The sequence below is a fragment of the Rhodococcus sp. 14-2470-1b genome (genome assembly GCF_002259415.1).
In the GTDB taxonomy this organism is placed as follows: domain Bacteria; phylum Actinomycetota; class Actinomycetes; order Mycobacteriales; family Mycobacteriaceae; genus Rhodococcoides.
The window spans coordinates 171,785-284,070 of sequence record NZ_NPFY01000004.1 but is presented as its reverse complement, the minus strand read 5'-3'; the positions used below and the strand labels follow the sequence as shown (position 1 = coordinate 284,070).

The window sequence follows — 112,286 nt, the reverse complement described above, 5'->3', positions numbered from 1 at the left end:
CCAGGACGATGTTGGTGCCACAGTGCTCGGAGAGTCGGGCTGCGGTGATCCTCAGAACCTGGTCGCCGATGAGGTGGCCGTGTGTGTCGTTGATCGTCTTGAAGTCGTCGACGTCGATGAACAGCACGGCTGCGGGGGCGCCGATCTCGGTGCTGATGCGATCGATCCGCTCGAACAGAGCGGCCCTGTTGAGGACGCCGGTGAGGTCGTCCAGTCGAGACGCACTCAGCAACTCTCGGTAGGCGCCGAGCAGGTGGTCCATCGTGACGGTCGCGGCGGTGATGTCCCGAAAGCTTACGGCGACGACTCCGTCGACGTAATTGGCCGTGACCTCCATGATGGTGCCGGGAATGAACAGTGAGGGCACTTCGACCTTGACTTCTCCGCGTGTTCGGACTGCGTCGCGGTGAAGGTCGTCGAAGTAAGAGCCTCTCGTCGTGGGCAGTGCCTCGTGTAGATGTCGACCCAGCAGCTCGGACCGGTGGGCACCGAGGTGGTGTTCTGTCTGCGCGTTCACGTACCGGATGATCAGGTCGGTGTCGAAGATCGCGAAACCGAGCGACACGCTGTCCAGGGCGGCGCTGAGCTGGTGGGTGGATTCGTGTGGGTGCACTCTCGACACCACGCCGGTCAGCACCTCCGGAGTGCCGTCGGGCGTGTACTCGATGGACACGCTGCGGGTCAGGACGTGCCCGATACTCCCGTCGGGAAGAACGATCCGGTAGATGCACTCGGCACCGATGTTCTTGCTGGCGTCGCCGTACAGATCGACCAGTAGTTGGGCATCGTCGGGGTGTACCCGATCGCGCCAGATGTCGATCGGAGGCCGGGGATCGGCTCCCGCAGCGAAGATGTCGCCGGCGCGGGCGTCCCACTCGAGGAGTCCGTCCGCGATCCGAAAACGAGTGATCCCGATCGAGGCGGTGTGGGTGTCGATATCGGATACGCGCGGCCCCAGGCCAGAAAATTCCCGACGTGACTCGTCCACGATGCGTACCCTCCTTCACCTCACCGACCCGGTACGAAGTCTGCACCACACCTGCCCTCCTGCACGGCGAAACAAGAGCACCCAGCGTTCGACATCGACGGCTTCGGTGTGGGTACCGGTGCGGCCCGGGGCGCAGATTACGATGAGGACCGGGTCGAGCATTGTGGGAGGTGATCGGACGTGGCCGAGGCACGGCACGAGTTCGTTGCTCGGCAACTCCGTTCGGCCATCACCAGCGGCGAATACGCGGTCGGAGATTCCTTACCGAGCGAGAGTGCACTGTGCGCCCAGTACGAGGTCTCCCGAGGACCGGTTCGTCAGGCATTGGCGTCGTTGTCGGCCGAAGGCCTCGTGCAACTGTCGCAAGGTCGTCCCGCGGTGGTGCGGTCCAGCGATGCGGCACAGACCCTGGACACCTTCACCCCGTTCTCCCAATGGGCCAGGAGAACGGGGCGCGAGGCGGGAAGCAAAACCCTGGAAGTGTCGCGTCGTCGGGCATCTCCATCGGCCGTCACGGCGCTGGGAATCGAGCCCGACGATTTCGTCGTCGAGGTGGTCCGTGTCCGGTACCTGGACGGCGAACCGACGATGATCGAGAGAAGCGTCTTCGTCGACGCCGTCGGCTCACTGCTGTTCGAATTCGAGACCGACTCGGGCTCGATCACCGATTACCTCACCGGTCGGGGAGTGCGTTTCGAGTCGATGTCACATGTGCTCGACGCGGTCTCGGCCGATTCGGTCGATGCCGACAGCCTCGGGATCGCCGAGGGTAGTCCGTTGCTCCGAGAGCGTCGGACCTCGCGTGACCAGCACGGGATCGCTTTCGAGTACGCGGACGATCGGTATCGGTCGGATCAAGTGGTGTTCAGCATCGTCAACTCGCGGACTGTGGACCCGCGGATGATCGCTCCCGACAGTTCCGGTAGCTGACTCAGTCGGCCGCAGGCATGCGATTCCAGTGCGGCAGCAGGAGCAGCATCGCCAAGAACGCTGCGCCGGCGAAGCCGTAGAACAGTGTTGTCGTATCCAGGTAACCGGGCAGGAGCCCACCGAAGATCGCACCGATGGATCCGCACCCGTTGATGATGCCTGCCGCTGCACCAGCATGTTTCGAGGTCCCGAAGTCCACCGCGGACACGCACGAGATCATGGCGTCGGCACCGTAGATGGTCAATCCGATGACTGCGAGCACAGCCACCATGATCCAGACGTTGCCCGTGGCGGTCAGCGGCGTGAACAGGGCCAGGACCACGGTCAGGGCAACGAGACTCAGTACGCACGCAGGTATACGGCGAGCTTTGAAGACCTTGTCGGAGATTCTGCCGATCAGAATGGGTGCGAGTACGCCTGCGATGCCGAATGCGATCGGTACGGTGATGGCGACGAAGTTGTCCGCACCCTGCAGGCGTTCGGCGACGATGACCGGACCCCACAGCAGGATTGCGTAGCGGGCGGGTTTGAGCAGGAAGTAGGCCGCGCCGAGCGTCATCACCATACGGTCCTTGATCACCACGGCGAAGGTTTCACGAACGGACCGCGTGGGTTCGGCAACAGCGGATTCAGCCTCGAGTGGGGCAATATCCGCACTGGGGTGATAGTCCTCGATCGGTGGCAGCCCCACATCTCTCGGACTGTTTCGTTGGAACACCAACACGAGCACGAAGACGGCGGCGACTATGACGGCACCCGTCGTGAACGCCACTCGCCAGCTGTCGAAGAGGCTGTAGGCGAACCATCCCAGGACCGGTGCGGCGACGAGGCCGCCGAATGCATAGTTGGTGCTCCACAAGCCCAGGACGCGGCCACGTTCGGAGATGGAGAAGAACTGCGACATGTTCTTCAAGGTTCCCGACCATCCCGTGGATTGCGACAGGCCTTGAACGATCATGAGCGGCAGCAAGAACACCAGAGCGGGAAGCAGACCCATGAACAACGTAGCGACAGCGGAGATGGCCAGACCTCCGAGCACGACGATTCTCGGCCCGTACCGGTCGGAGACCGATCCCCACACGAACTGGCCGGCCGCGTACGCAGCGAGGTACACGGCGTCGAGGTTGGCGAGGGTGGACTTGGTGAGGGTAACGGACAGGACCGGGTCCTCGAGGATGCCCAGCTTGGCAACCGAGAACGCCTGTCTGGTGAAGTAGAAACCGGCGTAGGCGATCCAGGTGATCGCAAAGATCTGGAACCGCCAGCGTTCGTACCGGGCGATCTTCTCGTGGGTCGAGCTCAGGGCTTTCGTCATCGTGTGCACCTTGGTTCGGACGTGCGAGAGCTCCCGCAACGTCGTGCGATAAGAGCGTAGAAGAAAGTGGTTCCCCGGTCGCGTAGAAGCGACAAGCGGGGGAGGAACCCTGCGGCACGCCGACGGGCCGGTGGTTCGGTGGGAGGGGTGGAGCCGTATCGACACCGCGGGACGGGCGGGTAACGCCCGGGCCGCGTATGCCGAGGTCGATCAGGGTGACGCTGTGTCGTCAGCGCAGTGCGCCCAACAACGACGGTAGATCTGCCACGCTGTCGAGTACATGTGTAGCGCCTGCGGCTCGAAGTCGGTCGGCGTCGTGCGCACCGGTCAGAACGCCGACCACTGCTCGTGCGCCCGATCGAAGTCCGCTGGTGACATCGGAGGTTGTATCACCGACCACGAGCATCGACTGCACCGACGGAGTGCCGGTACGCAGGAGCGCAGTGAGCGGCATGTCCGGGAACGGCCGTCCGCGTACACCGTCACCCGGGCACAGAACGACGTCGGCTATGTCCTGCCAGCCGAGAGCCGAGAGGATTGCCTGCTGGGTTTCGGATGCGAAGCCCGTCGTCAGCGCCGTGGTGACACCGGCCGATCGCAGCGACTTCAGAAGCTCCTCTGCACCGGGGATGGCACTGCAGTGTCCGTCGCGGACGAGTTGACCGTAGCAACGTTCGAACGCCTTGTTGGCGGACTGGGCTTGTTCTTCGTTTCCGCCACTGAGGTGTCGAAGACGTCGATCTTCGATTGACCCATCGTGTCGGTGACATAGGTCAGCATGCGAGCCTTGTCCTCGGAGTCGCGGGACAGTCCAGCATGCTCGTCCGCCGCGGCGAACGATTGCTGGACCAATCCGCTGTCTTCGACTGTCGTTCCGGCCATGTCGAACACGACGAGGCTGATCGGGTGAGTGTCCACGGTGGTCATGCGTCGATTCCTATCGGGGTAGTAGCGAGTGGTTCGAGTGCGCGGGCCAGACTGGATTGGGCGAGGCCCATGCTGGTGGTCATGCCGATTCCGGTCGTCACCGTGACGACGTGTACTCCCGGAATCGGTTCTACGAGAAGGAATTCGGATTCCGGAGCCGAGCTGTAGACCCCCTGCCACCGTTCGGTCACCTCGACCCGGTCGATGCCGAATATCGCCTTCGTTTCGGTGATCAAGGCGTCGAACCCGGCTTCGCTCTGGAAGGGCGACGACGAGATCTCGCGAATGTGCGTGTCGCCGATGAGGATCGAGCCGTCCGGTTGTGGGGTGTACATCTGATGGAGGTCGAGTGCGAGGTACTCCGGGAACTCTGCGCCGAGTCGGCCGGCAACGTCGACAACCGCGGGTAATCCCTCGAAACCGGAGTAACGAAGCAGTGACCATCCGGTGAACAGGGGAGTGGGTAGCGGCGTGGGCAGTTCGACGCGAGCACGCATCATGTGGAGGCGGCACCGCAGAAGGCCGCCGCGCTCTGCGTACTCGGGGAACAGCCGATCGATGTCGTAGTTCACCGTCACGAAGATGGTGTCGGCATGAAGATCTCCCCGCGAAGTGTGGACTACGCCGGGATCGAACGACGTTGCAGCGGTTCGCCAGTGGAAGTCAACGCCGGACGACTCGAGCCATGCGGCGATCGCCGGTGCGGCTCGACGAGGATCGACCTGAAGGTCCAGAGGCATGTACAGGCCACCGGTCACACCGTCGGCCGCAATGGGTAGGCGCCCCAGGATCTGGTCGCGGTCGAGAAGCTGCGCTTCTTCGGGGCCGCGAACGGCTGCGAACTGCCGCAGCACCTCGAGCTCGTCGTCGTGCCGGGCGACGCAGTGCGTTCCCGATTCGCGAGCCCAGAAGCCGGAGCTCGTGGCCAGGTCGAGCCAGTGTGTGCGTCCTGCTCGGGCATACTCGAGCGCCTCGCCCGATTGGGCTGTGATGCAGGCATGTCCGAAGTTCTGGACCGAGGCCCCGACAATGGCGTCTGCATGATCGACGACGGCGACCGTCAACCCTCGCCGATGCGCGTGATAGGCGTGAGCGAGGCCGACGATGCCCGAGCCGACGATCACGACGTCGTAGTTCCGTTGAGTGTGCATGCATCGACTGTCGACCCTGCCGGGTCACTTGTCAATACAGGTTACGAAAATTTACTTCTTGTATATATAACGGTTGATCAGGGTCAGGCCGGATCGGGCGCATGGAACTTGGTAGTGGCCTCGACCGCGGATGCGACGTGATCAGCGTCGCCGCCCGAAGCCAGATGCGCCGCTCCCCATCCCGCGGCGCTCCGACGGATGAACTCGCGGCCTTCCGAGGAAGCCCGCAGCGCATCGTGATCGACGGTGTCACCGCCGTCGAGGAAGGCGGAGAGGGCGAGAACATGCAGATCCCAGCCGACGCCGCCCGCACCGGGGCCGTAGGTCGGAAAAAGGGGCTCTGCCAGCACCGCTGTGTGGACCAGTTCGAATTCGGTATCGCCGTTCTGCCCTGGGGTCAATCGGATCTGCACCTCGCTGGTGCCTGGCCACGCATCGGCTTCCGGCCCGAACATCCAGGTGACTTTCAACAGATGCGGTGCATCGCATGCCAGGATCTCGCCGTGCTCACCACTGCCCAGCGTGAACTTTCCTCCGAGGCGTAGGTCGCCCGACACTGCCGCGAGCCAACGCGCGACGCGGTCGGGGTCGGTAAGGGCACCCCACACGTCGTCGATCCCCGCGTCGTACCGACGGCGGATCTCGATGGTGTACGCATCGCCTGCGGGGAGACTGCTCGTTCCCACTGCCCTGCGCGCGGCGGCCAACTCGTTCAGTACGTCCCTCACGTTCACATCTCCTTCGCTGTTCGATCGGCATGATCGTCGTCGGTGTCGAACTTCGGTAGAACTGTCGAGTTGGCTGCTCGTCTGCCGCGTGCCAACTCGGTCTCCAGTGCATCGAGGCGTTGATTCCAGAATCGGCGAAAACGATTCAGCCACAGGTCGACCTCGCTCAGCGGTCCTGGTTCCACTGCGTAGTACCGGCGCACGCCCTCGGCCCGCACGGAGGTGAACCCGTTGTCGCGCAACACGCGTAGGTGTTGAGAGACGGCAGGCTGGGAGATTGCGAATTCGGCTCGAATCACTTTTGCGAGGGCTCCGGAGGTCTGCTCGCCGTCCGCGAGCAACTCCAGAACCCTTCGGCGCACCGGGTCGCCCAGAATGTCGAAAGCGTGCACCGACGCAGAGTATCAATTGCTGCTTATATAAGTAAAGGGTTAATTGTGCAGGTGCTTTCGCGCTGACTCACCGGGCGGGCGCCAGTGCGTCGGCGACCATGTGCATGGCCGCGGTCGTCGACAGTGCACGAACGGTCGCCCGGTCGCCGGGGAGTCGAAGAGTGCGGGTGCGGGTCGGTCGACCGGTTTCCGCGATGGCGAAGCAGACGGTGCCTACCGGCTTGAGGTCGGTGCCACCGCCGGGTCCCGCGATCCCGCTGGTGGAGACCGCGATGTCGACGCCGACTCGTCTCAAAGCGCCTTCCGCCATCGCGGCCGCCACCGGTTCGCTGACGGCGCCGTGCTCGTCGATCATCTCGGCAGGGACGTCGAGAAGACCGATCTTGGTCTCGTTCGCGTAAGACACGACCGCGCCGACGACGTAGGCCGACGAGCCCGCTCGATCGGTGAGGCGGGCGGCGATCATTCCACCTGTGCACGATTCTGCGGTGCCGATACGGCGGCCGGCCAACCGGTCGGCCACCATGTCGTCGATCGTGGACCCGTCGATGGAAAAGACCTGTGCACCGTGGTGTTCGTCGATCAGCGTCACGAGCTCCGCGTACGACGAGCTCGCACTCTCCGCATACCGGGTCACGATCTCGAGTTCGCCCAGTCGCAAGCAGGTGGTGATCTCGAGATCACCGAATCCCGCGATCCGGAGTTCTGCGGTTCGTAGCGTGGCAGCGAGATCCGCCTCGGACAAGGTGTATGCCCGGATGGTGCTCTGACGGACCTGCGTGCGACGGGCCAGAACCGCGGCGACCGGTTCGCTCGCGAGCGCAGCGGGCCACATTTCCTGGAGTTCACGAGGAGGCCCTGGCAGGATCAGCACAGTGGGTAAGCGCCCGGCGTCGTCTGCCGGCACGACGACACCCGGTGCGGTTCCGGTCGGCGGAATGGACAGTGCGCCAACCGGAACCAGTGCTTGCTTCCGGATACCTGCCTGCAACGGCTCGGAGTCGATCGCGGAACTCATCCGGCTCCGCCATCTCTCGATGATCGCGTGGATGTGCTGCTCGAGTTCCGGATCGAGACGCAATTCGCGGCCGTACAGTGCGGCGACCGTCGCCACGGTCAGATCGTCCGCCGTTGGACCCAAGCCGCCGGTCGTGATGATCAAATCGACACGTTGGTCGGCCAGGAACTGCACTTGGGCGGTCAGATCGGCAGGCCGGTCACCGCAGATCGTGATGTGCGCGACGTCCACGCCCATCTCCAGCAGCTGTTGCGCTACCCACGGCCCGTTCCTGTCGGTCACCCGACCGGACAGGACTTCGGTTCCGGTGACCACCACACCCGCTCGCACAGTCATTCGTCGACCATACTGCCCAGGTTGCATCAACCGAGGGTGTGCCTTTCCGCCTGGCTGCGAGGACGCGGTCCCGCGCACCTCACTATCGTTCCCACTGCATCGCCGATATCGGCATGAACCCTTTTGTGCACCGCGTGTGTCTTCTGGTCCTCGTGCTCGCCGGTGCCTTCGTCGGCGTGTGGGCGTACGCGGCGCCACTCCATTGGTACGACAATTTTCCGGGCTTCGGCATGCAGTGGTTGCCGGTGCTCGGTCCCTACAACGAGCATTTCGCCAAGGACGTTGGAGCGCTGTATCTGGCTCTGGCGATACTCAGCGCATGCGCATTCGTCCGAATCGGTAACAGGACACTGGTTCTCGTTGCAGCGTTGTCGTACTCCGCGTTCAACCTGCTGCACTTCACCTACCACGCAACCATGTTGCACATGTACGACACTCGCGACGCGATCCTCAACGCAGTGTCTCTCGTTGTCGTCCTGCTGTGCTCGATGCTGTTGCTCGTGCCCGCGCAGGCGGGCGATCAGGCCTGACTGTCGAGGTTTGATGCGGTGCGGGGGAGGTAAGCAGCACTATCGATAACAGCACCACCGACAACAGCACCACCGACAACAAGGAGTTCGACGATGAGTACCACCGACACACCCGCCGACAAGAACACAGATGACGGATTGGGCAAGGACGGGTCCATCCCGGACACCGACGACGGAGTTGCCGTCGGTCATACCGACCAGTCGTCCTTCGAACCCGAGGAAGACGAGCAAGCGGAGGGGTAGGTCTTACGCGATCTCGACCGTTCCGACGGGTTCGCGCGGCACGCTGTCCACCTCGGCAGCGATACGCCGTGGGTCGTCCTCGGGGAGTGACGCGATGAGGATTCGCCTCGGGTGCGAGGACGTTCCCGTCACGAGGTACTTCTGCCCCGGGCGCACCGCGCTCGCTTCGATGAGCAGTGCGTCCGCTGGTGGTGCCGCCGAGTTCGGCGTGATCGTCTCGTTCAACGCATCCCGGACGATTCGCCGGGGGTCGTACTGCCGGAGATCGATCGATTCCCATTCGCTGCGTCGCAACGTGACTCCCATTTCTTGCTCTGCCTCGGCGCGCGTGGTGTCGACGAAGTCACGAATCGAGCGGACCCCGTGAGCCAGCTTGCGGGCATAGCCGGGTAGGCGCGAGGGGCCGAGGAGGAATCCGGCGATGACAGCGACCAGGAAGAGTTTTTCGAAGGTCAATCCGAACATGGAGGGGCTCCGGGTTTCAGGGATTCATGGACAGTGATGTGTCGTGGAGGGCACGTCGGGCGGCTCTCTTGTCGTGCACCGCCGTGATTACGAGGGCTGCGCCGAACAGCACCGACATCGGGAGCGCGACGAGGAACATGGACAGAACGTCGGCCGCCGGTGTGACCAGCGCGCTGAAAAGTGCTATGACGACGACCATTACGCGCCAGCTGCGCCGCAGGGCGTGTGCCGATACGATCCCCAGGCAATTCAGCATGACCAGAAACGCGGGAAGTACGAAAGCAATTCCGGTCGCGAGGACGATTTTCATGACGAAGTCCACGTAGTAGGACGCGTTCAGGATGGTGCTGTCCTGGTCGGACGAGAAGCCGGCCAGAACGCTGACCATGCGGGGAAAGAGCAGGAACCCGAAGGCGCAACCAGCGGCGAAGAGCGGCGCGGCCGCTACCGAGAATCCGACGACGTATTTCTTCTCGCGTTCGTTCAAGCCCGGTGCGAGATAGGCGAACAGCTCGCGCAGCCAAATCGGGCTCGACACGATGATTCCCGCGAACAACGCAATTCTCAGTTGGAGATCGAACGCACCGGTCACCGTGTCGTAGTTCAAACTGGCGGCCCGGGTCGCGGCCAACTCTTCGACGGGGGTGCGCAGAACATCGAGAATCGGATCGGACAGGAGAAATCCGATCACGATGCCGATCAGCAGCGACACCGCCGCGCGCGTCGCTCGGCGTCGAGCCTCGCGAAGGTGACCGGCCAGCGGCATCGTGCCGCGCACGGTGGTGGTCGCTGCGGTCATGATGCGTGTCGGTACGGAACCGTCGTGGTGTCGTTCTCGGCACCGATGCGGTCGCGAGTCGACGAGCCGGCTGTCTCCTCACGCACCTCGTCTTTGAGGATTCGCAGGGATTGTCCGACGCCCTTGGCGAGCGACGGGAGTTTGGTGGAGCCGAACACGAGCAGGAGGATCGCGAGGACGATCAGTGCGTGCCAGCCGGTCAGATTGTGCAACATGGTGTTTCCCTAATTTTCGAAGTGGAGTGGGTCAGTTGGAGCTTGTGGGGCCGGCGTTCGGCGGTCCGCCTGCGGGCGGCGCGCCGTCGCCCATCGGGGGCTGGCCACCACCACCCGGACCGCCCCCGGGAGGGGTACTCATCGTGGCTTCGGTGGTGGCATCGACTGCAACTGACAACGATCCGACGTAACCGGAGCCTGCGTCACCGGAGAACGTGCCCATCTGCAGCTCGTAGCCGTCGCCGAACACGTTGTCGTTGTCCAGGCTGCCGAGCTGGGCGAGATTCTCGGCGGAACCGGGGTAGGTGTCGAGCGTGTAGATCGTGTCGAGCATGTCCTGAGGGAAGGCGATTTGCGATGTGGCGATTGCATTCTCGGCAGTCGTTGCGGAGGCCGCGTCCGGATAGACCTCGAAGTGGATGTGCGTCCAGCGTCCGCTGTAGCAACCAGGAACGATGGTCTGGAAGGTGGCGTTGCCATCGGCGTCGGTGACCTGGATTCCGCGAAGATACGTCTCGTCCTCGACGCCCTCGGAGTACATCGAATACAGGCCATCGGCATCGCACTGCCACATGTAGACGGCTACACCGTCGTACGGATCGTTGCCGTTCGCCAGGTCCGTGACCGAGAAGGTCAGGGACAGGGGCACTCCCGACACGCTGGTGCCGCCGTCGAGGCTGGACGTCACATCACTGCGCACGATCCCGGACTCCTCGAGGACGTTGACACCGTTGGTGCCGTCGGCCGGATAAGGGCCGTTTGTCTCCTCGGGTATTTCATCGGTGGCGGCCGTCGTCGAACCGGTGGATGTCGTCGTCGACGAGGCTGTACTGCCTGCGTCGGACGAGCTGGAACACGCTGCCAACGCCAGCGCGCCTGCCCCGGCACCGACGACACTGAGAATTCGACGACGAGTCACCAGCGTGGTCATGTCGAAGCGGGCACCCTGATCGACTACCTCCTCGGTGGGCCGATCGAGAAGGCGCCCTTCGTAAGCCGGGCCGTCGGGTGTATCGGTGGGTTCGGGTACTCGGGTCATTTCCTATTGCTCCTCTGTGGCACTCGGTGGCTCAGTAGGTTCAATAGTGGGCGTCGATCCGGTGAGGACCCTGGCTCTCGGCTGGAAGGTTCCTGTGAACGAGGAAGACCCGGTGCCGTCACGGCATCGGGTCTTCTCGTTCCCGTCGCTCAGGCGGCGTCGCCGAGGCTGGCGGCGGCCTGGGCGCTTGCTTTGTCCGGGTATGTGTTGGTCACGTGCACCATGATGACGATCAAGACGATCGGTACTGCCCAGTTGAGGAAGAAGTCGATCAGATACGGGCTGTCGGTTCCGGTGGCGTGCGCGTCGAGGGCGGTGACGAGTACGGACGCGGCGCCCATCACGGTGATCGCGACGCCCCAGGTGGCGGACAGGACGAAGTTGATGCGCCGGAACAGCGGCGAGGTCCAGTACTCCTGCGGAGTAGACCGTTTCGCGTACTCGGCGGTGAACGGGCGCGTGGACGCCGTGGCCAGCAGGATGAGGCCGAGTACGACGCCGACGAGCGGCCGGCCCCACTCGAAGAGCCAGTTGTCGATGTTCTCGCCGCCGACGAAGCCGACGACGGCGATCAGGGAGAAGAGGACCAGCGAGTACATGTCCATCATCGTGGGGTTGCCCGTGCGCCGGCCTCGGACGACGAACACCAGACCGATGGCCGCGGCCAGCAGTGCGCTCCAGGCGACGCCGTTTGCCGCCATTCTCTGCGCGACCAGGGTGAACGCGATCCAGGGAATGAAGCCGGTGAAAATGGAGAGCGGATTGAGGTTCTTCGGCTCGGACATGTGGATTCTCGCTCTCCGGTGTGAGGGTGCCGTTGCGGTTTTCGGCAGGGTGTGCAGGGTGTTCGAACACGATCATGCGCGAGGGACACGCTGCGGAACATCGGTCACGACGCGTAGATTTTTCTGCCGTTCACGTTCCACTCGGCACTTCTGGAATGGGTGTCCGGTTTGTACAGTGATCCGGCGGGGAGTGACAGGGTGCCTCGCGGAAGAACACAGGACGAACGAGAACTGGGGAAATCGGATGGCACGTGAATTGGTGTGGACGGGTTTCGTGTCGGTCGACGGCGTGCTGGATTCGCCTGGCGGCGAAGCGGAGGGACACCACAGCGGCGGTTGGGTGATGCGCACCGAATTCGTCCCCGAGGCGTTCTCGCTGAAGGGCGAGGAACTGCAGGAGACGACGGCGCTGATGTTCGGCCGCCGCAGCTACGAGGTCTTCGCGCCGGTCTGGGTCGGGTCCGAGGACCACGCGAGCTACAAGGACCTACCCAAGTACGTCGTGTCGACGACCCTCGACGACACAGCTCTGGTCGACGGCTGGGGCGAGACGACCATCCTGCGATCGGCCGAGGACGTCGCGGCTCTCAAGGAATCCGACGGGGGAGCCATCTTCATCCACGGCAGCGGCGAACTCGCCCGCAGCCTGGCGGACGCCGGACTCATCGACCGCTACAACCTGCTGGTGTTCCCCGTCGTCCTCGGGTCCGGCAAAAATCTTTTCGGCCACGACTCACGCCCGGAGCAGCGTCTCGTTCTCCGCGAATCCGCGGCGTACTCCAACGGCGTCGTCAAGGTCGTCTACGACGTGGTGCGATGACCATTCCATCCGTGCACTCACGGATGTAGGTACGACGCGCCGTTGACGTCGACCACCGTGCCACTGCACCAGGCGGCTTCGGGTGACGCGAGGAAGACGATCGTCGACGCTATCTCCTCCGGTGTGCCCACTCGACCGAACGGGCTCTGGCGACGGATGTCGTCACCGAGTTCTCCGGCCAGTTTGGCCGCCTGGCGTTCGCTGGACACGAACCCGGGCGCGACGGCGGTGACCGAGATAGCGTGCGGTGCAAGCGCTACCGCCATCGATTGGCTGAACGCATGCAGTCCGGCCTTGCTTGCACCGTACGCCGGGTAGTCCGGCTCCCCTTTGATCGCGCCCCGGGAACCGACCGAGACAAGTGCACCTGGTGTGCCCCTGTCGATGAGGTGGCGGGCAAAGGCCCATGTCGTATGGGCTGCACCGATGAGGTTGACCTGCAGCATCGCTCGCCAGGCCGACTCCCACTCCTCGAACGACCCCTCGGTGATGGGGTGTCGGTTCGTTTCGGTCGGCCCGACGGCGGCGTTGTTGATCAGCACGTCCACACTTCCGAGACGGTCGATTGCCTCGTCGACGATCCCCGGCCCACCCGTCGGCGAGGAGAGATCACCCGTGACGGTGACGTGTCCGGTGCCGTCGAGGAGTTCGACGGTGTGCGCCGCAGCGTCGACTGCCGTCGAACAGTGGACGGCCACCCGATGTCCAGCTGCCGCGAAAGCTCGCGCCGTGGCCCTGCCGATTCCTCCGGACGCGCCGGTGACCAGGACGTTCGTATAGGCAGGTGTGCGCATGGACGCACTGTATCGAGCGTCGGCCTCGACTTTCGAGTTCACGGTGGGGTTTGGACGTCCTTCGAGCGGGTACCTAGGTCCTCGTGCAAATCGGAGACAGAGCTAAGTTCACAGCGGGGGAGAGCACGGTAATCGTGACCATCGGCGACGTTCGAGACGACGGATTGGTGTTGGTTCAGAACGAACCGTCGGGCGCGGGTGCGTATTCCTTCCTGGTACGTGCAGATCTTCTGGACGCGTTCGACGACGTCCCGGTGACGGTGTAACCGCCCGCTCCTCACAACGCTTTCGGTGCGTTTACAACGGCAACAGTCGTTGTAAACGCACTTTTTTGTTGTAACGATCGACAAGGTCCGTGCAGAACTGGCTCCCCGACGCACGACTACGTGGATACTCCTGACGGTGAAGCCGACTGCGCGTGTACGTCCTGCCGCTCTGTGGACAGTCCTCTGTCTGGTCCTGGGTCTGACGGTGGCCGGGGCGGGCATCGGTGGTGCGCAGCCAGGCGGTCTTCGATACACCGTCGTCGGCTTCAGTGCATCCAGCGACCGCGACATGGATGTGTACGAGTCCACGGACGGCAGCACCTTCCGGACAGTTCGTGAAGGCGCGTTTCGGCCGCCGTCCGGGCTGATCCGCGACCCCAGCATCTTCCGGCATTCCGACGGCCAGTACTACGTCGCGTACACGACGGGAGGCGGAGCGAACATCGGCTTCGCGCGCAGTGGCAATCGCGTCGACTGGACGCCCATGGGCAACTATCCCGTCCCGTTGTGTTGCGCGTTCCTGCCGGGCACCGGAGACGGCACGGGCTCGGCAGGTCCTCCCGGACTGACGGGGTCTGCCGGGTCTTCGGACGGACCTTCCCTCTCGCCGTTCACCACGAAGGCGTGGGCACCGGAGTGGTTCGTCGACGGGGACCGGGTCAACCTCATCGTCTCCCTGTCGACAGGAGGCGGATTCGTCCCGTACCTGATGACCGCGCTCGATCAGTCGTTGACGCAGTGGAGCTTTCCGCTTCCCATCGCAGGCCTGGGTGCCGATCGCATCGATACGACCGTGGTCGAACTAGGAGGGGTCTATCACGCGTTCACGAAGAACGAGACCGACAAGGTGCTCGAACACGCGGTAGCGCCTACTCTCGCCGGGCCGTATACGTTCGTTCCGCCGGGGGACTGGGGTGCACTGGTCGAAGGCCCCGCCGTCGTCCAGCTGCCGAACGGACACTGGCGAATCTACTTCGACGCCTATACCGAGGGGAAGTACTACTACTCCGACAGCGCGGACGGACTTCTGACGTGGAGTCCCAGGCAGGAAGTACCAGGGCTGTCCGGCACGGTACGTCACGTCGGTGTGCTGACCGAACCTGGCTAGGCTTCATCGATGGCCGAAGAATCGAGACTCGAACGCGACGCCATGGAGGCCGCACTCGCAGACTTCGAACCTCGGGAACTGCGCGTCGACGGTAGGCGAGCGGCCGTGGCTGTCGCGATCGGCGGCCAGGCAGGCGACCGCCGGATGATTCTGACGAAGAGGCCCTCGAAGCTCCGTGCGCACCCAGGGCAGTTCGCGCTGCCCGGCGGCAGCCTCGACCCGGATGAGACCGCGCCGCAGGCGTGTCTGCGGGAGTTGGCCGAGGAAGTCGGATTGTCGGCCGAACCGTCGGACATCCTCGGACGCCTCGACGATTACGGCACCCGGTCCGGATACGTCATCACTCCGTTCGTGGTGTGGGTCGGAGACACGTTGTCGACGATGACGGCCGACCCGGGTGAAGTTGCCACCGTCTACGAGGTCGATGCCGCCGAGATCGATGTGGACCCACGATTCGTGTCCATCGAGGAATCCGACAGGCCCGTGGTCCAGTGGCCGTTCCGCACTTCGCTGGTCCATGCGCCGACGGGTGCCATCGTGCATCAGTTCAGAGAAGTCGTCCTGCACCGCCGGCACACCCGGGTCGTGGACTTCGAGCAACCCGTGTTCGCTTGGCGGTGACGGCGTCATCCAAGCGTGCTGTTCGTCTGCCGTGGACCGGTTCGCTCTGTAGTGTTGACGGCTGTTCACTGGACACGGCGGCGGGGCGGGTTTCGATGGGCGGTACGAGCGGGGCGGGACTCGGTGGTGCACCGACCCGTCGGTCGGACGTCCGAGGCTTTACCGAGGACGAGGTCGTCGCGATAGAAGCAGTGGTCGCTCAGCTCCCTATCGCCGTCGTGGTGCACAGTCTGGATTCGGTGATCGTCGCCGCGAACGGTGAATGTCGTGAGCTGCTCGGGTACGACGCCGGCGACCTCACCGGCGCGCCCGTCACCGACTTCATTCCGGATTCCGAGCGGGTGTCGGCCCGCCGAATGGCGCTGGACATCGTGTCGTCGGCGGTGGACGTCAACGGACGCACCGAACCGAGAAGGGCCCTGCGGCAACTGCGTCGTAAAGACGGCGTGATCGTCTCCTGCTGGATGCATGTGGGAGTCGGCGTGCTGGCAGGGCACAAGGTCTTCATCGTGTGCATGGATCTGGTCAACCCGGTGGTGCACGACGCCCACGTGTGGCGGAGTCGAGCCGAGAGAGACGACTTGACCGGACTGTCCAGGCGCGCAGTGTTTCTCGATCACCTCAGCAGTTGGATTGCTGACGATCGAGCGGTGACCTTGGCGTTCATCGACGTCGACAACCTCAAGATCGTCAACGACACGCACGGTCACAGTGCCGGTGACAGCCTCCTGGAAGCCGTCGCGCTTCGATTGCGAGAGTGGTTGCCCAGCGGGGCTGTCGCGGGCCGATTCGCAGGGGACGAGTTCGTCGTCGCGCTTCCGCAGTCCTCACCCGAACCGTCGCTCGCTGCCCTCTGCGTTGTGCTCGACCGCACGCTGACGGGTGAGCCCGTCGCGTGGAACGGCAGGTTGTTGACCCTGGCGGTCAGCGTCGGCGCCGTCGAACGTCTTGCCGACGAGGACTGCGCGGCCCTCGTGGCGAGGGCGGATCAGCAGATGTACGCGGCCAAGACCAAAAGCCGTCCCAAGTAGATCAGGCCGACATCAGACTCTGCGGATCTCTGACCGTCACGTCACGGTTCTCCTCGCGCAGTCGGTCCACGGCATGCTGCAGAAGTGACCGGGCTGCATCGTCGATTGCCCGGACGTGTTCGAAGTCGAGTACCAGTGCACGCGCTGTCGTCCGAGAGAGTGCGACCAGAATCGACTCGGCTCCGGCGAAGCGGAGGTCGCCCTGCAACTCGACGGTCGCCTCGTCGTCACCGTCGGCAGTGGTCCGGACAGCCGAGTCGCCGGTCGGAGAGACGTGCATCATGTGTAGTTCGAGATCCCGCGACAGTCGTTCGAACACCGCCACTCCGCGCACGCTGTTGCCGTGCTCGTTCAGGTTCGGTGACACGACAGCGATACCGACCTGCCCGGGGAGCACTCCGATGATCGCGCCTGCCACCCCGCTCTTCGCCGGGATCCCGACCGTCGATATCCAACTTCCGGTGCCGTCGTACATTCCGCACGTCGCCATCACCGACAGCACGTGCCGGTTGTGCCGGGTGTCGAGCAGTCGTTCTCCGGTTTCGGGGCTGATTCCGCCGTTTGCCATGACCGCCGCGATCGTAGCCAGGTCACGGCAATTGACGGAGATCGCGCACTGGCGGGCATATCCGTCGACCACCTCGGCAGGGTCGGCCCCGAGGACTCCTACTGCCTTCAACAGGTGCGCGATACCGGTGTTGCGATCGTCGGCCGCCAACTCTGCTTCGTGCACCGCGGCGTCGATTGTGAGCTCTCGGCCGGCAAGTCGGCTGTGCAGCAACCGGACTCGTTCGGCTCGATCCTCCGAGGACGTCCCCTCGATCATCGAATGAACCGCAAGTGCGCCAGCGTTGATCAACGCATTGCGTGGCCTTCCCGTCTCGGGTTCCAGCGAGATCTCGTTGAACGAGTCACCGGACGGTTCGGTGTCCACGATCTCGGCCATCGCGTCACGACCACGGTCGTCGAGGGCAAGGGCATAAGCGAGCGTCTTCGCGATCGACTGGACCGAGAACTCGTACTCCGCGTCACCGGCGGTGTAGACCGAGCCGCCAACGGTGGCGAGTGCGATGCCGAACAAATCGGTGTCCGCCCGCGCGAGTTCCGCGTTGCCCTGCGGGATCGATCCACCGTCGGATCCGCGACACTCGTCGAGAACGGTGCGGAGATAGTTCGAGATCGGAGATTCCACACCTCACCGTAGACGACCATCAGCGTGCCTGTTCTCGGCTATTCACCATGTTCGTCTACGATTCCGAGCGGAATTCGAACACATGACGGAAGGCGTCAGAAGCGTGATCACCGGCAGCGTCGTAGCAATTGTCACCCCGATGAAGACCTCGGGCGAAGTCGACTTCTCCGCGCTCGACGCCCTGGTGGAACGGCAGGTGGCGGAGGGCACGTCCGCGATCGTGTCGGTCGGAACCAGTGGCGAGGCATCGACGTTGTCGGTGTCCGAGCACACCGAGGTGATTCGGCGGACCATCGGCGTCGTGGCCGGTCGTGTGCCCGTCATCGCGGGTACCGGGGCCAACTCGACGTCCGAGGCCATCCACCTGACCAAGTCCGCGCTCGCAGCGGGTGCCGACGGTGCACTGCTGGTGACGCCCTACTACGTCAAGCCGCCGCAGGAGGGCCTGTACCGGCACTTCCGCGCGATCGCCGAGGCCGTCGACATCCTGCAGTACCTCTACAACGTCCCGTCCCGGACCGGTTGCGACATGCTGCCGTCGACGGTTGCCCGGCTCGCCGAGGTTCCGAACATCGTGGGATTGAAGGAAGCTGCCGGAGATCTCGATCGTGTTCGTGACCTCGTCGCGCTCGAGCTGGACGACTTTGCGCTCTACTCCGGCGACGACGGCACTGCCCGCGCCAGCATGCTCGCAGGCTTCCACGGCAACATCTCCGTCACTGCCAACGTCGCCCCTGCTGCGATGGCCCGCATGTGTGCCGCCGCGTTGGCCGGGGACGCGGAGTTGGCTTCGGAGATCGACGCGACGCTCGCGGGGCTGCACAGCGCCCTCTTCGCCGAGCCCAACCCGATTCCAGTCAAGTGGGCGCTGGCAGAAATGGGTCTGATGGCCGGAGGTATCCGCCTGCCGCTCGTCGAGCTCGACGAGTGGCATCACGAGGACGTGCGCGCGGCGCTGCGCACCGCCGAACTGCTGGACTGAGCGCTCACCCTTCGGGTCGATCGGTGACCGTACCGGTCGATTGCTCGGTGGACCTTCGTGCCCGGATCTTCTTCGTCACGAACCATCCGACGAGGAGGACTGCGGCGCCGATGGCGACGTACTGGAAAATCGACGCGTAGGTCTCGACGTAGTGCCAGTTCTCGCCGAGGAAGAATCCGGCGAGGACGAAGATCGAGTTCCAGAGCAGGCTTCCGAGCGTCGTGTAGAGGGTGAACTGGGCCAACGGCATTCGGGACACGCCCGCGGGTATGGAGATGCCGGATCGAACGACGGGAATCATCCGGCCGAAGAACACCGCCGAGCGGCCGTGTCGTGTGAACCAGTCCTCGGCCTTGGCGAGGTCACCGGTGTCGACGAACGGAATCCGATCGACGATCGAGTACATCCGATCCCGGCCCAGCTTCATACCCAGCCAGTACAGAACCAGTGCGCCCACGACGGATCCCGCGGTGGTCCAGAACAGAGCTTCGACAAGGGACATTCCGCCGCGTGACGCGGTGAAGCCGGCCAGCGGAAGGATGATCTCGCTGGGCAACGGTGGGAAGAAGTTCTCCGCGGCGACGGCGATGCCTGCCCCCGGTCCGCCGATGGTCTCCATCAAGCCGACTGCCCACCCGGCGATTCCGCCGAGATCGGTGCTGGTTGCGGCAAGGTACGCGTCGTTCATTGCATCGACTGTATCGAATCGGACAAAAGGCCGGCGGCGACGGCGACGGCCCACGTCCGATTCGAGTGGGCATCGGGTCCTCCGCAATAATGGCCGCATGTCGAAGATCGCGTACGTCATCGCAGGCTCGGAAGCGACCGGAGGTGCCGGACTGCAAGCCGACCTCAAGACGTTCGAAAAACTGGGTGTCTACGGTGTCGGGACGATCACATGCATCGTGTCCTTCGATCCCAAGGCAGGGTGGGGCCACCGATTCGTCCCGATCGCCGGCCAGGTCATCGCCGACCAGATCGAGGCGGCCACGTCCGCACATGCTCTCGATGTCGTGAAGATCGGAATGCTCGGGACTCCGGAAACCGTGGCGACCGTCGCGTCATCGCTGAAGCAGCAGCCGTGGCGGCACGTCGTCGTCGACCCGGTGCTGATCTGCAAGGGCCAGGAGCCGGGCGCTGCTTTGGACACCGACAACGCGCTGCGCAGCGAAATTCTCCCGCTCGCCACCGTCGTCACCCCCAACCTCTTCGAAGCGCAGACGCTGTCCGGAATGGAGTCGCTGGAGACGGTCGACGACCTCGCGGAGGCAGCTCGACGTATTGCCGATCTCGGCCCGCGCTACGTCGCGGTCAAGGGCGGCGCCGGTCTGCCCGGTGACGAGGCCGTCGACGTGTTCTTCGACGGAACCGACATCACGGTGCTACGAGCGCCGAAGATCGGTAACGAGCGGGTGTCCGGCGCTGGATGCGTGTTCGCCGCCGCCATCACCGCGGAACTCGCCAAGGGCACCGACGTCGCCGACGCAGTGTCCGCGGCCAAGGAGTTCGCTCATGCGGGCATCGCAGGCCGAATCACCACCGAGGCGCCGTTCACCGCCGTGGACTGGCACAGCTGAGGGGCGCCCTCTCACGCCTCCGCGCGCAGGTCCTCGATCGCCGCGATGTGCGCATCGAGGTTGATGCGGACTCGGCCCGAGCTCGGTGGGTTTCCGAGGCCGAAGGATCGGACGACGGCCGCAACGGACGCTCCACCGAGCGCGACGTCGCTCCCGAGCTGAGGCCACGTCGACAACGTCTTGCCGATCTCAGGCACCGACGCGAGCATCCGCGGAGTGAGCTTGGCGGGATCGAGGATTCGTGCTGCCAGCGGAGCCTTCTGCTCCGGTGTGATGTCGCGGAGAGCAGAAGCGTCGAGGTCGCCCAGCAGGCCGTGGAGCAGGGGACGATCCGGCTCGACGTCGAACCTCTCGACATCGAGTATCCCGCCGTCGCTGGTCTCCATGATCACCGGTATGCCTCGGCGACGCGCGTTCTCGCGAAGCGTCAATTTCGCGTCGAGAGAATCGCATTCGTCGATGACGATGTCGAGGCCGTCCAGGAACGAGTCGATCGTCTCGGGCGTCAACCCGTCCTGGAACTCGACCACCGACAGGTACGGGTCGAGCTCTGCGATTCGACGGGATGCGACGACACTCTTGTTGACGTCCAAATCGAAGAGCGACGCCGGGACTCGGTTGAGGTTGGACAGGTCGAGTTCGTCGAAGTCCGCGAGACGTAGTTCACCGCACAGGCCTTCGATGGCAAGGGTGTGCGCGACGGCGTGACCGACGCTCAGTCCGACCACACCCACCCGCAGTTCGGACAGAGCGTTCTGCTCCGACGCTGTGATCTTGTTTCGGTTCCGATCCAACCGGAGCAACCGGAATGCAGCGGGACCGAGGACCCGAACCAGCGCGTGACGCCACGGGTAGTGCACCCACCACAGAGGTTCCTCGAGCACGTCCGCCCCCGGTGTCGGACGAAGCTCGCCGAGCGATTTACGTTGTGTGACACTGGTGTCGAAGACATGGATTCCGCTCTGCGCGGCAATCTCTTCGTACGCTTCGCGGCCGCTCGTTTCGGCCACATTCAACACAACGTGCTCTGCCACGTCACCCTCGTTCTTCGATGTTTCGTCCGATGCGGCCGGAAGTCCTGCCGCTGCCGTCAAGGTAGCGGAACACCGCCCCGGACGCTGTGGCGAGCGGCATCGATCGTGGTCGTGACCTGACACAAAGATTCAACCGCAAATCTGGAAAGCGGCCTGCTCGCGTGTGTGCGATCTCATCACCTGCGGGCTTTCTGCAGGTCATCGGAGTTACTAGCTGGGCAAACGACCCCAACTACCGGGAAGAATGAGTGGACTGCCGTCCGGCAGTGCCCTCGTCCGGTTCCATTCGGGGATCTGGACCGTTCTCAAGGAGTTAAGACGTGGTTGCACACACGACAGGATCTGCACGCACATCGGCCGTCCACCACTCGGCCGTCCACCACTCGGCCGTTCAGTACAAGGGCCGAGACATCCGCGGCATCAGGCCCCGCCTGACAACGGCAAACACCATGCTCGGGTCGTCCTTCGGACCGCGATCGAGCGTGACGAGCGACGGCACGATGGAACTGGTGGTCGCAACTCCTGCGGCCGCGCCCGAACTGTGGGACCGATACGTCGACGGCGCCTGGTCGTCGTACTCGCGGCACGGGGTGACCCGGGCGCTGGACATCGATGAGGTTGCGTCCGGCGCGACGACCACACTCTTCTACGTCGTCCTCGACTCGTCCGGTGACATGCTCGGCGGAGTGCGCGCGCAAGGACCGTACACCCTCATCGAACAGTCGCACGTGCTCGTCGAATGGGAGAACTCGCCCGGACTCGACGTTGTCGCCGGGCAACTCCGGACTCGGCTGCCCTACGGAATCGTCGAGATGAAAAGCGCCTGGGTGGGCAAGGGCAGTCCGGGGCGAGAGGTCTCTGCCTTGCTCGCGCGCACGGCACTGCCGACCATCGAGTTGACCGGAAGTCGCTACTTGTTCGCCAGCGCGGCCGACCATGTTCTTCGTCAGTGGGAGTCGTCGGGTGGCCGCATCGACGTCGACGTGCCTGCGGCGGCGTACCCGAGCGAGCAGTACCGGACCCGCCTGATGTGGTGGGACCGCGAGACGTTCTCGCGTGAAGCTCAGCCGGCGGTGTGGGAGGACATGGTCCGGGACGCGCACGCTCTGTGCGGCCCGCTCGAGTCGTCGGCTGTGGCCTGAATACTCGCTTCTTGTCACGGCATCGCGCGTCGTGCGACCTCGGCTGCCAGGTCACTTCGTTGTTCGGGAGTGTGCGCTTCCCAGGTGACCAGGACAGCACCTGCATGTGCGGATTGGTCACGCCCGCTGGACTTCGCGTCGTACAGCGCGTTGTCCGCGGCGTGCATGATGGTGTCCACGACGTGTTCGACGTGCGAGCTCTCGCTCGTGGCACCGAAATTGAGCCGGGGATCGAGGGCGGCACGCACGTCCACCGTCACCGAGCCCACGCTGACTGTGACCTCGCATTCCGCGCGAACGCTGTCGAGGATCGCGCTTTCGAGCGGCGTACGTGGTTGCAGTTCGGTGAGGATCAGAAATTCCTCACCACCGATGCGCGAGACGATGGCCTCCTGCGAGCCGGTTCGAGCGGTCGCGTGGCGAAGCGCTTCGGCGATGGTGACGAGAACCCGATCTCCGGCGGCGTGGCCGAGTGTGTCGTTGACGGATTTGAAGTGGTCGATGTCCACGACGTAGGCCCATATCCGACCGCGGCTGGTGCATGCCTTGTCCAGGAGGGCCTCGACCTGCGACAGCATTCCCCGGCGGTTCAACAGGCGGGTCAGCGGGTCGGTGTTCGCCAGCACGCTCAGGCGACCGTTGACTGCCAGGAGCGAGCGCCGTAGAGCGGCGATCAGTACGACAGGGACCAGAACGGTCGTCGCGGCAGCTCCGACGGCGACGACGGTGACGGCCACTCCGGAATCGGACAGTGTGATCGACGACAGCCACGTCGCGAGAACAACTGAACCGGCGGTGACCGCGGCGGTGATCTTCGGCGGCGACCCGGCAGCGGCGATGGCGGGGACGACCGCCAACATCGACGTCACTGCCCGAGTGCCCGACGGGTCGGCGATGAGGTACGCGGAGATCGCGACTCCGACCATGCCACCACTGCCGAGTATCGCGAACTGAACATCGGTCAGGCGACCGATCTTCAGCGCAACGACAACGGTGAGCGCCGTGAAGCCCACGATCGCGCACAGGAGCGGGAATGCCCCTGGCTTCAGGAACGTGGGCGAGATCATTGCGATGGCGAGGAGAGGCAGCGCGCCGGTAGCGCTGGCGATCACCATCGCCGTGCGCGTGTCGAACCGCGCGGTCAAGCGCTGCGGCTCTACACCGGCTCGGCGCGTCAACACGCTCATAGGTCAGTGCCTCGGGTCGGGAAGGGACAGGTCCCGGCCAGCATAGCGCCCATGATCACGGATGTAGACGATCCCGAAGTACGCCAGAACCGACCTTCTGGTCGGAAATCTTGTGGTCGGACGATCTTTCGTGAACGTGGGTCCGTTTGCCCGTCGTTTGCGGGAGCTACATCAGGCCGAGCGACCTGAGGTGGTGGAGGCTGTCCATCCGGTCGGTGGGATCGTGCAGTTCGATGCCGATCAGCCCGTCGTAGCCGGCGCGGTCGAGGAGGTCGAACGTGCCGACGACGTCCAGGGTGCCCCGTCCGAGCGCCAGGTGATCGTCGACGACGCCGTCGTTGTCGGTGAGCTGAACGTAGGCGACGCGCGGCCCGAGTACGTCGACGAACTGGGAGACACCGCCCGGGAGCAGATGGGCGTGACCCACATCGAGGCATGCCTTCAGTGCAGGCGAATCGACGGAGTCGAGAATTGCCAGAACTTCCTCGGCCGTGCATCCCAGGTAGCGAATCTCGGCCTCGACCGGAAGAACGTTCATGTTCTCGAGGACCATCGTGATTCCGCGGTCGTGCGCCCGGCCGGCGACCTCGCCGAGAGTTAGCGCGAGGGCGTCGAGCGGCTCGTCGAGACCGAGTCCGAAGTGATAGCCGGCGTGCACGATCAAGGTGTCGAGCCCGAGGCGGTCGGTGAGATCGATGTACTCGAGCAAGTGGGCGACGACGGCGGGCCGGACGGTTGGATCGGTTTCTGCGGAGTTGACCGCCGACGCGGAGTGCACGACACATCTCATGCCGAAGGACTCGACGAGTCCGCGGACGGTCGCGATGCGCGTGTCGTCGAAAGTGCGCGGCTTGTTCTCGGGCTCCTGGCACGCGAGTTCCAAGGCGAAGACACCTGCGGCGGCCGCGAACTCGAAACCAGGTTCGAGTGGTCCGCGTCCGGTGGACAGCGCGATCATCGATCGACCTCCGATTTCTGTAGACAATGAGAGGTTAACCTAATCAAGTGTGTGGAACCGGGTCGTGTCGCGAGCGCGGTACCGTAACGCCTCATATGAGCAAACCACTTCCGCGCGCAGGCCGGCTCGTCTCGGACCCGCCCAGCCTCACCGCACTGGCTGCCGACGCACTTCGGTCGAAGATTCTCCGCGGCGAGCTCCGTCCGGGCGATCGCGTCGTCGAGAACAGATTGACGGGCGAACTCGGAGTCAGTCGGCCACCGCTTCGGGAAGCGATGCGCATCCTGGAGCAGGAGGGGCTGCTGGTCCAGACTCCGCGCGTGGGTGCAGTGGTGACTCCCCTCACTATGCAGGACGTCTACGAAATCGTCACTCTGCGAGAGAATTTGGAGGCGATGGCCGTACGTCTGGGCGTTCCCGTGAAATCGGAATCCGCACTCGCTGCGTTGCGCGAGACGCTCGAAGTCATGACGACGCACGCGGCCTCGGGCCGAGAAGATGTGGCCGTCGAGGATTCCTACCGGTTTCACGCTGCGCTGGTGGCACTCGCAGGTCATCGTCGCCTGGACGAGTCCTATCGGTCTTTGTCCATCCAGTTGCAACTGTGCATGAGCATGAACCGCTCGGCGCGGGCGGCCGACGAGACGCTCGTCGAACGAGCGGAACGGCACCGACGACTGTTCGATCTCGTCGTCGCCGGTGATCCAGAAGCTGTCCTGCGCGTGATGCACGACGAGAACTCGCGCAGTTTCGTTCGAACGATCGAGACCGAACTCGCCGACGGCTCGCCGTCTGCGCAGGCGTGGGCAGCGGAGTTTCGGGGCCCCGCGTAGCGGGGTAGCACCCGACTGTGTCGGGTACAGCAATTTTCCGTTCCGTAGGGCGGCCGTGGATCGTCGCGGCCACGAAGTCGACGATCGCAGCGATCGCAGCGTGGTGGTTGGCCGATCGCGTCATCGGGAGTCCGCAAAGCTTCCTCGCGCCGTACACCGCGCTGTTCATGATCGGTGTGACCGTGCGGGCAAGTGGGACTGCGGCCGTCCGCCAAGTAGCGGTCGTCACCGTCGGCGTCGCGATCGCGGCGGCGGCCGGGAGCGTACTCCCGACGGTGGCCGCTCTGGCTGCGGCGGTGGCCGTCGGAACGGTCGTCGGCAGGATGAGAGTGTTTGCGCCGGATGGCATGTGGGTCGCCATCACCGCTCTCCTGGTTCTCCTGTACGGAACGGCGACAGACGAAGTGATGGTGCTGTACCGCATCGGTGACGTCGCGCTCGGTGCCATCGTCGGTCTCGCGGTCAACGCCGTCGTCGTGCCCCCCGAATTCCTTTCCGAGGCACGTGACCTCATCGTCGTACGATCCAGAGGCCAGGCCGAGCTGCTGCGCAACCTGGCACTCGCGGTGCGGGACGGGGCTCGAGTACACCGCGAACTCCGGACCGAGCTGTGGGAATTGTTCAAAGCCTCGGGAGTCACGGCAGCGCTCGATCGAGGCAGGGACAGTTTGCGTGGCAACGTGCGCCGCCGCGCGTGGAGCCGGGTCGGCGGCGATCGCATCTATCGGCCCGCGGCGAGCACACTCGACCGAACGCTGATCTCGCTGGCGGCGGTCGTCGTCGGAGTGGAAGGACTGTCCAGCAGGTTCGAGGACTCCAGCGACGGGCTGCGAGATGATGTCGCGGACCTACTCGACATCGTCGCCGACGCGTTGGACGAACTGGGCAACGACCCGGCGCGTCACCACAGTCCGTACTCGCGCATGCTCGGAAAACATCTGCCTGAGGCCATGCGGTTGAGTGAGGTTGTGCACCAGGGTCTTTCCGATGCAGGCGCCGACACAGCCGCGATATCGAGCATCGTCGTCGCCGTCGATGCCATCGACGCCACGCTGTATCGACTCGGTGAGCAGTGAGGGGCTCCCGCCACCGGGGTACTCGGGCGCTCGATCGGTCCTGGGGTGGAAGCCTGAAAAAGCTACACTTCTCGACGAGATCGGCAGCGGTTCCTACACCGCGACAGAGTCGTCGACGGAGGTGCGAGGTGGCGGGCAACACGAGAAATCCTGGGCAATCCGTGTCTGCCCGCCTTCTCGCGGTTCTCGCAGCCTTCGAAGGAGATCGAGCAGCCCTCACGCTCACTGACATCGCCGCCGCAACGGGGTTGGCGCCTGCGACTGCGCACCGCCTCGTCGGCGAGCTGGTCGACTGGGGTGCGCTGGTGCGTACCGAAAAGGGTCAGTATGTCGTTGGGCAACGCTTGTGGAAGTTGGGTATGCGCGCCCCCGTGCAAGCCGATCTTCGTGAGATCGCGTCGCCGTTTCTGCACGACATCTACGGAGCAACCCTGGCGACGGTCCACCTCGCCGTCCGCGACGGTGATCAGGTGCTGTACCTCGATCGGCTCGCCGGGCACGCGTCGGTGCCTGCTGTGAGTCGGATCGGTGCTCGGCTTCCGTTGCACACCACCGGCGTCGGAAAAGTGCTGCTCGCCTTCGCGCCCGAGGAGGTGCAGGATCGCGTCCTGGTGTCATTGACCAGAGCCACGCCGTACACGGTGACGCAGCCTGGCACGCTTCGAGGGGAGTTGCGGCGAGTGCGCCGCGACGGGTTCGCTCGCACCGTCGAGGAAATGACGCTCGGCGCGTGCTCGGTAGCAGTCCCGGTCCAGCGCGTCGACGGCGACGTGATCGCCGCGCTGGGCATCGTGGTTCCCGATCTGGGCCGAGACCGGGCGAAATTGGTTGCGGCTCTTCAGGTGGCTGCGCAGGGTATTCGACGAAGCTTCCCGGACTGATTTCACTCAGCGGAAAATAATGCTTGTTGTGGTATCGATCACGATGTCTACTGATCGGCATGCGTACAGAGGTAGCCATCATCGGTGCAGGCCCGGCCGGTCTGCTCTTGTCCCACCTGCTCGCCGAGCAGGGCGTCGAGTCGGTCATCGTGGAGACGCGGAGTCAGAAATACGTACTTTCGCGTATCCGCGCCGGAATTCTCGAGCACTCGACGGTTCGACTACTCGACGACATCGGCCTCGGCGCCCGGTTGCATGCCGAAGGGCAGGAACACCGGGGCATCTACCTCCAGTGGCCGGAGGAGCGTCACCACATCGACTTCACCGACCTGGTGGGCCGCAGCGTCTGGGTGTACAGCCAGACCGAGGTGACGAAGGATCTGGTCGCTGCCCGCGAAGCAGCGGGTCAGCAGATCTACTACGAAGTATCCGACACATCGCTGCACGACGTCGAATCCGACTCTCCGTACGTCACATTCACCGATGCTTCCGGGACGGAGGTGCGCGTCGACGCGGCGGTGATCGCCGGATGCGACGGGTCGTTCGGCCCGAGTCGGGCGACGATGCCAGACCGGGTTCGGCAGACCTGGGAACGGACGTACCCCTATTCGTGGCTCGGCGTCCTGGCCGACGTGGCCCCGTCGACCGACGAACTGATCTACGCCTGGCACCAGGACGGATTCGCGATGCACTCGATGCGCTCGGACACCGTCAGCCGGTTGTACCTGCAGGTTCCCAATGGAACCGATGTGAACACCTGGTCCGACGATCGGATATGGGATTCGTTGGCCGCCAGGCTCGGTCACGGCCAGAACGGGTGGGAGCTGACGCCCGGTCCGATCACGGAGAAGAGCGTGCTGCCGATGCGTAGCTACGTTCAGACTCCGATGCGGCACGGCAACCTCTTCCTCGCCGGCGATGCGGCGCACATCGTCCCACCGACCGGCGCCAAAGGCCTCAACCTTGCCGTCGCCGACGTCGCACTGCTCGCGCCGGCCCTCGTGGCCCTGGTGCGTAAGAACAACGAAGAGGCAGCAGCGGCCTACAGCGACAACGCCTTACGCAGAGTCTGGCGCTGCACCCACTTCTCGTGGTGGATGACGACGATGCTGCACACCAGCGAGGACCCGTTCGACGCCCAACTGCAACTGTCCCAGCTGCGCTGGGTGGCGTCGAGCGAAGCAGGCGCCACCGGCCTGGCGGAGAACTACGCCGGACTGCCCATCGGGTTCTGACGACGACGTCGACTCGAGTTTCGGCGGTTTCGGCGTAGCTCCGCGGTGAGCAAGACACTCAGGATGGTGCGCGGGACTTACCGAGTCCGAGAGTAACGAGGAGTACCAGCACCGCGAGGTAAGCGAAATACCATGTACCAAGCCCTTGGCTGCTGAACCAGGTGAGCAGGAACGGTGCTGTTCCGCCGAAGATCGCAGTTGCCAGGTTGTACGGAGCCCCGACTCCCATGGCCCTCATTCTGCTCGGAAACTGCTCGGTCATGACAGCGGCGAGCACGGAAAACATACACGCCGTCAACGTCAGCAGCGCGATGTCGACGACGAGGCTCTGCCACCAGACGGTCGTCAGTCCGAGGCTCAGCGGAACGATGGCAACGGCGCCGCCGATCGAGAACACGAGGCCGAATACCCTGCGGCCGTAGCGATCGGACATGTGACCGAAAAGCGGCAGCAGCAGCATGAAGACGACAAGAGAGACGGTGTGGACACCGAAGGTCGTGTCGGCCGCGAGACCTACCGATTTGATCAGGTGCGTGGGCATGTAAGAGACGAAAGTGTAGAAGGCCGTCGCCGATCCGGACATCAACAAGATGACGCGGATGGTCTCGCGGGGGTAATCCGACAGCAGTGCGCGTAGGCCGGACCTCTGCGGTGTGGTGCCGTCGCGGACCTCGCTAGCCTCGAGGGTTTCTTCCATGGACGAACGAATCCAGAGGCCGACGAGACCTGCAGCGCCGCCGATGAGGAACGGAATACGCCAACCCCACTCGCTCAGTGCTTCCGCGGAGAGGACTTCGGCGAGAACGAATCCGAGCAGCGTGGCGAGAACGATTCCGGCGACGACCGTCGTGTACCACATGCTGGTGAAAAGGCCTCGACGGTGAGGAGGTGCGATTTCGTAGAGGTACGCCATAGCGCCGCCGGATTCACCACCTGCCGCGAACCCCTGGGTCATGCGAGCTGCCACGAGGAGGATCGGCGCGAAGACTCCGATCGTTTCGTAGGTCGGCGATATGCCGATGATGAACGTGGGCACAGCCATGAGGACGATCGTGAACGTCAACGCTCGCTTGCGTCCGTGCTTGTCCGCATAGCTCCCGATCAGCCACCCTCCTAGCGGTCGGACGAAGAAGCCGACGGCAAAGACCGCGAAGGTGGACAGTAGTGCGGCCGTCGGATCGCTGGACGGAAAAAACAAGGGGGAGAAGTACACAGCGAACGTTGCGTAGATGGTGAGGTCGAACCACTCCACTACGTTGCCCACGGCGGCGGCAGCTAGGGGGCGCACGCGGGTGCGCGGCGGCGCCCCAGTCGTGGGTCGTTGAACTGTCATGGATAAGCCCTTCGGTACGATTGACGAGCGAACAGTACCGTGACTGTAGCCACATTTTAGGTACCGATACGGGGTACGGAAAATCTCTCGAAAGTACCTATCGGCATACGTCGTCTCGAAACTCGTCGCGGCGGGTGAGGGCCGACGAGTGAAATCGCTTGACCATCAACGTACGTCGACGGCTCGATGCAGGTCGCGGGGCTAGCGCGCCCTGCCCTGGTCGTGCGGTGAGTCGTTGCGGAGGAGTCCGTGGAGTAGAAGGTCGGCGAGTTCGGAAAAGGCATCTGCGGCCGATAGCCCGGTCCGTTCGAGAAGGACTCCTGACTGAACGGCGTCTATCGCCAAGGCCACAAGTTGTGCGGCGAACGTTGCATCGGTCGCGCGAAATCGTCGTGATTCGACGCCCTCGGCGATCATTTCCTGTACGCGGGCCGCTGCACGGTCGGTGTTACGCGCATAGATTTCAGCTGTTGGCCGGTAGGCCACCATGTCAGCGTAGAAAGCCCGTGAATTGCGCCGCATCGCCTTGGCGACGCCCGCAAGGTATGTGGTGATGCGCAACCGAGGGTCCGGCTCCTCGGCCACTGCCGCTTCGATGCCCTCGGCCTCGGTCGCGAAGAAGTGCTTGGTCGCGGCGATGACCAGCTGTTCTTTTGTCGAAGCGACGCTGTACAGGGTGGCTTTGGAGCATCGGAGACGTTTCGTCAGATCGTCGACTGTGACCGACGTGAATCCCTCGGCAAGGAAGATGTCCTCGATGCTTGCCAGCAGTTCCTCGCGCCTTGACGTGTCGACGTGACGCCGCCTCGGCGTGTTGATCGATGCGCGGTCTGCAGCCGCTCCTGCACGTGGCATTCCTCGAGTGTTTCACAGGCAGTCCGCACTGCCTGCGTTCCGTGAGTACGAAGTCGTTACGCAAACTACGGCCGGTACGTTGTTGGGTACTGTATAAACATTGATAGTACCCAACCAAGGAGTGTCCATGGACGCCGTCGATGCTCGCGTCAGCGAGATACTTGCCACCTACACCGCCGAACGGGCGGATGTGGGATGGCTGCTGTGCGACCGTCATCCTCGCGATCGCCGAGCGTTGACTGTCGTCGAAGAAAACTGCAGCGCAGTCGAATTCACTTACGGAGACCTTGCCGATCGGTCTACGAGGTTCGCCGCGGTCCTCAGCGAGCACGGAGTCGGCCCGGGCGACCGAGTGGCGACGGTGATGGGCAAGAGCATCGACCTCGTGTCGGTCGTGCTCGGAATCTGGCGCGTAGGGGCGGTCTACGTACCGTTGTTCACCGCCTTTGCGAAAGAAGCTATTTCGTCGCGTCTGACAGAAGCGTCGGCCGTCCTGGTCGTCGCTGACGTCGATCAAATAGGGAAGATTCCGGATGGTCCTTGGCTGACGGTCGTTGCAGGCGGGCACGGACCGGAAGGATTGGAGGCGCGGATGCGCGCCGCTCCTCCCGCGTCGTCAGCGCGTGTGACGGTGGGAGGCGACGGTCCACTGGTTCATATGTTCACGTCGGGAACGACTGGAACCCCGAAAGGGGTGGTGCACCCGGTGTCCTACATCGCAGGATGGCACTCCTACCTGGAGTTCGCCCTAGGCGTCGACGACGGGGGTGTGTTCTGGTCCGGCGCCGATCCAGGATGGGCATACGGGCTGTACACCGCCCTTGTTGCTCCGCTCGCCGCTGGGGTGCCGACCATTCTGCTGCGCGGAGGTTTCAGCGCAGAGACGACGTGGACGGTCCTGTCCGATCTCGAGGTCACTGATTTCGCGGCCGCCCCGACCGTGTTTCGAGGGCTGAGAGCATCGAATGCACCTGTCCCGAAGAATCTTTCGCTGAAGCGGCTGTCCAGTGCGGGTGAACCGTTGACTCCCGAAGTGAACGAGTGGACACGCGGTCTCCTGGGTTTGACGGTTCACGATCATTACGGGCAGACGGAACTCGGGATGCCGATCGGATATCCACATCATCCACTCCTGGAGCAGCCTGTCGCTGCGGGCGCGATGGGTGTGGCGTTGCCGGGTTGGAGCGTGACCGTTCTCGACAGGAACGACGATGTCCCCGTTGCCACCGGGGAAATGGGGAGGCTGGCGATCGTGGTAGCCGACAGCAGTTTCATGACATTCCAGTCGTACGCCGGGGGTGTCTCGACGGATCGATTCTGCAGTGACGGGCAGTACTTCGTCACGGGAGACACGGCATCTCTCGATGAAGCCGGTGTCGTTCGTTTCTCTTCCCATGACGACGACGTCATCATCATGGCAGGCTATCGAATCGGGCCGTTCGACATCGAATCTGTTCTGCTGAGGCATCCCAGCGTGATCGAAGCTGCGGTGATCGCTGCCCCGGATGACGTGCGGGGGGAGGTTGTCGAAGCGTTCGTCGTCCTGTCACCTGGCGTACCGGCATCGGACGATCTGGCCGACGAACTCAAGCGTTGGGTGAAGACCAACTATGCCGCTCATGCCTACCCGCGGCGTATTCACTTCTCGGAACTACTTCCCAAGACGCCGAGCGGAAAGATACAGCGCAACGAACTGCGCCGTCGCCGCAGTGAAACTAACGTGTCGCAATGAGCGACAACACGGATCCCGTCATCGTTGTCCAGTCCGGACCGGTTCGGACACTGACGCTCAATCGACCGGAATGTCGGAACGCCCTGAACGATTTGTTGGTCGACGCGCTGGACTCGGCATTGTCGGCCGCCGAGAACGACCCCCACACGAGATGCATCGTCGTTGCAGGGAACGGAAAGAGCTTCTGCGCTGGGGCAGATCTGCAGTTCTTTCTCGGTCTCCACGCCGAACACGGAACCCCGATTGCTTTCTTGCGCCGAGTCTCTGCACTCGTCACTCGTCTCGAGACCAGCCCGCTTCCGGTGGTTGCAGCGGTACACGGACACGCGGTCGCAGGCGGGCTCGAACTGGCGTTGGGGTGCGATGTGGTGGTCGCTGCGGAATCGGCGCTGATCGGTGACGGACACGTCAAGAACAATCTGCTACCTGCCGGTGGTTCCAGTGTGCGTCTCGCGCGCAAGGTCGGGGACTCTTTAGCGAGATGGCTCTCGCTCACCGGTTCGCTGGTGCCGGCGTCGCGACTGGCCGAGGCCGGATGGATTCACGAGGTCGTACCCGACGACAGGCTGGGCGAAGCGGCCCTCGCCGTTGCCGGCGAGCTGGTGTCGGCTGCTGGGCCTGCGCAGTCGTCGTTCAAGTCTCTGCTGGTCGACTTGACCACGTTGGATTCTCGCAGAGGGCTGGAAAAGGAGTTGGAGGACTTCGACGCTCACTGGAAGTCGAACGACGTACCTGCGGACTTGACGGCATTCCTCGAACGTAAAGCTCTGTCCAACAGAAATATTCGACCGAATACAGGTGAAATGTGAACCGTTTCGAGAATCAGGTGGTTTTGGTGACGGGCGGTGCGCAAGGGCTCGGCGCAGCCATGGCGCGCCGCTTTGCTTCCGAGGGGGCGATCGTGGCAATCGGCGATGTGAACGACGTCGCGGCTGCCGCGCTTGCAGACGCGCTGGAGGACGACTTCGGACATCGTTGTGTCAGTCGTCGCGTCGATGTGACCGATTCTGCCGATGTGACCGCATGGGCTGATTCCGTTGCCAGCGAGTTCGGACGACTCGATGTACTGGTCAACAACGCTGGAATAATCCGGGACAACCGGATCGAGGACATCGACGACGCCGATTGGCATTCCGTGCTCGACGCGTCCTTGACGGGGGCGTTCTACTGCACGCGGGCTGTGATCCCGTTCATGCGTGCTGGTGGATACGGCCGTATCCTGTCGTTCTCGTCCATGAGCTGGCGAGGCAACTTCGGTCAGGCCAATTACGTGGCTGCCAAAGCCGGCATTGTCGGTCTGACTCGAACGATCGCCTTGGAATCCGCGAGGCAGGGCATCACCGCGAACGCCATTGCCCCCGGTCTCATCGAAACCCCGATGTTGGCCTCGATGAACGGACCTGCCCGCGAGAAGCTCGTTTCCAAGGTGCCGCAGCGTCGTACAGGCCGGCCGGAGGACATCGCCGAGGCCGCAGCGTACCTGTGTTCTCCCGCTGCGGGATACGTCAGCGGCATCGTTCTCGACGTCGACGGCGGCCTCGGGATCGGGTCCTCCATCCGTTGACTGTCTTCGCTCCGCGAAAGAGGACTCGTCGTCAAAGCGGCAGTGCGATAATCCGCTGCGTTTGGAGTCGGCGTCGCCGTCTGCTTCGGTCGGGTCGACTTCGAGCCGGGGGATTGCCTGTACTCCGACGTGGACGGGATAGCGTTCGTTGCTCAGCAGTGACGGGCCATGGGCAGCTCACAGCGGTAAGGATCGGTCGAATACAACGTTCTTCATGACAAGCGTAGACACCAGCCTTTGTACCCCAGGTAACGTCGCGAGACTGTGATCGTAGAGCTGCTGGAATGCAGCTCTGTCGCGAGCGATGACTCGCATCAGGTAGTCGGGATCACCGAACAATCGCTGCACTTGAAGGATGTTGGGGACCTCGGCCACTGCATCCTCGAACGCGGCGATGGTCGATCGGTCGGCCGTGTGCATGCTGACGAAAATCAAGGCCTCGAACGTCAGTCCCAACGCCTCGGCGTCGAGCAACGCGCGATAGCTACTGATCGCTCCGGATGCCTCCAACGCTTTCACTCGGCGATGACACGGCGACACGCTGAGGCTTACTCGATCGGCCAGATCGGTCACCGACAATCGTCCGTCCTGCTGCAGCTCCGCAAGAATCTTCTTGTCGATGCGATCCATGGGGTCGAATCTACCAATCTGAAACCCCGATGCGGGAAAATCTAGGCAAAATTGCTTGCAGATCCTGCCTACTCTTGCGGAAGTGCCGCGTTCGCAGCACAGATCGGAGTTCGAGTAGATGGCACTGGGAAGCATCGCGGCGTTCTGGGCGGTGTCCGCGCTGTTCGTCCTCACACCAGGTGCGGACTGGGCCTACGCAATCTCTGCGGGCCTCCGGCAAAGATCGGTCCTACCTGCGGTCGGCGGGATGCTGACAGGCCACCTCGTCGCGACCGTGGTCGTCGCGGCCGGCGTAGCGGCCCTGGTCGCCGAATCTCCGAACGTCATGACCGGGCTGACGGTCGTCGGCGCGCTCTATCTGGCGTGGCTCGGTGTCGGTGCAGTGCGCAATCCCCCTGCCCCGCAGGCGGATGTAGACACGGCATCGACGTCCGGCGTGCGACAGGCATTGAAGGGATTGGGCGTCAGTGTACTCAATCCGAAAGTCTTTCTCCTGTTCTTGGCGCTGTTGCCTCAGTTCACCTCCCGCGCTGCAGGTCTTCCGGTTTCGGTTCAGATCGTCGTTCTCGGGCTGGTCCACATCGCCAGTTGCGCCGTGGTCTATGCCTGCGTTGCCCTCGGTGCACGACGGGTACTGAGCGCGAGGCCGCAGGCCGCTCGTGTCGTAACCCGAATGTCCGGTGTCGCGATGATCGGCATCGGAGCAGTTCTGCTCGTCGAGCAAATTCGGTGAGTGTCCAACCAAGTCGAGTCGAAAGAGATTCTTGGGGCCCTGGATCCACGGTCGACGTTCACCCTCCCGGCATTTGAGGAGGACACCACCATCGCAGGTCCTGCCACCCTCCACGTCAACGCTTCGACGACCGCACCCGACACCTACTTCGTCAGCACGCTCGAAGTCGTCACACCCGACGGCAAAGTCTTACCCGTCGAGGCAGGTTGCCTGCGTGCTCAACTCAGGGACGGGCTCGAGCGCGCCGTGCCGGTAACTCCAGATGAACCACACGACTACACGATCGAGCTCGGGCAGACACACTGGCGCTTCAAGGCCGGTGAACAACTACGCGTCACGCTCAGCAGCGGAGATGCACCGAAAATCAGCTCCACAGCTCCGGCTGGAACCGTGACGATCAACCACGGATCAGGAACATTCGTCGACCCGACCGTATTGCCTCCGCGGTAGCTACCCTTGATACACAGAACAGCGCGCCGTCTCGGACGCTCTCGATCCGCGACAATTACTTGCCGCCGTGACCCGGTTCACCGAGAATGATGTTCCAGTCGGTTCAGTAGATTCAGCAATGCAGGCATGGAGTGCGACTGGCGTAGCCCGTCTTCCGCGCACTCGCGCAGAATGCGGATATCCTGCTCACGCACTTTGCCGCCGTGATGGAACTTGTTGAACGCCTGCAGTTCGAGTGGCTTCATATCCTGCTCCATCTTGCGATGTATACGCGATGTCACTCGTGGACCCATTGTCAGTGAAGCCAGTTTTCCGAACCAGCCGTTGCTCGGCGTGCGAAGGATCTCGCGTTGTGCATCGACTGCGAGTTGCCAAAGTTCGGGGTGTGTGGCGATCAGGTCTTCGAAACTGGGCCATCCAGCGAGCTCCGACACAGCGTAGAGCGGGAACGCCGCGTTGCCGACGACGTCGACAATGCGGCGATCGATGGTTACGCAGCGAGATACTCCACTGCGGCTGTACAATTCGGCGAACTCCTTCACGGCGGCGGGTCCGCTCTTGGCGATTCGATACCCAACTCGACTCGGCGGGTGCTTGATGCAGATGTCCACCGATTCGGGCGGGAGTGCAGCCGGTTGACCCGTCAAGATCCCAGCCCGCGCTTGGTGTGCGAGAGTCCCGAGGAATCCGCGCAGAAGGCGATCCTGGGGGACATCCAGCGTCTGGGCGTAGAAGTCCCGAAGTCCCAGCCCCATCCCGTTCATCAGCACGGGTGTTTCTGTGTCGCGGATGAGCCGGCCGACCTGCTGCAGGGTCTTAGTACCTTCCGGTGAGCGACTCGAAGCACCGTCGAGAGTGACGATGACGAACCGAAAATCGTGTTCTCGCAGAAATCTGGCATTGTCGGCGACGTTGAATGCAGAGAAGATGTCGACTGCTTCCGTGTCGTAGTCGTAGATGCGCTGAGGTCGATCGAAGGCAGCGATCCGTCCGGCGCGCACCAAGAACGTCACGTGCGCGCCGCTCAAGGTGAGGTGGTAACCCAGGGACACACCCACCGCTCCCGCGCCGACTATCAGGACTTCAGGGCCACCACCTGTCGACGACATGGGCAGAGGGGACGTTGCTCTGGCGGGCTTGTCAGTCATGGGAGCTTTCTGTTCGGTGCGCGCTCTCGCAGGTTTGGGCTACAGATGTAGGTAATCGTACATATGTCGAAACGGTAGTGTTCCGGTCATGCCGAACGACGAGGTTCAGGAGCAGGCGAAAGTTGATCGCAGAACTGTGCGCACACGTACTGCGCTCCGGGAAGCGCTCCTCGACCTGGTGCGAACGCGCGATCTGGGGGGAATCACGGTGGCAGATGTCACCGACAGAGCCAATGTGAGCCGGCCGACGTTCTATGACCATTACCGTGGCACCAGTGAACTCGCCGCCGATGCCTCGGCGGCGATGATCGAGCAGCTGGTACGGAGGTTGCCCTCACTGCGACCAGGCTCGCCGAACGCGGTGGCACTCGCACCTCGATCATTGGAGTTGTTCTTCGACGATCTGCGCGAGCATCAGCGTCTGTATCGGAGCTTGTTGGGCCCAACCGGGAGCACGCTCGTTGTTACCGACTTGCGACGCAGGATCGCTCACGCAGTGAAAGATGCGACCGATTCCGCTACCGGCAACAAGGCATCCACTACGTCGAGGTGCACAGGATTTGCACTCAACGCAACGTTCACCGGCGGGGCACTGGCGGCGGTCGCAGCGGACTGGGTTTGCGAAGGCTGTCCATCCTCGAGTGCAGAAATGGCCGCCCAGGTATGGCCGATTCTCGCTTCGCAGTACGGGATCGAGATGGGCTGAGAAGTCCACTCTGGAGCGTTAGCAGGGCCTCTCATGCGCACAACACTCGGCTCATCTTCGGATAGCAAGTCCGAATCGCTGTAGGCGGTAGTACTCGTACAGTGGCGCGGCATACATGGTTACCGATTCGCCGGCGCTGCCCAAGCCTGTGCAGCAGCCGGGACCGCCGATCCTCATGGGTGGGCGCGGTAAGAAACGTAACCCTGAGCTCGCGGCGAGGTTCGCCTCCGAAGTCAATCTGTGCTGCGGGTACACCGAACGAAGTCGTCGACACGATCGGGCGTTACGCAGAGCTCGGTGTCACCCGCATCTATTTGCAGATGCTGGACCTGACCGACATCGACCACCTCGAACTTGTTGCCTCGAAGGTGGTGTCGCAGTTCGCCCGGTCGTGACACCCGGGTCAGATTGTGTTCGCGTTCGCGGGATCAGCCGTCATCTCGATCATCGTCGGTTCAGTCGTCACTGCGCTGCCGCAGACCTACACCGGGAACGTCTGTGCCTACCTGCCCGAGCTCGTCAGATTCTCCCGCGGGACACGACGTCCGAGCGAAGAGCGATGAGCGCGGCCGCTCTGGCGCCGAGGAGTGACGCGTCGTCGCCCACGCGTGGCCGTTCGAGCGGGACCGATCGGGTCGACTGCTCCACGTGTTGCTGTATCGCTTCGAAGAGCGGAGATGCGGCGCCCCAGGGTCCGGCGACGACCACGAATCCGGGGTCGCAGAACGCGATTGCGCTGCTGAGTACATCGCAGACGGCATTCGCGAGCACACCCAGAGTGTCCGCCGGGTTGCGTGCGTACCCGAGTACCGCGTCGACGTCGATGGCCGTGGAGTTCGGATGCCGAAGGCCTAGTTGCTCGAACACGGTGATGAACGGTGTTGCGCGTCCGTCGGCTCCGGTGGTGCTCACGTGCGCGACCTCTCCCGCGAGTCCGCTGTGCCCTCGACGGACCTCGCCGTCGGTCACTATGGCACACCCGAGCCCCTCGCCGAGGTACAGGTATACGAAGTTACTGCCGTCCGAGCCGTCGTGCCGGCGGGAGTCGCGCTCCGCGCGAGCCGCCCAGTTGGTGTCGTTGTCGACGTAGACCGCACCGCCGACGAACGGTTCGAGTACGAGCTTCGGGGACAGAGTGCCGACCAGAAATGGCGCGTCCGGTAGCTGTACCAGTGATCCGCTGGCGCGGTCGACGGGATCGGCGGCCGACACCATCGCGAGTCGGACGGTCGACGGGCCGATGTCGACAGTGGCGGTTCGCGCAGAGTTCACGAGACTTCGGGCGGCGGACGCCTCCGATGCGGACCGGTCGATCGGCTCGAACCCGCGAGCGATCACTGTTCCGGTCGTGTCGATAGTTTCGGCGACGACGCCGTCCGGGGCGACGCTCACCACCAGAGCGACCCCGATTCTCTCGCTCAGCGCGTAGTAGGTGCCCACTCCACCCCGACCATTGGTGCGCTGACCGGTGTCGACGACGAGACCGGCCTCGACCAGTCGGCGGACGGAGTCGGCTGTGGTCGGTTTGGACAGACCTGTGGCGACAGCCAACTCGGCTCGCGTCGAACGGGGCGTGACCATCAGCGCACGCAGCACTGCTTCGTCGGACGGTGTCCGGACCGAACGGGCGGGGAGCGAGGACATGAGGTCATCCTAGAAGATTCAGTAAAGGCCATTGCCTCAAGCGGCTTCATCCTCTAACGTAGGTCAGTAAGAGGGGTTTACTGAATGGAGTGATCATGACGAATGCAGCCACGTTCTCACCGTCGTCTTTACCGCATTGGGAGAACACACCCGATGATCTGCCGATGGCTATCCGTGAGATCAAGCGTGCGCTTCGCGCTCGAATCGGGGCGTCCGGGCGCACGGTCGACGAGGTCTTCGCCGTAATCGAGGAGCGCGTCCGCGCGCAGGTCGAGGATATTCGCGATGCGAAGAGTCGCGGCGAATCTGTCTGGCCCGTAATCGATTACGCAGACATTGCGTCAGGTGACGTCACCCCCGAGCAGATCGAGAAGCTCCGCAGGCGGGGTTGTCTGGTGATGCGTGGCCATTTCGAGCGTGAACAGGCCTTGACCTGGGATCGAGAGATCGTCGACTACGTCGAGTCCAACAACTTCTTCGAGGAGTACCGCGGCCCGGGTGACGACTTCTTCGGCAGTGTCGGGTCCAAGCCCGAAATCTTCCCCGTCTACTGGTCTCACGCACAGATGCAAGCCCGTCAGAGCAAGCGAATGGCTGACGTCCAGACCTTTCTGAACAGCCAGTGGAAGAGCGAGTCCGATGGCGTCCAATGGTTCGACCCGACCCGCGACTCGCTCTACCCCGACCGTATCCGTCGGCGTCCGGAAGGCGCGGACTCCACGGGCCTGGGAACACATCTCGACCCCGGCACCCTCGATCTGTGGATGACCAGCGCCTACCAGCAGGCGTTCCGGCACCTCTTCGACGGATCCGTCGAAGAATACGACCCCTGGGACGCGGCCCACCGCACCTCCGGACCGCAGTATCCCGGTTCGACCATGTGCTCGGCATTCCGGACGTTTCAGGGCTGGACCGCATTGTCCGACATGGACCACGACCAGGGAGTGCTTCACACCGTGCCCATTCCCGAGGCGATGGGCTACCTTATGTTGCGGCCGCTGCTCGACGACGTCGCCGAAGACGACATGTGCAGCGTTACCGTCAACCAAGTGTTCCCGGCAAGTGAGAAATGGCATTCGCTACTGCTCGAAGCATTGTCGGGTATTCCCGACATCGAAGCGGGGGACTCGGTCTGGTGGCACGCGGACATGATTCACTCGGTCGCGCCGGTGACGAACCAGAAGGGTTGGGGCAACGTCATGTACATTCCGGCAGCTCCATGGTGCCCGCGTAACGAGGTCTACTCGGAAACCGTACGGGAGGCGTTTCTGTCGGGGTCCAGCCCGTCCGACTTCCCGGACGAGAACTACGAACGTAACTGGCCGAACAGGTTTCAGCCGTCGGATCTCAATGCTGTCGGCCGACATGGGCTGGGCTTGAGCTGAAAGCCGATGCGGCGAGTCTGGCCGCATTCGGATTCGTTTCGCGCACAGTAGTGCACGTCCGTCAAGAATTCTGCGCCCGATCGGACGGGCGCGGACTGCTGTGGCATCTCGCTGTGGTTCACACGTCGATCACGTTTGATCGAAACTGCTGTGCGGCACGGGGTGCTGCGGCACGTCACTGCCGCGAAGGGCGGCCCGTGGTGGCCGGTCGCAAGGTCATCGGATTCACCAATGGTTGGGAGAGGGCGTCGGTCTCAACGATGGCGTGCCGTTCTGTTGGAGAATGAGCTCGTTCGCCTCAACGGCGACTACCGCAGGGCCCGGCCTCGGCGTCGTACGTCGTTCGTGACGGCATCTTGATCACCGGTCAGAACCGAACCCGTCCGCTGCAGCAGCCGTCGAGCTCATCGGCTTGCGCGAAGCCTCCTAGGCCGGACGACTGTGGACTACGCCGTGCACACTGAAATTCGCACTCGCTCGCTTCCACGCCACCGAAAGAACGGGGCGTCGGGGTCGATCGCATAACCCTGGTTGACCGCCTCGACCCCGTGGCGCCAAGGTGATGTCGCAGTTCACAATTGATAGGAGGTCGTCAACGGTCAGGTGCCTCGCTGGCTCAGGAACGTGCTCGTTGGAGTCCTCTCGGCGGCCACCGGGGGTGCTACGATCTCGACTTCGTTGTGCTGTCGTCGACGAGCCGCAATGCCATTCGAGGGCACAGCCGTACAGCGTCACGCGCGCTGGCTCGGTGGTTGCTGTCGATCGCCGGTTCCGGCTCTCCCGCCAACGAGATCGGGTACCCCCATTCGTCCCGGGAGAGGAGCCCGGGGAGCAATTCGGTGCACAGACCTCGACCGTCACACCTCGTCCAGTCGATATGCAGGCGCAAATTGGCATGCGCAATTTCGGTGTTCATCGGAAATCGACTTTTGTCGTGGTGTCCGCCTCGGACGCTTCGCACGTTCCCGATCCGTGTAACCGAATGTCGCCGGCGAACGCCGTCAAGGCCGAACGGACGAGTCGGGCTGTGCCGTCCGGGTGGTGGCGCGCGCCTCTGCCGTCGACGAGGTTCGCGTAGCGGTGGACGAGTTCGACAGCGCCGGCGCCGGCTCGGCCCCGAGCAACGTCGGTTATGGCTACGGCAAGACGGGGTAGTCCGTTGAGGCACGGACCACATTGTCCCGCGCTTTCGTCGGCGAGGAATCGCACGGCGCGGGCGGTCGATTCCAGCCCGCACTCGGACGTCCCCAGCACGTGCACTACTCCCGCACCGGGGCTGGCACCCAGCGGTGCCAGTGCACTGTGGGAAAGCCCGAGGTTCGGTAGTTCCGCTCCGCGGAGCCAGGTTCCGTGGAAGCCGCCCATGAGCACGGCACGCGTCCGCTCCAGTCGAGCGCCCGCGTAATCGATCAACAATCTGTCGAGCGAGATGCCGACGGGGACCTCGGCCACCCCCGGCCGGGAGACCGCACCCGAGAGAGTGACGAGCATGGTCCCGGGTTCGTCCGGTGCGCCGGTGGAGCGGAACCAGCTGGCTCCGTACCGCGCGATCGTCGCGATATGGGCGAGTGTCTCGACGTTGTGGATCAGCGTCGGCCGTCCTCGCACGCCCGAGATCGACACGCTCGCGCGCTGATCTCGTGGCAGGGCGAGCTTTCCCTCGACAGCCGACAAGACGGCGGTCTTCTCGCCCGAGACGAAGTGCCCGGATGACTCGACCACAGTGACCTCGATGGGGTCCCACTGGGTCGCGCGTCGATCGTCGACGATTCGACGTAGCCAAGTCGCAAGATGTGAGGGCACGTAGAGGTACGCCTCGTTCGAGCCCAGTTGCGCTGCGGCCGTTGCCAGCCCGTCGAGTACCAGGTGTGGCGAATTTGTAAGCAACACTTCGTCCTTGCTGCTCAGTGGTTCCCCTTCGGCCCCGTTGGCGACTACCACCGGCCGCCGTCCTCGGGTGTTCGCAAGTTTCGTACCGGCCGGGAATCCTGCGCCGCCACGGCCGAGAAGGCCGGAGTCGACGATACTTCGGATGACGGTGGGGTCGTCGTGACGGAGTCGTCCGTACACGGTGTGGTGGCGGGTCAGGTCTGCCCCCGCGCCGGAGAGAATCCGTATGCACTGCTGGGATGTGGAGGGGGACGTCGTTACGGTTGTCATGCTGTTGCGCTTTCTCGTGTTCGGTGGTGTTCGACGAAGTCGTGACGGAGCCGGAATGTCACGGCTGTGACAACGAGGGCACTGCAGAGTGCGACGACGGACAGAAACCAGCCGTGCCCGGCATCGGTGCCGTTGCCGTTGCCGAGCGAGTGTGCGAGTGCGATCGGCCAAAGCGCGTACGAGGTCCAATGAACCGCGCGGAAGGTCTTGTACCCGACTCGGTGGCGGAAGATGCCCGTGACGATGATCGCGATCAACAGGTCCGCTGCCAGAGTGCCCAGCCCCAGCCAGAACGGGCGATAGTTGCCCAGGAACGGGATCACGTAGTCGACGAGGCGCAATTGCGCGTAGGGGTCGAATAACAACGACACGATGTGGACCGTGATGAGGGCGGTGCCGAAAAGCGCGGTGTTCTTGTGCAATTCGACGACTCCGAAGCGAGGCAACGACAGCAGGGGTCGTCCGGACCGAGTGAGAATTCCGGATGCTACGGAGAGGGTCAAGACGACGAGCGCGGCGGTTCCCATTCCGCGACCGAATGCCCAGAACGCTTGATCCATCACGCCGCCTTCGAGTCGTCGGGCCACTGCCTGGTTTGAGTCACGGAACTGTCGGCCGACACGAGTCGAGCGGGTAGGCCGACACGTTCCAACCACGGAAGCGCCCCGGACCCTTTGACGATGCATGCCGTGCTCACCGTATTGGCCTGCACACAGCTGTCCGCCACGACGGTGACGGTGCGCCAGTACGGATCGACCGGCCACCCGATCTCAGGGTCCAGAATGTGGTGCATAGTGCGACCGGCGTGAGCCCACCGCCTCCTCACGGTGCTGGACGTCGCCACCCCCGTCCCGGAACCCACGGACACAACCGTCGATGGTTCGTTGTCACCGTCGCAGACCTGGATGTGCCACCCGCCGTCAGGAGTGTGTCCACGGGTGGCGACGTCGCCACCGAGCGAGACGAGAACTCCGCACCCGAGCGTGGCAGAGACGAGATCGGCGCACCGATCCGCCGCGACGGCTTTGGCAGTGGCTCCGAGATCGAGGACTACTCCCTCAGGAACAGTGATCAATCCGTCGTCGAACGTCACCATCGTCCAGTCGGCGCGACGCGTCATCACCGCCGATGCAATCGCCGACGATATCGGCGCCCGGCCGTTGCCCAGTTCGGTGAAGTCACGGTCGTAGCCCCGAGCGATCAGCGCCGATCCCACCGTCGGATCGACTGCTCCATCGGTGAGTTCGGCGGCGCGCAGTGCGGCGGCCACGAACTCGGTCAGCATGGGACTCAGCGCTGTAGGCCGCCCCTTGGACGTCGCCAACTGCGACAGTTCGGAATCTTTACGAAAACGGCTGCAGGCCAGCTCGATCGAGGTCAATTCCGTTCGGACGAGGGACTCCGCAAGGTCTGTCGAGCGCGAGTCGGTGACGATCAGGTGGGCGGTCGTGCTCCATACGTCCCAGCTGGACTCACCTAATTCCAGGGTCGTCATGAGCCGTGGGTGGTGGTGTGCGACGACGTGCCACCCGATGACACCGACGGTGCGGACCCGAACCGCGGCGTCGCAGTATCCGTGCCGGCGGATGTCGAGGAGTCGGGTGCCGAGACAGTCGAGGTGGTCGTGGTCTCCCCGGCGGTATCGTGCGTGTCGAGGTAGGCCATCGAAGTGGCGCCGACCACGGTCGCCGCGCCGAGAGCGACCACCGCTGCTGTGGCATAACGGGTTCGGCGAAAACCCGATTCGGGTGTAGGCATAAGGGTTCCTTTCGGACGCAGGCAACTGATTCGATCGGTGCGCGTGTATTCGAGCTTGACTCCGAATTCTGTGTGCCTGCTGCGAGCACACTGCGATGGTGCTGGGGGTCCGGAGTCGTCGTTCGTCATGACCTCCAGCGTCGAGAATTCCGGGTCTGTCAGTCGAACAGGAGTCGAGCCCAGCTGCACCATGTGACACGGGCTCGATCGCGCTGTCAGCGGACGTCGAACACTTCACGAATTACAACGGCGTCGGCACCATCCCGTGATGGAAGGACGAGCTCACGAAGCTGCACAATCACGACGACTGTGCCAGGCGCCCGCGACCACCCGGGTACCGACATCGATCCGCCGGGACGGGTCACTGCCGTGGTCCACTGCCTCGATGACGATGCGCTCTCGGTCTCGCCGTCAGGGGGGCGAACATCGGGACCGGAAGCGCAGACTGATCGCTATTCGGGTCGAGAACCGGTACCGGTGTATCAGAAGCCCATGCCGCCACCGGGTGGGGTGCCCCCTGCGGGTGCGCCGCCCATTCCTGTCGCTGCTTGTTGGGTCGCGCTGTTGGCGTAGTCGTTGGTGGGGTCTCGGTAGATGGTGTGTACGTGTCCCCAGCCCGAGGTGGTGACGCCGGTGACGTCGGCGCCGGCGGATCCTTGCTGGGCGGCGAATTCGACGTATACGTCGGGTCCGGAGATCTGGAAGTAGATTCCGTCGCCCTGGGTCATGTCGTATGTGGTTGCGCCGGACCAGTTCACATAGGTGGAGTCGAGGGTTGCTTCGATTTTCGCGCGGGCGGTAGCTGTTGTCTGGTCGTCGGCCATTCCGGCCCAGTTGGCGATGACGTCGAGGAGTAGTTGTTTCTGCTCGTCGTTCAGATCGGCGCCGGAAAGTCCTGTACCGGTGGGGTAGTCGCAGGTCCCACCGGGTGCGCAGACCATGTTCGCCACGGTCTCACCCTGGTAGAGGGCGGCCTTCTGCTCGTCGGTGAGGCTGTCGTAGAACGCGAACGCGTCGGTGTAGATGCCGTCGAACGGCTGCACATCGTTACCGTTGGTGTCGGTGTATTCGGCGGGCTGGATGCCGAGATGTGTCGGGGCGAAGGTGATGGCATCGGCGGAGCCGTCGAGGGTGGCGTTGATGCCGAGGTGGTGACCACCGAACTGGACCTCCCACGCGCTGGTGTCGGACGGGTCGCCGAAGAACGCGATGTAGTACTGCCCCAACGACTCCTCGGTGGAGCTGCTGTTCTCGTGCAGGTATTCGTCGCCGCCCATGATGCCGCTGACGGTGGCGTAAGCGTCGTCGTTCAACAAGCCTTCGAGAACGGCGAGGGCCGCAGTCTTCTGTTCCTCGGTGAGGTCGGAGAGGTTCAGCCCGGCGCGGTCGACGAACGTGACCGGGAAATTGGACCACGACGTGGTCTTGGTGTCGTCGTCGAAAGAGTATTGGACCGCGTCGAGTTGTTCGGCGGTCAGCGTGGCCAGGAAGGTCTCGGCGGCGTCGGCGGTGGCCGAGATGGTTCCGGCGGTTGTCGTCGCATCGGTGGTCGTACTGCCGGGCGACGAGGCAGTCGAGGACGAGGTCTCGTCGCTCTGTGAGGCGGAGGTACTTGCAGTGGTGGTCGCGGTTGTGGTGTCTGCGGCGCAGCCGCTGAGGGTGAGACCGCCTACGAGCAGGGCGGAGGCGATGGCCAGACGGGCCCGCTGGCGGCGGGAGGTGGGCGATTGGCTGTGTATGTCGATCGTCATGGGGTGAACGGTATGGCTCGATCCTGCAAGGTCCCTGTGAGCCCGCTGTGCAGTTGCGGTGGGGCAGACCATGGTCGTCTTGTGGGCATCAACACGACCCGAACGAGTCACCGAGTTCGTCCCCGGAGCGGCGCTGGTCCCGTCGTGCTCGCGTGGCGGCTGATTCTTGACACAGGTCGGACTTCTATGAGATCTCGCACACCGGAAGCGCCGAGATCGGTGCGGTAATCGCTGCACCGCACCGGGAACCCACCCCAGCGCACACCGCGCCGCTCTGTCGCCAAACCGCCTCGACGAGATGTGGAACCTGCACCGGCCGTCGTCGGCCCGGATCCTGCGACACTGGAACTCGATTCCGGGTACTACTGCGCTGGCGTCCCGGGCATGGCCGTTGACGTCGAGGACCCGCATCGAGACACTGCTGCAGCGCACCCTCGACCTACTCGGCGACGCCCCCACACTCTGACGAATCCGGCGGAGGAGGCGCTGAAGTTCTACCACTCCGTCTTTCGCGGAAGACATCTTTCGAGCTTTGGCGGAAGAGATCATTCGAGCGCCGTACGGCGATGTCGAGGCGGACCAGTCCGTGGCTCGGCGACATCCACGGATGCTCGGCGCAAATCCAACGCCGACGCTGCGGGCTTCTGCGCCGAAGGGCATCGGGCCGCCGTTGCCTGACGGGCAGTGCGGGCTGGTGTTCGGTCCTGGGCTGGCCCGCGGATAGATGTAGGTGTTGCGCACCATCGAACAGCAGAGGCGGGTGGCATGCACGCCCCGGACGGTAAAGCTGCCGCGCCGGACTGGCAACCCGCATAGATTCGAGCGGCGCTGCCTTACCGGTCCAGCGCTCGGGTTAGCGAGAGGTTGGTCGCCGAAGCCACGCGGCTCGCAGGCGGCTACATCGAAGCGCCGATTGCCGCTGCTGCCGCAGTCCCCCGCGCCAGGCGGTGCTATCCACCTGTTGGTGTCGCATACTCTCGAACTCGATCGTCCGCGGATGGTTGCCGTGACTGCAGGGGCCATCACTCGTGTTGTGTTCCGAAAGCGGAGTATGCGTTGTTGGCGCCGCTCCCACCCGTCCGGCGCGATTGAACTGGTGGGAGCGACGCCAGGCAGGGTCTTCAGTCGAAAGCCGGCTCTCGCGAGTTCGCGGGCGAACCGACATCGGATGATTCGATGTTGCGGTCTTTTGTCTCGGGCATATAGGCGCAGCACGCCAAACTGAGTAGGCCATAGATCGCGAGCATCCAACCGATGGCGGAACTGCCGCTGATCTCGATCAGTTTTGTCGCGGCGATCGGAGCGACTCCGCCACCGATCACCGCAAACGTAGAAGAATTTGCTCTCCACACTCGCAGATGTGGATTAGTCTTCCATTCGGTATGGACCGAAGTGGCGGTTCCCGGCCAGTTCGGCCGCGAGCGGCGGCGGATATCCCCAGTCGCAGCGGCAGCGATCTGTCCACCACGACGTTCTTCATGACCAACGTCGAGACGAGTCGCTGAACCCCGGGCAGCGTGGCCAGGCTTTGGTCGTACAGCCGCTGAAATGCCGATCGGTCGTGCGTGATGACACGCATGAGGTAGTCGGGGTCACCGAACAGTCGTTGCACTTGAAGAACGTTGGGAACCTCGGACACTGCGTCCTCGAACGCGGTGATGGTGCCTCGGTCGGCAGTGTGCATGCTGACGAACATGAGAGCCTCGAATGTGAGGCCCAACACCTCGGCATCGAGTAATGCCCGATATCGGCTGATAGCGCCCTAGGACTCCAATGCTTTGACTCGCCTGTGACAGGGCGAGACGCTCGAGCTGACACGGTCGGCGAGTTCCGTGACGGTCAGTCTCCCGTCCTGTTGTAACTCCGCAAGAATTTTCTTGTCGACTGCGTCCATGGAGGAGAATTTACCAACTTGGGCGCTCGTTCTTGATCAACATGATCAAAAGCGCCCACCCCATGGGAATAGCATTCTGATCCATGGACGCAACGACTCTCAGCCATGTGTATCTCGACCTGACCACCCCACACATCGCTGACGCATGTATGCGGCTCGGCGTTGATGTTCGGTGTGCACCGACGTCCGTCCGGCCGTTGTGGAACAACATTCATCTTGTGGGGCGTGCACGACCTGTGGCCCATCATGGAAGCGTCGATGTGTTTCTCGAGGCCATCGATCACGCAGAGAAGGGCGAGGTATTGGTGGTGGACAACGGCGGCCGCGAAGACGAGGCGTGCGTCGGTGACCTGATTGCACTGGAGACTGCCAGTGCGGGACTAGCAGGTATCGTGATCTGGGGACTACACAGAGATACTGTGCAACTCAAAGCCATTCACCTACCGGTCTTCAGTGGAGGGTCTCTGCCGAACGGCCCCGACCGCGGACGAGCCGGTGGTGAACTGCTTGTGGAGCAAGTCCGGTGTGGTGACCACATCGTGACCAGAGACGATTACGTTGTCGCAGACGACGACGGCGTCGTGTTCGTGCCGATGAGGGACGCTCCTGCCGTCGCAGATCTCGCGACGGTCATTCGCGATACGGAACGAACGCAGGCCGCGAAAATGATTACAGGTACGACGTTTCGCACCCAGTCTCAGTTCGATGACTACCGGGCGGCCCGTGAGTCGGACTCCTCGGTCACCTTCAGAGACCACCTCCGCTCGATCGGAAGAGCTATCGAGGAGTAACCGACGAACTCGTCATCTACGAGGGCTTTCCCAGTCCCGAGGGAACGGAATCTCGAGCAACTGCCGCGGGACAGCGGAATATTCGGTTGCGGCAAACAGTGAGCCCGACCGCACGACGACGGCCTTGCTTCGCACCATCGACTCGACCAACTCGCTCGACAACGATTCAGGGGAGGTCCGTAGCAGATGCGCGGCGTCGGTCAACCACATCCGTCGAGTCAGGTACTCGTCGACGCCGGCGACGGTGATTCCGCCGCGAATCATCAACGCGAAGGCGAATATTCGACGTATTCCATACCAGACCGCGCCGTCTGGATCGTCGACGAGGCGATCGGCCCGGCGTAGTGCGTTGTCGAACGCGGCGGCGGGATCAACCGGAATCGGACCGTGCGCAGGAATCACAGTCAGTGGCTTCAACTGCGCGAGTTTGCGGAGCGAGGATGCTGCCACGGCAGCTACGTCCGGTCCGTCCTGGGCGCGATCGACCCACCCGATGTCGTAGTCGGACAGTGCATCTCCCACGATCAGCACTCGCTCGTCCGGTTGCCACAGGGCGATATGTCCGGCGGTGTGACCAGGGGTGAGCACCACCTGCCAATCTGTGTCGCCGAGTCGCAGGACGGTATCGCCCGTCAGCGGCTCGTCCACGGAGTACGGCGCAACGGGCTGGTCGAGGTATTCGGCGGAGCAGCATCCCGGGTCCCTGCGCGCGAGCGCGTCGGCATCCGGAACGCTGGCAGCAATACCTGCGCCCCTCGCCTGAAGGAGCCCGTTGGCCCCGACGTGATCGGAATGCCAGTGTGTGTTCACCACGCGGTGCAGGTGCCGGGTGTGCGCCTGCACCCACGCGGCAGTGTCTTCTGCGTGCGCGACGAACCCACTGTCGACCAGTGCGGGTGTCGCCCCGTCGATCAACAGCAGGTTCGAGTCGGGGAACGGACGCTGCTGCCAGATCAGCCAGTCCGGCAGCAGGCCTCGGTCATCTGCCACGACTCACCACTCGGCGGGCCTGCCCTTGAGCTGTTCCCAGTAGCGACGATGCGCGCGTCGAGACCCATCGCTGGTCATGCCGGCCGCGAGTTCCGCTACGTCGAGAGGATCCGATAGTTCGGCGATATCGCGCAGTGCGGGTGCCTGCAGGGCGCGTTTGGTGTACGCGTAGTTGCCGATGGAGTCCTCGGGAGTCGATTCGGCGATGGCCACTGCCCGGTCCAGAAGCTCGTCCGCCGGGGCCAGTTCGTGGACGAAACCCAAACGAAGCGCGTCAACGGTTCCGTATATCTCTCCTTGCAGACACGCCCGAGACGCCACGGGCTCACCCCACGCGTAGGCGAGCATTCGGAGGTACACCGCAGGCATCGGAATTCCGATAGGGACCTCGTTGATTCCGAACTTGGCGCCTTCGTCGACTGCCACCCGACGGTCGCACACAGCAGCGGTGATCAGACCGCCTGCGAACGCATGGCCGTTGACCGCTGCCACGGTGGGGCGTGGATAAGTGAAGAGCCGCATGTTCGTGGCGCGGTAGTCCTGGAACCAGGAGGCGACGGTCTCGGTATCGCCCGCGAACAGAGGGAAGTGCTCACCCAGGTCGAGTCCCGCGGAGAAGCGAGTGCCGGTGCCGGTCAGCACGACAGGGGAGTCGGTGTGCTCGCGTTCGAGTTCGTCGAATGCGTCGTGCAGGTCGGCGAAGAACGCTCTGTTCTGTGCATTGACGGGGTTGGTGTTCATGGTGACGACGGCAACGCGTCCACGCCGTTCGATGGTCCAGCTCATATGTGTGTATTCCTATCCGATAGCTGAAGTGGGGTGGCCGGTTGTGGGTGTGATGCCCAGGATGTCGCGAGCACGCTCTCGCATCTCGGCTTTGCGTACTTTGCCGCTGACGGTCATGGGGAATTCATCGACGCAGTGCACGAACCGAGGGATCTTGTATCTGGCAAGCTTGCCCGAGCAGAAGTCGCGCAGACCGTCGGCATCGATGGGGGCCGCACCGGACCTCAGGCGAAGCCACACCATGAGTTCTTCGCCGTACTTGTCGTCCGGAACCCCGATGACCTGAGCGTCGAGAATGTCGGGGTGGGCGTAGAGAAATTCCTCGATCTCTCTGGGGTAGATGTTCTCCCCACCGCGGATGACCAAGTCCTTGATGCGGCCGGTGATGGCAACGAATCGCTCGTTGTCCATCGCAGCGAGATCTCCCGTGTGGATCCATCCGTCGGCGTCGATGGTTTCGGCTGTCTTGTCTGGTTGATTCCAGTAGCCCAGCATCACGGAGTAGCCCCGTACACAGAGCTCGCCGGGCTCACCACACGGCACCGTGTTCCCGCTGACCGGATCGATGATCCGAAGTTCCACGTGAGGGTGCGCGCGTCCGACCGTGGACACCCTGCGCTCGAGGGGGTCGTCGACCGCCGTCTGTGTCGACGCAGGCGAGGTTTCGGTCATGCCGTAGGCAATTGCGACCTCGGGCATCCACTGGGCGATCTGCTTCATGATCTCGACGGGACACGGCGAGCCGGCCATTATGCCGGTTCGGATGGTGGAGAGATCGAAAGTATCGAACCCGGGTACCTCCAGGAGGGCGATGAACATGGTGGGCACGCCGTACAAGGAGGTGCAGCGCTCCTGCTGACAGGCCATCAACGTCGCGGCCGGGTCGAATGCAGGGGCGGGGATGACGACGCACGCGCCGTGCGCTATCGCGCCGAGGTTGCCCATCACCATGCCGAAGCAGTGGTAGAACGGCACCGGCACGCAGATCCGATCTTGCTCGGAGTAGCCGACCATGTCGCCGACGAAATACCCGTTGTTGAGAATATTGCGGTGTGAAAGCGTCACGCCTTTCGGGAACCCTGTTGTGCCCGAGGTATATTGAATGTTTATTGGCTCGCTCGCGTCGAGAGTGCCCTGTCTGACCGTCAGCGGATGAGCCGGGAGGCGGCTTCCTCGGGTCAAGAGGTCCGCCCATTTCTCCGTCCCGAAGAACACCACCTGTTCGAGGGCCGGGGATTGCGGTGCGGCCGTGGCGAGCATCGCCGCGTAGTCGGACGACTTGAACGACGGCAATGCGAACATCGTGCTGATGCCGGATTGGGACAGTACGTATTCGAGTTCGTGCGCCCGGTATGCGGGGTTGATCGCCACTAGTATCGCGCCCACTTTGGCTGCGGCAATCTGCACGATCGTCCATTCGGGGCAGTTCGGCGCCCAGATGCCGACCCGATCGCCTGCCTGGACACCGATATCGATCATCGCCGACGCCAATGCATCGACATCCGAACCCAATGTTGCATACGTCCAGCGGCGACCGGACTGCACGTCCACGACAGCTTCGCGATCAGGGAATGACGTAACTGTGCGGTCGAACGCATCCCCGATCGTGTCGTCCAGCAGGGGCGTCTCGGTCGGTCCGGCGGCATAGCTCGGTTGCGGGGTCATGTGTGCTCCTCCGTTCACATGATCGAATGTGACGCAGAGAACTCCCGAGCGGCACCCCCGAAGGTGGGTCTGCCGCCCTCCACCCCCTTTCGGGGGTACAGGATTGCCTCAGTGTGACCGTACTCACTACTGTCGGGAATAGATCCCGAGGAGGTAAGTGAATGGACAGCCCGTTCGAGCCCGCACTGCCTATGGAGAGAAGGATCCTCGCTCGGTCGCTCGAACAACTCCGCCGTCAGGCAGGAATGGACATGGTTTTCGGAGGTCCGGTGCACCGGGGTGCAGCGGCGATGGAGATCACCGATCTGACCGGAGTGCGTACCCGGTCCGCTGTGAACCTCGTCGTCCGCAACGGGGAAGGACTCGGCGGCAAAGCGCTACGGCTCGCTCGCCCGGTCTCGGTAGCGGACTACTTCTCTGCTCAGGGAATCACGCACGTCTACGACCACGCGGTTCGGCCGGAGGCCATCGAAACTCTCGCCGCACTTCCGATAGTCGTCGATCGCACGCCACGAATACTGGTGTACCTTGCTGCTCGCACCCATGTGCCGCTGGGTGATCGATGGTTCGACAGCTTCACCCCGTTCATCAGGCGTCTCGAGCGCGACATCGCTGTCGAGGACGAAGTTTCTCGTCGGATGAGTTTGCTCAGGACGCGCACCCCGGCCGACCAGCCTGCTCTCAGTCGCGCCGACATGTGCGACATAGCAAGGGAACTCACAGAACTTGCTGTGGCTGTCGAAGACGACGTCCTACGCAGGCGCATCGAGGCGATCGGCAACCGGTTCGCACCGATCGAGATGTCGATTGCGGGCGGGGCACCCCCGATGACGCTTCGTCCTCGCGAAATCGACGTTCTCACAGAGATTGCACGCGGTTCCAGCAACAAGGATGTCGGCGAGGCCTTGGGGCTTCTCCCCAACACCGTCAAGTCTTATCTCAAAAGCGCGATGCGCAAGCTGCATGCCGGCAACCGCATGCAGGCCGTGCTGATCGCGCGCGAACGTGGCCTCATCCGCTGACGGAACTACCCTCGAAAGGGGTTACGGGAGAACGTGACCCACTTTCGGGGGTTCTCCGTCGATGTAACGACGCTCACACTTCTTCTCGTACACAGCCCGTCGGTTATCGGACCGCCCGGGCCCGTCGAGCAGGAGATCTCATGTCCAGAATCATCGACCCGGTAGGCGCACCCCCTGCCACCCCCATGCGCCGCGTCGCGATAGCGAGCTGCACCGGCACCACGATCGAGTTCTACGATTTCTTCATCTACGGCACGGCAGCGGCTCTGGTATTTCCGAAAGTCTTCTTTCCGGCACTCGGCACCGCGGCCGGCACAGTCGCCTCGTTTGCCACCTTTGCGGTGGCGTTCGTTGCACGTCCACTCGGCGCGGCGATTTTCGGGCACTTCGGCGACAGAATCGGCCGAAAGAAGACTCTGATCAGCACCCTGCTGCTCATGGGCATCGCCACCGTTCTCATCGGTTGTATCCCCAGCGCATCCTCCATCGGGATCGCAGCGCCGATTATTCTGGTTGTGCTCCGTGTCGCGCAGGGTCTTGCCGTCGGCGGTGAGTGGGCCGGTGCAACTCTGTTGGCAACCGAGTACGCCCCGAAAGAGAAACGAGGACTCTATGCTCTGTTTCCGCAACTCGGCCCATCGCTCGCGTTCGTTCTTTCCAGCGGCACATTCTTGATCGTCAACCTGTTCGTCGGTGAGACCTCGAGCGCCTTCCTCGACTACGGCTGGCGAATCCCGTTCTTGGCCAGCGCTCTTCTCGTCCTGATCGGACTTTACGTTCGCCTGAAGGTCGAAGAAACTCCCATGTTCGCCCGCCAGGCGCCGCGCCGAGGATCGGCGACGGGGCCGCTGATCGGGGTGTTCAAGAATCAGCCGCGCGAACTGTTGCTCGCTGCAGGCTCGCTGTCCATGATGTTTGCATTCTTCTACATCGGGACCGCCTACCTCACGTCGTACGGCACCTCCATTCTCGGCCTGAGCCGAACCGCCGTCCTGTCCCTGGGGCTGCTCGCCGCTCTCGTATTCGCAGCGGCCACCGCGCTCGCGGCCGCGTTCTCGGACCGTGTCGGACGCCGCAGGATGGTGCTGGGATCGTGCGTGCTGTCGATTCCCGGGGGTTTGTTGTTGTTCCCGCTCATAGACATCGGATCGCCGGTGGCATTCTTTGCCGGTCTGACCCTTGCGCTGGTCGTGATGGGCATCTCGTACGGCCCCGCCGGTGCGCTGCTGCCGGAGATGTTCAAGACCGAGTATCGATACACCGGTGCAGGCATGGCCTACGCCATCGCGGGAGTCGTCGGCGGTGGTACCGCCCCGACGCTGGCTGCTGAACTGGCAAGTCGCCACGGAAGTCACGCAGTGGGGTGGATGCTCGCAGGCTTCGGCGTCCTGAGCCTTCTGTGCGCTGCGTTCCTTCCGGAAACCCGCAATCGCGCAATGGAACAGGACTCCTGTTCAGGGCTGCCTCCACGTTCTGCACACGTATAGATCGATCTGATTCCGAGCGAAAATCGATTGACGAATCAAAGGAAACCAATTGTTCGACAACGTATTCACCCGAACCTTCGGCATCGAACACCCGATAGTCTGTGGGGGAATGACCGCCGTCGGGACTTCCGACTTGATCGGGGCAGTAGCAAATGCCGGCGCGCTCGGATTCCTGACTGCCCTGACCCAACCCAGTCCCGACGCATTGGTGAAGGAGATCGCGCGATGTCGGGATCTCACTGACAAGCCTTTCGGTGTCAACTTGACCATTCTGCCCACGATCAACCCCGTGCCGTACGACGAATATCGCGATGCAATCATCGCGGGCGGGGTCACGATCGTCGAAACAGCGGGTGGCAACCCACAGCCTCACTTACCGGCATTTCGTGCGGCGGGTGTGAAGGTCGTACACAAAGCGGTGTCGGTGCGACATGCGCTGAAAGCCGAGCAGATCGGCGTCGACGCGGTCAGTATCGACGGTTTCGAATGCGCAGGGCATCCCGGTGCGGACGACGTTCCCGGTTTGGTCCTCATTCCCGCCGCTGCTCAGGTGCTGACGATCCCGGTCATCGCAAGTGGCGGTATCGCTACAGGAGCCGGCCTGGTGGCCGCCCTTGCGCTCGGCGCTTCTGCCGTGAACATGGGAACGCGGTTCATGGCCACCACCGAAGCCCCGATTCACGACAACGTGAAGAAACAGATCGTGCGAAACACCGAACGCGATACGGTGCTCGTGTTCCGTGAATTCGACAACACCGCTCGGGTGGCACGAAATGCCATCTCGGAGGAGATCGTCGAGATTTCGAGGCGCACCGGCGCCACATTCGCCGACATCGCAGATCTCGCCAGCGGAAAGCGCGGCCGGCAACAGGTATACGGCAACGGCGATATCGACGGCGGTATGTGGTGGGCGAGTCAAGCCCAGGGTCTGATAAATGACGTATCCAGCTGTGCAGATGTGGTGCGATCGATCATCGACGATGCGCGCCGCATCGTGACCGGTACCCTCCCCGAACAGATCCGAGGTTGACGCACGATCCGGCCGCGGCGTGATTCGAGTCAGCGAGAACTTTTCACGTCGATTTTGTAGTAGGCGATTTTGCGATACAGAGTTGCCCTGCTCATTCCGAGGCGTTCGGCGGCCTGCTGCATCGTCATCGGGCCGGTGGAGAGAAGGCGTACGATTTCGCCGCGCTCGAAGGCCTCGATGCTGGACAGTCGACGTATGGGGCCGGCCAGGATTTCGGTGGGTAGTACGTGTGTGTCGACAACATCGGAACGCCCGACCGCCCGAGTGATCGTCGACTTCAGTTCGGCGACGTCGTGCGGCCAGTCGTAGTTACGTAAAGCGCGTTCCGCTGCGTCCGTGAACTGAACGTCGCGGCCGCGCATCTCGCGGGCGAAGTGCCGGGCGAGGGGGAGGACGTCGTCGGGACGGTCCTGAAGGGCCGCGACGGAGACGACCGATCGGACGCGCCTGCGGAGAGCCGTCGGCACCGACTCGAGCCGTTCGGCCGTCATCGAAACAGGCATGCGCAGTACGTCGGATGCGAACAGCAGGCCGTCGAGATGCTCGGCGGCGTATGCGGGCAGGGCGTCGACGTCCCGGACGACGATTGCGGTGTCCGGTCGACCGGCTTCGAACGACCACAGGTCGAGCCAGGTCTGCAGATCGTCCGGTTCCGGTGCGGATGCGACGAGGATGCGGTGCCGAGGAAACGCTGCTCGAGCGGATTGTTCGAGCAGCGTCGAACGTCCGCTGCTCGCCCTGCCGATCGCGGCGACGGCCATGCCGTCGTCCATCGCGGATCGTGCCTCGGCCAGTGCCGTCGTCCACTCGGAACCGAGGTCTGCGACGGCGCGGCCCGCGGCGTGCACGACCCTGAAGAGGCCGCGCCGCGTCGTCGGACGCGGCGTGTTCCCCGTACCGCGTGCCAGCATCGACGTGCGGATGGTGCTGGCCGCCGACCTGGCGAGCGTCAGCAGCAGATCACTCGACGTTCGCGCCCATGTCGTCAGGTTCACTGCGCCTTCCAGCCTGCCCGTGGCAGGGTCGACGACCGGTGCAGCGGCACAGGTGAAACCGGTCAGACTGTGCGAGTAGTGCTGCTCGGCTCTGACGAGGGTGGGTGCGATGTCGGCGAGCGCCAGACCGAGACCGTTGGTGCCCACCTCCCGCTCGGAGTAACCGAAGCCGGGAGCAAGATGCACCGCGTCGAGTGCACGCAGCAGAGCATGATCGCCGCTGACCCTGCTCAGGACAACACCGTCGGCGTCCGTCAGCATCATGCCGACGGGTTCGCTGGACAACGTTCGGTGCAGATCGACGAGTACCTCGTTGCCGCACTCGTGGAACAGGGATTCCGGCGTTTCGGTGCCCGCGAACACCGGCTCCACGGCGTCGATCGAGATGCCGTACCGCTCACTACGCAACCACGACGCACGTAGACGAACGGGCACCAGGGTGTCCGGTACGTCGTCGCGGCGGTTCAGGGCGGGGTGGTCGTCGATCACCGAAGTCCTCGTGGTCGGGAGTGCGCACCGTCTCCGATGCGTGTGATCCAGATTACATAAGAGGACGACGATGCGACGTCTCAGATTGAGACAGCCAGGGCCTCGGCTGCCGGGGCGATCGGACCTACCGTCGAACTACGAACTGTGGCGCCAGTCACACGACGGAAGGAATTCGACATGTACAAAAAGGGTGACGACAGCTTCTTCATCGTCGACGCGCACGTGGCGTTGTGGGATGCGCGCAGGGAGAACCAGCGCAACATCCACGGCAAGCAGTTCATCGACTGCTTCTACGACTACCACCGCAACCTGTCACCGGAATCCGAGCTCTGGACGTACGACGAGTACCTCTACCAGGGCGGCGAACGCCTGATCAAAGACCTGTTCATCGACGGTTACGTCGACCACGCGATTTTTCAGCCGGCTCATCTCGGCGAGTTCTACGTGAACGGATTCGGTCAGACCGAGGAAGCGTGGGCGCTGACCCAGAAGCATTCCGACATCTTGACGTACAACCACAATTTCGACCCTCGCAACGGCGAGGCGGGCCTCGATCAGCTGCGGGCCGATGCCGAGCGATTCGGCTTGAAAGGCGTGAAGCTCTACACCGCCGAGTGGAACGGTGATTCCCGCGGATACAAGCTCGACGACGACTGGACTCGCCGCTACCTCGAGGTATGCCGTGAACTCGGGATCACCAATATCCACGTCCACAAGGGCCCGACGATCAGGCCGCTCGACCGCGACGCCTTCGACGTCGCCGATGTCGACCACATCGCGACCGACTTCACCGATCTGAACTTCGTCGTCGAACACTGCGGACTACCTCGCCTCGAAGACTTCTGCTGGATCGCCACCCAGGAACCGAACGTGCATGCCGGACTCGCCGTCGCCATGCCCTTCATGCACACCAGGCCGAAGTACTTCGGTCAAATCATCGGAGAACTTCTGTACTGGCTCGGCGAAGATCGCATCCAGTTCTCCTCCGACTACGCCCTGTGGACTCCGAGGTGGCTGATCGAGACATTCGTCGACTTCCAGATCCCCGACGAGTTGAGCGAGTATCCACAGATCACCCTGGACCAGAAGAAGAAGATCCTCGGCCTGAACGCCGCGAAGATGTACGACATTCCGGTCCCGGAGGATCTCCGTCTTGCCGATGCCGACGAGACAGAGACCGGACCTCGCGGCGCAGAACAGGCCGCTGACGAGCACCTGGTTGGTGCGTAACCGTGCCGGACATCAGAGAAGCCGCGGCGCTGGAGGCGCTCGGGGCGGTGGTCGATCCCGAGCTCGACCAGCCCATCACCGATCTCGATTTCGTACAGTCGGTCACCGTGTCGGGCGAGGGTGACGTAGTGGTGCACTTGCGGCTTCCGACGTCGTTCTGCGCGCCCAACTTCGCGTATCTGATGGCATCGGATGCGAAAGATGTTCTGACGACGCTCGAGTGGACCGCGCAGGTGACCGTCGAACTCGACGATCACCACGATTCGGCGATCATCAACACCGGGCTCGCCGCCGATGCGGGCTACCGCGGTACGTTCGCGCACGAAGCAGAAGACGATCTGGACGAGCTCCGGACGACCTTCCAGCGGAAGGCCCACGTCGCGGCGATGGAGCGGTGCTTGACGGCGCTTCTGCGGAGGGATCCGTCACGAGACATGCGTGAGATGGGCACTGTGCTGCTGGGTGAGCTGCCCGACGACGAGACGACACATGCACTGCTGCGGCGACGAAGCACCATCGGACTGCCGACGACTCCGGACAGCATTGTGATGGTCGATCACGAGGGAAACGACTATGCCCAGATCGACGTACCGCTTGCATTGCGACGTGCACGGTCGACGCGCATCTCGATCGACGGCAACGCGCACTTCTGCCGAGGGTTGCTTCGGACCCGCTACGACGACCCCGATCGCACCACTGTCAACGCTTGAACCCCCGTTAAGGACGAGAAGATGAGCACGATGAGAGCCGTACAGGTTGTGGGATACCACGACAAACTGAAGATGACCGAGCTCCCGATTCCAACGCCCACAGGACCTTTCGACGTCATCGTGAAGATCGGCGGCGCCGGGGTGTGCCGAACCGACCTGCACATCCTGGAAGGGCAGTGGGCAGAGAAATCGAACGTACAGCTGCCGTACACGATCGGTCACGAGAACGCGGGATGGGTGCACGCGGTCGGGTCCGCCGTCACCAACGTCGCCGAAGGCGACAAGGTGATCGTCCACCCGCTGATCACGTGCGGACTGTGCCGCGCCTGCCGATCGGGGGACGACGTGCACTGCGAGTTCAATCAGTTCCCCGGCATCGACACCAACGGTGGATACGCCGAGTACCTGAAGACGTCCGCGCGAAGCGTCGTCAAGATCGACGACGCGCTCGAACCCGCCGACGTCGCGGCCCTCGCCGACGCAGGCCTGACGGCGTATCACGCGGCAGCCAAGGCGTCGAAGCACCTGACACCACGTGACAAGGTGGTCGTCATCGGTGCGGGAGGCCTGGGACACATCGGTATCCAGGTACTGAAATCGCTGACGGCCGCGGAAATTGTCGTCGTCGACCGCAACAAGGCGGCCGTCGAACTGGCCACGTCCATCGGGGCCGATCACGGCATCGTCGCCGACGGCACCCACATCGACCAGGTACTGGAACTCACGAACGGCAACGGCGGAGAAGCCGTCATCGACTTCGTCGGCGAAGGCGGCGCGACGAAGGAAGGCGTGGCGATGCTGCGCGGCGCCGGCAACTACTACGTCGTCGGATACGGCGAGAACATCGACGTCCCCACCATCGACATCGTGTCCTCCGAGATCAACATCATCGGTAACCTGGTGGGGTCCTACAACGACCTGTGCGACCTGATGGCCTTGGCTGCTCGGGGATCGGTGGTGTTGCACACCGCGAAGTACGCGCTCGACGACTTCCAAAGTGCCATCGACGATCTCGATGCCGGGGCCATCCGCGGCCGTGCGATCCTCACACCCTGATCTCGTCACCGTATAGGAGCTTTCATGATCTTCATCGTCGTCAAGTTCGAGACCAAGCCCGACTGGACCGAGCGCTGGCCGGAGCACGTGGCCGAGTTCACCGCAGCAACACGCGCCGAGGAAGGCAATCTGTGGTTCGAATGGTCACGCAGCCTGGAAGAGCCGAACGTCTACGTCCTCGTCGAGGCATTCCGCGACGGTGACGCAGGTGGAGCGCACGTGAACAGCGATCACTTCAAGAAGGCCGTCGAAGAACTGCCGAAGGGACTCGCCTCCACTCCGAAGATCATCAGCGAGACCATCGACGCCACCGGCTGGGGCGAGATGGGGGAAATGAAGGTCGGCTGACCGAAACCCTCGGTGGTGCGCACGGACGCGCACCACCGAGGGTCCCGGTGGTACCGGATCAGCGCAGCGCGTGAAACCCGGAGCGATAGAACACCAACGGCGAGCGATCACCGGCCGCTGCGTCGAGCTGATGAACCTCTCCGACCACCAGATCGTGATCGCCCAGCCGCTGCACCGAGGTGATCGTGCAGTCGATCCATCCGTGTACCCCCTCGAGAACGGGACTTCCACTCGGCGACGGTTCCCACGCGACGCCGTCGAACTTGTTGCCTCCGGAACGCGAGAACCCCCGGCACACATCGACTTGATCGTGCGAGAGAATGTTCGCGCAGAATCGTCCGGCAGCAGCGATTCTCGGGAAAGTCGTCGAGGTGTGCGCGACGAAGAATGCCACCAGTGGTGGTTCCAACGACACCGACGCGAACGATCCGACGGCCAGCCCGATGGGAGTGCCCTCGGAATCGAGTGAAGTCACGACCACTACCCCCGTGGTGAATTCGCCGAGCACCGTGCGGAAGTGGGCCGGGTCGACAGCGGTGTCGTTCATGAAAGTCCTTACCTTTTAGGGGAATATGCGACGACGGTGAGGCCCGCGGGCGTGGTCAACGGAAGGTGTGTCTCGTGCCCACCGACCGCGGGTTCGCCGACCGTCCACCCCAGACGTGCCGCCTCCCGTGCAACGGCGTCGAGATCGGCGGTCTTGGCGAGCAGAGACCACGGAGGCCCCTGCTCGTCGGACAGACTGAGTCCAGGAAACACCGCCCACGCAGCGCCGTCGGAGAACGAGGCCGGGCCGAAGATGTCGGTCAGGTCGCGGTGAGCGTCTGCCCAGTGATCGGCCGAGTGCATCACCGTGACCTTCTCGAACAGATTCGTCAACGATTCGCTCACGGTGCGGCCACGCGAGCGACTTCGTCCAGTGCGCCCTGGTAGATCTCGCCGATTCCGGTCTCGAGCTGCGATTCGAGGGCAGCCGGATCGTCACCGGCAGCGGTGAACTCGGCGTCCCACGAGATGACGGATCCCGTCGCGGTGGCGTCGACGCGGATGGTGGAGGTGTACTTCGCGAGCGGAAGTGGCCCGTCGATGTATTCGTAGGTGTACGTGCGGTTCTCGTCGTCGTGGGACACGATCCGCTCCCGGGCGGGATTACCGTCGGTGAAGACGACGTGGCGTACGTCGTCCTCCAGACGTGAGGTCTCGAGCGACGGTATCCAGTTCGCGGCGCCGGCCGGGTCACCGACCACAGCCCACACCGATTCCGCGGACTGCGAGTACTCCTGGCGCACAGACACCGATGCCATGTCCGATCACCGCCCGAGTTCTGCGTTGTACTTCTTGGTCATGTGGTCGACGGCCTTGCGGTGCTCGTCGGCCTGCCCTTCTCGGACGGCCTGCGCACGCTCGGCGGCGTCGAGCATCGGCTGCGCCTGGCCCTGGAAGTACGGCATGACGTCCTGGGCGAACAGTTCGTAGGAACGCTTGGTAGCCTGCGGATTCGCCCAGTCGTGGCCCTGTACCAGCAAAGTCCCGAACCCGCCCGACTGATCGACAAGGCGCTGTACTTGAGCGCGGGCCTGCTCGGCGGTACCGATGACGCCGATGCCGGAGGTGTTGATGAAGTCGATCATTTCCTTCTTGTTGGTACCGCGAACATCCATCTGCGGGAACGCGGCAACATGTTGAAGGTAGTTGAACCAGTACTCGATTCCGTGTTCGACGTCCTCGTAGGCCTGCTCGACGGTCTCGGCAATGTGGAACGGTCCGACGAGACGCCACGTCGAACGGTCCACCTCGTCGGCGCGGCCTGCCTGCTCGGCGAATTCTTCGAGCATCCCCCAGTGATGCTGCAGCGCGCTGAACCCGTCGGGCGTGAGAGTTGCTGCGATGGAGAGCAATCCGATGCCGTGCTTCCCGGCCAGGCGAGCACCGGTGGGCGACGCGATGGCCGCGACGACGACGTCGAACAGCGGGTCGGAGTACGGCGCCATCTGAATCTTGGCGTCGAACAGTTCATGGGTCCGAGTCTTGGCGGTGACGGTCTCCCCGCGCAGCAGACGCATGATGATGTCGGCGTTCTCGGCGAGCAGTTCTCTTGTGTCGATCTGGGACAGACCCAGCATCGCGGCGTCGGTGGGAAGCGAGCCCGGTCCGAGCCCGAACAGGACACGGCCGTGCGTGAGGTGATCGAGCATCACCATCCGCTCGGCCGCCCACAGTGGGTTGTGGTAGCTCACGGACGTGACGCCGGTGCCCAGCTTGATGCGGCTCGTACGCTCACCCGCCGCCGCGATCATGATCTCGGGAGAGGCATAGATCTCAGCGCCCGCCGAGTGGTGCTCGCCGAACCACGCCTCGTCGTACCCCAGTTTCTCCAAGTACTCCACGAGCTCGAGATCGCGCTGCAGAAGCAGCGTCGGATTCTGCCCGGGGGTGTGGATCGGGGCGAGGAACGTTCCGAACTTCAGGCGCGTCATGTGATCTCCAGGTGTGACGGGCAACATTGTCACGATCACCGTATGACCCACGACACAGCGTGAAACAGTCCTCGAAAGAGGACAGTTACGGTGTGCCCCGCCGAGACACCGACGCCGCGAGGGCAGAGCGATTGCGGAAACCGGTCGTGTCGAAGATGCGGCTGACGTATTTCTTGACTGTCATCTCCGTCAAGTTCAGCTCGACCGCGATCTCCGCGTTGGTCAGACCGTCTCCGATCAGCTCCGCGACATCCCACTGCCGTGGGCTGAGCCCGACGAGCGGGTCCGTCTCGGGTGGCGCTTCGCCGATGGCGACGGATCTCGCGCTCGCACGCAGATGACCGGCCAGGAACTTCATCGCGGTGATGTCGCTCCGATCCCAGTACCGTTCGCGGTCGAACATGCCCACCAGCGCCTCACCGTCGGCGAACCGCAGATGGATCGCCGATGCCGTGCCCATTCCATGCGGCGCAAGATAATCCTCGACGTAGGAACGCTGGGGCACGGGAAGTCTCGCCAGATCATCGAGTGTTGCGAAGCCGTCGTCGGTGAGTACGCGTCGTGCCTGGGGGAGCGCGAACACGTCCTTGTCTCGCCACCTCTCCTGGTACTCGCCTAGCAACGGCTCGGCTGCACCGGTGAGCAGGGGCGCGGGATCGGCGAACAACGTCGGGTAAGTCGTGCCGAAGAAGAACGTCACGTCGCGGACGTCGAACACCGTCGCGATGGCATCCACCAAAGCTTCCTTGTATCGAGTCCCACCTGCCGACGAGCGCGCAACTTCCAGGACTTCCAGGATTCGACGCATGTGCTCGGCGGACAACACGTCCTGCCACGACCGCGTGTGCTCCACCTGCGACTGCATGACCGAATGCTATCGATATTTCCCCTGCTCCCGGTCGAGTTCTCCCAAGCACGTAGTGGATCACGTAGTTCTGCGCGTCCGGCCGGGGGCTGCGCAGAGCATTGTGATGTGAGTCATACCGAAGCCGTGCTCGAACGAAAGGTCGTACAGCACATGACCAGCACCATCGACGCTCCCGTCACCACCACCTTGTCGCCCGATTACACCGAACGGGCACGAACGGTTGCCCGTGTCGTCGAACGCGAAGCGAACACCATCGAATCCGACGCCACCATCACGTCGGCCGTCTACGACGCTCTCGTCGAGCAGGAGCTCTTCTGGCTGCTGGTCCCTACCGAATTCGGCGGCGGCGGAAAGGGAATTGTCGAAGCGCTGAAGGTGATCGAGGAGATCTCACGCGCCGACGGGTCCACCGGCTGGGCGCTGATGGCCAATGCGTTCTCCACCGGAGTCGCAGTCGGGTTCATGAACGATGTCGGAGCCCGCGAAATGTTCGACGGCCCGGCCCGCGGCATCACCGCAGGCATGATCATGCCCACCGGTAAGGCAGTGCGTGTCGACGGTGGATATCGGGTCACCGGCAAGTTCCAGTTCGGCAGCGGATCGGCGCACGCATCGTGGATCGGTGCAGGATTCGTCGTGCACGACGATGCAGGCAACCCCGTGCTCGACGCCAACGGTGGTCCGGACTGCCGAATCGGCTTCCTTGCCCGTACCGACGTGGAGTTTCTCGGAAACTGGGACGTGATGGGCATGGTCGGAACCGGAAGCTACGACTATCTCGTCGACGACGTCTTCGTCCCGGACAGGTTCACGATGGAAACCTTCTCCACAGTGCCCGTCCGACCGGAACCCGTCTACAAACTGGGTCTTCTCGGCATCGGTGTCGGCGGTCACGCACCGGTGGCGCTCGGTATTGCCACCCGTGCACTCGAGGAAGTCGTCCGAATCGCATCCAAGAAGAACCGCCCCGGCTATGACGGTGCCGTCGGGGAATCGCAGCTTTTCCTTCGCGACTTCGCGAAGAACGAGGCTCTGCTTCAGGCCGCTCGCGCGTACGTCTACCAGGCGCACGGCGATGCCGAGGACAGCGCACGCCGCGGTGAGGACATCACCGACGAGCAGCGCGCGCGATTGCGTCAGGTGACCACCTGGGTGCAGGAAGTGGCCGGTGAGATCGTGCAGTTCGCGCACCGATGGGCAGGAAGCCAGGCGATCCGTAACCCCAGTGCGCTCGGTCGCTGCAGCCGCGATATCGCGGTTGCCACACAGCACATGCTGGTCGATCAGATCAGTCTGGTCGAGGCCGCCAAGGCGATCGTGCCCGGTTACGACCACCGGTCCTGACCTCCGTCGACAGAAAGGAAGAACACAGTGGGACAGCTCGAAGGAAAAGTAGCACTGGTTACCGGAGCCGCTCGCGGACAGGGGCGTTCGCACGCGGTCAGGCTCGCCGAGGAAGGAGCCGACGTCATCGTCGTCGACCTCTGCAGCAAGCCGGAGACGACGAAGTACAAAGGATCCTCTCGCGAGGATCTCGATCTCACGGTGCGGGAAATCGAGAAGTACGACCGGCGGGCGCACGCTGTCGTTGCCGACGTGCGTGAGCTCGGGCAATTGGAAGCAGCGGTGTCCGAGGGGATCGCAGAACTCGGTCGTCTCGACACCGTCGTCGCCAATGCCGGAATCTTCTCGTCGGCGCCGCTGCACGAGCTGAGCGAAGAGCAGTGGGACGAGATGATCGACATCAATCTCTCGGGCGTGTGGAAGACGATGCGAGCGACCGTGCCCCACCTCATCGCGCAGGGCGAGGGAGGTTCGATCATCTTGATCTCGTCGACCGGTGGAATTCAGGGATTCCCGAACTTCGCGCATTACGTCGCCGCGAAACACGGAGTAACCGGACTTGCGAGAACTGCATCGAACGAACTGGGCCAGTACCGCATTCGATGCAACTCGATCCACCCCACATCGGTGTTGACCGACATGATCGACAACGAGCCGATGTACAAGTTGTTCCGTCCCGATCTGGAACATCCGACCCAGGAAGATTTCCGGGAGGCATGCCAGGGGGCGATGAACACGTTGCCAGTTCCGTGGGTCGACGCGGTGGACATCAGCAACGGCGTCGTCTGGTTGGCGTCGGACGCGGCACGATACGTCACCGGCATCGCGTTGCCGATCGACGCAGGCGCGCTCAGCAAGGTCTAGTCCCCTCGGCGCGGTCCGGTTCATCGGGCCGCGCCGATCAGACCGCTGCGAAGTACCCGGCGACTTCCTGTCTGCGGCTCATCCCCAACTTCTGCAGGACACGTTCGACGTGACCCTCGATGGTGCGCGGTGAGAGCACGAGTTTGGCGGCGATGTCCTTGTTGGACATCCCGTCCGCGAGCATCTCGGCGACCTCGCGTTCTCGGGGCGAAAGTGCGACCGCGGGTGAGGCTGCGGCGGACGTGGTCTTGGTCGGACTCGTCAGAGCAGTCTCACCGAGCGCATAGCGAGTGAGTTCGGAGACCGACATCGTCGAACCCGACGCGCGGTGTTCCTCGAACTCCTTCGCGCCCAGCGCAGCACGCGCACGTTGCTCGAACGTCTCGCGCTTGTCGATCCAGTGCTCCGAACCGTACAGCTGTTCGCCGAACGAACCCCACATCGCCGACGCCGCACCGAGCAATACCGCTGCGCGGTCGGCGGATCCGGATTCCGCCTCGGCCCAGGCGAGGAGATCGGTCATCAACGTGGTTCCCACGACGTCGTCGAACGCCCGATGCAGATCGAGCGCAGTCACCGCGAAGTCGGCTGCTTCGGAGAATCGTTCGGCTACCAGCGCGACCAGACCGAGGCCGTAGACGGCATACGAACGAAGCCAGATTTCACCGGTCTTCTCGGCGAGAACCCGGACCGAATCGAACGCCTCGAGTGCCTCGTCGAGGTTACCGGTGAAGCTGTACACCATTCCCAGGTGGATTTTCATGGTGCACAGTAGGTCCACACGGTCGGGGATGGAGTTGTAGAGCTCGCGTGAGGTGGTCAAGAAGCCGATCGCCGAGTCGAATCGGCCGTCGAAGAACTCGTTCAGACCCAGAACGTGCGTCGAGAACGCACGTACGAGTGGGTCGTCGCCACTCGATTCGATCGCCCGTCGCAGTACCTCGTCTGCAGCCACACGGTCTCCCTGGAGCGTCATCACCAGACCGGCCGTCGCCGAAGCCCTGTCTCTGATGTCGGCGAACTCCGGCTGTCCGAGCACCCGGTCCAGCCACAGTCGATGCTCGGGGACCGAGATCCCACACGCCCACAGGAACCAGACATCGGCGATGAGGTTCGCACCGCGACGTGCCTGCTCGGAATCAGGGGAGCGTAGTGCACGCTCGAGCGCGTACCTGATGTCCGCGCGGTTGTCGTGCACACACGAACTGGTGATCGCCTGGTCCGGACCGAACCAGCTGTCGGAGGCGCGGTGCAGCACATCGGCACACCAGGTGAAGTGACGGTTCCGCAGCGCCTCTGCCTCCTCCGGTGTCAACTGCGCGAACCCGTACTCGCGCAGGGTCTCGAGCATTCGGAATCGGACCTGACCGTTCTCCTCGATGCGCTGCAGGATCGACTTGGCCACCAGGGCGAACACGCCGTCGAGGATGCCGTGGCTGGAGATACCGCGGCCCGAACACACCTGCTCGGCCATGTCGAGGTCGAATCCGCCGACGAACACCGACGTGCGCGCCCACAGCAATTGCTGTTCCCTGGTGCACAGCTCGTAGCTCCAGTCCACGGTGGCCTGGAGGCTTCGATGCCTCGTCGGCCCGGTGCGGTTACCTTCGGTGAGAAGGTCGAGGCGATGGTCGAGCCGTGCCGCGAGCTGATCGATCGACAGCACACTCAATCTCGAGCACGCCAGTTCGATGGCGAGTGGCATGCCGTCCAGACGTGCGCAGACCCGCTCGACCGCGTCACGGTTGGACGGCGTGATCGAGAATGCAGGAAGGATCGCCGACGCCCTGGATGCGAACAGTTCCACCGCACCGGGAGCGGCACGCTCCACTCCCGATGTGGTGTGCATGGGCTGCAAGGCCAGCCGGTGCTCCTCCGGAATGCCCAGAACCTCGCGTGACGTCGCGATGATGTGTACCTGGGTGGTACCGCGCAGGAGAGCGGAGATGAGCCCCGCGCTGGCATCGAGTAGATGCTCGCAGTTGTCCAGTACCAACAACATTCGCCGGTTGCCGAGGTATTCGATCAGCGTGTTCTGAGTCGCCGTACTCTGCAGGCCGCGATTCGACAGTCCGAGGGCATCGGCGACGGCCTGCGGCAACAGTTCGGGCATGTGGAGCGACGCAAGTTCGACGACGCGGACGCCGTCGGCGAACGCACGACGGAATCGGCTGGCGGCGTGGACGGCCAATCGCGTCTTACCCATTCCGCCGGGACCGTTGATCGTGATGAGACGTTCGGTGCCGACGAGCAACTGCAGTGTGCGCAACTCTGAATCCCGGCCGACGAACGGTGTCGCGTAGTTGGGCAGCGACGGTGTGGACTCGCAGTCGGGAGGAGATTCGGCGAGCTCGGACAATTGTCTGCGCGCGGTGTCGACTCGACGCACCAGCGTCGTTCGCGCCCCGTCCCACCCGACGCGTCGACCGATCTCGCCGACACCGATCCCCGGTGCGGCGGCGATGACATCACGAATAGAGGCGTCGACGCTGTCGTCGGCGGATCGGCGAATGCTGCGACGATCGTCCGGCGGCGCGTCGAGAGAGAGGGCGCGTCGAACGGTGTTGCGAGACATGGACAATCTCTGTGCTATGCCCTTGATGGGGACTCCCGACGAACGCAGCGTATGAATCTCGCGCCATTCGTCGGCATTCATTCGGCCTCCTCGGCACGTCAGCGGGTGAGATCGGAATCACTCTTGTTGACCGAACAGGTGGTTGTCAACGCGCGGGGGTCAAGTTCGGTCACACGTACCGATCGGGTTCGAGCCGTGGCTCGGTGACCAGCGCGAATTGTCGCCCGTAGCGAACCACGTAGTAGGACGGTTCTCCCGGCGTTCCCGCCCGGGCAGAGTGATCCAGGACACAGAGTCCGCGATCCAGGACACAGAGCCCGCGCGGGCTCCACCATCACGACACGGAGGTTCGATACCCATGAGTCAGCAGAATGCAGAAGCACTGAAGTCGGCATTCGCGGCGGCGGACGCGGGCGACCCCGGACCCCTCGTCGCGCTGTACTCCGATGACCTGACGTGGGCTGGATTCACACTCGAGGGAGACCTCCGGCTCTACACCAAAGGAGAGTTTCTCGAAGCGTTCGGTGTGCTTGCAAAACTCGACGCCTCGGCCAACGAAGTTCTCGGCGTCGAGGTGATCGGAGACGAGTTGGTGACAGCCAACATTCGCGCGTTCCGCAAGCTCGGCGACGACGAACTCGACATCACGATGGTGATGACGCATCGCTTCGTAGACGGAAAGGTCGTCCGCGGCACCGACATGGTGCCGTCCAGCTTCGAGGCCTTCTGGTCGCGTGTCGGGATCACGGTGTGAGATGACCACAGCCACGCGGCATTACGTACCCGCCCGGTCCTGGTCCGCACGCCGACGTGCCCGAATGGCCCTGTCGCAGGGTGCACCCATCGTCGTCGTCGACGATCTTCGGGGAACTGGGAGTGATCTTGTTGTCGCAGCGAAGGACGTCGACGTTTCCGTGACAGCCCATCTGATTCGCTTCGGGTCGGGATTCGTCTGCATCACCGTCGACGACGAGACATGCCGACGGCTCGATCTACCACCGGTCGCCTGGTCTCAGCGAAGCTCGTTCTACCTGGGCTCACCTCGGGTGTCCGTGGATGTCGTGGCCGGCACCACCACCGGTATCTCCGGTGCAGACCGCGCCGCCACCGCCCGCGCACTGTCGCGTCCGGAGGCGGCGGCGTCGGACTTCACCCGACCAGGGCACCTCGTTCCCGTGCTTGCGTCGGGTGAGCGTCCCACCAGACCCGACCTGATCGCAGAACTGGTCGAAGGATCGGCGGTCTTCACCGCGTTGGAAACGTCCATTCGTGACGACACGACAGCGTTTCGGCAGGGCAGCCGGGTAATGCCGGTCATCCGAATGTCCGAGTACGCCTACTTCTGACCCGGCACGTGACGCGCCTACCGCGTCAGGACGCTGATCACACAGGCGTTTCCGTCCATTCCTGCGGCCCCGCCGCCCATGGTTTCGACGACGCCGATGTCGTGGTTCGCGACCTGGCGCGGTCCCGCCTCGCCGCGTAGCTGCCAGACGATCTCGGCCAGTTGCGCAGTACCCGTCGCGCCCAGTGGGTGTCCGCGTGAAAGCAGTCCGCCGCTGGGATTGACCGGTTGTGGACCCGTCCGAGCGGTGTATCCCGACGGTGCCATCTCCGCGCCTTGTCCGAGTTCGGCGACCCCCAGCGCCTCGAGTGTGGTGATCTCGCCGATCGTGAACGCGTCGTGCACCTCCATGACGTCGATCTCCCTCGGCGAGATTCCAGCCGAGGTGAACGCCTTGTCCGCAGCGCGGGCGACGCAGTCGAATCCCCACACGTGGGGTGAACCGTGATCCCACAGTGCACCCGACACCATCGCCGAGGACAGAACCTTGACGTCCCTTTCACCCGCCCGCGGCCTCCCGATCACCGCTGCGCCTGCGCCGTCGGTCGTGGGGCAGCACTGCAGGAAAGTCAACGGCTCGGCGATCGCGCGGGAATTCAGCACATCCTCGATCGTCGGCGCACCCCCACGCAGATGCGCGCGGGGGTTGTCGAGCCCGTTGGTCTTGTTCTTCACCGCCACCGCAGCCAGCTGTTCCTCGGTCACTCCGTACTGGCCGATGTACCGCTGCGCCTGCAGGGCGTACAGACCCGGCAGTGGCAGTGACGCTGCCCCTTCGGGATCAGTTGCTTCGGGGACGATGGCACCGGTGAACAACGTCGACATCTGATCGACGCCGAGCACCAACACGCACTCGAAACGCCCGACGCGTACTGCTTCCACTGCCTCGTGATACGCGGCTGTTCCGCTTGCGCAGGCGTTTTCGATGGTCCACATGGGGATACCGGGAAGACCGAGACCTCGCTGGATGCGAGTTGCCACACCGGGCGGGCCGAACACGGTACCCACGATGATGGCGTCGATGGCCGACGGATCGATGTCGGCGTCACCTATCGCCTCGGTGACCGCTTCCCAGGCGAGCGATTCGACGCGGCGATCCTGGAAGGAGCCGTACGCCGAGGTCCCGACGCCCAGGACTGCGACGTCCCGATCCGCGCTCACGAGAGGACCTGGGCGACGAGGTCACCGTGCTCGACGCCGGTCACGGTGACCCGGGTGTCGATCGGTACCGACTCCGGGACCACCAGATGTGCCAGGACGCGGGGTCCGTCGTCCAGGTCGATGTAACCCAGTGCGAACGGAGGCTTCCTGACGCCGACGGGGATGTCCACACGCGTCGACGCCCACATGCTCCCCGACGGGGAGAACGAGTCGGCGCGAAGACGGCCTCGGCACAGCGGGCACCACGGAAGATCACGCTGAGCCGAGGGGTTTCGGCACACCGTGCACCGCAATCCGTGCACGCGTCCGTTCCGAAACACAGGCCGGCTGTCTGCAACGGCGAGACCGCCCTTGGCCGAACCGGGTCGGCGCTTGGTGACGCGCCCCTCGACCGGAATGGTCATCAGTGATCTCCTTGCAGGGTGAGGCTGAAATCGGGTGAGCTGAGGTGCACGTATGCGCCAGTCGCTGCGGTGACGAGCTCACGGACATAGCGCATCTCACGACTCGACGCGCCGAAGTCACGGTTGCGCCTCGGCGTGTTTCGCATTATGTCGATCTCGTTGCCCGGGACCAGAAGTCGCAAGATCAGTTCATCGTCGTCGACCTCGCCGAATCGTCGACGTAGATCGTCGAGCGACGGCTGCGCGGGCACCCAGTCGTGGTAGCTCTTCGCCTTGGGAGATGCCTGGACCACGTCGACGACGTTCTGATCCATGGGTGCGACGGCGTCGCCGTAGTGCCCGTTGACGTACATCAGCACCTCATCGGGAATGACGGAATACCGTTTGCCGGTCACGACGTTCAGCACGGCCTGCGTGCCGACGAGCTGTGAGAACGGAGTGGCCATCACCGGATAGCCGAGTTCGGTCCGTACGGTCGACATTTCGTCGAGTACTTCCTCGAACCGATCTGCCATTCCGCGTTCGGCGAGCTGCGCCTTGAACGTTCCTGTCATACCACCTGGCAGCTGGTGGCGATACAGGAACAGGTCGAACTCCGCCGGCGTTCCGACGGGCAGGCCCTCGTACTCGGCAACCCGGTGCAGATGCTGCTCGACGGGGGAGAACTGGGATTCGTCGAGGTGGACATCGAAGCCGGCGTACTTCAGATTCGAGTACGTCACCTCGGTCGAGGGCAACGACACCCCGGCCGCGAGGGTGCGACTGGCCGTGTGCACGATATCGGCACCGGCGAGGGCTGCTTCCAGGTAGTTGACCGGAGCCATCGCGTTGTTGCTGTGGAAGTGCACTTCCACCGGCAGCTCTCCTGCCGCCGTCTTGATGGCCTTGACCAGGCTTCGCGTGCGATCAGGGGTGAGCAGGCCTGCCGCGTCTTCCAACTCGATGCCGTCCGCACCGAGACCGACGAGTTCCTTTGTGCGGGCGGCATAGTAGTCGTCGGTGTGGTAGGGACTGTCGGCGTAGAGAATGCACGGGATGGCCGCGGCACCCTCGGCTTGCACGGTCTTGACGAGCCGACCGATCTTGTCGAGGTTGAACAGGCCGTCGTAGATCCAGAAGCTACCGATTCCGTGCGCGACGAGCCGTTGCACCCACAGGTCCATGACACTGTCGGCGGTGAGACCGAACGTGACGATGCCGTTGCTCCGCGTGCCGGCACGAACAGTCGTGCGCGGCATGGCCTTCGACAGAGATATCAGTTGATCCCACGGATCCTCCTTGCAGTGTCGCACCAGCACCTCGAAGATCGAACTTCCGACGAGGTCGATGGTGTGGAACCCTGTGCGGTCCAGATGATCGGCGATCGGTATGCCCATGTCACGGCGCATCCGCATTCCCCACCAGCTCTGCGGTCCGTCGCGCAGGGTCTGATCGATGATCTGGATCGTGCGGCGTGAGCCGTCGGGAAGCGTCGGGGCAGAGTCGATGAAGCTGGTCATGGTGTCTCCAAGAATTCGGGTAGTCCGGTTTCTGCGATCCAGTTGGTGCTCACGTGGCCCGTACGGAAATCGGTGTGATCGAGGGCGAAGTGCGCGAAATCCGCTGTAGTCGGGACACCCTGGACGTCGAGCGCGGACAACGCAGCAAGCATGCGCGCGATGGCGTCATCGCGGTCGGTTCCATAGGCCACGACCTTGGCCAGCAGCGAGTCGTAGTACGGACTCACGACATAGCCCTCTTCGGCATGCGTGTCGACACGGATACCGTCGGCATCCGGAATTCGCCACCGCACCAGAGTGCCCGCGCGGGGCAGGAATCCGTCCCTCGGTGACTCGCTGGTGATACGTACCTCGATGGCATGGCCGGTGGTGGTGACGTCACCCTGACCGAACTCGAGCCGGTCACCTTGTGCCGACCGCAGCTGCTGACGCACCAGGTCGACGCCCGTCACGGCCTCGGTGACCGGATGCTCCACCTGGATGCGGGCGTTGAATTCGAGAAATGCGTAATCGCCGGTGTCGGCGTCGTAGATGAACTCGACGGTGCCGGCACTGTCGAGGCCGATCGCCTCGGCGAACGCGAGTCCCGACGCCCGAATCCGTGACCGTGTTGCCTCGTCCAGGCCGGGAGCAGGACTTTCCTCGACCACTTTCTGGTGTCGCCGTTGCAGAGTGCAGTCGCGCTCGCCCAGCTGCACGACGCCTCCATGGCGGTCGCCCAAAACCTGGACCTCGATGTGCCGAGCTCTACGAATGTATTTCTCGACGAACAGCGATCCGTCGCCGAATGCCGACTGAGCCTCGGAACCCGCCGCAGAGAATCGCGCCCGAAGCTCGTCGTCATTCTCGACCACGGACATTCCCCGTCCACCGCCGCCTGCGGACGCCTTGACCAACACCGGATAGCCGATCTCCGCTGCGGCACGGGATGCGGCCTCGACATCGGTCAGGATAGGAGATCCGGTGAGCACTGGAATTCCTGCAGCGCGGGCAATCTCGCGGGCACGCGCCTTGTCGCCAGCTTCGGCGACGACGTGGGGTGCCGGACCGACGAAGGTCAGCCCGTTGTCGACGCACATCTGCGCGAACTCCGGATTCTCCGAGAGGAATCCGTACCCGGGGTGGAGTGCATCGCACCCACTTCCGAGTGCGGCCGTGATCAGCGCAGCCATGTTGAGGTAGCTCGCGGATGCAGTGGGTGGGCCGATGCACACGGTCCGATCGGCGAGCCGAGCTGGAACGGACTCGCGATCGACAGTCGAGACAGCCAATACCGTCTCGATGCCGAGTTCCCGGCAGGACCTGATGACCCGGACTGCGATCTCTCCTCGGTTGGCGACGAACACCTTCTTGATCGGGCGATACTCGATATCGCTCATCAGGGTCACTTGTCGTCGGGTTCTATCAGGAACAGCACCTGGTCGTACTCGACCATGTCTGCGTTCTGTGCCTGGATCGCCACGATCGTTCCCGCCACCGGTGAGGAGACATTGCTCATCAGCTTCATCACCTCGACGATGCCGAGTTGCTGCCCCGCCTCGACGTGCTGGCCGGTGGTGACGAAGGGTGCTTCCCCTGGGCTCGGCGCGACCCAGAACGCCCCGACCACCGGCGATTTGACCGCGACCTCGGTTCCGGTACGTGCGGGTGTGGCGACCGGCGATGCGGGTACGGTTGCCGGGGTCGGCGCGAGCGGCGCAGCGGGGGTCGGCGCGAGTGGCGCAGCCTGCGCCGACGCATCGACAGGTGCAGTCGAGGCAGCGGCCGGAGCGTGCGCCGTCGACGGCGCGCTGTCCCGGCCGAGAACGAGATGCATGCCGTTGATGTCCAGTTCCATGCTCGCCCAGCCGGAGGCAGTGAATTCGCGGACCAAAGCGGTCAGTTCGCGCATGGTGACGTCGGTGGGTACTGTGCTGTCGATCATTTCTTCTCCTCCTGGAGGGCCATCGAGGTCAACAAGACGGGTAGCGCTCTCGCCGCGACGACGGTCGTCACACCGGCATCGAGGGCGGCTCTCAGTGCGTCCTTCCGTCCGAACACCGCGCCGCGCACCGATCGTGTTCCTTCCGGTATCTCCGGCACTGCATCGGGATCGAAGTCGACTACCGCAGCGAGGTCGAGGGCATCGGCGTCGAAAACAGGCTCGGGCGCCGAGTCGGCGACCACCGAGACCGGCGCATGTTCGCGCGCCCAGCCGATCAATCGCTGCAGATCGGTGTCCTCGCTCTCGTCGACGGACACGGTCGGCAATTCACCTGCGTAGATCCTTCCTGCGACGGCGTCCACGGTGATTGTCTTTCCGACAAGGCCGGCCACGGCATCGGCGCATCCGACGATGCACGGAGTATCGAGCGCACGGCTGACGACCGCAGCATGCGACGTCGCGCCGCCAGTCTCCGTGACGACGGCGGCGGCAGCGATCATGCCGTGCACGTCCTCCGGGCTCGTATTGTGGCGAATCAAAATCGAGTGCGGAATCTGTTCGGCCTCTTCGGGTGTGGCGACTGCGAGCCCGGAGGCAACTCCTGGACACGCAGAGGTACCCGAGCCGAGCGTTTCCGCAACGGCGAGGGCGTCGGGGTCGACGACGGGACGCAAGAGGGTGGTCACCTGCTCCGCAGAAACACGTCGGAGGGCGTCGAGCGGGGTGATGACTCCTTCGTCGACGAGTTCTACAGCGATACGCACAGCAGCGCGGGCCGTGCGCTTGGCGGGCCGAGACTGGAGCATGAACAGAGTTCCCTGCTGGACCGTGAATTCGATGTCCTGGGCGTCGCGGCCTTGCTCGTCGAGACGTGACGCCGCGGCCAGCAATTCGCTGTGCACGTCCGGGGCCCGGTCGGCGAGGACATCGAGCGGTTGTGGGGTCACCTTGCCGCTCACGACATCCTCACCCTGACCGCGCGGGAGATACTCCCCGTACGCCTCACGCGCTCCCGACAACGGGTTGCGGCTGAACAGAACTCCGGTACCCGAGTTCTCGTCGAGGTTCCCGAAGACCATCGCCTGAATCGTCACGGCCGTCCCCAGATCCTGACGAATCCCATGATGCTTGCGGTATGCGATGGCACGACGGGTTCGGCTCGATTCGAACACCGACGCAACCGCCGATTCCAGCTGTTCCCAGGGATCCTGCGGAACGTCCCTGCCGGTCTCACCGACGATGGCCGCACGCACCGAGGCGGAGCAATCGTACGAGTCCAATTCGTCGACGCAACCCAGCACCAACTGGCCGTAGAACGAATGGAACCGGCGACTGACCTCCGCGGCGAACTGCGTGCTTCCGGTCTCGTCCGCGAGGGCGCGCTCCACGTCGTCGGTGAACCCGAGGTTGAGAATGGTGTCCATCATGCCCGGCATGCTGACGGCCGCGCCGGAGCGTACCGACACCAGAAGTGGCCGAGTCGATCCTCCGAACCTACGACCCAGCGATGCTTCGAGGCCGGCTATCCCTGCCCGAAGTTCCAGAGCCAAGCCGTCGGGCAACGTTTTTCCACCGTCGAAGTACGCCCGGCATGCATCGGTGGTGACGACGAAAGCCGGTGGAACAGTCAGGCCAAGGGAAGCCATGCGCCACAGACTCCATGCCTTTCCGCCGACGAGTTCGCGATCGGGCTCGGCGGACTTCCCGTCGGGAATCACGAGCCAGCGCGTCGCTGCGGTGACGGTACTCATTCGTCACGCTCGCGTCCGGTGATGCGCAGGATGTGCTCGTGCATCTGAAACCACACCGTGTGGAAGGAGTCGATGCGCACCGAACTGACGTAGTCGAGTTCACCGTCTTCGGCGCGGGTGAGTGCGTCGGAGATCCGACTCAAGAAGCGGTCGACCGAGGGCTGCGTCGTGATCAACGGAGCCAGAACCGTGCTGGTCTTGTCCAGAACCGCACCGAGCTTGTCGATGATCTTCGCGTCGTATGCGGTATCGCTGTGATCGTTGGGCTGGCGCTCGCCTGCGACCTCGACCTCCTGCCACGCAGTGGTGAGAGCGAGAACCTGTTTGTTGACACCGGACTCGAACAGGTCCATGGCAGAGGCGATCTCGGCACTCGCGCGTTCGTCGGCGAACCACTGCGGGTACGTGTCGTCGAGCGTGGACCGGCCCGCCGGCGTGATCATGAACTTGCCTCGTGCCGCCATGGCATTTCCGTCGGAGACCGCCTGTTCCAGTGCAGATTTCACGTCGTCGGGGTTTTGGTCGAGGATCGCCACCAGTCCCTCTACATCGGAGAGCTGTTTCAAGGTCAAGCAGTGCAGTGTCGTGGTGTACGCGTCAGACATTGGTGGGTTCCTTCTCGATGTTCATGCGGTCACGGACCTCGCGACGGAGGGATTTGCCGACGGGGCTGGTGGGCAGCGAGTCCCAGAATTCGATGTATCTCGGACGTTTGAAGCCCGCAAGGCGCGACGAGCAGTGCTCGGTGAGTTCCTCGGCCGTGACCGCAGCGCGTACGACGACCGCTGCACACACTCGTTCGCCCCAACGCTCGTCGGCGATACCGACGACGGCAGCCTCCAGAACCGCGGGATGAGCCAGAAGTGCATCCTCGACTTCGCGGGGGTAGACGTTGAACCCGCCGCTGATGATGACGTCGTGACGACGATCCAGGAGAAACAAATAGCCGGAATCGTCGATACGGCCGAGATCGCCGGTGTGGAGCCAGCCGTCGGGATCGATCGTCTCGGCCGTGGCCTCGGGGCGTCGCCAGTACTCCCGCATCGTGTGTGGGCCGCGGGTGACGACCTCCCCGACGCCGCCCGCCGGCAGCGAATTGTTGTCGGTGTCGCGGATGTCGACCTCGACGAACGTGTACGGCTTGCCGGCCGACGCGAGCCGCTCCTGATCGTGTTCCCACGGCTGCAGACACGTGATGGCCAGCGGGGCTTCCGCCTGACCGTACAGCTGCGCGAACACCGGACCGAGGATGTCGATCCCGCGTGCGAGCAGTGTGGTCGCCATCGGGGCGCCACCCCAGCACAAACGCTCGAGCTTCAGGTTCGCGGTGGCGGTCTCCGGATGCTCGAGCAGCATCGCGATCATTGTCGGAACCATGAAGGTGTTCGTCGCTCCGAATTTCGTTGCCGCGGCAAGGAAGTTCGAGGGAGTGAACTTCTCGAGTACGACGCTCGGTGCGCCCTTGACCAGGTGTGGCAGGAAGAACGCGCCGCTGCCGTGCGTGATGGGTGCTGCGTGCAGCATGACCGAGTAGGGGCTCAGGTTCGGGACGAGGTCGACGAGAAAGTTGGCAACCTCCGCGAGTTCGCTTGCAGTGGTGAGGACGACGGCTTTCGGCTTACCCGTCGTGCCGCCGGTGTAAGCGAGCCGCAGGGGTTCGTCGGCGCCCCGGCGAACGTCGCAGGGGCCGTCGGGTGCATCGGCGATCAGGCCTGCGATGTCCTCGGCACGGATCATGACATCGACCTCGGACGCTGGATCGCCGGCGAAGACGTAGCCCCGAGACCGAGAGTCGTCGATCTTGTGGATGTGCTCGGCTGCGGTCTCCCGGGTGTTCAGTGGAACACGAACGAGACCGGCCTTGGCGAGTGCGTAGTAGACGGTCACGCCGTCGATGCCGTTGGGCATGGCTACGCTGACTCGGTCGCCGGGAACCAATCCAAGGCCGAGCAGTGCATGGCCGAGTCGGTCGGTGGCACTGTCGAATTCGACGAAGGTCACCGTTCGTGCATCGGTGACGATCGCAGGCGCATCGCCGAACTGACGTCCGGCTCGCCGGATCAGATCTCCGATCTGCATGTGTTCTCCTCGTGTGTAGTGCGCGTTCCTCCGTGAAGGGAAATGCACACTCCTGGATGCATTTCCCCTTACAGGGCTCAGGACAGGTCGGCCCGGCGAAGGCCGGCACCGCGGCCGACAATGGTGCGCGACGTCGCCTGTCCCAGCTGGTAGAGCTCGTCTGCTTCGGTGGTGTGCCAGTTTCGCTTGACCCATTCCTCGTCGAAGTAGCGATAGGGTTCCTGGGTGACGCCCGGACTGAACGCGGCTGCGCGAGCGTTGTAGTCGTCGATCTCGAGCCGCCCGGCGCTGGTGACCCAGAGGCCGGTCTTCGGCTCGATGGTCGAGGACCCCGAGAAGTGCGAGCGATCACCGACGGTCGGTGCGAATCGCTCCGCGTCACGCAGGGCATCGTACGGAATTCCGGTCATCATGTGCTGGTTCAATCCCGAGTAGCGCGCCATCTGATACTCGTTGGCCTTCTGGTGTGGGAGGGACAGCAGCCCGACCATCTCGCCGAGACCGTCGCGCGCGTATTCGTCGTTCATCAACGGCTTGAAACGTTGTGCGCGGTCGTCGAGTTCGAACCAGTCGCTCTGCCGATACGTGCCCGCGAGATGGGCGAAGTCCTTTCCGACGGACGAGTAGACCAGAGCGCCGCCGTCGATCATCTGCTCGCGTGACCAGCTCGCAATCCGCTTCCACAGATCTGCCGTCGCCTCGTTGAGGATGGTTCGGTAGTTCTCCATCGTCTCGGCCAACGTGTCGGAATTCTCCATGCCCACCGGCTGGTAGCCCTCGGTCAGAACATCGGCCGTGTACAGCCCCACTGCGACGATGTTCGACGCGGAGTACGTCGGTTCCGCCTCGAACGACGCCCAGTCGTCCATCAGGTTGAAGTTCGTGTCCTTGAAGACGAGCGAGATACTGAGGTTGTTCAGTGGAAGTGAGGTGGCGATGCCGTCGAGCCAGGGGTAGTCGCCCTCGGTGAGATCGAAGAAGTCGCGCATGACCATCTGGCGGCCTTCGCCGAAGTTGTAGGGTCCGCTGTTGTGGATGCCGATCCGGCACTCGCAGTGCGCGAGGAACGCGTATTGGGACAGCTGGGCGAGCAGCTTGACGGTGGCGTCGTGCAGTCGGTCGCCTGCGGTCACGCCGTGCAGGTCGGCTTCGATGACCTGCAGAGTGCGCTCCGGCAGGAATTGGCTGCGGTCACCGAACTCCTTGTTGGTGATGTGCCCGTCGTTGCGGTGGTAGGCGAGCGCGAACCTCCGTGAGAAGTCGACGACGTCGACGACGTCCTCCGCCGCGTCCTCCGGACGGAGGAGGCCCCAGTTCATCAGCATTTCGCGTCCCAACAGGTAGAACGCAGGCATTCCCCATGCTGCGTTGACCGTGTCGACCTTGAGGCTGACCTCGCGGGCACGGTCACCGAGCTCTTCGGCGGGGGTCGCTGCGTCGATTTCGCGGAGCAGCGTGGGTAGGCGGTAGAAGCTGTTGAGGTACGACAGCAGCATGTAGGGGTTCATCGGGAAGAGCTTCGACTCCTGGACGGTGCGCGTGATGCACAACCAGTACGTGGTGTCGCTGAGATTGCGTATATAGCTGTTGGTTTCGAGCAGATCCCGGTAGTCGTAGCGCGGAGTACCCATGGTCAGTTCTCTCCTTCGAGCTTCCAGATACGTGCGTGACCGGTGTCGCCTGTCTCGTAGGCGTCGGCCCCGGGAGGTGTAGCGGTGATCTCTATTTCGACGATGTCGCCGTCGACGAGCGTGCCGATCGAGCAGTTCATCAACGTGGGGACGTCATATTCGCGGGCGAGGATGCCGAGGTGCGACCGCACTGTTCCGCCGAGACAGATGATGCCTGCAAAGCCCTCCAGGATCGGCGCGGTCAGCGTGCCGCCGGAGTCGTCGATGACAGCGATGGTTCCGGTCGGCACCCCCTCGACCAGGAAATTCATGACCTGCTCGACGTCCGATACCAATGCGACAGGCCCGCTGATCGGAGCCGCTTTGCGAATGACGTTGTCGCCCGCTCCGACGAGTCGCCTGCCGTCCACGAGTTGGGCCTCGGCCTGGTTCGACGGTTCGGGCTTGTCGGCAGACTTGTACTTGTCCGGGTCGGCCGCAAGCGACGCAGTTGCGGAGTATTCGAAGCGGTAGCCGGAGTCGAGAACGTTCTTCTCCACGGTGACGGCGTCGTCGATGGTGAAAAGGCTGCTGTCGAGGACCAGCTCCGCCCACGGCCTGTCCGAGGCGGCGATCCGGGATGCGACCAGGTCACGAATGGCGGAGTTGAAGCGGTTGGGCAGCGGAGTGAGCTCCGCAGTGCCCCATTTGGGAACGGTGATCGCCGGGTCTGTCATGAGGACCTCTTCGCACGTCGGTGGGGCGGCCGGAGGAATTCTCCGCGTCGGCCGGGTGATTGTTCACTGATCAAAATCTATGTAGCGTGTGCCATGTGTCACAGTCCACGATGGTGGACAGTCCTGATCCGATCCGGCGCCCTGCGCCTTCGTCCGGTCACCGCACTGTCCTGAAGAACGCCGATTACCGGCGAGCCTTCGCAGTGCTCGAACGCTGCGACGCAGCCAACTGCCTGTCCGACTTCAAGGAACAGGTGGTCGACGCGCTGTCCGAGGTGTTCGGCTTTCGAGACGTGTCGTTCTTTGCGGGCCCGACGTTCCAGACCACATTCGTCGACCGGTCACCGGTGGTGACCGGTCGCACCGAATCGATGCTGAGCGAATATCACGACCGGTGGGCCCACCACGACGTGTTCGGGACGCCGACGGCCCTGCGCATGCTCCAAGCAGGCGGAGTGGCGTCGCTCGGGGAGGTGCATGCGTTGGGTGCCATGCCGTCGACGGCGTCGGCATACGTCCACCACTTCCTCGAGGGAACGTGGTCGGTCGACGCCGCGGCCGCGATGCGCGTCGATCTGTACGGGATGCACACGGGATTGATCGGCATCTTCACCGGCGACGCAAAGCAACTCGGCCCTGTAGAGCTTGCGACGCTGCGACTGTTGGCGCGCCAGCTGTCGGCGGTTGCGCGCAACATCCCGTTCGTGTCGGCGCGAGGGGACTTCCATGATCTGACCGAGCGTCAGCGAGAAGTCGTGCGGCTCATCGCCGAAGGTCTCAGTAATGCGCAGATCGCCGCGACGCTGTCGCTCGCGGAGGACAGTGTCAAGAAGTATGTGAGCCGAATCCTCGCCACGACGGGATGTCACACGAGGATGGAACTCGCCCTCCTCGCACGATCGGGGTAGTGCGGCGCGTCCCGCACTACCCCGGCTCGAATCAGAGGAACGAATCTTCCCGGGTCAGACCGTACTTCGGGTGCTCGCCGATGACCATGGATTCGAAGATCGCGTATCCCTCCGCGTCACCCTCCCTCGTACGCATCGGAAGGTCTCGAAGCTGATGTATCTCGCGCACCGCATCGGGCGTGGACACATCGGCGATTCGTTCACCGTCGAGGTGGTCGGGTCCCGCATAGACGCCGTGCCGCTGGTTCTTGTAGCCGAAGTACAGGCCGGCTCCGAGGTGAAACCCTGTATCGCTCAACGGCTCGAGTTCTATCCGGCGAGTCTCGCCCCAGCCCGCATCGAATTCGATCGTCCCGCCGAGCAGTCGACGGTTGGTCGGGTCGAACTTCAGATCATCCCGTACGCCTACCAGCGGATGTTGGGAGCCGTCGGCTTCGTTCACGAATCCAGAGAAATAGGTGACGGTGTCACCTTCTTTCTGCAGATAGAAGTGGATTTCGTACCGGCTACCATCGGGCCTCTGGAACGACATCGGGCTCCAGAACAGCGTGAAGTCGCGTTCCAAGCGTTGAATTCGATGTACGTCCGGGGCTGGCTCGCCGACGTCCATGCGTACACCCCACGAATGGTCCCGGTAGGCGAGCCACTTGTCGGGTGTGATGTCGATGGTGCTGCCGTCGATCTTCAAAGTACCTTCGGCAGTGCATAGTTGGTGGTACCGCAGCACCTCGGAGCACATGCGCAGCCCGAGAGTGTCGCGTTGCGCATCCTTGGCTTCGAGGAACGGGGGTAGTACCGCGGTGAGCACTACGTCGAATTCGATAGGTTGAACATCGTTCTCACGCAGTACGAATCGAAGCTTCTTCATGGGTTCGATCACTTCGTAATCGAACGGGCCTGCGCCGATTCGCTCCAGGTCGTCGTCCAGTGTCCTGCTTGCGCGGACGGTGATCTGCTCTGTTCCGCGCGAGACGCCGGCGAACATGTCCATCACGTTCCGATTGTGGTATTTGCCGAGCCCGCAGTCGATTTGGGCTGAACCGTCGATGGCGAAAATGGGTGACCAGATCTTCTCGGTCCAAGAAATGTCGGACTCGGACACGGTCGCGAAGGTTTGCACCGTCTGGTGGTGCAGCAATTCATCGGCGGGGAGGAGCTTTTGTTGGGACTGTCGCATGAGCACTGTTCCTTCGGTGGGTAGGTCAGAGGACGGGGGAGAAGGAGCCGGGAAGGTCGTTGGCCACGACGGCAGTGCCGAAGATGGTTCCGGCGCTGCCGTCGTCGCCCAGGGGATCCGGGTAGAGCGCAAGGGTGTCCGAGGAGATCGACCAGTCGATATCGTCGACCACACCCGCGACGGCCGCGAACGGCTTGAGACCCCAGCTGTACATCGTTGTCGCGGCGAAGATGCGTTCCTCTCGGTTCATGTCCGCGAAGCGTTGGTACAGCTCGCCGTGTATCCGACTGACGTCTGCGGACAGGGCCGGCCAGTCGTCCGGTTCGATCTGCACCCGATCGCCGGACGAGGTGGTTCCGACAACCGCGACGGCTGTCACCTCGGAGAGGAACTGATCGGGCTCGGTGAACGTCGTACCCCAGTCGTTGATCTCGAACGATTCGAACGATTTCGGATCGAATTTCAGTACCAGCGACAGGGATGCATACGGGCCGTGCAAGCCTTCCGCCCACGGATACGCAAAGTCGCTGGGTTGCAAGCAGAGGAGGTCGCGAACGATCGCAACCTGGCCGGCCCCTGCCGGGTAGGGCCCGGAATCGTAGATGCCGACTCGGGAGTCGGTGAAGTGCAGGAACAGATAGCCGGTGACGGTGGCGTTCAGACGCTTCAGGGCCTTGGTGTCCGACGCCCGGAGCGGCGTCGCCAACTCGATCAGCGGGTTCACTTCCTCGCTCGGAAGATACCGATGGGTGAAGCCCGCGTCCTTGTTGTCCAATGTGCCGTCACCGCGTTGAGCGAGCGCCAGCCGTCGCCAGAAGTCGATGACCGTACGGATCTCGTCGGTTCGGTCGGTGGGCTTCAGCAGACCCATCTGGATCAGACACTGACGACCGGTGAGGTAGTGGTACCCCGACATCCAGTTCCACAAGGGACTGGCGATGCCGGCGCGCTCCCGAAGGCGAGCGCCGATCTCCTCAGCGGGCATCGCTGACTCGATAATACGGACACGCTGCGCGTAGGTATGGAAGTCCTCGATCGTCGAAAGCGACATGTACGGCATCATCGGGAACAGTTCGGAGGTGAACCCCGACCGTCTCGTCATCTCGGGTTTGAACGTCCTGCCCATGTGCTGTACCAGATCGTCGAGACGGCTGTCGGTCAGCGGCTGGGCGATCAGTGCACTCAGGACGTCGTCGGTCACGGTGACGTCGAACTCCTTGACGGCGATGTCGTCGCCGACGCGCCGAATGTAGCTCCACCACTTCTCGACTTCGACATCGACGTCGATCGCGCTCGGAGGTGCGGTCTCGCCTGCGGCGGGTGTATCGGTCACAACGGTGACCGTGCCGCGTCCACCGTCCACGTAGTCCAGACGTACGGTGTCGCCGTCGGTCAGAGCAGAATTCACTGTCGCGCCGACGAGACAGGGAACCTCGAATTCACGGGAGACGATGGCCAGATGCGAGCGCAGCGTTCCGTCGCACGCGATGATGCCCGCAAGACGCCCCAGGATCGGTGACAAGAACGTAGTACCACCGGAATTGACCAGTGCCACCATGGATTCGACGTCCTCGTCGATGGACGCGATGACGTCCTGTGGCGAGTCGAAAGTGCGGATGGTGCCGGTGATCGGCTCGAACCGGTAGGACGGAATACCAGATCCCACACTTGTATCGACATCGTGCACTGTACTCATAGCGTCTGTCCTATCGATCGGAAACAACTGTCACGGTCGGCAGGCACGAAAATTCCACCGATGAGACCGAGGGCGACGGCAGGATCGCTGAACTTCGCGTAAGAATCGACGATGCGCGGTGTAATGGCCCAGTCGATCTTGTCGTACACCCCGGCGACGCGAGCCCAGCTCTTGAGCTTCCAGCTGTACATCTGTGTGGCGTAGAGGTTGCGCTGCTCGGGGTCGGTGTCCGCGAATCGGGAGTAGAGAGCGCGGTGAGCGCTACGGACGGACTTCTCGACGGCGTCGACCTCGTCGCGTTGGAGTGGACGCAGGCCGTCACCGTCGTTGACGAACACACGCGCGTCGATGACCTCGTCGAGGTAGTTACTCGGGTCGAACCATGCTGTACCCCAGACGTTGTTGTCCATCTTCACCGAATCCGGGAGCCGGTACGCGAGAACGAACTGGTGATGTGCGAGCCCTTCGCGGATACCGTCCAGCCATGGAAACTCACCGTATTTGTCGGCGCACAACTCTCTCAGAAACAGGAATGTTCCGTCGCCGAGGTGATACGGGCCTGTGTCGCACACCGCCGTCCGTGCATCGCAGTTCTCGAGGAACATGTAACCGGTCAGGCGGGCGCCGAGCTTGCGTAGTTTGAGTCGCATCGCGTCGTCCACGGGATTCAGCTCGCCCAGAATGCGATCGACGGTGGCGGAGTTCACCACTCGCGAGCTGTCTGCAGGCTGCGCATCCATGTTGAACAGCACGTCGTCCTCGCGCATCGCGATGGTTGCCTCGCGCCAGAATCGCAGCACCGTCAGCTGATCGTCGAGACCCTGTTCCAACGAGTTCTCGCCCAGGTCGACGAAGATCTCGCGGCCGGTCATGTAGTGCAACGGCATCGCGGCGAGGTTGATGAAGTTCTTCTTCGTGCCTACGGACAGTTCCTTGGCGACGAGTTCGGTGGGAGTGAACTTCTCGGTAATTGTGCGAATCCGCTCGGGGACGCGGAGATAGTCCTCCATCATCGACATCAGGATGTAGGTGTTCATCCCGAACAGTTCGGACTCGAACACTGTCCGTGCGGACAGCTCGCTCTTGTAGGCGGCGCCGCCCTTGTGGATCAGCCAGTTCCACTCGTCGAGCGTCGGTTCGTAGGTTGTGTCGGTGTAGAGCCGCGTGAGATCACTCGGCGCGAAGGCGGGAGTGGAGCCTGCGGAATGACCGGGGTGGGCGGGAGTGGAGCCTGCGGGATGACCCAGCTGCGGGGTGGCGGTCATGCGATCACGGCCGATGTGCGGGCGATGCGAGCCGTCTCGGTGTCGTTGAGGTCCAACGTGACGATGTCACCGTCGACGATGTCGCCGGTCAGCGTCGTGGCGAGAACGCACGGGACGGCCGACTCACGGCTGAGAATCGCCAGGTGGGATTCACGGCTTCCCGCCGAGCAGACGATCGCTTTGAGGTCGGGGAGGATCGGTGACAGAAACGTCATGCCGCCTTTGTCGACGAACGCGATGGTCTCTTCGAGGTCGTCCTCGTCGATGGACAGAACGTCCGACGTTTCGCGGAACCACCGAGCAGTTCCGGTGACGGTCCCGGCGGTGAACAGATTGGTTCCTGTGCCGACTTCTTCGTGCGTGTCGCTCATTGCAGTCCTTCGCGTTGGCTCTACGGACCCGGCCGGCGTGGCCGGGTTTGTACCAACGTTAGGAATGTGTGATGGCGATCACGATCCACCTTGGGGGACATCCGCTCGGATGCGCGCACCGCCAGATTTCTTCAGCTCGGATTTCGCGATGGTGCGCACGTGGACTTCGTCCGGGCCGTCGAAGATGCGCATGGCCCGATGCCAGCCGTACATCGCGGCGAGTGGCACGTCGTCGCTGACGCCTGCGCCGCCGTGAACCTGGATGGCGCGATCGATGACGTCGAGCGCCACCCGGGGGACGGAGACCTTGGCAGCCGAGACGTACGGTGCCGCAGCTTTGTTGCCATGTACGTCCGTGATCTTCGATGCGTACTGGCACAGCAGGCGTGCTTGATCGATCGCGATCCGCGACTCGGCGATCTGGGCCTGCACCACACCCTGTTCGGCGAGCGGCTTGCCGAACGCGACGCGGGACTGTGCCCGCGACACCATCAGCGACAGCGCTCGTTCGGATGCGCCGAGTGCGCGCATGCAGTGGTGGATACGACCGGGGCCGAGGCGTGCCTGCGCGATCGCGAAGCCGGCGCCCTCCTCGCCGAGAATGTTGGTGACGGGTACTCGGACGTCGTCGTAGACCACCTCGCAGTGCCCGTGTTGATCCAGCCGGCCGAACACCGGAACATCGCGTACGACGGTCACACCTGGAGTGTCGATCGGTACGAGCACCATCGACTGTTGACGATGCGTCGGAGCGTCGGGGTCGGTCTTGCCCATGACGATGAGCAACCGGCACCGCGGGTCGGATGCGCCGCTGGTCCACCACTTTCGACCGTTGATCACGTAGTGGTCGCCGTCTCGGACGATTCGGGTCTGGATGTTGGTGGCGTCGGAACTTGCAACCTCGACCTCGGTCATGGAGAACGCGGACCGAATTTCACCTTCCTTCAACGGCTCCAGCCACTGCTGCTGCTGTTCCTCCGTGCCGAACAGATGCAGCAGTTCCATGTTGCCGGTGTCCGGAGCCTGGCCGTTGGTGGCCTCGGGCGCCAGATGCAAACTCCACCCGGTGATCTCGGCGAGCCCTGCGTAGTCGAGTTGGCTGATCCCGGAATAGGCAGGGAGAAACAAATTCCAGAGACCGCGTGCGCGCGCTTCCTTCTTCAACGTCTCGACGACAGGAGGGAGCGAGCTGTCCTCCGGACCTACCGAGGCGCGGTAGCGCTCGTACTCGGCCTCGGCGGGAAAGACGTGCGTGTGCATGAACTCGACCAGGCTCTCGCGCAAACGAAGCGCTGTCTCGGACGGACGAAGATCCAGAGATGCGACGTCGACGGTAGCGGGCATGGCGGGAGTGTTCACGGCGTGCGTCATGAGGAGGTCCTTTGACTGTTCAGCCGGCGAGGCCGGTGACGGAAGAAGCAGATGCGCGGTCGAGCGCGCGCCCGAGCAGCGGCCCGACCATGTCGCCGACGCGTGAGAAGTCCTCACCGTCGGTGTGCCCCTGGGCGTACCGCGCGTGAATACCTTCGAGGATGACCGCTATCTTGAAATCGGCGAACACGAGGTACCAGTCGATGTCGGGCACGTCGATGCCGCGCGTCGCGAGGTAACGCTGCACCATCTCGTCGCGGGTCGGGAACCCGGGCAGCGCGGTGGCACCTGCAGTGATCGGGTTGTAGAACTCACCGGCGTTGTCCCAGAACGAGCACAGTATTCCGAGGTCCGTGAGGGTGTCTCCGAGCGTGGACATCTCCCAGTCGAGCACACCCAGAATTGTCGTCGGGTCGGAGCGGTCGACCATCATGTTGTCGATCTTGAAGTCGCCGTGCACAATTCCCGGATAGCTCCGCGGCGGAAGGGCAGAGCGTAGTCGGCGGTGCAGTTCGGCGACCTCGGGCCGTTCGGCGGTGGCGGATGCGTCCCACTGCCGAAGCCACCGGCCGAGTTGCCGCTCGAGGAACCCGTCGGGCTTGCCCCAGTTCGCCAGGCCCACCTCGGCGGGGTCGATGGAGTGCAGATCAGCGAGGACGGTGGACATCGAATCCGCGAGCCCGCGGCGTTGCGACTCGCTGAGCGTCGCGGTGTCCTCCTGGGTGCGGAGGGTGACGCCGTCGAGCCTGTCCATCACGTAGAAGGTCGTACCGATCACCGTCGTGTCCTCGCAGATCCCGACCGTTCTCGGCACGGGTACTGCGCTGTCTCTCAGTGCCGTCAGAGCTCGGTACTCTCGGCCCATGTCGTGGGCTGTCGGAAGGACGTGTCCGCGGGGAGGGCGACGCAGAATCCAGTTCTTGCTGCCATCGCCCAGTTCGTAGGTCGGATTGGAACGCCCTCCCGCGATGAGGCGAGCGGTCAGATCGTTCACGGGCGAGGACTCCACATGGGCCAACCACTCGCGCACGGCAACCACGTCCAGCTCGTCCACCGTCGTGGTGTCCATTATCGGTCCCTTTCGAAGGTTTCGAACAGCGTCGTCAGGAATTGCGAAGTTCACGGCGAAGCAATTTGCCGCTCGTGGTCTTCGGAAGTTCGTCCATCACAACCAGTTCCCGGGGGTACTTGTAGGCCGCCATTCGGGTTTTGCAGAATTCGATGAGTTCCTCGGGGGTGACCGACGAGCCGGCCGTCAGCGAGACGAACGCTTTGACGGTCTCGCCTCGATATTCGTCGGGGACTCCGACGACGGAGGCTTCGCGCACCGCTGGATGCTGATACAGCACGTCTTCGACATCGCGGGGAAACACCTTGTAGCCGCCTGCGTTGATCATGTCCTTCAGTCGGTCCACGACGAAGAGCCATCCGTTGTCGGTGACCTTGCCGACATCACCGGTGTGCAGCCAACCATCGCGAATCGCGTGAGCGGATTCCTCCGGCATCTGCCAGTACCCGGGCACCACCATCGGGCCCGACACGACGATTTCCCCGACCTCGCCGGGCCCGAGGTCATGTCCGTCGCTCAGGTCGACGATGCGAACATTCGCCTTCGGCACCGGGATTCCCACGGACAGCGCGCCGCTGTCGGGATCGACCGGCGGATCGATCTCGGGTGGCCCGAGGTGTGTCGGCGACGTCGTTTCGGTCATTCCGTACGCGCCGCGCAACACCCATCCCGTCGCGTCTCGGACGCGATCCACGAGCGCGGGCGACACGGGCGCCCCGCCGGACGGGGTCTTGGTGAGCGAACCGAGATTCAGTTCGTCCTTGGCTGGATGGTTGCTCAGGGCAATGAACAACGTGCTCGCCCCGATCATGAACGTGCCGCGCCATCGATCGATCGCTCGGAGTGTCTCTTCGGCGTCGAAGCGGTGCATCAGAACCAGTGGCGCACCGCTGACGATGTGAATTCCGAGGCACGCGACGATGCCGGTGATGTGGAAGACGGGTGCGACGCCGATGATCACGTCACGATCTGCGCGCAGGTCCCACCACTGGGTGTAGACGGTGGAATTGTGCACGAGCGAACCGTGCAGGTTCATCGCTCCTTTGGAACGGCCTGTCGTACCCGACGTGTAGGTGAGAATGCCGATGTCGTCGGCACCCGCCGGGTGGGTCGACGGCACACCGCGTCCGGCGACCGCTGTCGTCCAAGCCGTGGTGTCCGAGAACGACTGTGGCGCAGGGATGTGCGCACGCACCGACGCCGGCACCGACGCGTCGGGGGTCATGTCCAGCGGATGCGTGGTGACGACGATGTCGAGTGCCGTCTTCACCCGAATCGGGGCGACGGACTCGGTGTACAGGCTGTCCAGGCAGATCAGCGCCGTAGCGCCGCAGTCGACGAGGTGATGTTCGAGCTCCCCTGCCCGCAGCATCGGGTTGACGGCCACCGGAATCGCGCCGATCTTCCAGGCGGCGAGGACGGCGACGAGCCATTGCGGATCGTTCTGCAGGTACACCGCGATGCGATCTTTCGGCGCGATACCCGCATCGTGCACCGTCTGCGCGAGCGCGTCGGCAGCGGCGTCGACCTCCGCGAACGTGAGGGTGGCACCGAAATAGTGCACCGAAGGACCGTCGGGCGTCGCCGACACGCGTGCGTCCCACGCATCCAGCAGGGTCGGAAAAGCCGACGCCGCGTCAGGCGTCGCGGTGCTCGGGTACATGCCGGCCCACGGGCGATCGTCGGTTCGGAGGGTGTCGTCGAGTTGCTTCACTGTTCCGCCTCGTCCTAGGTCCTGCGATCGCCGTGCAGTGATCGATTTCTCACCATCGTTCGGGCCGAGCGATCGCTTGTCAAGTTTCTTGCTCCACGTTCGAAAATGGGTATCGACGCACTTGAACGGAGATTTCGACTGTTCAGTGGTTGACAATCGATCGTTCGGGAACCATTATTTCGAATGACGCAGGTCACATTCATGACGAGAAAGTCGATATATATGACCGCACAGAATCTCAGTTCGACGACCGCGGACTCGTGGACACCGGCCAAGCGGAAAACAGCGCGCCGGGCTGCGTTGGCAGGTGGCGTGGGCACCCTGATCGAGTACTACGACTTCAGCCTGTACGGCTACCTGGCGGTGGTGATCGCGCCGATCTATTTCCCGAGCGACGAGCCTGTCGTGTCGCTGCTGTCCGCCTTGGCGGTCTTCGGGACCGCGTACTTGGTCCGCCCGCTGGGCGGCATCGTGTTCGGCCATGTCGGTGACCGGTTGGGACGTAAGAAAGCATTGATGGCCACTCTCGTGTGCATGGGTGTCGGCAGCACAGCGATGGGTCTTCTTCCCACGCCCGCGCAGATCGGGGTGTGGGCGACGGTCCTGCTCGTCCTCGTACGGTTGCTGCAGGGATTCTCAGCAGGTGGTGAGGTCGGGGGATCGGCCACGTTCATCTCGGAATCGGCGCCCTCGCATCTGAAAGCCACGTACGGCGCGTTCACTCCGATGGGATCGACCGGCGGGTTCGCACTGGCTGCTGCCGTCGCGGGCGCCGTGTCGGCGCTGACGACGGACGCATCGATGGACAGTTGGGGGTGGAGAGTCCCATTCTTGCTGGCCCTTCCGTTGACGGTATTCTGCCTGTGGATTCGCACCCGCGTCGAGGAGACGCACGACGCAGACGGAGGGCCGGGCACGTCGACGGCCGGAGCCTCCGACACTCACGAGTCGAGCGCCCCGCTCAGCGCAGTGTTCCTGAAACAGCCTCGCGCACTTGCTCAGGCGACGGCCTTGAGTGCTGCAGTGAACGGAACCGCGTACATCGGACTGACCTACATGGCCATCCACCTCACGAAGCAACTCGGTTACGATTCCACCTCGGTGTTCTGGGTTGCAACACTCGCGATCGGAATCGCCGCTCTGGCAATGCCTCTCGCTGGTGTGCTGGGAGACCGGATCGGCACCGTCAGGCTGATGACCATCGGTTTCGTCGGATTCGTGGCGCTGACCTATCCGATGATGGGTCTGATGCACCACGGCATCGTCGTCGCGACACTCGCGTTCGTCGTCATCATGCTCAACAGCACGGCCACGCAGGTGGGTGTCTACACGATCATTCCGCAGTTCTTCGACAAGCGCTCGCGCTACACCGGAGTCGCGATGGGATGGAACTTGGGAGTAATCATCGCCGGTGGCACAGCCCCGTTCGTCGCGGTGTGGCTGGTCGAGCAGACCGGAAACATCCTGTCACCTGCGTTCTTCGTGATGGTGCTCGCGGTGGCCGGGCTCGTTGCGCTGGCGACGGTCAGGGCTCGTCACCATACGAGTACGGGTTTGACCACGGCGCCCGCACGCTGATCGGCAATGGCGCGTTCCAGGTCCGAGAAGGGGTACTCGGTCGTCAGGCGGTCCACCGGGAAGTCGCCACGGGCGTACAGGTTCGCCAGCTGTGGAATGAACTCCCTCGCGACCGAGTCACCTTCGATGCACCCTCTGATGCTCTTGCCGCTCAGCATCAGATCCTGAACGTCGATGGTCAGCTCGCGGTCGCCGAGTCCGAGAACGACGAGGTCCCCGCGAGCTCGTAGGGTCGACAGAGCGGTGAGTACGACGGCGGGAATGCCGGTGGTGTCGAGCCCGTGCGTCGCGCCGCCTCCGGTGAAGTCGCGGACCTGTTCCACGACGTTTCCGGCAGCGGAATCGACTGCCTCGAACCCGAACGACCGCGCAAGATCACGACGGGTGTCGTGTGGATCCACTGCGACGATCGCCTGGACACCGGCCGATCTCGCCGCGAGCATCGCTGAGAATCCGACGCTGCCTGCACCGAACACCACGACCGACGAATCCGATTCGGGTCGAAGGACATTGAGAATCGCACCGGCGCCGGTTTGAAATCCACACCCCAGCGGGGCAATTACATTCAAGTCCAGGGTGTGGTCGACCACCACCACGTTGTCTGCGTACGCGATCGCGTACTCGGCGAAACTCGACTGACCGAAGAACCGGGTGTTCACTCCAGTTCCGTCGGACGCCACCACATGGGTGCCGTCCGGCCTCGGCCCGAGCCGGTTGAGGGAGTACGAACGCAGACAGTAGGCGGGGTTGCCCCGTAGACATCGGTCGCACCGACCACAATGCCGGTAGGTCAGTACGACGTGGTCGCCCGGTGCAACACCCTCGATCTCGCGCCCGACCTCTACGACCACTCCCGCGCCTTCGTGGCCGAGGATCGCGGGCCCGGACTTCGCGGGCGTTGCTGCTTTGGTGAACAGGTCCGTGTGGCACAGTCCGGTTGCGGCGATACTTACCAGTATCTCGTCCGGGCGGGGATCGTCGATGTCCACCTGCTCGAGCGCGAACGGAGTGTTCGGTCCTCGCGACACGGCAGCTGACATGCTCGTGGTCATTCGCGTTCGAGGGCGAAGTAGTAGTGGTGGCCGCCGTCGAGTACGAGCGCGGGTTTACCGTTCATGATGCCCATCAACGTGTTCGAGTCGACGCGCTTGAAATGATCGAAGATGGGCGCGCCGTCGTAGACCATGGTGGCCGTCACCTCGCCGCGGAACTCGATGTTCCACAGGCTCGCCTCGCCCCCTCCGGTCTCGACGTCCGAATACAGCTCACCGTTGTCGTTTCTGCATATCAGAGGTTGTGCCCGCTCGAGAGATTCGAAGTTCTTGCCATGCCAGTTGCTTGCGGTGAGCTTGCGGCACAGGCGATGTCCGGTGAGGAACTGCGATCCCTTCCATGCGCCGAGTACATCCTCCGCGCGGACGGGCTCGAGTGCAGACCACACTGCGTCGAGGTCGGCGGGAAGCACACCGTCCGTCTTCTGCGTGAGCTCGGTGAACCTCGAGCGTGCCTCGGCGATATCCACGGGTCTCCTTCCAGTTGCCGAACCATTTGGTTCGGAACTTACGCCGAACCGATTGGTTCGGCAAGGTTGTCCGACCTGACAAGGGTGCAGCAGGAATTAGGATCACGGTGTGAGGTCAGCAGGCGAAGCCACTCGCGAACGCATTCTCGATGCGGCACAGGCGGAGTTCGCCCGTCACGGCATCGCCGGTGCGCGGATCAATCGCATCGCTGCCGAGGCGAAGGCCAGCAAGGAGCGGTTGTACGCGTACTTCGCCGGCAAGGAAGAACTCTTCGCCGCGGTGTCGGAGAGATGGGTCGCGGCGACGACCGCTCACACGGCCCTTCGCGGCGACGACCTGCCGGGCTATGCGGGTCGACTGTTCGACGAGTTCGTGGCGTTTCCTGAGCATGTGCGTCTTCAGAGATGGGCCGACCTCGAGGAGTCGCACCGGCCGAGGGGTGATTCTCGCGCCGCGGCGATCTCCGCGAAGATCGGTCACATCCGTGCCGGTCAGCGGGACGGACACATCGACGACTCCTGGGACAGCGTCGAACTGCTCATGGTCGTGACGGATGTGGTGATGTCGTTCGCCGTCGGGCACTACGGCGCGGGGGATCGTCGCAGACCGGACACGGCACGCCGCGCGGCTGCGGTGGAGGCCGTGCGCAGACTCGCAGCCCCGCACAGTTGAACGTGCGACGGTTACCGAGAGCGGCGAACCGAACGGGTTGACATCATCGCCGGCGGCGGACGTGCGGCGCCCAGGCTCGGTCCGGCTGTCGTTCGGCGTCGAAAGTGGTTGCACCGGCGAGGCGTTCGCGATACAAAGACATGAGTCGGAGGATGAGGGTCGCTCGCGCGGACCAGGTGTGGAGCGACGCGAGTTCGCGGCGGGAGGCCACAGCCTCAGGGTCGGCGGTGGCGCATGCCAGTGCCGAGACCGCAGCAGCGAACTCTTCCGGAGTGTGCGCAACGGTGACGTGCTCGGAGTCCAACCACCGCGTCGACGGTAGTTCGGTGGTGACGACCGGTAGGCCGGCAGCCAAGTAGTCGAGGGTGTGCGTCGGGAACCGCGCCCGCGTGCCCGCGTCGAGGGTGTGCGGAGCGAGCCCGACTGCGGCTGCCGCTATGTACGTCGCCGCTTCGTGCTTCGCAACCGGGTAGCCGTCCGTCGATGCATCGGTGCGGGAGCCGAGCCACTGGACGTTCGGCCTGGACAACAACGCGTCGACACGCGCGGATCCCGCCGAGGACAGCCGAGGTGAGCGGTCACCGATCACTGCGATGTTCACCGATGTGGCGGCTACCGCGTCGAGCATGTCGTAATCGATCCTGTCGTCGAGGTCGCCGACGAACACTGCCGGACAGGTACGACGCGATGCGTCGGAACCACTGCTCGGTGTGTCCGTCCCCGTCTCGAAGCCCGTCTCCGGGAGCGTGCACCCTGCGTACACGACGCGCACCGCGTCGAAGGTCTTGGAGTACAGGTGCAGCCTCAGCGCCAGTGTCTGCGAGACCGCGGCGACGGTGTCGGCGCGGCTGCAGTTGACCTCGATGGACCCCAGGACAGCGCGCCGTGACAGGCCGCGGCTCGGCGCCGAGCTCACCCAGTCGTCGGTGACGTACAGCAAGCGGTGTCCACCCACGCCGACGGGAAATCTGCCGACGGGATCGGTCAGAACGACGGCATCCGACGTGGTCCCGAGCTCGGTCAGTGCCGACCCGATCGCCCGATCCGTCGCACGCCGAGCCAGAGTGCGCGTCAGGACGGACCGGGGCTGTCGACGTACGAACGTCCTGACCCGGGAGAAGCGTGGTGACACGCGGACGAGTTCCGACCTCGCGGTTCTGCGTCGACGACGCGGCACGTGCTTGGACTCCGAGGTCGAACCTGACCTGTCCAACTCGACCGGCTCGACCCAGACGACGTGCGCGAACTCGGCGAGTGCCTCCGCAAGTGCCGCGTCGTCGGTCACCGACTCCATCGACGCGCCGGCCATGAAGATCAGCGTGGGTGCGGTGGAATTCACGCGGGAGAGTGTGGGCAGGGACTTCATTGAGTGCAGCGATCTGTGAGGATGAAACCGACTGGAAGAACAATTGTAGCCCAGAAAAAGTCGAGAAGTTTGTTATGAGTGCTCGAACCGCGCACCGGGACGGAGATGAAGGGCTCCCGGGTGCCTCGGCGCCGACGAGCGGTAGCGTCCCGGCCATGTACCGAGCGTCGATGCAGTTGACCCACAGGCCGGCGCGAGACGGGTCGACCGTCGATGCCGCGCATGTGCCCGCATACCTCGCTCTGGAGCTGGCGAGCCAGGCGTGGGCCGACGCGTTGAGTCACGCCAGCGACGGTCGGTTGACAGCGCTGGACGTGATGGTCGTGAACGTGACCGCGGATTTCTCGCGGGAACTGTTCACCGGCGGCGTCGATGTCGACGTCACCGCGACCGATGTCGGCCGCACTTCCATCACCGTGCGAGTCGCCATCGAACAGGGCGGTGAGCGCGCGGCGGTGGCGACGTTCGTGTTGGTCCACGTCGTCGACGGTCGGGCCGAGCGCCTGACGGACGAGCAACGCGCATTCGTCGCACCGTCGGGCCCGCACCCGTCGCGGGGTGCATGATCGCTCTGCATCGGCCGGCGACGACTCGGGTGTGAGCGCTGACGTTTGAACACGCCTCCTGTCTGGGAACATGGGCACATGACCTCGACTTCGCGCTCCGAGTCCTCGACTTCGCCTGAGGTGATCACCGAGTACGTGGTCCTGGTCGACGAGGACGGACGGGCCACCGGCACGCACCCCAAGGCAACGGTCCACACGACGACTACGCCGTTGCACCTCGCGTTCTCCAGCTACGTCTTCAATTCACGGGGAGAAGTGCTGATCACGCAGCGTGCGCTGCACAAGAAGACGTGGCCGGGCGTGACGACCAACAGTTGCTGCGGCCATCCTGCGCCGGGCGAGGATATCGGTGGCGCCGTCGTTCGGCGCTTGGGGCAGGAGTTGGGGATCGAGGTCGACAGCCCGTTCCTGTTGCTCCCTCGCTTTCGCTATCGGGCGGTCATGGACGACGGAATCGTCGAGTACGAAATCTGCCCGGTGTTCGGCGTCGTCTACGACGGGCCGGATCCGGTGGCCGATCCCGACGAGGTTGCCGACGCCAGGTGGGTGCCATGGGTGCAATTCGTCGACGAGGTAGGCCGAGGGCGTTCGGTGTCTCCCTGGTGCAAGGAACAGATCGACGAGCTCGCAGCCCTGGGGGGCAAGCCCTTGTCCTGGCCGGTGGGGAAGGCCTCGGAGCTTCCCGAGGCGGCTGTCTACGACGTCGGTGCAGCCCAGTGAAGGGTCGGGTCATTCGAACAACCGACTCCGACCCGATATAGTTGACCAGTGCACTACATGTCGACTGCCTCGCGTCCGCGCGAGCGAGTTTCAGGATCGGTAGGTGCTCGTGCAGCAGAGAGCTGAGAACACACGTCAAGCAGTGCTGCTCGGCGCAGCAGTGAGCTTCGAGAAACACGGGTACGGAACCGCCAGCCTGTCTACGATCCTGGCTCATGCCGGAGTCACCAAAGGCGCGATGTACTTCCATTTCTCCTCCAAGGAAGAGCTCGCCCACGCGGTCATCGACGCGCAGCATCAGCTTGCAATGGACGGTGTCCGCACCATCACCGCGCAGGTACCGCGCGCACTCGACGCCGTGATCTGCATCAGTCAGGAGATGGCACGCCAACTCCTCGAAGAGCCGATGGCTCGCGGCGGAATGCGGTTGACGCTCGAGATCGGCAGCATGCAAGGACCGGTTCAGCGCCCGTACCGTGACTGGATCGAATCGATCCAACTGCTCGCGGCCCGGGCCGCAGAAGAAGGCGACCTGGCGACAGGCGTCGACACCGAGGCGCTGGCAGCGTTCGTCGTCGGCGCGTTCACCGGCGTTCAGACTCTGTCGGAGGTGCTTCACGGGCGTGCGGACCTCTACGCCCGGTTGTCGGACATGTGGCAGCTGATGCTCCCGTCGATCGCCGCACCCGCGGCGCTGGAGCGCACGCGTGCACTCGCGCTCTGCGAGCCACGCGATTGGTCCGTGTCCGAGCCCGAAGTCGGCGTAAGCGCCTGATGGGGTTCGATCGGCGAGCTAGCCTGTAGGTATTTCCCTGCGCGAACGGAATTATCGATGACCGATGTACTGTCCCGCCGTGACCTCGACTTTCTTCTCTACGAGTGGCTCGACGTCGAGTCGCTGACGACGAGAAAGCGATTCGCCGAACACTCCAAGGATACGTTCGACGCCGTCCTCGACCTGTGCGCGGACATCGCGCGCAAGCACTTCGAGCCGCACAACAAGCTGTCCGACGCCACCGAGCCGCGGATGCGCGCCGACGGCACCGTCGAGATGATCCCGGACGTCAAGGCAGCGTTGGACATCTATGCGGCGTCCGGTCTCATCGCCGGGCAGTTCGACGAGTCGCTGGGCGGGATGCAGCTTCCCACCACCGTCGCGCGCGCCGCGATGGCCTGGTTTCAGGCCGCGAACGCATCCACTTCGTCGTACCCGTTCCTCACCATGGCGAACGCCAACCTCATCGCCACGTACGGTACGTCGGAACAGATCGATCAGTACGTCCGGCCGATGCTCGAAGGCACATCTTTCGGCACGATGTGCTTGTCCGAACCGCAGGCAGGTTCGTCGCTCGCCGACATCACCACGCGTGCGGTGAAGCAGGACGACGGCAGCTACCGTCTCACCGGAACGAAGATGTGGATTTCCGCCGGAGACCACGAGCTTACCGAGAACATCGTCCACCTGGTTCTTGCGAAAGCAGCAGGCGGTGGCGCAGGAGTCAAAGGCATCTCACTGTTCGTCGTGCCCAAGGTGCTTCCGGACGGCACACGCAACGACGTCACACTCGTCGGTCTCAATCACAAGATGGGCAACCGCGGCACGACGAACACGCTGCTGAACTTCGGCGATGGAACGCACGCCGTGCACGGCGGATCCGGTGCTGTCGGCTACCTCGTCGGCGAGGAGCATCGTGGTTTGAGCTACATGTTCCACATGATGAACGAGGCCAGGATCGGTGTCGGCTTCCTGGCGATCTCGCTGGGGTACGTCGGCTACCTCAAGTCCGTCGAGTACGCGAAGGTCCGCACACAGGGTCGTGCGCTCGGCGTGAAGGATCCGTCCTCGCCGCCTGTTGCCCTGATCGAGCACGCAGATGTTCGACGGATGCTGTTGGCGCAGAAGTCCTACGTGGAAGGCGCTTTGGCTCTCGGTCTCTACTGCTCCAAGCTCGTGGACGAGCAGGACACCACCGAGGACGAGTCGGTGCGCAGCGAGACGACGCTGCTCCTGGACCTGCTGACACCGATAGCCAAGAGCTGGCCGTCGCAGTGGTGCCTCGAAGCGAACAGTCTGGCAATCCAGGTGCACGGCGGATACGGCTACACCCGGGACTACGACGTGGAACAGTACTACCGAGACAACAGGCTCAACCCCATTCACGAAGGCACACACGGCATTCAAGGGCTGGACCTGCTCGGACGCAAGGTGACGATGCAGGGTGGGGCAGCTCTGCCGTTGCTCGGAACCAGAGTCTCCGAGACCATCAGGCGTGCTCGCGAACTCGGCACCGACGAGTACGCGTCGGCGCTCGAGTCTGCATGGGGGAGCGTCCTCGAGGTCACGGCAACTCTGTGGGGCACCGGCGATCCCGAGGTGGCACTCGCTAATTCGTCGGTGTATCTCGAGGCCGTCGGCCACGTCGTCATAGCGTGGATGTGGCTGGAACAGCACAACGCGGCCGACGGAAAGACAGGCGACTTCTACGACGGGAAGCGTCAGGCCGCCCGATACTTCTTCCGCCACGAACTGCCCAGGACCGGACCCCAGTTCGCACTGTTGTCCAGCCTGGACCTCACCACCCTCGAGACGGACCCGGCCTGGTTCTGACATCCCGCTGTACGCGAAAATGTAGGCCAGAGCCTACATTTCCGCGCACGTCAGCGCACGTCAGCGGGCGAGCAGCGTGAACGAATGATCCGCGATCAGGATGGACGGTCCGGATTCCTCGTACGCCTGCTGCGGGTCGCTCGACAACACCTGGCGCCAGCTGCCGGACGGTAGGCCGAACTCCACCGTCTCGCTCGACGCATTCACCGCCCACCCGAACACTTCGTCGTCGCCGGCCGACGCGAGAACCACCAGCATCGACAGCGCCGACCCGTCGGACCAGTCCTCGTCCGTGAGCTTCTCGCCGTCGGCGCGGTAGAAATCGACGTAGGTGTCCGCATCGGATTCGCTGTCGTGGCGAAACCACGTGGGACGCAGCGCCGCGTGCGATTTTCTCAGCTCGATCAACTCGCGGGTGAAGGCGAGCAGATCGGTGTCCGCGGAGTCCCAGTCGAACCACGAGAGTTCGTTGTCCTGGCAGTACGCATTGTTGTTGCCGTGCTGGGTTCGCCCGATCTCGTCGCCGCCGAGAATCATCGGCACACCGGCGGACAGTAGAAGCGTCGCAATATGATTGCGTTGCTGCCGGGCACGGAGAGCCAACACACCTTCGTCGTCGGTCGGGCCTTCGGCGCCGCAACCCCACGACCGGTTGTCCGATTCACCGTCCTGGTTGTCCTCGCCGTTGGCGTCGTTGTGCTTGCCGTCGTACGCATTCAGGTCGGCGAGGGTGAAACCGTCGTGCGCAGTGACGAAGTTGACGCTGGCGAGCGTCGGGCGCCGCGTGCTCTCGTAGACGTCAGGGCTGCCGGTGATCCGCTGCGCGAAAGCGCCCAGAGTCCCCGGTTCCGAACGCCAGAAGTCACGCACGTCGTCGCGGAACTTACCGTTCCATTCCGACCATCGCGCCGGAAAGCCGCCGACCTGGTACCCCTGCGTGTCCCAGGGCTCGGCGATCAACTTGACCGACGCCAGCGTCGGGTCCTGATGAACCAGATCGAGGAAGGCGCTGTGCTTGTCCAGATCGGAATCCTGGCGAGTCAACGTACTCGCGAGGTCGAATCGGAATCCGTCGACGTGCATCTCGGTCACCCAGTAGCGCAACGAGTCCATGATCAAGGCCAACGCGGCAGGGTGGCCGACGTTCAGACTGTTGCCCGTGCCGGTGGTGTCGAAGTACGAGCCACGATCTTCCTCGACCAGACGGTAGTAGGAACGATTGTCGATTCCCTTGAGCGACAACGTCGGACCGAGGTGATTGCCTTCGGCCGTGTGGTTGTACACGACGTCGAGGATCACTTCGATTCCCGCTGCGTGCAATGCCTTCACCATGGACTTGAACTCGTTCACCTGGCCGCCGGTGTCACCCGCATGGCTGTACTCGTTGTGCGGAGCGAGGAAGCCGATCGAGTTGTATCCCCAGTAGTTCCGACGTCCTTCTTCCAGGAGATGCGAATCCTGGACGAATTGGTGAATCGGGAGCAGTTCGACGGCGGTGACTCCGAGATCGACGAGCGCCTGAACGGCTGCGGGGTGACCGAGACCTGCGTAGGTACCGCGGATGTTCTCGTCGACGTCCGGATGGCGCGCGGTGAAACCTTTGACGTGCACTTCGTAGACGATGCTGTCGGACAGAGGAATCCGCGGAGGTGCATCGTCACCCCAGTCGAAGTCGTCGTCGACGACGACCGAATGGATCATCGACGGCGCGGAGTCCTCGTCGTTGCGCGTCTCGGGCTCGTCGTGCAGGTGCGAGAAGACGGACTCGTTCCAATCCACGGTGCCCGCAATTGCTCGGGCGTACGGGTCCACCAGCAGCTTGTGCGCGTTGTGCCGGAGGCCGTCCGCGGGACTCCACGGCCCGTCCACCCGTAGTCCGTACCGTGACCCGACCGCCAGGCCGTCGACCACACCGTGGAACACGTGCCCGGTCCGAGTACCGAGGGTCGTGGAGGACAATTCGGCGCCGGATTCGTCGACCACGACGACTGCGATGGAATCCGCGGTCTCCGAGTAGACCGCGACATCGGCCGTGCCGTCGGGTAGCAGGGTCACGCCGAGGGGATGAGGGGAGCTGACTACGGTCATTGCAGCCCAGTACCCCGGCAAGGATCGAGCAAACCGAGTTTTGAATCGGTGGCCCGAGGGGTACGACACACACATGGCTGATTACAGAGTGATCGATCCGACAGGCGACGTCGTCGCAACCAAGAACATCGAGAGCGCCGATGACGCGTACAACTGGTTCATCGAAGAGAAGGCGGACAACAGCGAACTCGGGTGGCGCCTCGAGGTCGACCAGGACGGCGACTGGGCCTTCGTGGACGATTCCGAGGGCACTTCGCCGGGTAACTGACGACGCTCAGAGGGGTTCACCGAGGCGCCGAATGCGTCCGGACGCGGTGCGGGCAACGAGCCCGCGCCGCTCGAACTCCGCCAGCCATCCTTCCATCGGCCACCTGCTCCACCGTGTGTGAAACAACCGAGCGTTGCGCACGATGTCGTCGACGTGCTCGACCGGGGGCGAGGACACTGCATGATGCTGGTGATAGGCGTGGGCGCCGCCCACCCACCGCAGCCCGATTCCCGACGCGCGAGCCGTCGCTCCGAGGTCGGTGTCCTCACCGCCGTAACCCGTGTAGCCCTCGAAGAATCCGCCCAGCTGTGCCCACGTCCGCGCGGTGACCGCAAACGACAGTGACCAGAACAAGTCGTAGTTCGTGCCCGATTCGACGGCTCCGACGGCCGGACTCGGCCGCGCACCATGTGGATTCGTGTGCGCGATCAGCTCTTCCTCCGACCACCGCCCCGGGTGTGGGGGCAGATAGGTGACCGGACCGCACAGCAAGGCCGTCGAGTTCGACGAATCCTCGCAGGCGAGTTCGTAGATCGACAACATGTGCGGTCCCGGTATGCAGTCGACGTCCAGGAACACAAGGATGGTCGCGCCCTGATCCAATGCTGTCTGTGCTCCGAGATTACGTGCGTGAGCCAGAGGTAGGCGCCCGTCGACCGTATCGATATACCGCACTGTCGCGGTGCCGGTGCCGGTGCCGGTGCCGGTGCCGGTGTCGGTGTCGGCCACGATGTCGCTGATCCGGGGATCGCCCATCGCGATCACGACGTGATGGTCCGGAGGCCGCGTTGACCGTGCCAACCCGCGGATCTGCTCGCGAAGGTGTTCGTGACGGCCCGAGACGACCGTCACCACGGCCAGACTCATCGGAGGGGCGTCCCGGCCGTGAGCACTCCGGCGGCACGGCGGGCTGCACCGCGCTGCTCCACACGATCCCATCCGGATCCTCCGAGATCGATCGCTCTGTCCAGCAGGGTTCTCCAGCCTCGAGGGTCGGGCCACACGGGGGTGACGACCGCCACGGATGCCGAACCGAGGGCCCGCGCGCTGGCGGCCTGCTCGTCGAACGGGCGATCCTGTGGAATGACGATTGCCGGCGACCCCGCGGCTGCAACGTCGGCCAACGCGTTCTGCCCGGCGTGGGTCACCACGACCGTGGCCGAACACAGCAGCGGCCAGACGTCCGCTCTCCACGACGAGGCATCGATTCCTGCTGCGATCCAGCGAAATTCGGGGTTGGCTGCACCGGCGAGCTCGATATCGGACGCGGCGAGTGTCGTACCACCCGCACCGCCGAGAACGACGATGGAGGCGTCGCTACCGACCGTCTCTCGGTCGCGGCCGTCGAACCTGCTGATCGCACCGACGTACGTAGTCTTGTCCGCATACGGCCGAAGCCACTGTGGGTCGTAGACCGATCGCGACCACGGCGCGACGATCGCCGACGCTGCTCGGTACGCGAGGGTGTGGGGAGTGTCCGTCCGCTCGCCTGGCATGGCCATGACGACGACGTCCACCCCGAGCAAGCGGACCAGCAGCGTCACTTCCACCGACACGTCGACGACGATGAGCCGTGGGCGCACGCGGGCCACCCACTCGGCGATCAGCGCCATGCGATCGGTCAGGCCGCGCACGCCCGTCGGGGCCCAGTGGAGGATTCCTCCGGCAGTCTCGTTCGCCGCGTACTCGGGGTCACCGGTGTCGCTGGCTTGTGGGGTGTCGAGGGGGAGCTGCAACCATTCGACGTCGCTGTGCGGGAACGGTTGTCGCGAAGACAGCACTGTGACGGGCTCGTCGGTCGCCGCAGCGATGGAGGTCGCACGCGTCATGTGGCCGGTGCCGTGATGGTGCGCGTAGTAGCCGATCACAGCGCGGCGCCGGACATCATGGACTCGTACAGGCTCAGGTATTGGTCGACCATGCGGCGCTCGGAGCATGCCGACTCGGCCCGTGCCCGAGCGTCGTGTCGCGACAGGGTGCGGGCTTCGATCATCGCCCGTGCAAGATCCTCGACCGAGTCCGGACGAGCCAGGCGTCCGGACGTCGGGTCCAGGATCTCCGGTATGCCTCCGCGGTCGAACGCAGCGACGGGAGTTCCGCACGCAAGCGCTTCGGCCACGACCAGACCGTAGGGCTCCTCCCAGACCGGCGTCGCCAACGCGACAGCGGAGGTGCCGACGAGCGTCGCGAGTTCACGTTGACGCAGGTGGCCGGCGTACGTGACGTCTCCGCCGAGTCTGGGCGCCACTTCCGCCTCGAAGTACGCGGTGTTCGACGCCGGACCCGCGAGGGTGAGCGAGAAACCGGCTGCGCGTGCGGCGTCGATGGCCAGATGAGGCCCCTTCTCGGGCACCAGTCGGCCCGACCATACTGCGCCGTCGCCTCCCTGACCTTCCGGCCATCGCTCCAGCGAGATCCCGTTCGCCACGACGTTGACGGGGCCCGTGACAGGAAACCATTGGCGTGCAGCGTGTTCGCTGACTGCTGCAAATTCGACGCCGGTGCTCCCGGACAATGCCACCGCTGATTCGAGCCACGCGAACGGGGGAGTGTGCAGGGTGGTGAGCATGGGAGTGCGGACCGTGCGCGACATCGCGATGGGAAGGTAATGCAGGCTGTGATTGTGGATCACGTCGAACGTGTCCGACAGTTCACCGGCCAGTTGCATCATCACCGACAGGTACGCGTGGTGCTCGCTGACGGCAAGTGCGGGAGTGGTGATGTCGGCCTTGGAGATGTCGGACAGCTCCAACCGTGCCACGCTGAGAAGGTCGTCCGCGACATCGAGGGACGAGCCCTCTGCCGCAAACAGGGTCACCGAATGCCCGCGCTCGGTCAGCGCACGGGACAGTTGACCGATGTGCGCTTCCATTCCACCCGCGTACGGCTCGGCGATCGGGAAGTTCGACGACCCGAGGAGCGCTACGCGCAGGCTACCGGTCATCGCGGTGTCCCAGTGGTGAGCCTGCGGCCGGCCACTGCGCGCCGATAGACACGTGCATGCGTGCGTGCTGCCTCTTCCTTGTCGACTTCTCGGCTCGTGCGCAGGAATTCGCCGGCGCCGGACTGTGTGCTTCGCTGCGTCAGGACGTCGTCGTACGTGGAGCGCAGTGCATCGGCAAGGCTGGAGTCGTCGAACCGTCCGAGGCCGAATCCGAAAACGCGGCAGGGGGTTTGCTCCGCGAAGTAGCCGCAATCGGGAACCACGACTGCAGTCCCCAAGTCCACACACGCCTCCAACCACCCCGAGTGCGTGCCGAATCGGTACGGCAGAACCGACACGTCGATCTCCGTCAGGTACGTCCACAGTTCGTCGTCGTCGAACCGAGGGTGAACTCGAACGTCGACGCCCTCGTGTGTCCCGAAGGCGGCGATCGCGGCAGCGTCCTCGGGGTGCGAGTCGAACGCCTGCTCGTCGATGTCGATTCGGACTGTTGCACCCGGCAATTGGGCAGCTGTGTCGACGATCGTGCCCAACACGGCCAACGGATCGAGGTTGGTGCGCAGACTCTTCGCGTGCACTCCGATCACGAACGACTCGGTGTTCGGCCGACGTTGTCCGATCAGCTCCATCGGAGCGACGTGCGGATGTGGCACGACGGTTGCGCGTCGTTCCCAACGAGATTCGATTTCCCGCGCAGCGCCCGGCGTGAGGGTGATCACCTCGGCGGCCGCTTCGATCAGCATGTCGAGGTGCGCCTCGTGGAGAGAGTTGTCCACGAAATGTGGGTTGTGGAGGTCGTGCACCGTGTAGACCAGAGGCTTGCCCGCCGATTGCACCGTGCGTATCACCTCGCCGAGCTGCTCGGGAGGCAACGAATCGAAACCGAAATGCACGTGCAGCACGTCGAACGACGACAGATTACGCTTCGTCCACTCCGGTTCGAGCCAACGCGGCGGCCACCAACGACCGGTTCCCTCCGCGCCCGGCGGGACCGGGTCGGGAAGTCGACGAACTCCGTCGGAACCCAGGTGCGCGACATAGGTGTGGCCGGTGGGAACGGAAGCCACGGTGATCGACGCTGGATCGATCGGGGTGGGGTTGATCAAATGAGGGTTCCTTCGCGACAGAACGGTTATACGGGACGTGTGATGAGCCCGGACCCGACTGCTCGAGAGGGAGTGTCTCCTGCGACAACCGAATACTACAGGGAGCCCGTGACGTCGAACGATCCCGACGAGGGGCGTCGCGTTCACTACGGAGATTTCTACGGAGTCTCCGACACGACGGGCGACGGACGGCCGCTACTGGTCGTGTGGGGGAACTGCCAGGCGGAGGCCCTGCGGATCGTGGTCTCGAGCGCGGCGGATCTTCCTTACCGTACGGTGCGAGTTCCTCCGGTCCACGAGCTCACCGAGAGCGACCTACCGCACGTTCGTGACCTGATGACACGCTGTGCGGTGCTGCTGTCCCAGCCCGTGCGTTCCGGCTACCGCGGGTTGCCGATCGGTACGGACGATGTGGACGCACTCCGATCCGATCGAGCGGAGAAGATCGTGTGGCCGGTCCTGCGATACAGCGGGTTGTATCCGTTCCAGGTCATCGTGCGGCACCCCAGTGCCCCGTCCGCGACGCCCGCAGGCGTCCCCTACCACGACCTGAGGACGGTGATCGCCGCCCGCGACGGTGACTCGGCCGGGTGGGACGTCCCGCTGAGTGCTCGTCAGGTGGCAGACGTCGCAGCGTGGAGCATCGCGGAACTGGCCCGGCGTGAACGTGTCCAGTGCGACGTCGGTGTGTCCGATCTTCTGATTCCAGCGGGCGCCGGGGCCGCGAATACCGTCAACCACCCGGGAAACACAGTGTTGACGGCGCTCGGATCCCGCATTCTCCACGCGCTGGGTTGTGGCCCGCCCGCCGCGCCCGATCGAGAATTGTTGGGCAACATCGTCTCTCCGCTCGACGAGCGCGTCGTACGGGCGCTGGACCTGCAGGTACCGGCCCGGCCGTCGTGGCTCGTGAACGGTTCGCCCGTGTCCCAGGACGAGATCCGACGGGTTCAATTGCAGTGGTATCGAGACAACCCGCAGTTCGTCGACGCTGCCCTCGATCGCTACGCCGACCTCCTCGACATTCTGGACCTGGCTGCATGACGGCGACGATCGGCCATGTTCTGGTAGGACCACCGGCGCACGGTGTCGTCGAGTACGGCGCGTCCGTGGCACGCGAGTTGGGGGAACCGACGCATCGGGTAGTGCGCCTGGACGGACCGGAGTCCGAACTCCCGGCCTGGATCGGGGAGTGCTCACTCGTACATCTGCACGTGACCGACCGACTCTTCGGTGACCGTGCGTCCGCAGAGCCCAACTACGCGTCACTGTGTGCCAGGCTGCCCGTGCGGCACTCGGTAACCGTACACGACGTGCCACAACCGTCCGACGGGTCGGGATTCGAGGTACGAATTCGGTTCTACCGGAACGTGATCCATCACGCCGCAGGCGTGATCGTGTCGAGCGAACACGAGGCCTCGCTGCTCCGAGAATTCACCGACGCGGCCGTCGATCCGCAGGTGGTTCCGCTGATGATGCCGAGGCCGAGAGCGGAGCCTGCAGGAGTGACCCAAAAGCCGAGAGCGGAGCCTGCAGGAGTGACCCAAAAGCCGAGAGCGGAGCCTGCAGGAGTGACGGGAGTGCCGAGTGCGAGTGTTGCCGTGCTGGGTTTCCTGTATCCGGGGAAAGGGCACATCGAGACGCTCCGGGCGATGGCAGACTTACCGCGGTCCGTGGGTTTCGTCGCGTTGGGGACTGCGTCGCCAGGGCACGAGGATCTGATCGATCAGTTGCGGTGCACGGCAGCCGAAGCCGGACGGCCCTGCGAGGTCACCGGATTCCTCCCGGAATGCGATATGTATCGGCGCTTGGCGGATGCGACGGTTCCTGTTGCCTTTCATCGGCACCTGTCGGCGTCGGGATCGATCAATACCTGGATTGCGGCGAGACGTCGTCCCCTCGTCCCTCGCAACGCGTACACCGAAGAACTGGACCTGCGATCGCCCGGTGTGGTTCGTGTGCACGAAGACGACGTGGACTCATTGCGGGACGCGATCGCCGAGGCGGTGCGAGATCCGTCGTCGACCTGGATCGACGCGGATGTGGTGCCGCGGCCGACACCGAGCGACGTCGCCCGGGAGTACGACTCGATTCTGAGGGGATGGCAGGGATGACCAGGGCTCTCGAGGTCCAGGGCCGGTACGTCGTGCCGGACAACCGATGGGATCTGGCGCCGGACACGGTGGAGTTGCCGGGCGTCACCGTCGTGATCCCGTATTACGATCAGCCGCATCAATTGTCGCTCGTACTCGAAGCCCTGGCACAGCAGGACTACCCGTCCGACAAGATGCAGGTGGTCATCGCGGACGACGGTTCACCTACGCCGCCTGTCGTCGACGACTGGCTCGACAGGCTGGCGGTGACGGTGGTGAGCCAGGAGGACAAGGGGTTTCGGGCCGCCGCGGCCCGCAACCTCGGTGCACGTGCGGGGACGGGTGAGGTTCTGTGTTTTCTCGACGCCGACACAGTCCCGACTCCCGGGTACGTCGAGGCCGCCGTTGCTCTGCCTGCAGTGGCTCCGGACACGGTTGTCGTCGGGCGGCGAGGACACGCCGATCTGAGTGATGTGAACGTATCGGAACTGTCGGAATGGCTTCGTACTCCACGGGAACTCGGCGAACCCGATTGGTTGTCCGGCGCCTACCGCCGCACCGGTAACCTACTCCGACCGGGTTGGGACGGATACAAATTCGTCATCAGTGCAGTGTTGACCTGCAGCCGAGAACTGTTCGAGGAGGTCGGCGGCTTCGACGAGACCTTCGTCCGGTACGGCGGCGAGGACTGGGAGTTCGCCAATCGCGCGTTCATGGCGGGAGCGGTGTTCGCCCACGAGCCGACGGCGGTCGCGTGGCACGACGGGCCGGACTGGGCGGGGCGAGACGTCACGGACAGGAGCGACGAGAAGAACACCGAGGCCGTGGCTCTCGCACCGTTGATCACCGATCCCAGTGCGCGAAGCCACGGACTGCACTACCGCATCCCCGACGCTGCGGTGATCCTCGACGTGGCGGAGGCATCACCGGCATCGGTGATGGTCACTGTCGCCAGCATCGTGCGTGGTGTCGATTGCGCGGTGTGGCTGGAGGGAGAGCGAGGTGCCGAGGTGTACGACACACTGGCACTGGATGATTCACGCGTGCGCGTCGGTACCCCTGACCGATCGGTTCGGCTTCGCTGCAGGTTCGTCGTGCACGTTGTGGGCCCGGTGCAGTTCTCGTCGGCGACGTGGGGTGCACTGACTGGAAGCATCGGTCCTGGACTGGCAGGCAGGGTGACCGTCGATTGCGACGGTGCCTCGGTCTCGGCGACGGCGTCCAGGGCACTGAACCGTGCACAGCGTTGGGCCGCGCGGACCCGCGAGTCCGAATCGGAGTTGCTGAACGCGTTGTTCACGATCGAGCGTCGGAGCGCCGAGGAGGTCGGCATCTCACTGATCGACGGCGAACCGTGGCTGGCCTGGTGACCACGAGCGCTGGACACCACCGAGGTGATGTCCAGCGCCGGCGGGAAATGCGGTGATGAAGCTACAGGTTCGCTTTGGCCTTGTTGAGGGTGTCGACGGCGATCTGTAGGCCTTCGAGAGGACCGTAAGCGGTGTCCTCGTGTTCGATGTTGACGGCGATGTCGGGGTCGACGGCGTTCAGGGCGCGCAGGAACCGCGTCCAGAAGTCGACGTCGTGTCCGTTGCCGACGGCGACGAAGTCCCAGGCCGAGTCCTGCGGCCAGACGTTGACGAAGTGCTTGCCGCCGAGGCTGGTGCGGGGTCCGTCCTGCGGTGCGCGGGTGAATCGGTCGTCGAGGACTCCGTAGATCTCGCAGTCGGGGTTGATTCGGGTGTCCTTGGCTGCGGCGTGGAAGACCAGGGGGCCGAGCCATTCGATGGCTTTGACCGGGTCGATGCCCTGCCAGAACAGGTGCGAGGGGTCCATTTCGGCGCCGACGTTGCTCAGGCCGCCTTTGTCGACGAGGCGCTTGAGCGTCGGTGGGTTGAACACCAGGTTCTGCGGGTGCATCTCGATGGCGACCTTGACTCCGTGCTCACGGGCGAGAGCGTCGATTTCTTTCCAGAACGGCACCGCGACCTGATCCCACTGGTAATCGGAGGAGTCGAGGTATCCCGAATCCCAGGTGTTGACATGCCATGCCGGCCACGTCCCACCCTCGTGGGCTGCGGGCAGACCGGACATCGTCACCACCCGGTCGATGCCGAGCAGACCCGCGACACGGATGGACTTACGCAGGTCCTCGGCGTCCTCGGGGCCGACCTCCGGGTCGGGGTGCAGTGGGTTGCCGTTGCAGTTCAGGCCGGCGATCGAGACGCCCGTGCCCTCGAACACCGCGAGGTAGTCGGCCGGGCTGATGGTACCGGCGAGCAGGTCGTCGACCGGAATGTGCACCGGTGGCAGGAATCCACCGGAGTTGATCTCGATGCCTTCGAGACCGAGTGAGGCCACCGTCGCGATGGCGTCGGGCAGAGACTTGTCGTGCAGGATCGCGTTGTAGACGCCGAGTTTCATCGTGAGCTTCCTTGCAAGTAGGGGGTGGGTCAGATCTTGACTGCGGTGCCGTTCGCGGCAGCGGATTCGGCGATGGCGGCGACGATCTGCATGCCGCGCAGTCCGTGCGCGAAGTCCGGGAGCGGGGGCAGGCCGGTCAGTCCGGCGACCTGGTCGAGGAATGCCCGTGCCTGGTAGGCGAAGAATTCGGCTTTGCCGTGCCCGACGCCGCCGGCGTCCATTGGCAGCCCGCCCTGGATGTAGGGGTGCTGGGGTCCGATGATGACCTGACGGCGGCCGTTGACCGTCTCGTCGATGTCGGTGGTGGAGATGTGGAACTCCGCGGCTCGCTCGAGCGCCCACGACGCCGACCCGCGCGTGCCGAACACATCGAAGGACAGTCCGTCGGGATTGGCGTGCGAGACCCGCGAGGCGGAGAAGGTTCCGACGAACCCGCCGGCGAACTGCGCGGTGAAGGTCGCGATGTCCTCGTTCTCCACCGGCGCTGTCTCCCCGGTGGTCTCGGCTTTGGTGTGACCATAGGTGACTCCGACCGGAACGGGGCGTTCGGTGATGACGGTGGAGAACTGCGCCCCGCGGACCTCGACGATCGGCCCGGCGACGTACTCGGCGAGATCGATCAGATGACTGCCGACATCGGCGAGTGCACCTGTTCCCTGCCCGCCGCGGTACCGCCAGGTGATCGGCCCGGTCGGGTCGAGAGAGTAATCGGCGCGGTAGCGGCCGTCGAAGTGCACGATCTCACCGAGGCGACCGGCGGCGAGCTCGTCGGCGACGGCCTGCACTGCCGGGGAGCGGCGGTAGGTGTAGCCGACCGAGGCGATACCACTCGATGCCGCGGCGGCAGCGACCATCGACTCCGCATCGGCCAGCGACCCTGCCAGCGGCTTCTCGCACAGCACGTTCTTACCCGCGGCGAGCAGGCCTTCGACGATCTCACGGTGCAGGTGATTGGCGACGACTACGGACACGACATCGATGTCCTGTGCCTCGGCGATGGCCTGCCAGCTGTACTCGGCGCGCTCGTAGCCGTACCGCTTGGCGGTGTCGTCCGCGACACCCTTGTTGGTGTCCGCGATTGCCACCAAACGCACGTCCGGGCGGTCGGTGCCGAACAGCGTCGACGCCATCCGGTACCCGGCGGCATGGGCGCGTCCGGCCATACCGCCACCGATGACGGC

The 112,286-nt window shown here is 63.8% G+C and carries 113 protein-coding genes and 2 pseudogenes (2 of these 115 running past the window's edge); 47 read left to right on the top strand and 68 right to left on the bottom strand.

The window, feature by feature from the left end; genetic code table 11:
- Positions 1 to 988, bottom strand: the 5' portion of a protein-coding gene (locus CH293_RS02680; protein WP_094719271.1) for a diguanylate cyclase. Its footprint begins 263 nt before the window's first position; the window shows 988 of its 1,251 coding nt (coding positions 1–988); its start codon is at positions 986 to 988; its stop codon lies off the left edge, out of view.
- A gap of 180 nt (positions 989 to 1,168) precedes the next feature.
- Between CH293_RS02680 and CH293_RS02675 the strand changes: the two genes are divergently transcribed.
- Positions 1,169 to 1,918 carry a GntR family transcriptional regulator gene (locus CH293_RS02675; protein WP_037113717.1) on the top strand — a complete coding sequence of 250 codons (750 nt, stop codon included), beginning with the start codon at positions 1,169 to 1,171 and terminating at the stop codon, positions 1,916 to 1,918.
- Position 1,919: 1 nt separating this feature from the next.
- Here CH293_RS02675 and CH293_RS02670 read toward each other — a convergent pair whose 3' ends face one another.
- The 6 genes and pseudogenes from CH293_RS02670 to CH293_RS02645 form a co-directional block, all read right to left on the bottom strand.
- Positions 1,920 to 3,233 carry an MFS transporter gene (locus tag CH293_RS02670; RefSeq protein ID WP_094719270.1) on the bottom strand — a complete coding sequence of 438 codons (1,314 nt, stop codon included), beginning with the start codon at positions 3,231 to 3,233 and terminating at the stop codon, positions 1,920 to 1,922.
- Between the two features lie 229 nt (positions 3,234 to 3,462).
- A pseudogene (locus CH293_RS02665) lies at positions 3,463 to 4,160 on the bottom strand (phosphonatase-like hydrolase).
- Entirely contained in the window at positions 4,157 to 5,311 is a 1,155-nt protein-coding gene (locus tag CH293_RS02660) for a TIGR03364 family FAD-dependent oxidoreductase (RefSeq protein WP_094719269.1), read from the bottom strand. Before CH293_RS02660 ends, CH293_RS02665 begins: the two are co-directional and overlap by 4 nt.
- A gap of 83 nt (positions 5,312 to 5,394) precedes the next feature.
- On the bottom strand, positions 5,395 to 6,039 hold the full coding sequence (locus CH293_RS02655; protein ID WP_255122672.1) for an SRPBCC family protein: 645 nt from the start codon (positions 6,037 to 6,039) through the stop codon (positions 5,395 to 5,397).
- A gap of 2 nt (positions 6,040 to 6,041) precedes the next feature.
- Positions 6,042 to 6,431, bottom strand: a complete 390-nt coding sequence (locus tag CH293_RS02650) for a helix-turn-helix transcriptional regulator (protein WP_094719267.1) — start codon at positions 6,429 to 6,431, stop codon at positions 6,042 to 6,044.
- A gap of 67 nt (positions 6,432 to 6,498) precedes the next feature.
- A complete protein-coding gene (locus CH293_RS02645) occupies positions 6,499 to 7,785 on the bottom strand; it encodes a competence/damage-inducible protein A (RefSeq protein WP_094719266.1) in 1,287 nt (428 codons plus the stop codon).
- Positions 7,786 to 7,898: 113 nt separating this feature from the next.
- Here CH293_RS02645 and CH293_RS02640 point away from each other — a divergent pair, with 113 nt between their 5' ends.
- Entirely contained in the window at positions 7,899 to 8,315 is a 417-nt protein-coding gene (locus CH293_RS02640; protein WP_176459876.1) for a hypothetical protein, read from the top strand.
- 93 nt (positions 8,316 to 8,408) lie between these two features.
- On the top strand, positions 8,409 to 8,558 hold the full coding sequence (locus CH293_RS28085; protein WP_170945138.1) for a hypothetical protein: 150 nt from the start codon (positions 8,409 to 8,411) through the stop codon (positions 8,556 to 8,558).
- Between the two features lie 3 nt (positions 8,559 to 8,561).
- Here the strand turns inward: CH293_RS28085 and CH293_RS02635 are convergent, their stop codons facing one another.
- The 5 genes from CH293_RS02635 to CH293_RS02615 form a co-directional block, all read right to left on the bottom strand.
- Positions 8,562 to 9,023, bottom strand: a complete 462-nt coding sequence (locus CH293_RS02635; protein ID WP_094719265.1) for a preprotein translocase — start codon at positions 9,021 to 9,023, stop codon at positions 8,562 to 8,564.
- Positions 9,024 to 9,039: 16 nt separating this feature from the next.
- Positions 9,040 to 9,822, bottom strand: a complete 783-nt coding sequence (tatC, locus tag CH293_RS02630; protein WP_094719264.1) for a twin-arginine translocase subunit TatC — start codon at positions 9,820 to 9,822, stop codon at positions 9,040 to 9,042.
- The gene (locus CH293_RS02625) at positions 9,819 to 10,037 is read right to left on the bottom strand and encodes a twin-arginine translocase TatA/TatE family subunit (protein WP_094719263.1); all 219 of its coding nucleotides are present in this window, start codon (positions 10,035 to 10,037) and stop codon (positions 9,819 to 9,821) included. The genes tatC and CH293_RS02625 overlap by 4 nt, the downstream gene beginning before the upstream one ends.
- A 31-nt stretch (positions 10,038 to 10,068) precedes the next feature.
- Positions 10,069 to 11,076: an intradiol ring-cleavage dioxygenase gene (locus CH293_RS02620; protein WP_094719262.1), complete on the bottom strand. Its 1,008-nt coding sequence runs from the start codon at positions 11,074 to 11,076 to the stop codon at positions 10,069 to 10,071.
- Between the two features lie 149 nt (positions 11,077 to 11,225).
- Positions 11,226 to 11,861, bottom strand: a complete 636-nt coding sequence (locus CH293_RS02615) for a hypothetical protein (RefSeq protein ID WP_037113701.1) — start codon at positions 11,859 to 11,861, stop codon at positions 11,226 to 11,228.
- A gap of 244 nt (positions 11,862 to 12,105) precedes the next feature.
- Here CH293_RS02615 and CH293_RS02610 point away from each other — a divergent pair, with 244 nt between their 5' ends.
- Positions 12,106 to 12,681 (top strand): dihydrofolate reductase family protein, encoded by a 576-nt coding sequence (locus tag CH293_RS02610; RefSeq protein WP_094719261.1) that lies wholly within the window; start codon positions 12,106 to 12,108, stop codon positions 12,679 to 12,681.
- Between the two features lie 17 nt (positions 12,682 to 12,698).
- On the opposite strand, the gene CH293_RS02605 is transcribed toward CH293_RS02610, so the two are convergent.
- Entirely contained in the window at positions 12,699 to 13,475 is a 777-nt protein-coding gene (locus CH293_RS02605; RefSeq protein WP_094719336.1) for an SDR family NAD(P)-dependent oxidoreductase, read from the bottom strand.
- Positions 13,476 to 13,609: 134 nt separating this feature from the next.
- On the opposite strand from CH293_RS02605, the gene CH293_RS28470 reads away from it, so the two are divergent.
- The 4 genes from CH293_RS28470 to CH293_RS02585 all read left to right on the top strand — a co-directional run bounded on the left by CH293_RS28470 (position 13,610) and on the right by CH293_RS02585 (position 16,501).
- Positions 13,610 to 13,741, top strand: coding sequence for a hypothetical protein (locus tag CH293_RS28470; protein WP_255122671.1), 132 nt, complete (start codon positions 13,610 to 13,612; stop codon positions 13,739 to 13,741).
- A gap of 136 nt (positions 13,742 to 13,877) precedes the next feature.
- Positions 13,878 to 14,849 carry an arabinofuranosidase gene (locus tag CH293_RS02595; RefSeq protein WP_037113696.1) on the top strand — a complete coding sequence of 324 codons (972 nt, stop codon included), beginning with the start codon at positions 13,878 to 13,880 and terminating at the stop codon, positions 14,847 to 14,849.
- A gap of 9 nt (positions 14,850 to 14,858) precedes the next feature.
- On the top strand, positions 14,859 to 15,470 hold the full coding sequence (locus CH293_RS02590; RefSeq protein WP_037113694.1) for a CoA pyrophosphatase: 612 nt from the start codon (positions 14,859 to 14,861) through the stop codon (positions 15,468 to 15,470).
- A 95-nt stretch (positions 15,471 to 15,565) separates the two neighbouring features.
- On the top strand, positions 15,566 to 16,501 hold the full coding sequence (locus CH293_RS02585; RefSeq protein WP_037113692.1) for a sensor domain-containing diguanylate cyclase: 936 nt from the start codon (positions 15,566 to 15,568) through the stop codon (positions 16,499 to 16,501).
- A gap of 1 nt (position 16,502) precedes the next feature.
- Here CH293_RS02585 and glsA read toward each other — a convergent pair whose 3' ends face one another.
- Positions 16,503 to 17,693, bottom strand: a complete 1,191-nt coding sequence (gene glsA / locus CH293_RS02580) for a glutaminase A (RefSeq protein ID WP_037113690.1) — start codon at positions 17,691 to 17,693, stop codon at positions 16,503 to 16,505.
- Between the two features lie 103 nt (positions 17,694 to 17,796).
- Between glsA and dapA the strand changes: the two genes are divergently transcribed.
- Complete coding sequence (dapA, locus tag CH293_RS02575; protein ID WP_369597554.1) at positions 17,797 to 18,675, top strand: 4-hydroxy-tetrahydrodipicolinate synthase; 879 nt, start codon at positions 17,797 to 17,799, stop codon at positions 18,673 to 18,675.
- 4 nt (positions 18,676 to 18,679) lie between these two features.
- Here dapA and CH293_RS02570 read toward each other — a convergent pair whose 3' ends face one another.
- On the bottom strand, positions 18,680 to 19,363 hold the full coding sequence (locus CH293_RS02570; RefSeq protein WP_094719258.1) for a DedA family protein: 684 nt from the start codon (positions 19,361 to 19,363) through the stop codon (positions 18,680 to 18,682).
- Between the two features lie 97 nt (positions 19,364 to 19,460).
- Between CH293_RS02570 and thiD the strand changes: the two genes are divergently transcribed.
- On the top strand, positions 19,461 to 20,252 hold the full coding sequence (gene thiD, locus CH293_RS02565; RefSeq protein WP_037113686.1) for a bifunctional hydroxymethylpyrimidine kinase/phosphomethylpyrimidine kinase: 792 nt from the start codon (positions 19,461 to 19,463) through the stop codon (positions 20,250 to 20,252).
- A gap of 11 nt (positions 20,253 to 20,263) precedes the next feature.
- Here the strand turns inward: thiD and CH293_RS02560 are convergent, their stop codons facing one another.
- Positions 20,264 to 21,346, bottom strand: a complete 1,083-nt coding sequence (locus tag CH293_RS02560; RefSeq protein WP_094719257.1) for an Rv1355c family protein — start codon at positions 21,344 to 21,346, stop codon at positions 20,264 to 20,266.
- 260 nt (positions 21,347 to 21,606) lie between these two features.
- Between CH293_RS02560 and CH293_RS02555 the strand changes: the two genes are divergently transcribed.
- Complete coding sequence (locus tag CH293_RS02555) at positions 21,607 to 22,428, top strand: hypothetical protein (RefSeq protein ID WP_094719256.1); 822 nt, start codon at positions 21,607 to 21,609, stop codon at positions 22,426 to 22,428.
- Between the two features lie 14 nt (positions 22,429 to 22,442).
- Here the strand turns inward: CH293_RS02555 and CH293_RS02550 are convergent, their stop codons facing one another.
- Both CH293_RS02550 and CH293_RS02545 read right to left on the bottom strand, forming a co-directional pair.
- Positions 22,443 to 23,615, bottom strand: a complete 1,173-nt coding sequence (locus tag CH293_RS02550) for a diguanylate cyclase (RefSeq protein ID WP_037113684.1) — start codon at positions 23,613 to 23,615, stop codon at positions 22,443 to 22,445.
- A 166-nt stretch (positions 23,616 to 23,781) separates the two neighbouring features.
- A complete protein-coding gene (locus CH293_RS02545; RefSeq protein ID WP_094719255.1) occupies positions 23,782 to 24,573 on the bottom strand; it encodes a sugar phosphate isomerase/epimerase in 792 nt (263 codons plus the stop codon).
- Positions 24,574 to 24,668: 95 nt separating this feature from the next.
- Here CH293_RS02545 and CH293_RS02540 point away from each other — a divergent pair, with 95 nt between their 5' ends.
- From CH293_RS02540 to CH293_RS02525, 4 genes are all read left to right on the top strand, one after another.
- Positions 24,669 to 25,406 carry a GntR family transcriptional regulator gene (locus tag CH293_RS02540; RefSeq protein WP_094719254.1) on the top strand — a complete coding sequence of 246 codons (738 nt, stop codon included), beginning with the start codon at positions 24,669 to 24,671 and terminating at the stop codon, positions 25,404 to 25,406.
- Positions 25,407 to 25,423: 17 nt separating this feature from the next.
- Positions 25,424 to 26,482 (top strand): FUSC family protein, encoded by a 1,059-nt coding sequence (locus CH293_RS02535; RefSeq protein WP_255122669.1) that lies wholly within the window; start codon positions 25,424 to 25,426, stop codon positions 26,480 to 26,482.
- A 128-nt stretch (positions 26,483 to 26,610) separates the two neighbouring features.
- Entirely contained in the window at positions 26,611 to 27,363 is a 753-nt protein-coding gene (locus CH293_RS02530) for an IclR family transcriptional regulator (protein WP_094719253.1), read from the top strand.
- A 59-nt stretch (positions 27,364 to 27,422) separates the two neighbouring features.
- Positions 27,423 to 28,598: a 4-hydroxybenzoate 3-monooxygenase gene (locus tag CH293_RS02525; RefSeq protein WP_094719252.1), complete on the top strand. Its 1,176-nt coding sequence runs from the start codon at positions 27,423 to 27,425 to the stop codon at positions 28,596 to 28,598.
- A gap of 58 nt (positions 28,599 to 28,656) precedes the next feature.
- Here the strand turns inward: CH293_RS02525 and CH293_RS02520 are convergent, their stop codons facing one another.
- A complete protein-coding gene (locus CH293_RS02520) occupies positions 28,657 to 29,931 on the bottom strand; it encodes an MFS transporter (protein WP_094719251.1) in 1,275 nt (424 codons plus the stop codon).
- A gap of 201 nt (positions 29,932 to 30,132) precedes the next feature.
- Positions 30,133 to 30,786: a TetR/AcrR family transcriptional regulator gene (locus tag CH293_RS02515; protein WP_094719250.1), complete on the bottom strand. Its 654-nt coding sequence runs from the start codon at positions 30,784 to 30,786 to the stop codon at positions 30,133 to 30,135.
- Positions 30,787 to 30,913: 127 nt separating this feature from the next.
- Here CH293_RS02515 and CH293_RS02510 point away from each other — a divergent pair, with 127 nt between their 5' ends.
- The 3 genes from CH293_RS02510 to CH293_RS02500 are packed head-to-tail and all read left to right on the top strand — an operon-like array spanning position 30,914 to position 34,082.
- Positions 30,914 to 32,518 (top strand): AMP-binding protein, encoded by a 1,605-nt coding sequence (locus CH293_RS02510; protein ID WP_094719249.1) that lies wholly within the window; start codon positions 30,914 to 30,916, stop codon positions 32,516 to 32,518.
- A complete protein-coding gene (locus CH293_RS02505) occupies positions 32,515 to 33,327 on the top strand; it encodes an enoyl-CoA hydratase/isomerase family protein (protein WP_094719248.1) in 813 nt (270 codons plus the stop codon). The genes CH293_RS02510 and CH293_RS02505 overlap by 4 nt, the downstream gene beginning before the upstream one ends.
- A complete protein-coding gene (locus tag CH293_RS02500; protein ID WP_037113670.1) occupies positions 33,324 to 34,082 on the top strand; it encodes an SDR family NAD(P)-dependent oxidoreductase in 759 nt (252 codons plus the stop codon). The genes CH293_RS02505 and CH293_RS02500 overlap by 4 nt, the downstream gene beginning before the upstream one ends.
- A 177-nt stretch (positions 34,083 to 34,259) precedes the next feature.
- Here the strand turns inward: CH293_RS02500 and CH293_RS02495 are convergent, their stop codons facing one another.
- Positions 34,260 to 34,712 carry an Lrp/AsnC family transcriptional regulator gene (locus CH293_RS02495; protein ID WP_037113668.1) on the bottom strand — a complete coding sequence of 151 codons (453 nt, stop codon included), beginning with the start codon at positions 34,710 to 34,712 and terminating at the stop codon, positions 34,260 to 34,262.
- A gap of 118 nt (positions 34,713 to 34,830) precedes the next feature.
- Here CH293_RS02495 and CH293_RS02490 point away from each other — a divergent pair, with 118 nt between their 5' ends.
- On the top strand, positions 34,831 to 35,445 hold the full coding sequence (locus CH293_RS02490) for a LysE family translocator (protein WP_094719247.1): 615 nt from the start codon (positions 34,831 to 34,833) through the stop codon (positions 35,443 to 35,445).
- Positions 35,446 to 35,895, top strand: coding sequence for a CocE/NonD family hydrolase C-terminal non-catalytic domain-containing protein (locus CH293_RS02485; protein ID WP_094719246.1), 450 nt, complete (start codon positions 35,446 to 35,448; stop codon positions 35,893 to 35,895).
- A 77-nt stretch (positions 35,896 to 35,972) separates the two neighbouring features.
- On the opposite strand, the gene CH293_RS02480 is transcribed toward CH293_RS02485, so the two are convergent.
- A complete protein-coding gene (locus CH293_RS02480) occupies positions 35,973 to 37,043 on the bottom strand; it encodes a ketopantoate reductase family protein (protein WP_094719245.1) in 1,071 nt (356 codons plus the stop codon).
- A gap of 88 nt (positions 37,044 to 37,131) precedes the next feature.
- Here CH293_RS02480 and CH293_RS02475 point away from each other — a divergent pair, with 88 nt between their 5' ends.
- Positions 37,132 to 37,749: a TetR/AcrR family transcriptional regulator gene (locus CH293_RS02475; RefSeq protein ID WP_094719244.1), complete on the top strand. Its 618-nt coding sequence runs from the start codon at positions 37,132 to 37,134 to the stop codon at positions 37,747 to 37,749.
- 112 nt (positions 37,750 to 37,861) lie between these two features.
- Positions 37,862 to 38,144: pseudogene (locus CH293_RS28465) on the top strand (LLM class F420-dependent oxidoreductase); the annotation flags it as partial.
- Between the two features lie 124 nt (positions 38,145 to 38,268).
- Here the strand turns inward: CH293_RS28465 and CH293_RS02465 are convergent.
- Positions 38,269 to 39,393, bottom strand: a complete 1,125-nt coding sequence (locus CH293_RS02465) for an ROK family transcriptional regulator (RefSeq protein ID WP_094719243.1) — start codon at positions 39,391 to 39,393, stop codon at positions 38,269 to 38,271.
- 95 nt (positions 39,394 to 39,488) lie between these two features.
- On the opposite strand from CH293_RS02465, the gene CH293_RS02460 reads away from it, so the two are divergent.
- Complete coding sequence (locus CH293_RS02460) at positions 39,489 to 40,778, top strand: DUF1479 domain-containing protein (protein ID WP_094719334.1); 1,290 nt, start codon at positions 39,489 to 39,491, stop codon at positions 40,776 to 40,778.
- 661 nt (positions 40,779 to 41,439) lie between these two features.
- On the opposite strand, the gene CH293_RS02455 is transcribed toward CH293_RS02460, so the two are convergent.
- From CH293_RS02455 to CH293_RS02430, 6 genes are all read right to left on the bottom strand, one after another.
- The gene (locus tag CH293_RS02455; protein ID WP_037113660.1) at positions 41,440 to 41,694 is read right to left on the bottom strand and encodes a ferredoxin; all 255 of its coding nucleotides are present in this window, start codon (positions 41,692 to 41,694) and stop codon (positions 41,440 to 41,442) included.
- The gene (locus tag CH293_RS02450; protein ID WP_094719242.1) at positions 41,691 to 42,938 is read right to left on the bottom strand and encodes an NADH-ubiquinone oxidoreductase-F iron-sulfur binding region domain-containing protein; all 1,248 of its coding nucleotides are present in this window, start codon (positions 42,936 to 42,938) and stop codon (positions 41,691 to 41,693) included. Before CH293_RS02450 ends, CH293_RS02455 begins: the two co-directional genes overlap by 4 nt.
- The gene (locus tag CH293_RS02445) at positions 42,935 to 43,498 is read right to left on the bottom strand and encodes a ferric reductase-like transmembrane domain-containing protein (RefSeq protein ID WP_094719241.1); all 564 of its coding nucleotides are present in this window, start codon (positions 43,496 to 43,498) and stop codon (positions 42,935 to 42,937) included. The genes CH293_RS02450 and CH293_RS02445 overlap by 4 nt, the downstream gene beginning before the upstream one ends.
- Complete coding sequence (locus CH293_RS02440; protein WP_037113657.1) at positions 43,498 to 44,433, bottom strand: FAD:protein FMN transferase; 936 nt, start codon at positions 44,431 to 44,433, stop codon at positions 43,498 to 43,500. Before CH293_RS02440 ends, CH293_RS02445 begins: the two co-directional genes overlap by 1 nt.
- Positions 44,430 to 44,696 carry a hypothetical protein gene (locus CH293_RS27800; RefSeq protein ID WP_141216780.1) on the bottom strand — a complete coding sequence of 89 codons (267 nt, stop codon included), beginning with the start codon at positions 44,694 to 44,696 and terminating at the stop codon, positions 44,430 to 44,432. Before CH293_RS27800 ends, CH293_RS02440 begins: the two co-directional genes overlap by 4 nt.
- Positions 44,697 to 45,178: 482 nt before the next feature.
- Entirely contained in the window at positions 45,179 to 46,447 is a 1,269-nt protein-coding gene (locus tag CH293_RS02430) for a DUF3500 domain-containing protein (RefSeq protein ID WP_094719240.1), read from the bottom strand.
- Between the two features lie 298 nt (positions 46,448 to 46,745).
- Between CH293_RS02430 and CH293_RS28080 the strand changes: the two genes are divergently transcribed.
- Positions 46,746 to 46,913 (top strand): hypothetical protein, encoded by a 168-nt coding sequence (locus CH293_RS28080; protein ID WP_176459875.1) that lies wholly within the window; start codon positions 46,746 to 46,748, stop codon positions 46,911 to 46,913.
- An 852-nt stretch (positions 46,914 to 47,765) separates the two neighbouring features.
- Here CH293_RS28080 and CH293_RS28460 read toward each other — a convergent pair.
- Both CH293_RS28460 and CH293_RS28455 read right to left on the bottom strand, forming a co-directional pair.
- On the bottom strand, positions 47,766 to 48,131 hold the full coding sequence (locus CH293_RS28460; RefSeq protein WP_241483941.1) for an Lrp/AsnC ligand binding domain-containing protein: 366 nt from the start codon (positions 48,129 to 48,131) through the stop codon (positions 47,766 to 47,768).
- A 78-nt stretch (positions 48,132 to 48,209) separates the two neighbouring features.
- Positions 48,210 to 48,341, bottom strand: a complete 132-nt coding sequence (locus tag CH293_RS28455; protein WP_241483940.1) for an AsnC family transcriptional regulator — start codon at positions 48,339 to 48,341, stop codon at positions 48,210 to 48,212.
- Between the two features lie 83 nt (positions 48,342 to 48,424).
- Here CH293_RS28455 and CH293_RS02415 point away from each other — a divergent pair, with 83 nt between their 5' ends.
- Complete coding sequence (locus CH293_RS02415) at positions 48,425 to 49,132, top strand: RraA family protein (RefSeq protein ID WP_037113651.1); 708 nt, start codon at positions 48,425 to 48,427, stop codon at positions 49,130 to 49,132.
- Positions 49,133 to 49,144: 12 nt separating this feature from the next.
- On the opposite strand, the gene CH293_RS02410 is transcribed toward CH293_RS02415, so the two are convergent.
- From CH293_RS02410 to CH293_RS02400, 3 genes are read right to left on the bottom strand one after another with little or no spacing between them, the layout of a single operon-like run.
- The gene (locus tag CH293_RS02410; protein ID WP_080733109.1) at positions 49,145 to 50,122 is read right to left on the bottom strand and encodes an MBL fold metallo-hydrolase; all 978 of its coding nucleotides are present in this window, start codon (positions 50,120 to 50,122) and stop codon (positions 49,145 to 49,147) included.
- Between the two features lie 3 nt (positions 50,123 to 50,125).
- On the bottom strand, positions 50,126 to 50,908 hold the full coding sequence (locus CH293_RS02405) for an enoyl-CoA hydratase/isomerase family protein (RefSeq protein WP_094719239.1): 783 nt from the start codon (positions 50,906 to 50,908) through the stop codon (positions 50,126 to 50,128).
- 12 nt (positions 50,909 to 50,920) lie between these two features.
- Complete coding sequence (locus CH293_RS02400; RefSeq protein WP_094719238.1) at positions 50,921 to 52,573, bottom strand: AMP-binding protein; 1,653 nt, start codon at positions 52,571 to 52,573, stop codon at positions 50,921 to 50,923.
- A 161-nt stretch (positions 52,574 to 52,734) separates the two neighbouring features.
- Between CH293_RS02400 and CH293_RS02395 the strand changes: the two genes are divergently transcribed.
- From CH293_RS02395 to CH293_RS02385, 3 genes are all read left to right on the top strand, one after another.
- Positions 52,735 to 53,595: a LuxR C-terminal-related transcriptional regulator gene (locus CH293_RS02395; RefSeq protein ID WP_094719237.1), complete on the top strand. Its 861-nt coding sequence runs from the start codon at positions 52,735 to 52,737 to the stop codon at positions 53,593 to 53,595.
- A 140-nt stretch (positions 53,596 to 53,735) separates the two neighbouring features.
- Positions 53,736 to 55,082, top strand: coding sequence for an MFS transporter (locus CH293_RS02390; protein ID WP_094719236.1), 1,347 nt, complete (start codon positions 53,736 to 53,738; stop codon positions 55,080 to 55,082).
- Positions 55,083 to 55,131: 49 nt separating this feature from the next.
- Positions 55,132 to 56,112, top strand: coding sequence for a nitronate monooxygenase family protein (locus tag CH293_RS02385; protein WP_094719235.1), 981 nt, complete (start codon positions 55,132 to 55,134; stop codon positions 56,110 to 56,112).
- A gap of 29 nt (positions 56,113 to 56,141) precedes the next feature.
- Here CH293_RS02385 and CH293_RS02380 read toward each other — a convergent pair whose 3' ends face one another.
- Positions 56,142 to 57,596: a helix-turn-helix domain-containing protein gene (locus CH293_RS02380; RefSeq protein ID WP_094719234.1), complete on the bottom strand. Its 1,455-nt coding sequence runs from the start codon at positions 57,594 to 57,596 to the stop codon at positions 56,142 to 56,144.
- A 177-nt stretch (positions 57,597 to 57,773) separates the two neighbouring features.
- Between CH293_RS02380 and CH293_RS02375 the strand changes: the two genes are divergently transcribed.
- From CH293_RS02375 to CH293_RS02360, 4 genes are read left to right on the top strand one after another with little or no spacing between them, the layout of a single operon-like run.
- Complete coding sequence (locus tag CH293_RS02375) at positions 57,774 to 58,826, top strand: amidohydrolase family protein (RefSeq protein ID WP_094719333.1); 1,053 nt, start codon at positions 57,774 to 57,776, stop codon at positions 58,824 to 58,826.
- 2 nt (positions 58,827 to 58,828) lie between these two features.
- On the top strand, positions 58,829 to 59,536 hold the full coding sequence (locus tag CH293_RS02370) for an iron-sulfur cluster assembly protein (RefSeq protein WP_094719233.1): 708 nt from the start codon (positions 58,829 to 58,831) through the stop codon (positions 59,534 to 59,536).
- Positions 59,537 to 59,566: 30 nt separating this feature from the next.
- Positions 59,567 to 60,592 carry an NAD(P)-dependent alcohol dehydrogenase gene (locus CH293_RS02365; RefSeq protein WP_094719332.1) on the top strand — a complete coding sequence of 342 codons (1,026 nt, stop codon included), beginning with the start codon at positions 59,567 to 59,569 and terminating at the stop codon, positions 60,590 to 60,592.
- Between the two features lie 24 nt (positions 60,593 to 60,616).
- Positions 60,617 to 60,940 carry a putative quinol monooxygenase gene (locus tag CH293_RS02360; RefSeq protein ID WP_037113637.1) on the top strand — a complete coding sequence of 108 codons (324 nt, stop codon included), beginning with the start codon at positions 60,617 to 60,619 and terminating at the stop codon, positions 60,938 to 60,940.
- A 58-nt stretch (positions 60,941 to 60,998) separates the two neighbouring features.
- Here the strand turns inward: CH293_RS02360 and CH293_RS02355 are convergent, their stop codons facing one another.
- From CH293_RS02355 to CH293_RS02335, 5 genes are all read right to left on the bottom strand, one after another.
- Positions 60,999 to 61,487: a flavin reductase family protein gene (locus CH293_RS02355; RefSeq protein ID WP_094719232.1), complete on the bottom strand. Its 489-nt coding sequence runs from the start codon at positions 61,485 to 61,487 to the stop codon at positions 60,999 to 61,001.
- Between the two features lie 8 nt (positions 61,488 to 61,495).
- A complete protein-coding gene (locus CH293_RS02350) occupies positions 61,496 to 61,831 on the bottom strand; it encodes a hypothetical protein (protein ID WP_094719231.1) in 336 nt (111 codons plus the stop codon).
- A complete protein-coding gene (locus tag CH293_RS02345) occupies positions 61,828 to 62,244 on the bottom strand; it encodes an SRPBCC family protein (RefSeq protein WP_037113632.1) in 417 nt (138 codons plus the stop codon). The genes CH293_RS02350 and CH293_RS02345 overlap by 4 nt, the downstream gene beginning before the upstream one ends.
- Positions 62,245 to 62,250: 6 nt before the next feature.
- Positions 62,251 to 63,417, bottom strand: coding sequence for an LLM class flavin-dependent oxidoreductase (locus CH293_RS02340; RefSeq protein ID WP_037113869.1), 1,167 nt, complete (start codon positions 63,415 to 63,417; stop codon positions 62,251 to 62,253).
- An 85-nt stretch (positions 63,418 to 63,502) separates the two neighbouring features.
- Positions 63,503 to 64,282, bottom strand: a complete 780-nt coding sequence (locus CH293_RS02335; protein ID WP_037113630.1) for a LuxR C-terminal-related transcriptional regulator — start codon at positions 64,280 to 64,282, stop codon at positions 63,503 to 63,505.
- A gap of 153 nt (positions 64,283 to 64,435) precedes the next feature.
- On the opposite strand from CH293_RS02335, the gene CH293_RS02330 reads away from it, so the two are divergent.
- Positions 64,436 to 65,629 carry an acyl-CoA dehydrogenase family protein gene (locus tag CH293_RS02330; protein WP_094719331.1) on the top strand — a complete coding sequence of 398 codons (1,194 nt, stop codon included), beginning with the start codon at positions 64,436 to 64,438 and terminating at the stop codon, positions 65,627 to 65,629.
- Positions 65,630 to 65,656: 27 nt separating this feature from the next.
- Positions 65,657 to 66,493: a mycofactocin-coupled SDR family oxidoreductase gene (locus CH293_RS02325; RefSeq protein ID WP_094719230.1), complete on the top strand. Its 837-nt coding sequence runs from the start codon at positions 65,657 to 65,659 to the stop codon at positions 66,491 to 66,493.
- A 37-nt stretch (positions 66,494 to 66,530) separates the two neighbouring features.
- On the opposite strand, the gene CH293_RS02320 is transcribed toward CH293_RS02325, so the two are convergent.
- A complete protein-coding gene (locus CH293_RS02320) occupies positions 66,531 to 69,149 on the bottom strand; it encodes a LuxR C-terminal-related transcriptional regulator (RefSeq protein ID WP_094719229.1) in 2,619 nt (872 codons plus the stop codon).
- Positions 69,150 to 69,426: 277 nt separating this feature from the next.
- Between CH293_RS02320 and CH293_RS02315 the strand changes: the two genes are divergently transcribed.
- Together CH293_RS02315 and CH293_RS02310 are read left to right on the top strand one after the other, a co-directional pair.
- On the top strand, positions 69,427 to 69,822 hold the full coding sequence (locus tag CH293_RS02315) for a nuclear transport factor 2 family protein (RefSeq protein WP_037113624.1): 396 nt from the start codon (positions 69,427 to 69,429) through the stop codon (positions 69,820 to 69,822).
- 1 nt (position 69,823) lies between these two features.
- Positions 69,824 to 70,414, top strand: a complete 591-nt coding sequence (locus tag CH293_RS02310) for a 3,4-dihydroxy-2-butanone-4-phosphate synthase (protein ID WP_094719228.1) — start codon at positions 69,824 to 69,826, stop codon at positions 70,412 to 70,414.
- 17 nt (positions 70,415 to 70,431) lie between these two features.
- Here the strand turns inward: CH293_RS02310 and CH293_RS02305 are convergent, their stop codons facing one another.
- From CH293_RS02305 to CH293_RS02260, 10 genes are all read right to left on the bottom strand, one after another.
- Positions 70,432 to 71,574, bottom strand: coding sequence for a thiolase family protein (locus CH293_RS02305; protein ID WP_037113622.1), 1,143 nt, complete (start codon positions 71,572 to 71,574; stop codon positions 70,432 to 70,434).
- Complete coding sequence (locus tag CH293_RS02300) at positions 71,571 to 71,978, bottom strand: OB-fold domain-containing protein (protein WP_037113620.1); 408 nt, start codon at positions 71,976 to 71,978, stop codon at positions 71,571 to 71,573. Before CH293_RS02300 ends, CH293_RS02305 begins: the two co-directional genes overlap by 4 nt.
- Positions 71,978 to 73,477: a carboxyltransferase gene (locus tag CH293_RS02295; protein ID WP_094719227.1), complete on the bottom strand. Its 1,500-nt coding sequence runs from the start codon at positions 73,475 to 73,477 to the stop codon at positions 71,978 to 71,980. Before CH293_RS02295 ends, CH293_RS02300 begins: the two co-directional genes overlap by 1 nt.
- Positions 73,474 to 74,856, bottom strand: coding sequence for an acetyl/propionyl/methylcrotonyl-CoA carboxylase subunit alpha (locus tag CH293_RS02290; RefSeq protein ID WP_094719330.1), 1,383 nt, complete (start codon positions 74,854 to 74,856; stop codon positions 73,474 to 73,476). The genes CH293_RS02295 and CH293_RS02290 overlap by 4 nt, the downstream gene beginning before the upstream one ends.
- A 5-nt stretch (positions 74,857 to 74,861) precedes the next feature.
- Positions 74,862 to 75,401 (bottom strand): biotin/lipoyl-containing protein, encoded by a 540-nt coding sequence (locus tag CH293_RS02285; protein WP_094719226.1) that lies wholly within the window; start codon positions 75,399 to 75,401, stop codon positions 74,862 to 74,864.
- Entirely contained in the window at positions 75,398 to 77,152 is a 1,755-nt protein-coding gene (locus CH293_RS02280) for a pyruvate, phosphate dikinase (protein WP_094719225.1), read from the bottom strand. The genes CH293_RS02285 and CH293_RS02280 overlap by 4 nt, the downstream gene beginning before the upstream one ends.
- Positions 77,149 to 77,757 (bottom strand): hypothetical protein, encoded by a 609-nt coding sequence (locus tag CH293_RS02275; protein ID WP_094719224.1) that lies wholly within the window; start codon positions 77,755 to 77,757, stop codon positions 77,149 to 77,151. The genes CH293_RS02280 and CH293_RS02275 overlap by 4 nt, the downstream gene beginning before the upstream one ends.
- Positions 77,750 to 79,231, bottom strand: coding sequence for an AMP-binding protein (locus CH293_RS02270; protein ID WP_037113611.1), 1,482 nt, complete (start codon positions 79,229 to 79,231; stop codon positions 77,750 to 77,752). The genes CH293_RS02275 and CH293_RS02270 overlap by 8 nt, the downstream gene beginning before the upstream one ends.
- 77 nt (positions 79,232 to 79,308) lie before the next feature.
- Complete coding sequence (locus tag CH293_RS02265) at positions 79,309 to 80,862, bottom strand: hypothetical protein (protein WP_094719223.1); 1,554 nt, start codon at positions 80,860 to 80,862, stop codon at positions 79,309 to 79,311.
- Between the two features lie 2 nt (positions 80,863 to 80,864).
- Positions 80,865 to 81,578, bottom strand: coding sequence for a PEP-utilizing enzyme (locus CH293_RS02260; RefSeq protein WP_094719222.1), 714 nt, complete (start codon positions 81,576 to 81,578; stop codon positions 80,865 to 80,867).
- 95 nt (positions 81,579 to 81,673) lie between these two features.
- Between CH293_RS02260 and CH293_RS02255 the strand changes: the two genes are divergently transcribed.
- On the top strand, positions 81,674 to 82,486 hold the full coding sequence (locus CH293_RS02255; protein WP_052059569.1) for a LuxR C-terminal-related transcriptional regulator: 813 nt from the start codon (positions 81,674 to 81,676) through the stop codon (positions 82,484 to 82,486).
- 31 nt (positions 82,487 to 82,517) lie between these two features.
- Here CH293_RS02255 and CH293_RS02250 read toward each other — a convergent pair whose 3' ends face one another.
- The 7 genes from CH293_RS02250 to CH293_RS02220 form a co-directional block, all read right to left on the bottom strand.
- Positions 82,518 to 83,663, bottom strand: coding sequence for a hypothetical protein (locus CH293_RS02250; protein ID WP_094719221.1), 1,146 nt, complete (start codon positions 83,661 to 83,663; stop codon positions 82,518 to 82,520).
- A gap of 25 nt (positions 83,664 to 83,688) precedes the next feature.
- The gene (locus CH293_RS02245) at positions 83,689 to 85,359 is read right to left on the bottom strand and encodes a PEP-utilizing enzyme (RefSeq protein ID WP_094719220.1); all 1,671 of its coding nucleotides are present in this window, start codon (positions 85,357 to 85,359) and stop codon (positions 83,689 to 83,691) included.
- Positions 85,356 to 86,624, bottom strand: a complete 1,269-nt coding sequence (locus tag CH293_RS02240; RefSeq protein WP_255122668.1) for a hypothetical protein — start codon at positions 86,622 to 86,624, stop codon at positions 85,356 to 85,358. Before CH293_RS02240 ends, CH293_RS02245 begins: the two co-directional genes overlap by 4 nt.
- Positions 86,621 to 86,995, bottom strand: coding sequence for a PEP-utilizing enzyme (locus CH293_RS02235; protein WP_037113602.1), 375 nt, complete (start codon positions 86,993 to 86,995; stop codon positions 86,621 to 86,623). Before CH293_RS02235 ends, CH293_RS02240 begins: the two co-directional genes overlap by 4 nt.
- Before the next feature lie 78 nt (positions 86,996 to 87,073).
- The gene (locus tag CH293_RS02230; RefSeq protein ID WP_094719219.1) at positions 87,074 to 88,366 is read right to left on the bottom strand and encodes an acyl-CoA dehydrogenase family protein; all 1,293 of its coding nucleotides are present in this window, start codon (positions 88,364 to 88,366) and stop codon (positions 87,074 to 87,076) included.
- 19 nt (positions 88,367 to 88,385) lie between these two features.
- Positions 88,386 to 89,435, bottom strand: a complete 1,050-nt coding sequence (locus CH293_RS02225; RefSeq protein WP_094719218.1) for a phosphotransferase family protein — start codon at positions 89,433 to 89,435, stop codon at positions 88,386 to 88,388.
- Between the two features lie 34 nt (positions 89,436 to 89,469).
- Positions 89,470 to 91,149 carry a class I adenylate-forming enzyme family protein gene (locus CH293_RS02220; protein ID WP_094719328.1) on the bottom strand — a complete coding sequence of 560 codons (1,680 nt, stop codon included), beginning with the start codon at positions 91,147 to 91,149 and terminating at the stop codon, positions 89,470 to 89,472.
- A gap of 222 nt (positions 91,150 to 91,371) precedes the next feature.
- Here CH293_RS02220 and CH293_RS02215 point away from each other — a divergent pair, with 222 nt between their 5' ends.
- The gene (locus tag CH293_RS02215) at positions 91,372 to 92,727 is read left to right on the top strand and encodes an MFS transporter (protein ID WP_255122667.1); all 1,356 of its coding nucleotides are present in this window, start codon (positions 91,372 to 91,374) and stop codon (positions 92,725 to 92,727) included.
- Here the strand turns inward: CH293_RS02215 and CH293_RS02210 are convergent.
- Together CH293_RS02210 and CH293_RS02205 are read right to left on the bottom strand one after the other, a co-directional pair.
- The gene (locus CH293_RS02210) at positions 92,685 to 93,779 is read right to left on the bottom strand and encodes an NAD(P)-dependent alcohol dehydrogenase (protein WP_037113597.1); all 1,095 of its coding nucleotides are present in this window, start codon (positions 93,777 to 93,779) and stop codon (positions 92,685 to 92,687) included. The genes CH293_RS02215 and CH293_RS02210 overlap by 43 nt on opposite strands.
- A complete protein-coding gene (locus tag CH293_RS02205; protein WP_037113595.1) occupies positions 93,776 to 94,249 on the bottom strand; it encodes a DUF4334 domain-containing protein in 474 nt (157 codons plus the stop codon). The genes CH293_RS02210 and CH293_RS02205 overlap by 4 nt, the downstream gene beginning before the upstream one ends.
- A gap of 109 nt (positions 94,250 to 94,358) precedes the next feature.
- On the opposite strand from CH293_RS02205, the gene CH293_RS02200 reads away from it, so the two are divergent.
- Complete coding sequence (locus CH293_RS02200; protein ID WP_094719216.1) at positions 94,359 to 94,922, top strand: TetR family transcriptional regulator; 564 nt, start codon at positions 94,359 to 94,361, stop codon at positions 94,920 to 94,922.
- A gap of 43 nt (positions 94,923 to 94,965) precedes the next feature.
- Here CH293_RS02200 and CH293_RS02195 read toward each other — a convergent pair whose 3' ends face one another.
- Complete coding sequence (locus CH293_RS02195; RefSeq protein WP_255122666.1) at positions 94,966 to 96,261, bottom strand: glycosyltransferase; 1,296 nt, start codon at positions 96,259 to 96,261, stop codon at positions 94,966 to 94,968.
- 101 nt (positions 96,262 to 96,362) lie between these two features.
- Between CH293_RS02195 and CH293_RS02190 the strand changes: the two genes are divergently transcribed.
- From CH293_RS02190 to CH293_RS02175, 4 genes are all read left to right on the top strand, one after another.
- A complete protein-coding gene (locus tag CH293_RS02190) occupies positions 96,363 to 96,854 on the top strand; it encodes a thioesterase family protein (protein WP_255122665.1) in 492 nt (163 codons plus the stop codon).
- 78 nt (positions 96,855 to 96,932) lie between these two features.
- Entirely contained in the window at positions 96,933 to 97,574 is a 642-nt protein-coding gene (gene idi / locus CH293_RS02185; protein ID WP_094719214.1) for an isopentenyl-diphosphate Delta-isomerase, read from the top strand.
- Between the two features lie 103 nt (positions 97,575 to 97,677).
- On the top strand, positions 97,678 to 98,349 hold the full coding sequence (locus tag CH293_RS02180) for a ScbR family autoregulator-binding transcription factor (protein WP_094719213.1): 672 nt from the start codon (positions 97,678 to 97,680) through the stop codon (positions 98,347 to 98,349).
- A gap of 57 nt (positions 98,350 to 98,406) precedes the next feature.
- Entirely contained in the window at positions 98,407 to 100,182 is a 1,776-nt protein-coding gene (locus CH293_RS02175; protein ID WP_037113586.1) for an acyl-CoA dehydrogenase, read from the top strand.
- Positions 100,183 to 100,242: 60 nt separating this feature from the next.
- Here the strand turns inward: CH293_RS02175 and glgX are convergent, their stop codons facing one another.
- Complete coding sequence (gene glgX, locus CH293_RS02170; protein ID WP_094719212.1) at positions 100,243 to 102,270, bottom strand: glycogen debranching protein GlgX; 2,028 nt, start codon at positions 102,268 to 102,270, stop codon at positions 100,243 to 100,245.
- Positions 102,271 to 102,343: 73 nt separating this feature from the next.
- On the opposite strand from glgX, the gene CH293_RS02165 reads away from it, so the two are divergent.
- A complete protein-coding gene (locus CH293_RS02165) occupies positions 102,344 to 102,538 on the top strand; it encodes a hypothetical protein (protein ID WP_037113584.1) in 195 nt (64 codons plus the stop codon).
- 6 nt (positions 102,539 to 102,544) lie between these two features.
- Here the strand turns inward: CH293_RS02165 and CH293_RS02160 are convergent, their stop codons facing one another.
- The 4 genes from CH293_RS02160 to CH293_RS02145 are packed head-to-tail and all read right to left on the bottom strand — an operon-like array spanning position 102,545 to position 106,588.
- On the bottom strand, positions 102,545 to 103,405 hold the full coding sequence (locus CH293_RS02160; RefSeq protein WP_094719211.1) for a glycosyltransferase family 2 protein: 861 nt from the start codon (positions 103,403 to 103,405) through the stop codon (positions 102,545 to 102,547).
- Positions 103,402 to 104,406, bottom strand: a complete 1,005-nt coding sequence (locus tag CH293_RS02155) for a glycosyltransferase (protein ID WP_094719210.1) — start codon at positions 104,404 to 104,406, stop codon at positions 103,402 to 103,404. Before CH293_RS02155 ends, CH293_RS02160 begins: the two co-directional genes overlap by 4 nt.
- Positions 104,403 to 105,482: a glycosyltransferase gene (locus CH293_RS02150; RefSeq protein ID WP_094719209.1), complete on the bottom strand. Its 1,080-nt coding sequence runs from the start codon at positions 105,480 to 105,482 to the stop codon at positions 104,403 to 104,405. Before CH293_RS02150 ends, CH293_RS02155 begins: the two co-directional genes overlap by 4 nt.
- A complete protein-coding gene (locus CH293_RS02145; RefSeq protein WP_094719208.1) occupies positions 105,479 to 106,588 on the bottom strand; it encodes a glycosyltransferase in 1,110 nt (369 codons plus the stop codon). The genes CH293_RS02150 and CH293_RS02145 overlap by 4 nt, the downstream gene beginning before the upstream one ends.
- A 108-nt stretch (positions 106,589 to 106,696) precedes the next feature.
- Between CH293_RS02145 and CH293_RS02140 the strand changes: the two genes are divergently transcribed.
- Genes CH293_RS02140 through CH293_RS02130 form a run of 3 tightly spaced genes read left to right on the top strand, consistent with a single transcriptional unit; the run spans position 106,697 to position 110,051 of the window.
- On the top strand, positions 106,697 to 107,632 hold the full coding sequence (locus tag CH293_RS02140) for a WcbI family polysaccharide biosynthesis putative acetyltransferase (RefSeq protein WP_094719207.1): 936 nt from the start codon (positions 106,697 to 106,699) through the stop codon (positions 107,630 to 107,632).
- Complete coding sequence (locus CH293_RS02135) at positions 107,629 to 108,702, top strand: hypothetical protein (RefSeq protein WP_094719206.1); 1,074 nt, start codon at positions 107,629 to 107,631, stop codon at positions 108,700 to 108,702. The genes CH293_RS02140 and CH293_RS02135 overlap by 4 nt, the downstream gene beginning before the upstream one ends.
- A complete protein-coding gene (locus CH293_RS02130) occupies positions 108,699 to 110,051 on the top strand; it encodes a glycosyltransferase (protein ID WP_094719205.1) in 1,353 nt (450 codons plus the stop codon). The genes CH293_RS02135 and CH293_RS02130 overlap by 4 nt, the downstream gene beginning before the upstream one ends.
- 61 nt (positions 110,052 to 110,112) lie before the next feature.
- Here CH293_RS02130 and CH293_RS02125 read toward each other — a convergent pair whose 3' ends face one another.
- Together CH293_RS02125 and CH293_RS02120 are read right to left on the bottom strand one after the other, a co-directional pair.
- On the bottom strand, positions 110,113 to 111,105 hold the full coding sequence (locus CH293_RS02125; protein ID WP_094719204.1) for a sugar phosphate isomerase/epimerase: 993 nt from the start codon (positions 111,103 to 111,105) through the stop codon (positions 110,113 to 110,115).
- Between the two features lie 29 nt (positions 111,106 to 111,134).
- Positions 111,135 to 112,286, bottom strand: partial view of a Gfo/Idh/MocA family protein gene (locus tag CH293_RS02120; RefSeq protein WP_094719203.1) — the 3' portion only. Its footprint extends 24 nt past the window's final position; 1,152 of the gene's 1,176 nt are visible here — the last part of the coding sequence; its start codon lies beyond the right edge, outside the window — the gene reads right to left on this strand; it ends in the stop codon at positions 111,135 to 111,137.

Excerpts from the sequence above, each read along its gene's own strand:
- CH293_RS02670 (WP_094719270.1), bottom strand. The coding sequence starts at position 3,233 with ATGACGAAAGCCCTGAGCTCGACCCACGAGAAGATCGCCCGGTACGAA.
- CH293_RS02660 (WP_094719269.1), bottom strand. The coding sequence starts at position 5,311 with ATGCACACTCAACGGAACTACGACGTCGTGATCGTCGGCTCGGGCATC.
- CH293_RS02645 (WP_094719266.1), bottom strand. The coding sequence starts at position 7,785 with ATGACTGTGCGAGCGGGTGTGGTGGTCACCGGAACCGAAGTCCTGTCC.
- CH293_RS02640 (WP_176459876.1), top strand. The coding sequence starts at position 7,899 with ATGAACCCTTTTGTGCACCGCGTGTGTCTTCTGGTCCTCGTGCTCGCC.
- CH293_RS28085 (WP_170945138.1), top strand. The coding sequence starts at position 8,409 with ATGAGTACCACCGACACACCCGCCGACAAGAACACAGATGACGGATTG.
- CH293_RS02635 (WP_094719265.1), bottom strand. The coding sequence starts at position 9,023 with ATGTTCGGATTGACCTTCGAAAAACTCTTCCTGGTCGCTGTCATCGCC.
- tatC (WP_094719264.1), bottom strand. The coding sequence starts at position 9,822 with ATGACCGCAGCGACCACCACCGTGCGCGGCACGATGCCGCTGGCCGGT.
- CH293_RS02625 (WP_094719263.1), bottom strand. The coding sequence starts at position 10,037 with ATGTTGCACAATCTGACCGGCTGGCACGCACTGATCGTCCTCGCGATC.
- CH293_RS02620 (WP_094719262.1), bottom strand. The coding sequence starts at position 11,076 with ATGACCCGAGTACCCGAACCCACCGATACACCCGACGGCCCGGCTTAC.
- CH293_RS02615 (WP_037113701.1), bottom strand. The coding sequence starts at position 11,861 with ATGTCCGAGCCGAAGAACCTCAATCCGCTCTCCATTTTCACCGGCTTC.
- CH293_RS02610 (WP_094719261.1), top strand. The coding sequence starts at position 12,106 with ATGGCACGTGAATTGGTGTGGACGGGTTTCGTGTCGGTCGACGGCGTG.
- CH293_RS02605 (WP_094719336.1), bottom strand. The coding sequence starts at position 13,475 with ATGCGCACACCTGCCTATACGAACGTCCTGGTCACCGGCGCGTCCGGA.
- CH293_RS02590 (WP_037113694.1), top strand. The coding sequence starts at position 14,859 with ATGGCCGAAGAATCGAGACTCGAACGCGACGCCATGGAGGCCGCACTC.
- CH293_RS02585 (WP_037113692.1), top strand. The coding sequence starts at position 15,566 with ATGGGCGGTACGAGCGGGGCGGGACTCGGTGGTGCACCGACCCGTCGG.
- CH293_RS02570 (WP_094719258.1), bottom strand. The coding sequence starts at position 19,363 with ATGAACGACGCGTACCTTGCCGCAACCAGCACCGATCTCGGCGGAATC.
- thiD (WP_037113686.1), top strand. The coding sequence starts at position 19,461 with ATGTCGAAGATCGCGTACGTCATCGCAGGCTCGGAAGCGACCGGAGGT.
- CH293_RS02550 (WP_037113684.1), bottom strand. The coding sequence starts at position 23,615 with ATGAGCGTGTTGACGCGCCGAGCCGGTGTAGAGCCGCAGCGCTTGACC.
- CH293_RS02545 (WP_094719255.1), bottom strand. The coding sequence starts at position 24,573 with ATGATCGCGCTGTCCACCGGACGCGGACCACTCGAACCTGGTTTCGAG.
- CH293_RS02540 (WP_094719254.1), top strand. The coding sequence starts at position 24,669 with ATGAGCAAACCACTTCCGCGCGCAGGCCGGCTCGTCTCGGACCCGCCC.
- CH293_RS02525 (WP_094719252.1), top strand. The coding sequence starts at position 27,423 with ATGCGTACAGAGGTAGCCATCATCGGTGCAGGCCCGGCCGGTCTGCTC.
- CH293_RS02520 (WP_094719251.1), bottom strand. The coding sequence starts at position 29,931 with ATGACAGTTCAACGACCCACGACTGGGGCGCCGCCGCGCACCCGCGTG.
- CH293_RS02515 (WP_094719250.1), bottom strand. The coding sequence starts at position 30,786 with ATGCCACGTGCAGGAGCGGCTGCAGACCGCGCATCGATCAACACGCCG.
- CH293_RS02510 (WP_094719249.1), top strand. The coding sequence starts at position 30,914 with ATGGACGCCGTCGATGCTCGCGTCAGCGAGATACTTGCCACCTACACC.
- CH293_RS02505 (WP_094719248.1), top strand. The coding sequence starts at position 32,515 with ATGAGCGACAACACGGATCCCGTCATCGTTGTCCAGTCCGGACCGGTT.
- CH293_RS02495 (WP_037113668.1), bottom strand. The coding sequence starts at position 34,712 with ATGGATCGCATCGACAAGAAGATTCTTGCGGAGCTGCAGCAGGACGGA.
- CH293_RS02490 (WP_094719247.1), top strand. The coding sequence starts at position 34,831 with ATGGCACTGGGAAGCATCGCGGCGTTCTGGGCGGTGTCCGCGCTGTTC.
- CH293_RS02480 (WP_094719245.1), bottom strand. The coding sequence starts at position 37,043 with ATGACTGACAAGCCCGCCAGAGCAACGTCCCCTCTGCCCATGTCGTCG.
- CH293_RS02475 (WP_094719244.1), top strand. The coding sequence starts at position 37,132 with ATGCCGAACGACGAGGTTCAGGAGCAGGCGAAAGTTGATCGCAGAACT.
- CH293_RS02465 (WP_094719243.1), bottom strand. The coding sequence starts at position 39,393 with ATGTCCTCGCTCCCCGCCCGTTCGGTCCGGACACCGTCCGACGAAGCA.
- CH293_RS02460 (WP_094719334.1), top strand. The coding sequence starts at position 39,489 with ATGACGAATGCAGCCACGTTCTCACCGTCGTCTTTACCGCATTGGGAG.
- CH293_RS02455 (WP_037113660.1), bottom strand. The coding sequence starts at position 41,694 with ATGAACACCGAAATTGCGCATGCCAATTTGCGCCTGCATATCGACTGG.
- CH293_RS02450 (WP_094719242.1), bottom strand. The coding sequence starts at position 42,938 with ATGACAACCGTAACGACGTCCCCCTCCACATCCCAGCAGTGCATACGG.
- CH293_RS02445 (WP_094719241.1), bottom strand. The coding sequence starts at position 43,498 with ATGGATCAAGCGTTCTGGGCATTCGGTCGCGGAATGGGAACCGCCGCG.
- CH293_RS02440 (WP_037113657.1), bottom strand. The coding sequence starts at position 44,433 with ATGACGACCCTGGAATTAGGTGAGTCCAGCTGGGACGTATGGAGCACG.
- CH293_RS27800 (WP_141216780.1), bottom strand. The coding sequence starts at position 44,696 with ATGCCTACACCCGAATCGGGTTTTCGCCGAACCCGTTATGCCACAGCA.
- CH293_RS02430 (WP_094719240.1), bottom strand. The coding sequence starts at position 46,447 with ATGACGATCGACATACACAGCCAATCGCCCACCTCCCGCCGCCAGCGG.
- CH293_RS28080 (WP_176459875.1), top strand. The coding sequence starts at position 46,746 with ATGTGGAACCTGCACCGGCCGTCGTCGGCCCGGATCCTGCGACACTGG.
- CH293_RS28460 (WP_241483941.1), bottom strand. The coding sequence starts at position 48,131 with ATGCACACTGCCGACCGAGGCACCATCACCGCGTTCGAGGACGCAGTG.
- CH293_RS28455 (WP_241483940.1), bottom strand. The coding sequence starts at position 48,341 with ATGGACGCAGTCGACAAGAAAATTCTTGCGGAGTTACAACAGGACGGG.
- CH293_RS02415 (WP_037113651.1), top strand. The coding sequence starts at position 48,425 with ATGGACGCAACGACTCTCAGCCATGTGTATCTCGACCTGACCACCCCA.
- CH293_RS02405 (WP_094719239.1), bottom strand. The coding sequence starts at position 50,908 with ATGAGCTGGACCATCGAACGGCGTGGACGCGTTGCCGTCGTCACCATG.
- CH293_RS02400 (WP_094719238.1), bottom strand. The coding sequence starts at position 52,573 with ATGACCCCGCAACCGAGCTATGCCGCCGGACCGACCGAGACGCCCCTG.
- CH293_RS02395 (WP_094719237.1), top strand. The coding sequence starts at position 52,735 with ATGGACAGCCCGTTCGAGCCCGCACTGCCTATGGAGAGAAGGATCCTC.
- CH293_RS02390 (WP_094719236.1), top strand. The coding sequence starts at position 53,736 with ATGTCCAGAATCATCGACCCGGTAGGCGCACCCCCTGCCACCCCCATG.
- CH293_RS02375 (WP_094719333.1), top strand. The coding sequence starts at position 57,774 with ATGTACAAAAAGGGTGACGACAGCTTCTTCATCGTCGACGCGCACGTG.
- CH293_RS02365 (WP_094719332.1), top strand. The coding sequence starts at position 59,567 with ATGAGAGCCGTACAGGTTGTGGGATACCACGACAAACTGAAGATGACC.
- CH293_RS02360 (WP_037113637.1), top strand. The coding sequence starts at position 60,617 with ATGATCTTCATCGTCGTCAAGTTCGAGACCAAGCCCGACTGGACCGAG.
- CH293_RS02355 (WP_094719232.1), bottom strand. The coding sequence starts at position 61,487 with ATGAACGACACCGCTGTCGACCCGGCCCACTTCCGCACGGTGCTCGGC.
- CH293_RS02345 (WP_037113632.1), bottom strand. The coding sequence starts at position 62,244 with ATGGCATCGGTGTCTGTGCGCCAGGAGTACTCGCAGTCCGCGGAATCG.
- CH293_RS02340 (WP_037113869.1), bottom strand. The coding sequence starts at position 63,417 with ATGACGCGCCTGAAGTTCGGAACGTTCCTCGCCCCGATCCACACCCCC.
- CH293_RS02335 (WP_037113630.1), bottom strand. The coding sequence starts at position 64,282 with ATGCAGTCGCAGGTGGAGCACACGCGGTCGTGGCAGGACGTGTTGTCC.
- CH293_RS02330 (WP_094719331.1), top strand. The coding sequence starts at position 64,436 with ATGACCAGCACCATCGACGCTCCCGTCACCACCACCTTGTCGCCCGAT.
- CH293_RS02320 (WP_094719229.1), bottom strand. The coding sequence starts at position 69,149 with ATGAATGCCGACGAATGGCGCGAGATTCATACGCTGCGTTCGTCGGGA.
- CH293_RS02315 (WP_037113624.1), top strand. The coding sequence starts at position 69,427 with ATGAGTCAGCAGAATGCAGAAGCACTGAAGTCGGCATTCGCGGCGGCG.
- CH293_RS02310 (WP_094719228.1), top strand. The coding sequence starts at position 69,824 with ATGACCACAGCCACGCGGCATTACGTACCCGCCCGGTCCTGGTCCGCA.
- CH293_RS02300 (WP_037113620.1), bottom strand. The coding sequence starts at position 71,978 with ATGACCATTCCGGTCGAGGGGCGCGTCACCAAGCGCCGACCCGGTTCG.
- CH293_RS02295 (WP_094719227.1), bottom strand. The coding sequence starts at position 73,477 with ATGACCAGCTTCATCGACTCTGCCCCGACGCTTCCCGACGGCTCACGC.
- CH293_RS02290 (WP_094719330.1), bottom strand. The coding sequence starts at position 74,856 with ATGAGCGATATCGAGTATCGCCCGATCAAGAAGGTGTTCGTCGCCAAC.
- CH293_RS02285 (WP_094719226.1), bottom strand. The coding sequence starts at position 75,401 with ATGATCGACAGCACAGTACCCACCGACGTCACCATGCGCGAACTGACC.
- CH293_RS02280 (WP_094719225.1), bottom strand. The coding sequence starts at position 77,152 with ATGAGTACCGTCACCGCAGCGACGCGCTGGCTCGTGATTCCCGACGGG.
- CH293_RS02275 (WP_094719224.1), bottom strand. The coding sequence starts at position 77,757 with ATGTCTGACGCGTACACCACGACACTGCACTGCTTGACCTTGAAACAG.
- CH293_RS02270 (WP_037113611.1), bottom strand. The coding sequence starts at position 79,231 with ATGCAGATCGGAGATCTGATCCGGCGAGCCGGACGTCAGTTCGGCGAT.
- CH293_RS02265 (WP_094719223.1), bottom strand. The coding sequence starts at position 80,862 with ATGGGTACTCCGCGCTACGACTACCGGGATCTGCTCGAAACCAACAGC.
- CH293_RS02260 (WP_094719222.1), bottom strand. The coding sequence starts at position 81,578 with ATGACAGACCCGGCGATCACCGTTCCCAAATGGGGCACTGCGGAGCTC.
- CH293_RS02250 (WP_094719221.1), bottom strand. The coding sequence starts at position 83,663 with ATGCGACAGTCCCAACAAAAGCTCCTCCCCGCCGATGAATTGCTGCAC.
- CH293_RS02245 (WP_094719220.1), bottom strand. The coding sequence starts at position 85,359 with ATGAGTACAGTGCACGATGTCGATACAAGTGTGGGATCTGGTATTCCG.
- CH293_RS02240 (WP_255122668.1), bottom strand. The coding sequence starts at position 86,624 with ATGACCGCCACCCCGCAGCTGGGTCATCCCGCAGGCTCCACTCCCGCC.
- CH293_RS02235 (WP_037113602.1), bottom strand. The coding sequence starts at position 86,995 with ATGAGCGACACGCACGAAGAAGTCGGCACAGGAACCAATCTGTTCACC.
- CH293_RS02230 (WP_094719219.1), bottom strand. The coding sequence starts at position 88,366 with ATGACGCACGCCGTGAACACTCCCGCCATGCCCGCTACCGTCGACGTC.
- CH293_RS02225 (WP_094719218.1), bottom strand. The coding sequence starts at position 89,435 with ATGGACACCACGACGGTGGACGAGCTGGACGTGGTTGCCGTGCGCGAG.
- CH293_RS02215 (WP_255122667.1), top strand. The coding sequence starts at position 91,372 with ATGACCGCACAGAATCTCAGTTCGACGACCGCGGACTCGTGGACACCG.
- CH293_RS02210 (WP_037113597.1), bottom strand. The coding sequence starts at position 93,779 with ATGACCACGAGCATGTCAGCTGCCGTGTCGCGAGGACCGAACACTCCG.
- CH293_RS02190 (WP_255122665.1), top strand. The coding sequence starts at position 96,363 with ATGAGTGCTCGAACCGCGCACCGGGACGGAGATGAAGGGCTCCCGGGT.
- idi (WP_094719214.1), top strand. The coding sequence starts at position 96,933 with ATGACCTCGACTTCGCGCTCCGAGTCCTCGACTTCGCCTGAGGTGATC.
- CH293_RS02175 (WP_037113586.1), top strand. The coding sequence starts at position 98,407 with ATGACCGATGTACTGTCCCGCCGTGACCTCGACTTTCTTCTCTACGAG.
- glgX (WP_094719212.1), bottom strand. The coding sequence starts at position 102,270 with ATGACCGTAGTCAGCTCCCCTCATCCCCTCGGCGTGACCCTGCTACCC.
- CH293_RS02165 (WP_037113584.1), top strand. The coding sequence starts at position 102,344 with ATGGCTGATTACAGAGTGATCGATCCGACAGGCGACGTCGTCGCAACC.
- CH293_RS02160 (WP_094719211.1), bottom strand. The coding sequence starts at position 103,405 with ATGAGTCTGGCCGTGGTGACGGTCGTCTCGGGCCGTCACGAACACCTT.
- CH293_RS02150 (WP_094719209.1), bottom strand. The coding sequence starts at position 105,482 with ATGACCGGTAGCCTGCGCGTAGCGCTCCTCGGGTCGTCGAACTTCCCG.
- CH293_RS02135 (WP_094719206.1), top strand. The coding sequence starts at position 107,629 with ATGACGGCGACGATCGGCCATGTTCTGGTAGGACCACCGGCGCACGGT.
- CH293_RS02130 (WP_094719205.1), top strand. The coding sequence starts at position 108,699 with ATGACCAGGGCTCTCGAGGTCCAGGGCCGGTACGTCGTGCCGGACAAC.
- CH293_RS02125 (WP_094719204.1), bottom strand. The coding sequence starts at position 111,105 with ATGAAACTCGGCGTCTACAACGCGATCCTGCACGACAAGTCTCTGCCC.